At 73.1% G+C, this 114718-nt stretch carries 90 protein-coding genes, 5 tRNA genes and 2 pseudogenes (1 of these 97 cut by a window edge); 45 read left to right on the top strand and 52 right to left on the bottom strand.

The features are described 5' to 3' along the window. The 6 genes and pseudogenes from ACIA8O_RS33345 to ACIA8O_RS33320 form a co-directional block, all read left to right on the top strand. Nucleotides 1–932, top strand: the 3' portion of a protein-coding gene (locus ACIA8O_RS33345; RefSeq protein ID WP_396297758.1) for a substrate-binding domain-containing protein. It extends 382 nt beyond the left edge of the window; only the last 932 of its 1314 coding nucleotides appear in the window; the start codon falls outside the window, past its left edge; it ends in the stop codon at nt 930–932. A 74-nt stretch (nt 933–1006) separates the two neighbouring features. Continuing rightward, complete coding sequence (locus tag ACIA8O_RS33340) at nt 1007–1771, top strand: ABC transporter ATP-binding protein (protein WP_396297871.1); 765 nt, start codon at nt 1007–1009, stop codon at nt 1769–1771. A gap of 131 nt (nt 1772–1902) precedes the next feature. Further along, nucleotides 1903–2586: pseudogene (locus ACIA8O_RS33335) on the top strand (ABC transporter ATP-binding protein); the annotation flags it as partial. 146 nt (nt 2587–2732) lie between these two features. Then, on the top strand, nt 2733–3614 hold the full coding sequence (locus tag ACIA8O_RS33330; protein WP_396297757.1) for a branched-chain amino acid ABC transporter permease: 882 nt from the start codon (nt 2733–2735) through the stop codon (nt 3612–3614). Nucleotides 3615–3709: 95 nt separating this feature from the next. After that, complete coding sequence (locus ACIA8O_RS33325) at nt 3710–4843, top strand: branched-chain amino acid ABC transporter permease (protein ID WP_396297870.1); 1134 nt, start codon at nt 3710–3712, stop codon at nt 4841–4843. Beyond that, entirely contained in the window at nt 4840–5877 is a 1038-nt protein-coding gene (locus tag ACIA8O_RS33320) for an alpha/beta fold hydrolase (RefSeq protein ID WP_396297756.1), read from the top strand. The genes ACIA8O_RS33325 and ACIA8O_RS33320 overlap by 4 nt, the downstream gene beginning before the upstream one ends. Before the next feature lie 54 nt (nt 5878–5931). Here ACIA8O_RS33320 and ACIA8O_RS33315 read toward each other — a convergent pair whose 3' ends face one another. Both ACIA8O_RS33315 and ACIA8O_RS33310 read right to left on the bottom strand, forming a co-directional pair. Continuing rightward, nucleotides 5932–7206: a hypothetical protein gene (locus ACIA8O_RS33315; RefSeq protein WP_396297755.1), complete on the bottom strand. Its 1275-nt coding sequence runs from the start codon at nt 7204–7206 to the stop codon at nt 5932–5934. A 267-nt stretch (nt 7207–7473) separates the two neighbouring features. Next, nucleotides 7474–8073 (bottom strand): DedA family protein, encoded by a 600-nt coding sequence (locus ACIA8O_RS33310; RefSeq protein ID WP_396297754.1) that lies wholly within the window; start codon nt 8071–8073, stop codon nt 7474–7476. A 661-nt stretch (nt 8074–8734) separates the two neighbouring features. Here ACIA8O_RS33310 and ACIA8O_RS33305 point away from each other — a divergent pair. From ACIA8O_RS33305 to ACIA8O_RS33290, 4 genes are all read left to right on the top strand, one after another. Further along, on the top strand, nt 8735–9838 hold the full coding sequence (locus ACIA8O_RS33305; RefSeq protein ID WP_396297753.1) for an LLM class flavin-dependent oxidoreductase: 1104 nt from the start codon (nt 8735–8737) through the stop codon (nt 9836–9838). 383 nt (nt 9839–10221) lie between these two features. Next, on the top strand, nt 10222–10926 hold the full coding sequence (locus tag ACIA8O_RS33300; protein WP_396297752.1) for a DedA family protein: 705 nt from the start codon (nt 10222–10224) through the stop codon (nt 10924–10926). A gap of 89 nt (nt 10927–11015) precedes the next feature. Then, the gene (locus tag ACIA8O_RS33295) at nt 11016–12215 is read left to right on the top strand and encodes a sensor histidine kinase (RefSeq protein ID WP_396297751.1); all 1200 of its coding nucleotides are present in this window, start codon (nt 11016–11018) and stop codon (nt 12213–12215) included. Continuing rightward, the gene (locus ACIA8O_RS33290) at nt 12206–12850 is read left to right on the top strand and encodes a response regulator (RefSeq protein ID WP_396297750.1); all 645 of its coding nucleotides are present in this window, start codon (nt 12206–12208) and stop codon (nt 12848–12850) included. Before ACIA8O_RS33295 ends, ACIA8O_RS33290 begins: the two co-directional genes overlap by 10 nt. Before the next feature lie 97 nt (nt 12851–12947). Here the strand turns inward: ACIA8O_RS33290 and ACIA8O_RS33285 are convergent, their stop codons facing one another. Beyond that, complete coding sequence (locus ACIA8O_RS33285; protein WP_396297749.1) at nt 12948–14960, bottom strand: putative bifunctional diguanylate cyclase/phosphodiesterase; 2013 nt, start codon at nt 14958–14960, stop codon at nt 12948–12950. 432 nt (nt 14961–15392) lie between these two features. Beyond that, entirely contained in the window at nt 15393–15818 is a 426-nt protein-coding gene (locus ACIA8O_RS33280; protein ID WP_396297748.1) for an OsmC family protein, read from the bottom strand. A gap of 229 nt (nt 15819–16047) precedes the next feature. Here ACIA8O_RS33280 and ACIA8O_RS33275 point away from each other — a divergent pair, with 229 nt between their 5' ends. Together ACIA8O_RS33275 and lepB are read left to right on the top strand one after the other, a co-directional pair. Then, the gene (locus ACIA8O_RS33275) at nt 16048–16449 is read left to right on the top strand and encodes a chorismate mutase (protein WP_396297869.1); all 402 of its coding nucleotides are present in this window, start codon (nt 16048–16050) and stop codon (nt 16447–16449) included. Nucleotides 16450–16722: 273 nt separating this feature from the next. Beyond that, nucleotides 16723–17481 carry a signal peptidase I gene (lepB, locus tag ACIA8O_RS33270; protein ID WP_396297747.1) on the top strand — a complete coding sequence of 253 codons (759 nt, stop codon included), beginning with the start codon at nt 16723–16725 and terminating at the stop codon, nt 17479–17481. Nucleotides 17482–17642: 161 nt separating this feature from the next. On the opposite strand, the gene ACIA8O_RS33265 is transcribed toward lepB, so the two are convergent. From ACIA8O_RS33265 to ACIA8O_RS33255, 3 genes are all read right to left on the bottom strand, one after another. Then, nucleotides 17643–18644, bottom strand: a complete 1002-nt coding sequence (locus tag ACIA8O_RS33265) for an EamA family transporter (protein ID WP_396297746.1) — start codon at nt 18642–18644, stop codon at nt 17643–17645. A 159-nt stretch (nt 18645–18803) separates the two neighbouring features. Then, nucleotides 18804–21152: a transglycosylase domain-containing protein gene (locus ACIA8O_RS33260; RefSeq protein WP_396297745.1), complete on the bottom strand. Its 2349-nt coding sequence runs from the start codon at nt 21150–21152 to the stop codon at nt 18804–18806. Nucleotides 21153–21370: 218 nt separating this feature from the next. Further along, nucleotides 21371–21444: transfer RNA gene (locus ACIA8O_RS33255), tRNA-Lys, on the bottom strand. A 106-nt stretch (nt 21445–21550) separates the two neighbouring features. Between ACIA8O_RS33255 and ACIA8O_RS33250 the strand changes: the two genes are divergently transcribed. The 9 genes from ACIA8O_RS33250 to ACIA8O_RS33210 all read left to right on the top strand — a co-directional run bounded on the left by ACIA8O_RS33250 (nt 21551) and on the right by ACIA8O_RS33210 (nt 30530). Further along, nucleotides 21551–22285, top strand: coding sequence for a DUF998 domain-containing protein (locus ACIA8O_RS33250; protein WP_396297744.1), 735 nt, complete (start codon nt 21551–21553; stop codon nt 22283–22285). Nucleotides 22286–22335: 50 nt separating this feature from the next. Further along, complete coding sequence (locus ACIA8O_RS33245) at nt 22336–23184, top strand: alpha/beta fold hydrolase (protein ID WP_396297743.1); 849 nt, start codon at nt 22336–22338, stop codon at nt 23182–23184. A gap of 327 nt (nt 23185–23511) precedes the next feature. Continuing rightward, entirely contained in the window at nt 23512–25146 is a 1635-nt protein-coding gene (locus ACIA8O_RS33240; RefSeq protein WP_396297742.1) for an ATP-binding protein, read from the top strand. A 17-nt stretch (nt 25147–25163) separates the two neighbouring features. Next, complete coding sequence (locus tag ACIA8O_RS33235) at nt 25164–25547, top strand: roadblock/LC7 domain-containing protein (RefSeq protein ID WP_380149641.1); 384 nt, start codon at nt 25164–25166, stop codon at nt 25545–25547. Beyond that, nucleotides 25544–25903: a DUF742 domain-containing protein gene (locus ACIA8O_RS33230; protein WP_396297741.1), complete on the top strand. Its 360-nt coding sequence runs from the start codon at nt 25544–25546 to the stop codon at nt 25901–25903. The genes ACIA8O_RS33235 and ACIA8O_RS33230 overlap by 4 nt, the downstream gene beginning before the upstream one ends. After that, entirely contained in the window at nt 25884–26480 is a 597-nt protein-coding gene (locus tag ACIA8O_RS33225) for a GTP-binding protein (RefSeq protein ID WP_396297740.1), read from the top strand. The genes ACIA8O_RS33230 and ACIA8O_RS33225 overlap by 20 nt, the downstream gene beginning before the upstream one ends. A gap of 26 nt (nt 26481–26506) precedes the next feature. Then, nucleotides 26507–27934 (top strand): cytochrome P450, encoded by a 1428-nt coding sequence (locus tag ACIA8O_RS33220; protein ID WP_396297739.1) that lies wholly within the window; start codon nt 26507–26509, stop codon nt 27932–27934. A 170-nt stretch (nt 27935–28104) separates the two neighbouring features. Then, the gene (locus ACIA8O_RS33215) at nt 28105–29193 is read left to right on the top strand and encodes a selina-4(15),7(11)-diene synthase (protein ID WP_396297738.1); all 1089 of its coding nucleotides are present in this window, start codon (nt 28105–28107) and stop codon (nt 29191–29193) included. Continuing rightward, nucleotides 29193–30530, top strand: coding sequence for a cytochrome P450 (locus tag ACIA8O_RS33210; protein ID WP_396297737.1), 1338 nt, complete (start codon nt 29193–29195; stop codon nt 30528–30530). The genes ACIA8O_RS33215 and ACIA8O_RS33210 overlap by 1 nt, the downstream gene beginning before the upstream one ends. 49 nt (nt 30531–30579) lie before the next feature. On the opposite strand, the gene ACIA8O_RS33205 is transcribed toward ACIA8O_RS33210, so the two are convergent. The 10 genes from ACIA8O_RS33205 to nirB all read right to left on the bottom strand — a co-directional run bounded on the left by ACIA8O_RS33205 (nt 30580) and on the right by nirB (nt 40549). Continuing rightward, nucleotides 30580–30653 (bottom strand) — tRNA-Lys (locus ACIA8O_RS33205). Nucleotides 30654–30728: 75 nt separating this feature from the next. After that, a complete protein-coding gene (locus tag ACIA8O_RS33200) occupies nt 30729–32147 on the bottom strand; it encodes an MFS transporter (protein ID WP_396297736.1) in 1419 nt (472 codons plus the stop codon). A gap of 35 nt (nt 32148–32182) precedes the next feature. Beyond that, the gene (locus ACIA8O_RS33195; RefSeq protein WP_396297735.1) at nt 32183–32557 is read right to left on the bottom strand and encodes a DUF6755 family protein; all 375 of its coding nucleotides are present in this window, start codon (nt 32555–32557) and stop codon (nt 32183–32185) included. Continuing rightward, nucleotides 32554–33168, bottom strand: a complete 615-nt coding sequence (locus ACIA8O_RS33190; protein WP_396297734.1) for a ubiquinol-cytochrome c reductase iron-sulfur subunit — start codon at nt 33166–33168, stop codon at nt 32554–32556. The genes ACIA8O_RS33195 and ACIA8O_RS33190 overlap by 4 nt, the downstream gene beginning before the upstream one ends. Next, entirely contained in the window at nt 33165–33800 is a 636-nt protein-coding gene (locus tag ACIA8O_RS33185) for a 4Fe-4S dicluster domain-containing protein (protein ID WP_396297733.1), read from the bottom strand. Before ACIA8O_RS33185 ends, ACIA8O_RS33190 begins: the two co-directional genes overlap by 4 nt. A 4-nt stretch (nt 33801–33804) precedes the next feature. Further along, on the bottom strand, nt 33805–36096 hold the full coding sequence (locus ACIA8O_RS33180) for a molybdopterin oxidoreductase family protein (protein WP_396297732.1): 2292 nt from the start codon (nt 36094–36096) through the stop codon (nt 33805–33807). Beyond that, nucleotides 36093–37145 carry an MFS transporter gene (locus ACIA8O_RS33175; RefSeq protein ID WP_396297731.1) on the bottom strand — a complete coding sequence of 351 codons (1053 nt, stop codon included), beginning with the start codon at nt 37143–37145 and terminating at the stop codon, nt 36093–36095. Before ACIA8O_RS33175 ends, ACIA8O_RS33180 begins: the two co-directional genes overlap by 4 nt. A 175-nt stretch (nt 37146–37320) precedes the next feature. Next, nucleotides 37321–37602: a hypothetical protein gene (locus ACIA8O_RS33170; RefSeq protein WP_396297730.1), complete on the bottom strand. Its 282-nt coding sequence runs from the start codon at nt 37600–37602 to the stop codon at nt 37321–37323. 83 nt (nt 37603–37685) lie between these two features. Next, the gene (gene nirD / locus ACIA8O_RS33165) at nt 37686–38024 is read right to left on the bottom strand and encodes a nitrite reductase small subunit NirD (RefSeq protein WP_396297729.1); all 339 of its coding nucleotides are present in this window, start codon (nt 38022–38024) and stop codon (nt 37686–37688) included. Continuing rightward, nucleotides 38024–40549, bottom strand: a complete 2526-nt coding sequence (gene nirB, locus ACIA8O_RS33160) for a nitrite reductase large subunit NirB (protein WP_396297728.1) — start codon at nt 40547–40549, stop codon at nt 38024–38026. Before nirB ends, nirD begins: the two co-directional genes overlap by 1 nt. A gap of 221 nt (nt 40550–40770) precedes the next feature. Here nirB and ACIA8O_RS33155 point away from each other — a divergent pair, with 221 nt between their 5' ends. The 3 genes from ACIA8O_RS33155 to ACIA8O_RS33145 all read left to right on the top strand — a co-directional run bounded on the left by ACIA8O_RS33155 (nt 40771) and on the right by ACIA8O_RS33145 (nt 42608). Next, a complete protein-coding gene (locus tag ACIA8O_RS33155; RefSeq protein WP_396297727.1) occupies nt 40771–40980 on the top strand; it encodes a hypothetical protein in 210 nt (69 codons plus the stop codon). After that, the gene (locus ACIA8O_RS33150; protein WP_396297726.1) at nt 40935–41714 is read left to right on the top strand and encodes a sirohydrochlorin chelatase; all 780 of its coding nucleotides are present in this window, start codon (nt 40935–40937) and stop codon (nt 41712–41714) included. The genes ACIA8O_RS33155 and ACIA8O_RS33150 overlap by 46 nt, the downstream gene beginning before the upstream one ends. Before the next feature lie 99 nt (nt 41715–41813). Next, a complete protein-coding gene (locus ACIA8O_RS33145) occupies nt 41814–42608 on the top strand; it encodes an aminoglycoside 3'-phosphotransferase (protein WP_396297725.1) in 795 nt (264 codons plus the stop codon). 38 nt (nt 42609–42646) lie between these two features. Here the strand turns inward: ACIA8O_RS33145 and ACIA8O_RS33140 are convergent, their stop codons facing one another. The 6 genes from ACIA8O_RS33140 to ACIA8O_RS33115 all read right to left on the bottom strand — a co-directional run bounded on the left by ACIA8O_RS33140 (nt 42647) and on the right by ACIA8O_RS33115 (nt 50373). Then, a complete protein-coding gene (locus ACIA8O_RS33140) occupies nt 42647–44713 on the bottom strand; it encodes a phosphocholine-specific phospholipase C (RefSeq protein WP_396297724.1) in 2067 nt (688 codons plus the stop codon). A gap of 199 nt (nt 44714–44912) precedes the next feature. After that, nucleotides 44913–45668, bottom strand: coding sequence for a hypothetical protein (locus ACIA8O_RS33135; RefSeq protein WP_396297723.1), 756 nt, complete (start codon nt 45666–45668; stop codon nt 44913–44915). 123 nt (nt 45669–45791) lie between these two features. Beyond that, on the bottom strand, nt 45792–46439 hold the full coding sequence (locus tag ACIA8O_RS33130; protein ID WP_396297722.1) for a pentapeptide repeat-containing protein: 648 nt from the start codon (nt 46437–46439) through the stop codon (nt 45792–45794). A 37-nt stretch (nt 46440–46476) separates the two neighbouring features. Next, nucleotides 46477–47055: an EF-hand domain-containing protein gene (locus ACIA8O_RS33125; RefSeq protein WP_396297721.1), complete on the bottom strand. Its 579-nt coding sequence runs from the start codon at nt 47053–47055 to the stop codon at nt 46477–46479. Continuing rightward, on the bottom strand, nt 47052–48239 hold the full coding sequence (locus ACIA8O_RS33120) for a low temperature requirement protein A (protein ID WP_396297720.1): 1188 nt from the start codon (nt 48237–48239) through the stop codon (nt 47052–47054). The genes ACIA8O_RS33125 and ACIA8O_RS33120 overlap by 4 nt, the downstream gene beginning before the upstream one ends. 439 nt (nt 48240–48678) lie before the next feature. Next, the gene (locus tag ACIA8O_RS33115) at nt 48679–50373 is read right to left on the bottom strand and encodes an ABC transporter family substrate-binding protein (RefSeq protein ID WP_396297719.1); all 1695 of its coding nucleotides are present in this window, start codon (nt 50371–50373) and stop codon (nt 48679–48681) included. Nucleotides 50374–50647: 274 nt separating this feature from the next. On the opposite strand from ACIA8O_RS33115, the gene ACIA8O_RS33110 reads away from it, so the two are divergent. Genes ACIA8O_RS33110 through ACIA8O_RS33100 form a run of 3 tightly spaced genes read left to right on the top strand, consistent with a single transcriptional unit; the run spans nt 50648 to nt 54524 of the window. Then, nucleotides 50648–51631 carry an ABC transporter permease gene (locus ACIA8O_RS33110; protein WP_396297718.1) on the top strand — a complete coding sequence of 328 codons (984 nt, stop codon included), beginning with the start codon at nt 50648–50650 and terminating at the stop codon, nt 51629–51631. Then, nucleotides 51631–52524: an ABC transporter permease gene (locus ACIA8O_RS33105; RefSeq protein ID WP_396297717.1), complete on the top strand. Its 894-nt coding sequence runs from the start codon at nt 51631–51633 to the stop codon at nt 52522–52524. Before ACIA8O_RS33110 ends, ACIA8O_RS33105 begins: the two co-directional genes overlap by 1 nt. Continuing rightward, entirely contained in the window at nt 52521–54524 is a 2004-nt protein-coding gene (locus tag ACIA8O_RS33100) for a dipeptide ABC transporter ATP-binding protein (RefSeq protein ID WP_396297716.1), read from the top strand. Before ACIA8O_RS33105 ends, ACIA8O_RS33100 begins: the two co-directional genes overlap by 4 nt. A gap of 12 nt (nt 54525–54536) precedes the next feature. Here the strand turns inward: ACIA8O_RS33100 and ACIA8O_RS33095 are convergent, their stop codons facing one another. From ACIA8O_RS33095 to adhE, 4 genes are all read right to left on the bottom strand, one after another. Continuing rightward, complete coding sequence (locus ACIA8O_RS33095) at nt 54537–55346, bottom strand: phosphoribosyl-dephospho-CoA transferase MdcG domain-containing protein (protein WP_396297715.1); 810 nt, start codon at nt 55344–55346, stop codon at nt 54537–54539. 30 nt (nt 55347–55376) lie between these two features. Further along, complete coding sequence (pflA, locus tag ACIA8O_RS33090; protein WP_396297714.1) at nt 55377–56156, bottom strand: pyruvate formate-lyase-activating protein; 780 nt, start codon at nt 56154–56156, stop codon at nt 55377–55379. Between the two features lie 15 nt (nt 56157–56171). After that, nucleotides 56172–58439 carry a formate C-acetyltransferase gene (pflB, locus tag ACIA8O_RS33085; RefSeq protein ID WP_396297713.1) on the bottom strand — a complete coding sequence of 756 codons (2268 nt, stop codon included), beginning with the start codon at nt 58437–58439 and terminating at the stop codon, nt 56172–56174. A gap of 105 nt (nt 58440–58544) precedes the next feature. Continuing rightward, entirely contained in the window at nt 58545–61184 is a 2640-nt protein-coding gene (gene adhE / locus ACIA8O_RS33080) for a bifunctional acetaldehyde-CoA/alcohol dehydrogenase (RefSeq protein ID WP_396297712.1), read from the bottom strand. Between the two features lie 205 nt (nt 61185–61389). Here adhE and ACIA8O_RS33075 point away from each other — a divergent pair, with 205 nt between their 5' ends. After that, complete coding sequence (locus ACIA8O_RS33075; RefSeq protein WP_396297711.1) at nt 61390–61587, top strand: hypothetical protein; 198 nt, start codon at nt 61390–61392, stop codon at nt 61585–61587. 150 nt (nt 61588–61737) lie between these two features. Here ACIA8O_RS33075 and ACIA8O_RS33070 read toward each other — a convergent pair whose 3' ends face one another. After that, nucleotides 61738–64959 (bottom strand): S41 family peptidase, encoded by a 3222-nt coding sequence (locus ACIA8O_RS33070; protein WP_396297710.1) that lies wholly within the window; start codon nt 64957–64959, stop codon nt 61738–61740. A 306-nt stretch (nt 64960–65265) separates the two neighbouring features. Here ACIA8O_RS33070 and ACIA8O_RS33065 point away from each other — a divergent pair, with 306 nt between their 5' ends. Further along, nucleotides 65266–66945 carry a chitinase gene (locus ACIA8O_RS33065; RefSeq protein WP_396297709.1) on the top strand — a complete coding sequence of 560 codons (1680 nt, stop codon included), beginning with the start codon at nt 65266–65268 and terminating at the stop codon, nt 66943–66945. Between the two features lie 47 nt (nt 66946–66992). Here ACIA8O_RS33065 and ACIA8O_RS33060 read toward each other — a convergent pair. After that, a tRNA-Lys gene (locus ACIA8O_RS33060) sits at nt 66993–67066 on the bottom strand. Nucleotides 67067–67113: 47 nt separating this feature from the next. Beyond that, nucleotides 67114–68028: an NADP-dependent oxidoreductase gene (locus ACIA8O_RS33055; protein WP_396297708.1), complete on the bottom strand. Its 915-nt coding sequence runs from the start codon at nt 68026–68028 to the stop codon at nt 67114–67116. A 152-nt stretch (nt 68029–68180) separates the two neighbouring features. Here ACIA8O_RS33055 and ACIA8O_RS33050 point away from each other — a divergent pair, with 152 nt between their 5' ends. Together ACIA8O_RS33050 and pgi are read left to right on the top strand one after the other, a co-directional pair. Then, nucleotides 68181–69743 (top strand): Na+/H+ antiporter, encoded by a 1563-nt coding sequence (locus ACIA8O_RS33050; RefSeq protein WP_396297707.1) that lies wholly within the window; start codon nt 68181–68183, stop codon nt 69741–69743. A gap of 192 nt (nt 69744–69935) precedes the next feature. Beyond that, entirely contained in the window at nt 69936–71588 is a 1653-nt protein-coding gene (gene pgi, locus ACIA8O_RS33045) for a glucose-6-phosphate isomerase (protein WP_396297706.1), read from the top strand. A 218-nt stretch (nt 71589–71806) separates the two neighbouring features. On the opposite strand, the gene ACIA8O_RS33040 is transcribed toward pgi, so the two are convergent. The 6 genes from ACIA8O_RS33040 to ACIA8O_RS33015 all read right to left on the bottom strand — a co-directional run bounded on the left by ACIA8O_RS33040 (nt 71807) and on the right by ACIA8O_RS33015 (nt 77337). Further along, nucleotides 71807–71880, bottom strand: a tRNA-Lys gene (locus ACIA8O_RS33040). 52 nt (nt 71881–71932) lie between these two features. Beyond that, nucleotides 71933–72445 (bottom strand): bifunctional DNA primase/polymerase, encoded by a 513-nt coding sequence (locus ACIA8O_RS33035; protein WP_396297705.1) that lies wholly within the window; start codon nt 72443–72445, stop codon nt 71933–71935. 182 nt (nt 72446–72627) lie between these two features. Continuing rightward, a complete protein-coding gene (locus tag ACIA8O_RS33030; protein WP_396297704.1) occupies nt 72628–73032 on the bottom strand; it encodes a hypothetical protein in 405 nt (134 codons plus the stop codon). 134 nt (nt 73033–73166) lie between these two features. After that, nucleotides 73167–74549, bottom strand: a complete 1383-nt coding sequence (locus ACIA8O_RS33025; RefSeq protein ID WP_396297703.1) for an AAA domain-containing protein — start codon at nt 74547–74549, stop codon at nt 73167–73169. Continuing rightward, nucleotides 74546–76117: a hypothetical protein gene (locus ACIA8O_RS33020; protein WP_396297702.1), complete on the bottom strand. Its 1572-nt coding sequence runs from the start codon at nt 76115–76117 to the stop codon at nt 74546–74548. Before ACIA8O_RS33020 ends, ACIA8O_RS33025 begins: the two co-directional genes overlap by 4 nt. Next, entirely contained in the window at nt 76114–77337 is a 1224-nt protein-coding gene (locus ACIA8O_RS33015; protein ID WP_396297868.1) for a hypothetical protein, read from the bottom strand. Before ACIA8O_RS33015 ends, ACIA8O_RS33020 begins: the two co-directional genes overlap by 4 nt. A gap of 434 nt (nt 77338–77771) precedes the next feature. On the opposite strand from ACIA8O_RS33015, the gene ACIA8O_RS33010 reads away from it, so the two are divergent. Continuing rightward, nucleotides 77772–78413: a histidine phosphatase family protein gene (locus ACIA8O_RS33010; protein ID WP_396297701.1), complete on the top strand. Its 642-nt coding sequence runs from the start codon at nt 77772–77774 to the stop codon at nt 78411–78413. Nucleotides 78414–78424: 11 nt separating this feature from the next. Here ACIA8O_RS33010 and ACIA8O_RS33005 read toward each other — a convergent pair whose 3' ends face one another. Next, nucleotides 78425–79786 carry a tetratricopeptide repeat protein gene (locus tag ACIA8O_RS33005; protein WP_396297700.1) on the bottom strand — a complete coding sequence of 454 codons (1362 nt, stop codon included), beginning with the start codon at nt 79784–79786 and terminating at the stop codon, nt 78425–78427. A 322-nt stretch (nt 79787–80108) separates the two neighbouring features. Here ACIA8O_RS33005 and ACIA8O_RS33000 point away from each other — a divergent pair, with 322 nt between their 5' ends. Then, nucleotides 80109–80549: a hypothetical protein gene (locus tag ACIA8O_RS33000; RefSeq protein WP_396297699.1), complete on the top strand. Its 441-nt coding sequence runs from the start codon at nt 80109–80111 to the stop codon at nt 80547–80549. A gap of 115 nt (nt 80550–80664) precedes the next feature. Then, entirely contained in the window at nt 80665–81600 is a 936-nt protein-coding gene (locus ACIA8O_RS32995; protein ID WP_396297698.1) for a spermidine synthase, read from the top strand. A 57-nt stretch (nt 81601–81657) separates the two neighbouring features. Here ACIA8O_RS32995 and ACIA8O_RS32990 read toward each other — a convergent pair whose 3' ends face one another. The 5 genes from ACIA8O_RS32990 to ACIA8O_RS32970 all read right to left on the bottom strand — a co-directional run bounded on the left by ACIA8O_RS32990 (nt 81658) and on the right by ACIA8O_RS32970 (nt 87327). After that, entirely contained in the window at nt 81658–82437 is a 780-nt protein-coding gene (locus tag ACIA8O_RS32990; RefSeq protein ID WP_396297697.1) for a hypothetical protein, read from the bottom strand. Nucleotides 82438–82494: 57 nt separating this feature from the next. Next, nucleotides 82495–83952 (bottom strand): GH1 family beta-glucosidase, encoded by a 1458-nt coding sequence (locus ACIA8O_RS32985; protein ID WP_396297696.1) that lies wholly within the window; start codon nt 83950–83952, stop codon nt 82495–82497. A gap of 38 nt (nt 83953–83990) precedes the next feature. Next, entirely contained in the window at nt 83991–84899 is a 909-nt protein-coding gene (locus tag ACIA8O_RS32980; protein ID WP_396297695.1) for a carbohydrate ABC transporter permease, read from the bottom strand. 3 nt (nt 84900–84902) lie between these two features. Continuing rightward, the gene (locus tag ACIA8O_RS32975) at nt 84903–85904 is read right to left on the bottom strand and encodes a carbohydrate ABC transporter permease (RefSeq protein ID WP_396297694.1); all 1002 of its coding nucleotides are present in this window, start codon (nt 85902–85904) and stop codon (nt 84903–84905) included. A gap of 106 nt (nt 85905–86010) precedes the next feature. After that, nucleotides 86011–87327, bottom strand: a complete 1317-nt coding sequence (locus tag ACIA8O_RS32970; protein ID WP_396297693.1) for an ABC transporter substrate-binding protein — start codon at nt 87325–87327, stop codon at nt 86011–86013. A gap of 253 nt (nt 87328–87580) precedes the next feature. Here ACIA8O_RS32970 and ACIA8O_RS32965 point away from each other — a divergent pair, with 253 nt between their 5' ends. Continuing rightward, on the top strand, nt 87581–88651 hold the full coding sequence (locus tag ACIA8O_RS32965; protein WP_396297692.1) for a LacI family DNA-binding transcriptional regulator: 1071 nt from the start codon (nt 87581–87583) through the stop codon (nt 88649–88651). 118 nt (nt 88652–88769) lie between these two features. On the opposite strand, the gene ACIA8O_RS32960 is transcribed toward ACIA8O_RS32965, so the two are convergent. From ACIA8O_RS32960 to ACIA8O_RS32945, 4 genes and pseudogenes are all read right to left on the bottom strand, one after another. Next, a complete protein-coding gene (locus ACIA8O_RS32960) occupies nt 88770–89216 on the bottom strand; it encodes a DUF4442 domain-containing protein (protein ID WP_396297691.1) in 447 nt (148 codons plus the stop codon). A 154-nt stretch (nt 89217–89370) separates the two neighbouring features. After that, nucleotides 89371–89446: transfer RNA gene (locus ACIA8O_RS32955), tRNA-His, on the bottom strand. A gap of 162 nt (nt 89447–89608) precedes the next feature. Continuing rightward, entirely contained in the window at nt 89609–90211 is a 603-nt protein-coding gene (orn, locus tag ACIA8O_RS32950; protein ID WP_396297690.1) for an oligoribonuclease, read from the bottom strand. Between the two features lie 593 nt (nt 90212–90804). Beyond that, a pseudogene (locus tag ACIA8O_RS32945) lies at nt 90805–91875 on the bottom strand (helix-turn-helix domain-containing protein); the annotation flags it as partial. Nucleotides 91876–92758: 883 nt separating this feature from the next. On the opposite strand from ACIA8O_RS32945, the gene ACIA8O_RS32940 reads away from it, so the two are divergent. After that, nucleotides 92759–93601 (top strand): GNAT family N-acetyltransferase, encoded by an 843-nt coding sequence (locus tag ACIA8O_RS32940; RefSeq protein ID WP_396297689.1) that lies wholly within the window; start codon nt 92759–92761, stop codon nt 93599–93601. Here the strand turns inward: ACIA8O_RS32940 and ACIA8O_RS32935 are convergent. Then, nucleotides 93582–94652 carry an HAD family hydrolase gene (locus ACIA8O_RS32935; protein WP_396297688.1) on the bottom strand — a complete coding sequence of 357 codons (1071 nt, stop codon included), beginning with the start codon at nt 94650–94652 and terminating at the stop codon, nt 93582–93584. The two genes, ACIA8O_RS32940 and ACIA8O_RS32935, sit on opposite strands and share 20 nt — an antisense overlap. Before the next feature lie 860 nt (nt 94653–95512). On the opposite strand from ACIA8O_RS32935, the gene ACIA8O_RS32930 reads away from it, so the two are divergent. Further along, complete coding sequence (locus ACIA8O_RS32930; protein WP_396297687.1) at nt 95513–96037, top strand: universal stress protein; 525 nt, start codon at nt 95513–95515, stop codon at nt 96035–96037. A gap of 294 nt (nt 96038–96331) precedes the next feature. On the opposite strand, the gene ACIA8O_RS32925 is transcribed toward ACIA8O_RS32930, so the two are convergent. The 4 genes from ACIA8O_RS32925 to ACIA8O_RS32910 all read right to left on the bottom strand — a co-directional run bounded on the left by ACIA8O_RS32925 (nt 96332) and on the right by ACIA8O_RS32910 (nt 102863). Then, entirely contained in the window at nt 96332–97522 is a 1191-nt protein-coding gene (locus ACIA8O_RS32925; protein WP_396297686.1) for an acyl-CoA dehydrogenase family protein, read from the bottom strand. 182 nt (nt 97523–97704) lie between these two features. Continuing rightward, the gene (locus tag ACIA8O_RS32920; RefSeq protein WP_396297867.1) at nt 97705–98679 is read right to left on the bottom strand and encodes a hydroxymethylglutaryl-CoA lyase; all 975 of its coding nucleotides are present in this window, start codon (nt 98677–98679) and stop codon (nt 97705–97707) included. An 80-nt stretch (nt 98680–98759) separates the two neighbouring features. Then, on the bottom strand, nt 98760–101030 hold the full coding sequence (locus ACIA8O_RS32915; RefSeq protein WP_396297685.1) for an acetyl/propionyl/methylcrotonyl-CoA carboxylase subunit alpha: 2271 nt from the start codon (nt 101028–101030) through the stop codon (nt 98760–98762). Nucleotides 101031–101156: 126 nt separating this feature from the next. Next, the gene (locus ACIA8O_RS32910) at nt 101157–102863 is read right to left on the bottom strand and encodes a carboxyl transferase domain-containing protein (protein WP_396297684.1); all 1707 of its coding nucleotides are present in this window, start codon (nt 102861–102863) and stop codon (nt 101157–101159) included. Between the two features lie 145 nt (nt 102864–103008). On the opposite strand from ACIA8O_RS32910, the gene ACIA8O_RS32905 reads away from it, so the two are divergent. The 4 genes from ACIA8O_RS32905 (at nt 103009) to ACIA8O_RS32890 (ending at nt 109771) form a co-directional block, all read left to right on the top strand. Further along, on the top strand, nt 103009–103623 hold the full coding sequence (locus ACIA8O_RS32905) for a TetR/AcrR family transcriptional regulator (RefSeq protein ID WP_396297683.1): 615 nt from the start codon (nt 103009–103011) through the stop codon (nt 103621–103623). Nucleotides 103624–103794: 171 nt separating this feature from the next. Beyond that, nucleotides 103795–107640 carry an ABC transporter ATP-binding protein gene (locus ACIA8O_RS32900; RefSeq protein WP_396297682.1) on the top strand — a complete coding sequence of 1282 codons (3846 nt, stop codon included), beginning with the start codon at nt 103795–103797 and terminating at the stop codon, nt 107638–107640. Between the two features lie 184 nt (nt 107641–107824). Next, nucleotides 107825–109129: an MFS transporter gene (locus tag ACIA8O_RS32895; RefSeq protein ID WP_396297681.1), complete on the top strand. Its 1305-nt coding sequence runs from the start codon at nt 107825–107827 to the stop codon at nt 109127–109129. A 96-nt stretch (nt 109130–109225) separates the two neighbouring features. Next, nucleotides 109226–109771 carry a MarR family winged helix-turn-helix transcriptional regulator gene (locus tag ACIA8O_RS32890; RefSeq protein WP_396297680.1) on the top strand — a complete coding sequence of 182 codons (546 nt, stop codon included), beginning with the start codon at nt 109226–109228 and terminating at the stop codon, nt 109769–109771. Nucleotides 109772–109778: 7 nt separating this feature from the next. Here the strand turns inward: ACIA8O_RS32890 and ACIA8O_RS32885 are convergent, their stop codons facing one another. Then, nucleotides 109779–110669 carry an ATP-grasp domain-containing protein gene (locus tag ACIA8O_RS32885; protein WP_396297679.1) on the bottom strand — a complete coding sequence of 297 codons (891 nt, stop codon included), beginning with the start codon at nt 110667–110669 and terminating at the stop codon, nt 109779–109781. Nucleotides 110670–110749: 80 nt separating this feature from the next. Here ACIA8O_RS32885 and ACIA8O_RS32880 point away from each other — a divergent pair, with 80 nt between their 5' ends. The 4 genes from ACIA8O_RS32880 to ACIA8O_RS32865 all read left to right on the top strand — a co-directional run bounded on the left by ACIA8O_RS32880 (nt 110750) and on the right by ACIA8O_RS32865 (nt 114327). Continuing rightward, the gene (locus ACIA8O_RS32880; protein WP_396297678.1) at nt 110750–111265 is read left to right on the top strand and encodes an NUDIX hydrolase; all 516 of its coding nucleotides are present in this window, start codon (nt 110750–110752) and stop codon (nt 111263–111265) included. A gap of 225 nt (nt 111266–111490) precedes the next feature. Then, nucleotides 111491–112537 (top strand): tryptophan--tRNA ligase, encoded by a 1047-nt coding sequence (gene trpS / locus ACIA8O_RS32875; RefSeq protein ID WP_396297677.1) that lies wholly within the window; start codon nt 111491–111493, stop codon nt 112535–112537. Between the two features lie 91 nt (nt 112538–112628). Further along, nucleotides 112629–113591, top strand: a complete 963-nt coding sequence (locus ACIA8O_RS32870; RefSeq protein WP_396297676.1) for an LD-carboxypeptidase — start codon at nt 112629–112631, stop codon at nt 113589–113591. 10 nt (nt 113592–113601) lie between these two features. Then, entirely contained in the window at nt 113602–114327 is a 726-nt protein-coding gene (locus ACIA8O_RS32865) for a nucleoside/nucleotide kinase family protein (RefSeq protein WP_396297675.1), read from the top strand. The last annotated feature ends 391 nt before the right edge of the window (nt 114328–114718 follow it).

Here is a 114718-nt window from a genome sequence, read left to right as displayed (position 1 = left end):
CCAAGGCGGTCTCGGCGGCCAAGGACCTGATCGGCAAGGGGCACAAGATCCTGGCCGGCTCGACCGCCTCCGGGGTCGCGCTCCAGGTCGGGCCGATCGCGGCGCAGAACAAGGTGCTCTTCATCAGCGGCCCGGCCGCAGCCGACAAGGTCACCGGACTGAACAAGTACACCTTCCGTTCCGGTCGCCAGTCGTACCAGGACATCCGGACCGCGGCCTCCTTCATCGGTGACGCCAAGGGCAAGAAGGTCGCGGTGCTGGCCCAGGACAACGCCTTCGGGCAGGCCAACGTGGCGGCGGTGAAGGCGGTGCTCGGCGAGCAGGGCGCGAGCGTGGAGTCGGTGCTCGCCCCGCCGAGCGCGACCGACCTCACGCCCTTCGCGACCCAGGCCAAGTCGGCCAAGCCCGACCTGCTGTTCGTGGCCTGGGCGGGGGAGACGGCCGCCGCGCTGTGGACCTCCCTCAACCAACAGGACGTCTTCGCCTCGACCAAGGTGGTGACCGGGCTCGACCTGGCGGCCTCCTATCCGCTCTTCGGACCGGCGGCCGAGAAGATCTCCTTCCTGAACCACTACTTCGACGGAGCGGCCGGCACCGAGGTGGAGAAGGCGATGGCCGCTGCCGTCGCCAAGGCCGGTGCCAAGCCGGACATCTTCACTCCGGACGGCTTCACGGCGGCCCAGATGGTGGTGCACGCGATCGAGGCCAACAAGGGCTCGGCCGACGACACCGACGCCCTGGTGAAGGCGCTGGAGGGGTGGAGCTTCGACGGGGTCAAGGGCAGGGTGACCGTCCGGGCCGAGGACCACGCGCTGCTCCAGCCGATGTTCCAGGTGAAGCTGACCGGTGCCGGGGCCTCCGCCAAGCCCTCGGTGGAGAAGACCGTGCCGGCCGACCAGGTGGCGCCTCCGGTCGCCAAGATCGCGGGCTGATCCCGGTGGCGGAACGCGCAGCCGTGACCGCGGCAGAGGCGGTGACCACGGCGGGAGGACCGGGCGGGCAGCAGGTGAGCGGGGAGCAGCCGGGCCGGGTGCTGCGGCTGCGCGGCGTCGGCTGGTCGGTGCGTGGGGTGCCGATCGTCGAGGACGTCTCGTTCGACGTGCAGGAGGGCGAGTTCATCGCCTTCATCGGACCGAACGGTGCCGGCAAGACCTCCCTCTTCAACCTGATCTCCGGCATCTACCCGGCGACCCACGGCTCGATCGAGCTCGACGGCGCGGACATCACCACCGAGTCGGTGCACGGCCGGGCCCGTCGGGGTCTCGGTCGGACCTTCCAGACCTCCTCGCTGTGGACGGGGATGACGGTGGCGGACCACGTCCGGCTCGCGGCCCAGGCGGCAGCCGGGCCGGGGGCCTCGTACCGGATCTGGCGCCGGGCCGGACGGTACGCCACCCAGGTCACCGAGACCCTGGAGCGGACCGAACTCGCCCACCGCGCCGACACCTTGGCCGGTGCGCTCTCGCACGGCGAGAAGCGCAAGCTCGAACTGGCGGTGCTGCTGGTCTCCGACCCCCGGCTGATCCTGCTGGACGAGCCGATGGCCGGGGTCAGCGCGGAGGAGGTGCCGGCCCTGACCGCGCTGATCCGCTCGGTGCACCGGGACCTCGGCCGCACCGTACTGATGGTGGAGCACCACATGGACGTCCTGCTCGGCCTGGCCGACCGGTTGGCCGTGATGCACCACGGCACGCTGCTCGCACTCGACACCCCTGCCGCGGTGATGGCCGACGCCACCGTGCAGCAGGCCTACCTGGGGGAGGGACTGTGACCGACTCCTTCGACTCCGCCACCGCCCGGGACTCCGGCTCCGCTCCTTCCGCTCCCCTCACTTCCGCTGCTTCTTCTGCTTCCCCTTCCGGACAACCGGCCTCTGTCGAACCGCTGCTGACGGTCCGGGGCCTGCGGGTGGTGATCGACGGCCTCCACATCCTGCACAGGGTGGACTTCGAGGTGGCGCCCACCGGCGTCACCGCGCTGCTCGGGCGCAACGGTGCCGGGAAGACCACCACGGTCAAGGCGGTCATGGGGCTGGTGCCCCGGACCGGGAGCCTGCTGTTCGCCGGGACGGAACTCGTCAGGCTGCCGACCCATCTGGTGGTTCGTCAGGGCATCGGGTACGCACCCGAGGACCGGGGCATCTTCGCCGGGCTGACCGTCGCCGAGAACCTCCGGCTGGCGGAGCGGGACGGCGCTCCGGCCTACGACCTGGTCCACGAGCTCTTCCCCGAACTGAAGAGGCGGGCCGGGCAGTTGGCCGGGACGCTGTCCGGCGGTCAGCAGCAGATGGTGGCGATCGGGCGGACCCTGCTGAACGGCAACCGGCTGATCATCGCCGACGAGCCCACGAAGGGGCTGGCGCCGAAGATCGTGGCCGAGGTGGCGGAGGTGCTGGAACGGGCCGCCGCGACCGTGCCCGTCCTGCTGGTCGAGCAGAACCTCGCCCTGGTCCGGCGCCTGGCCGGCACCTGTGCGGTGCTGGCCGACGGGCGGACCGCCCACCGGGGCTCGACGGCCGAGCTGTTGGCCGACGAGGAGGCCGCCCGCCGACTACTCGGGGTCGGCCGCCCGACTCCCGCCCAGCCCGCTCCCTCCCCGACGCCCGTGCTGTCGGCCTCCTCCCCGATGCCCGCGGCATCGGCCCCCTCCTTGACGCCCGATCAGGCCTCCTCCGAGACGGCCCCGTTGTCGGTCTCCCCTCCTGCTCCCGTCACCACGGAGGTGGCTCCCTGATGGACACCGTCGTCCTCCTCACCTGTACCGGCCTCGGGCTCGGTGCGCTGTACTTCCTGGTGGCCTCCGGTCTCTCACTGATCTTCGGGCTGATGGACGTGCTCAACTTCGCCCACGGGGCGCTGCTCTCGGTCGGTGCGTACGCCACCTGGTGGGCCGGCACCGCAGGCGGGATGAGCTTCTGGTTGGCGGTTGTCTTCGGCACGGTGGTCGGCACGGTCGCGGCCGTGCTGCTGGAACTGCTGCTGATCCGTCCTCTCTACAGCCGGCCGCGGGACCAGATCCTGGCCACCGTCGGCGTCGGTCTCGCGGTGCCCGCGCTGTTGATGGGCATCTGGGGTGCGGATGCCCGGCCCTTCCCCCAACCCGCGGCCCTCTCGGGCACGGTGGGGCTGTTCGGCGCGATCGTCCCGGTCAATCGCTTCGTCCTGCTCGCGGCGGCGGTCCTGGTCCTGGTGGCACTGCGCCTCTTCCTCGGCCGCACCAGGTACGGGCTGGTGGTCCGGGCCGGGGTGGAGGACCGTGCGATGGTCACGGCCCTCGGCATCGACGTCCGCAAGGCGTTCACCCTGGTCTTCGCCATCGGGGGAGCGGCCGCCGCCCTGGGCGGTGCGCTCAGCGGCCTCTACTTCGGCTCCGTCCACCCCGGCCAGGGGACCAGCCTGCTCGTGTTCGCCTTCGTGGTGGTGGTGATGGGCGGCATGGGCTCCGTCACCGGAGCGGCGCTGGCCTCCGTCGCGGTCGGTCTCGTCCAGCAGTTCGCCAACTACGCTGCGTCCGCCGGGCTCGGTGCCGCCGGACTCGGTGACCTCTCGGTCGTCGTGCTCCTGGCCGTCCTGCTCCTGGTCCGGCCGCGCGGACTCACCGGGAGGCTCGCGTGAGCACGGACACCTCAACCACGAGCACCAGTGGTACCGCTGACGCCAAGTCTGCTCCCGGTGCCTCGGATCGCACCATCCCTCGAACAGGTGAATCAATCCGGAAGGCCTCGACAGCCCCCTGGCGGCGCGCCCTACGCTGGTGGCCGATCGCTCTGCTGATCCTGTTCCTTGTCGCCCCATACAGTGTGCTTCCCGTCCCGGGGCTCCTCGACGGTCCGCTCGGCAGCCCCGGAAGTCTCCAACTCATCGCCCTGTGCCTGGTGTACGGGGCCCTGGCCACTGGCTACGACCTCCTGCTCGGCCGCACCGGTCTGCTCTCCTTCGGCCACGCGCTCTACTTCGCCGCCGGTCTCTACGGGACCGACCTCGGCATGCTGGAGTTCCAACTCCCCTTCGCCGCCGCCGCGCTGTTCGGTGTCGGGTGCAGCGTCAGCCTGGCGCTGCTGCTCGGCTCGGTCAGCCTCCGGGTGACCGGCATCGGCTTCTCGATGGTGACCCTCGCCTTCGCCCAGGCCGGCTCGATCCTGGTCCAGCGCAACCCCGGCGGGGTCACCGGCGGTGAGGAGGGCCGGGCCGCCCCGGTCGACCTGCTCCCCGACGCCCTGGTCGGGATCGAGAACACCGCCAACCTCTACTGGATCGCCCTCGGGTACCTGGTGCTCACGCTCGCGGTGGTGCACTGGACCGTCAACTCCCCGACCGGGCGGGTCTGGGAGGGCATCAAGGAGAACGAGCGCCGGGTCGAGGTGCTCGGCCTGCGACCCTACGGCTTCAAGCTGGTCGCCTTCGTCATCGCCGGCGGCCTGGCGGGTCTCGGCGGAGTGGTCTACCTGCTGCTCACCGGCGGCGCCACACCGCAGGCTGCCAGTTCCGACGCCACGCTCGCCCTGCTGGTCATGGTGGTGCTCGGCGGCTCCGGCAGCCGCTGGGGGCCGTTGCTCGGCGGCGTCCTCTACACCTGGGCCGGGCACCGCCTGGGCGACCTGGCCAACTCCTCCGCCATCGCCGACCTGCCAGCGGTGCTCCGGGTGCCGCTCTCGCAGCCGCTCTTCCTGCTCGGGGCGCTGTTCGTCGCCGTGGTCTACCTGCTGCCCGGCGGCCTCGCTAGGCTGCCTGCCCGGATCCGCACCGCCCGAGCCGGGTCCACCCGGCCGGGTGCCACCCGCGCGGACTCCACCCAGGCCGGGGGCACCGCCCCGGCCCGCTCCCCGGAAGGTGACCCCGCATGAGCCCCGCGCCCACCGACCCCGCCCGAGAGGCCGCCGCGTCCCGCTCCGACGGCCCGGACGGCCCTGCCCGCGAGCACGGCCCACTCGGCCCGTCCCCGGATGGGGCGACGTCTCATCGGCTCGCTCCCGGCGAGCCGGAGGCGGCGGTATCCGCACCCGAGGAACTGACCGTCCCCGTGCCGGGCGGCGAACTGACGGTGCTCCGCTGGCCCGCCGCCGACTCGGCCGGCCCGGCCGCTCCGACCGTGCTGGCGGTGCACGGCATCACGGCCAACGCCCTGGCCTGGAGCGAGGTGGCACGCCAACTCGCGGGCAGGGCCACCCTGGTGGCCCCCGACCTGCGCGGCCGGGCCGGCAGCCGTGCGGTCGCCGGGCCGTACGGTCTGGCCAGGCACGCCGACGACCTGGCCGTACTGACCAGCGCCCTCGGGCTCGGCCGGGTGCGACTGGTGGGCCACTCGATGGGTGCCTGGGTCAGCGCCCTGGCTGCCGTCCGCCACCCCGAACTGGTGGACTCCCTGGTGCTGGTGGACGGAGCGGTGAGCTTCCCGCTGCCGCCCGGGGTGAGCGAGGACGACGCGCTGGCCGCCGTGCTGGGCCCGGCCCTGGCCCGGCTGGACATGACCTTCGAGAGCCGGGACGCCTACCGGGTGTTCTGGCGGCGGCACCCCGCCTTCGCGGGGGAGTGGCGGGCGGCGCTGGACGAGTACACCCAGCGCGACCTGGTCGGCGAGGAGCCGGAACTGCGCTCCTCCTGCGTACCGGAGGCGATCCACCAGGACGGTCGGGAAGTCCTGCTGGACAAGGACGCGGCCACCGCGATCCACCGGCTGCCGTGCCAGGCCGAACTGCTCTGGGCCGAGCGAGGTCTGATGGACGAGCCCCAGGGCCTGTACGACTCAGCGCGGATCGAGCACGCGGGGCTGGACCGGGACCGGGTCACCGTGACGGCGGTGCCGGACACCAACCACTACACGATCATCGGCGGTGCGGCCGGTGCGGCCCGGATCGTCCGCAGCCTGGTCGCGGGCTGACGGTGCGTCGGTGCGGGGCCTGCGCCGCCGTGGACGGCGCAGGCCCCGCACCGGTCAGGACGAGGGAGTGCCGAGGAAGGCTCCCCAGCCGCCCTCGGGCGCCTTGCCGACCCCCAGGGTGCGCAGTTTCCGCAGTGTGGACTGGTCCTGCACCTCCAGCCAGTCGACCAACTGACGGAACGACACCAGCCGGACGTCGGGCTTGCCCGCGATGACCTTCATGGTCTCCTCGACGGCGTCCATGTAGATGCCGCCGTTCCACTGCTCGAAGTGGTTCCCGATGAAGAGCGGTGCCCGGTTGCTGTTGTAGGCCCGGTCGAACCCGGCCAGGTAGGCGTCCTTGGCCTGGGCCCGCCACTCGTTGTACTTCGAGGGGTCGCCCTTGGTGCTGCCGCCGGACTGGTTGGCGAGGATGTTGTAGTCCATCGAGAGCACCTGGAAGCCGTGCCCGGGGAAGGGGACGGACTGCAGCGGGAAGTCCCAGATCTTGCCGTCCTGCACCTTCTGCGGCCAGATCTGCAGCCCGCCCGGCGAACTGGCGTCGTACTTCCAGCCCATCTTGACCGCGGTGGGCAGCAGTGCCTTCTGGCCCTCCAGGCACGGGGTCCGGCCCCCGATCAGCTCCTTCCGGTAGTCGAAGGGGAGCGGATCGACGTCGGTGAAGCCGGTGTTGGTGCGCCACTGGGTCACGAAGGAGATCGCCTGGTCGATCTCGCTCTGCCAGTCCTCGGGGGTCCACTTGTTGACCCCGTTCCCGTCCGAGCGGGTGGAGCAGAAGTGCCCGTTGAAGTGGGTGCCGATCTCGTGGCCGGCCGTCCACGCCTGGCTGATCAGCTTGAGGGTGCTCTTCACCGCACCGTCGGAGAGGAAGGGGATGTCGGAGGCGCCGACGGAGTGCTTCGGCGGGTGGTAGAGGCTGGCCTTCTCCTTCGGGAGGGCGTAGATCCCGGAGAGGAAGAAGGTCATGGTGGCCTTGTACTGCTCGGCCAGCTTCAGGAAGCGCGGGAACTGACCGTCCTCGGTGCCGCCGGCGCCGTCCCAGGAGAGGACCACGAACTGGGGCGGCTGCTCACCGGGCTTGAGCTTCTCCGGCTTCGGCTGGTTGGGCTGGGCACCCGTGTCCACGTTGGAACCGTCGCCGATCGGGGTGCCCTTGACGGTGGGCTTGGCCGAAGTGCCGCTGGGAGAGCCGCCGTTCGGGCCCGCACTGCCGGAGCCGTCCGTGCCGCCCGAGCCGGTTCCGCCGCTGCTGCCGCACGCTGCCACGGCTCCGAGCGCGGCGGTTGCGGCGGTGGCACTGAGCACGGTCCTGCGCGAGATGCTGCCCATGGTCTCCCCAGCCGTAGTGCATCCGACCGTCCGATAGGAAAAATCGGATATTGATGGATATATCTGCGCCAGCATGCCATGAGGTGGGGTGAGTACTCCAACGCCCCTTGACTACTGCTCAGCACGCAGTGCAAGGGGCGTCGGGCTCCAGGGCGGGAGCTTTGTTGCAGTCTTGGGACAGAGTGTCGGATCGGCGGCGCATCGAACGGGTCCGTCCGCGCGGGCGCGGAGAGTTGACGTCCCGCGGGCCGGCCGGGGAGGGCCGGGTCAGGTGAGCGCGAGCTCGCGCCGGCGGCGGCGGACCAGGCGGGCGACGGTGGTGCTTATCGCGGTGGCTGCGACGCAGGAGACCGCCAGGCTCAGCCAGTCGGTGTTGAACCAGTGGCTGTTCAGCCAGCCCAGGCTGACGATGTAGCTGGCCCAGACCAGGGCCGCCAGGGCGGAGAGCCGGAGGAACCGGCGGCTGGAGTCGGCGGAGTGGCCCACCGCCAGGTCGAGGATGGTCCGGCCGGCCGGGACGAAGCGGGCGACGATCACCAGGAGGGCGGCCGTCCGGCCGGTCTGGCCGGTCAGGTACTGCTGGAGCCGCGCGACACTGGCGGCCAGCTCGGGCCGGTGGTCGAGGCGGCGCTGCACGGCGGGCGAACCGCGCCGGGCGAGGTTGAGCAGCACCAGGTCACCGAGGAAGGAGGCGATGGCCACACCGGCCGCCAGCATCAGCGGGGCGCCGTCCATCTCGGCGGTGTTGAGCACCGCCAGGATCACCAGGGTGCCGCTCGGGATGAAGGGGAGGAAGGCGTCACCGAGTACGGCGAAGAGCGCGAGTGCGCAGATCCATACCGGTCCTACTACCGCTGCGGCATCCAAGGCGAAGCTCCCTGTCCAGTCGCCTGGAGGCGTCCAGGTGGCTACGTGAGTCAACGCTAGCGGGTAGACGTTTCATGTCATGAAGCACCCCCTTGTGTCACGTGCCACAAGGACGGCCGCGAGGCGGCGGGGGAGGGCATCTCGGGAGGCGGCGGGCCCGGGTCCGACCTGACGTTGTGCCGACGGGCGGAACGCGCCCGGAATGGCGCAAGCCCCTGAGGCGGGGTGCCGCTCCAGGGGCTCGCGGGGGTCCAGCGGGACTGGTCCAGTCCGCCGACCTTGCAGGTGGAGTGCGGTGGGCGATTCCCCTCCGTCACTGATCGGTAGCTTGCCGCATCCGCCCGGGGCGGCGCGAGTCCTACGCCTGGCGACTTCTGGCGGTGGCGGCAAACCGCCAAGATGGAACGATCTCTGGTGGATCATCAGCTCGCGGACGATCCCCGGAGACCCTCCCGGTGCCGATCCGTCGGCGCACGGACCATGTGGACTGTGTCAGCTCGGCCGCCGCAGTCCGTGGGTTCACCAGGCACGTTCCTCCCGGTCCTCCACATGGGCCGGTGAAGGGGGCGGCGAGGGGAACAGACAGAGCTCCGGGCCGGTTGTGTGAGCCCGAACGATGGCGGCGCCAGGAGCGCCGGTACGGCAGCAGGAGGAGACCGGCATGACCTTCGAGGACGAGCAGCGGACCGACCCGTCAGGCACCGGAACGGGCTCGGGCGTCGGCACCGACCCCGTCCGGGGGACCGCACGGGGCAGCGCCCCCGCCCCGCTCTCCATTCTCGACCTGGCCACCATCGGCAGCGGCTACTCCCCGGGCGAGGCCCTCGCCACGACCACCGCGCTGGCCCAGCAGGCGGAGCAGCTGGGCTACCACCGGTTCTGGGTGGCCGAGCACCACGGCATGCCCGGCGTCGCCAGCTCCACCCCCGCCGTCCTGCTCGCCCACCTCGGCGCGCACACCACCACCCTCCGCCTCGGCTCCGGCGGCGTGATGCTGCCGAACCACGCCCCGCTCTCCGTCGCCGAGCAGTTCGGCATGCTGGAGGCGCTCCACCCGGGCCGGATCGACCTCGGTCTCGGCAGGGCCCCAGGCACCGACATGGCCACCGCCAGGGCACTGCGGCGCGGCGCCGAGGAGGGCCCCGACGAATTCCCGCACCAGCTCTCCGAGCTGACGCACTTCCTGGACGGCGACTTCCCCACCGGCCACCCCTACTCACGGCTCACGGCCGTCCCGCGCGGCGACACCCGCCCGCCCGTCTGGCTTCTCGGCTCCTCCGGCTTCAGCGCCCAGCTTGCCGGCCGACTCGGCCTCCCGTTCGCCTTCGCCCACCACTTCAGCGCGGCCAACACGGTGCCCGCCCTCGACCTCTACCGCAGCTCCTTCCGTCCGTCGGCGGTACTGGACGAGCCCTACGCGCTGATCGGGGTCAACGCCGTGGCCGCCGAGGAGCCCGGCCAGGCCCTGCGGCTGGCCCGATCCTCCGGCCTCGCCATGATCCGGCTCCGCAAGGGCACTCCGGACCTGATCCCCTCACCCGAGGAGGCGGAGGCCTACCCCTACACCGCGACCGAGGACGACTTCATGGACGGCTGGCTTGCCAACCTGGTGATCGGCGGACCGGGCGAGGTCGCCGACGGTCTGGAGCAGCTCCGCAAGCGGACCGGCGCCGACGAGCTGATGGTCACCTCCCACATCCACGGCCACGAGAACCGGCTCCGCTCCTACCGGCTGATCGCCGAGGCGTATGGACTCACCGGCTGACGCGTCGGCGGGTCATCGGGGCAGCTGCCCCAGGGCCGGTCGGTCATCGGGGTAGCCGCCTTGGGATCAGCCGCCCCAGGGGCAGCGGGCCGGCGGCCGGGAGATGGCCCAGGCCGGTCGGCTGACGGCCCGTCCGCGCGCCACCCGCCCGAGCTCGTCGGCTGAGCGGGCCTTCTGGCCGGACCTGCTGAGCGGGGTGCGGCCTGACGGCCGATCAGACGGGGTGGTGATCCGGCCCTGCGGTTTCCCGTACCGGCCCGGGTACGGGAAACCGCAGGGAGGCCGACGGCAACCCCCATACCCGTGCTGACCTGCGGTTCCTAGCGTGGAAGTGCCCGGGGCGACCGCCCCGGGCGGAGGACTTCCGGCTTGGAGACCACCGCATGCAGCAGCTCGTTCACCTGGCCAGCTCCCCGCAACCCGCCGACGGCGTGGCCGGTTGGGCAGCAGATCTGATCGACACCATGGGCGGCCCGGGAGCCGGTCTGGTGATCGCCCTGGAGAATCTCTTCCCGCCCCTGCCCAGCGAGGTCATCCTGCCGCTGACCGGCTTCGCCGCCGGGCAGGGGGTGCTCAGCCTCGGCTCGGCGCTGTTCTGGACCACGCTCGGATCGGTGGTCGGCGCCGTGGTGCTCCACTGGTTCGGCGCGCTGTTCGGCCGGGAGCGGATGCACGCCCTCTGGGCCCGGCTGCCATTGGTGAAGGTCTCGGACCTGGAGCGCACCGAGCAGTGGTTCGCCCGCCACGGGACCAAGGCGGTCCTGCTCGGAAGGATGGTCCCGATCTTCCGCAGCCTGATCTCCGTACCGGCCGGGGTCGAGCGGATGCCGCTGCCCACGTTCCTCACCCTGACCACGATCGGCAGCCTGCTCTGGAACGCCGTCCTGGTACTGGCCGGCTACCAGCTCGGGGACCGCTGGGACCTGGTGGAGAGCTACGTCGGGGTGCTCTCCAAGGTGGTCGTGGTGCTGGTGGCGGCAGGCGTGGTCGGCTACCTGACGGTCCGTCTGCGCAGTCGTGGCCGCAGCGACGTCCAGCCCAGCCGTGGCCGTGGCCGCGGTCACGCCCAGCGCCGACGTGCCCGGTGACCGGGAGCGGCACGTAGGCTCGGAGAGCACCCGGGTGCGGGGCCGGGCGGGAGGGCGCGGGGTGGGGGGACGAGTCGGTGCAGGAGCGGGTGGCAGGGCCTGGCACGACGTCATGGCCGGTGCGGGGCGCCGGTGTTCTGCTGGGCTGCCTGACGGCCGGGCCGACGGCGTTGTACCTGCTGCTCGTTGCGATCCTCCTCGGGCCGCTCCTGCTCTGGCCGCGCACCCGGCGGTCTGCCGCCGGGCGGCTGTTCGCCGGGGTCCGCCGCCTGGTGGGGCTGGAGCGGGTGCGGCGTTCGGCCTTCTTCGGCGACCGCTTCCCGGCGCACTACCGCGCGGCCGATCGCAGGCAGCTGCGCTACCTGGCGGTGCGCACCGGCACGGGTCTGGTCACGGCGGTCGTCGTCGTGCTGCTGGGGTTCGGCGCCGTACTGGCCGGGCTGCTGGTGGGCGGTGTGGTGCGCGGTTCGATCGGCTGGATCGACCTGCTCACTCAAGTCCTGCTGGGCGGTGTGCTGCTCTTCCTGGGAGTCCAAGGTCTCCACTCCCTGGTCGAGTTGGACGCACGGGCCGCCCGCGACTGCTTCGGCCCCTCCGAGGCGGAGCTGCTCCGGCGCCGGATCGCCGAGCTGGCGGACAGCCGGGCCGCCGTGCTCCAGGCCGTGGACATCGAGCGCCGCCGGATCGAGCGGGACCTGCACGACGGTGTCCAGCAGCGCCTGGTGGCTCTGGCGATGCTGCTCGGCCGGGCCCGCCGGGGCCGGGACCCCGAGCGGGCCGACCGCCTGCTGCGGCAGGCGCACCAGGAGGCCCAGGAGGTGCTCACCGACCTGCGGGAGGTGGCCTGGCGGGTCTACCCCTCGGCCCTGGACAGCCTCGGCTTGGCCGAGGCGCTCGGCGGGGTGGCCGAGCGGAGCACCGTCCCGATGCGGCTCGGATACGAGGTGGCCGCACCGCTGCCCGAACCGGTGCGCACGGCGGCGTACTTCGTGGTCTCGGAGTGCGTCACCAACGCCGCCAAGCATTCGCGGGCCTCGGCAGTCTCGGTCCGGATCACTCTGGACGGTGGCCCGCTGACGGACAGCGGGGCGCCGGCGGACGAGGGTTCGCCCACCCCGGGTGGAGTGCTCACCGTGCGGATCGAGGACGACGGCGTGGGCGGAGCCGATCCCGACGGCACCGGACTGACCGGGCTGCGCGGACGGGTGGCCGCGCTGGACGGCACCCTGCACATCGACAGCCCCTCCGGGGGACCGACCGTCATCACAGCGGAGCTGCCATGCGCCTGATCATCGCCGAGGACTCCACCCTGCTGCGGGAGGGGCTGGTCCGGCTGCTCGCGGAGGAGGAGCACGAGGTGCTGGCGGCCGTCGGCGATGCCACCGCCCTGCTGCGCGAGGTCGCCGAGCACCGGCCGGACGTCGTGGTGGTCGACATCCGGATGCCGCCGACCCACACCGACGAGGGACTGCGGGCGGCGGTGGAGATCCGCGAACGCTGGCCCGGGGTCGGGGTGTTGGTCCTCTCCCAGTACATCGAGCGCAGCTACGCGGCGCAGCTCCTCGCCGCCGGCGCCGAACGGGTCGGCTACCTGCTCAAGGACCGGGTGGCACAGGTCGAGGAGTTCCTCGACGCGTTGGAGCGGGTCGCCGCGGGCGGGGCCGCGATCGACCCCGAGGTGGTCCGGCAGTTGGTGGTCCGCACCACCCGTGCTGATCCGCTGGCCCGGCTGACCCCGCGCGAGCGCAGCGTCCTGGAGGCGTTGGCCCAGGGACACACCAACACCGCCATCGCGGAGAAGCTCCACGTCTCGCTCAGTGCGGTCGAGAAGAACCTCAACGCCGTCTTCGAGAAGCTGGAACTGGCCCACGCCACCGGTTACAGCCGACGCATCCTGGCCGTCCTGCGGTACCTGGAGGCCTGACCGGACACCTGAGCCGTCCGCGCGTCGGCCGACTGCGCGTCAGCCGACAAGCGCATGGGACGGCGGCAGGCCGGCCGACGGTGCGTCAGGCGGTGCGTCATGCGGTGCGGGCGCGGTCCTCGCGCAGTATGGCGGCGACCCGCTCGGCCTCGCCGGGGCGGGCGAAGTACCAGCCCTGGGCGGTGTCGCAGCCGGTGATGCGGAGGCGTTCGGCCTGGGAGGCGTTCTCGATCCCCTCGGCGGTGACGGTGAGGCCGAGGGCGTGGGCCAGCTGGACCATTGCCCCGACGATCTGCTCGTCCGCATCGGTGCGGCGGGAGCGGTTGTCCGGGCGGCCGCCGGGGCCCGGCTCGCGGAAGCCCGCGATGAAGCTGCCGTCCAGCTTGAGGACGTGCACCGGCAGCCGGGAGAGGTAGGCGAGGTTGGAGTAGCCGGTACCGAAGTCGTCGATCGCGATCCGCACGCCCATGTCGGCGAGTGCCTGGAGGGCCTGGACCGGGCGGCCACCGGGACCGAGCACCGCGCTCTCGGTGATCTCCAGCTGGAGCAGCCGGGCCGGCAGGCCGGTGGTCTCCAGGGCCTTGGCGACGTCGGCCACCACGTCCGAGTCCCAGATCTGACGGGCCGCCAGGTTGACGCTGACGAAGGTCTCGGTGTCGGGGAACTCGGTGAGCCAGCGCTTGGCCTGGCGGCAGGACTCCTCCAGCACCCACTTGCCGAGCGGCACGATCGCCCCGGACTCCTCGGCCAGCGGGATGAAGCGGTCCGGGGAGATGGTGCCGTACCGGGGGTGGCGCCAGCGGACCAGGGCCTCGGCACCGTGCACCGTCCCGTCGGCCAGTCCGACCAACGGCTGGTACTCGACGGCGAACTCGCCCCGCTCCAGCGCCGGCCGCAGCGCAGTGGCCAGCCGCTGCCGGGTCAGCTGGTAGGCACCCCGAGCCGGGTCGTAGAGCGTCCAGCGGGCCCGGCCGTCCGACTTCGACCAGTACAGCGTCGCGTCGGCGTCCTTCAGCAGGTCGGTCGGGGTGGTCTCACGGACCTGACGCTCCACCACACCGACGCTCGCTGTCACCGCCAACTGCTGGCCGGCCACGTCGAAGGGCTCCTCCAGCGTCTTGATCAGGTCTGCCGCGAGCCCCGTGAGCTGCTCGCTCCCGGCGCTGTCGCAGACCAGGACGGCGAACTCGTCCCCGCCGAGCCGGGCCACCAACCGCCCCTCTCCCCGGGCGAAGCCGCGTTCCAGCCGGGCGGCCACCGCCACCAGGAGCTCGTCCCCGATGTGGTGGCCGAGCGTCTCGTTGATCGCAGCGAAGCCGTCCAGGTCGACGTAACAGAGGCCGACCCGACGTTCTCCCGGCCCGCCGTCGGTGCCACCGGCGCCGCCACCGTCAGTGCCGCGACCGTCAGTACCGCCGCCGGCGGGACCGACCGAACCGGCCCCCTCCGCAGCGGCAGCCCCGCTGACGGCCACCCCGGCCACCCCGGCCACCTCGGTCGTCCCGTCGGCGGCCGCCCCGGTCACCCCGGTCGCTCCGGTCACCCCGGCCACCGAGTCGAAGGCCGCGTTCAGCCGGTCGAAGAACAGCGCACGGTTCGGCAGCCTGGTCAGCGGGTCGTGCAGGGCCTGGTAGGCGAGCTGGTCGCCGAGGAGCCGCTGCTCGGTGACGTCCTCGACCATGGCCAGGGTGTACATCGGCTCGCCGGAGCCGTTGCGGATCAGCGAGATGGTGACGTTGCTCCACACCACCCGGCCCTCGCGGTGCTTGAGCTGCTTCTCCACCCGGAGCCGGTCGCGCTCGCCCCGGACCAGCTCCAGGTAGAGGCGGCGCGGGGTGTCCTCGGGGTCGATGATCTGGTGGATGTGGACGTCCACCAGCTCGGGGGCCTCGTACCCGATCATGGCGGCGAAGGCCGGGTTGGCCTCGATGATCAGGTCGTCCGGGCCGACCAGGGCCATCCCGATCCCGGCGTCGGCGAAGGCGGCCCGGAAGCGGGACTCGCTGGCCTGGAGGGCGTCGAGCAGTGCGCCGGGGTGCCGGCCCTCACGGCCCAGGGGGGTGGAGCAGACCGGACAACGGCGGTCGGCCCCCTCGTTCCGACCCGGCACGGCATGCTCCCGTCCGCTGCTGACGCTGATCGCACGGCCGCTGCCTCGGCCGACGCTGGGTGGAGAGCATCGGGCCGGGAGCGCGGCACTGCCGTGATCATAGGACGCGCGAACTTGCGGTGACGACCGCCGCGAGGGTGATTCGCCGGGGTTTCGGGGCAAGTGCGCCGGTACGCGCCCGGTACGCAGCGGCGCCCCCGGAGTGCACCGTGAGATGCACTCCGGGGGCGCATGCGCCCCTTGCGCACTACCAGTTGACGACCCGACGGACGACCTGACAGGTGGTCAGTGGGCGAACTGGCGGGCTGAGGGGCGGACGACCCGAACTCCCGGACGGGGCCGGGGTTCAGCGCGGGGCCTGCGCGCGGGCGATGTCCGTGGTCGGGCGGGGCCTGCGGTCAGGCGAGGTCCGCGGTCGGGAGAGGCTCGCGGTCAGGCGAGGCTCGCGGTCAGGGTGATGGTGGTGCCGGTCAGGGCCTGGCTCACCGGGCAGTTGGCCTTGGCGTCCTCGGCGGCCTTCACGAAGCCGGCCTCGTCGAGCCCGGGCACCTCGCCGACCACGGTCAGGTGGATGCCGGTGATGCCGGTGCCCGGCTGGAAGGTCACGTCCGCCTGGGTGTCCAGCTTGGTGGGCGGGGTGCCCGCGCCGGTCAGGCCGTGGGAGAGGGCCATCGAGAAGCAGGCGGAGTGCGCGGCCGCGATGAGCTCCTCCGGGCTGGTCTTGCCGTTGGCCGCCTCGGCGCGGGCCGGCCAGGAGACGGGGTAGGTGCCGATGCCGGAGGAGGCGAAGGTGGTCTCGCCCTTGCCGTCGACCAGGTTGCCTTCCCAGGCGGTGCGCGCGGTGCGGGTGGTTGCCATGTCAGGTCCTCCATGTGCTGTGGGACTGGTGGTCCGTCAGTTCCGGTCGGTGCGCGCCCAGCCTACGGCGCGCCCGGGCGCCGGTCCGGCAAAGCGGCGGACCGGCGCCGAGTGTGTCCGGATGTCGGACGTCCCGTCGAACGGCCGGGCCCCGGCACCGCTCTCCCTGTTAGATTGCAGGGCCCAGTCAGCCGACCTCCGGAGAGCCACCCCGATGACGGACCTGCCCCTGAACTCCGCCGCCGATCCCGCAGGTCCCGCGGCCGCGGCCACGGCTGCCGCCGGTTCCACGGCCGCCACCGGCGCGGCGGCGGACGGCAACGGTGAGGTCTCCGAGGCGGTCCGGGCCGAGCTGGTCGCGCTGCGGGAGAGCATCGACAACATCGACGCCGCGGTCGTCCACATGCTGGCCGAGCGCTTCAAGGCGACCCAGCGGGTCGGCAAGCTGAAGGCCGAGCACCGGCTGCCCCCCGCCGACCCGGCCCGGGAGCGGGCCCAGATCACCCGGCTCCGCGAGCTCGCCGAGAGTGCCCACCTCGACCCGGTCTTCGCGGAGAAGTTCCTGAACTTCATCATCGCCGAGGTGATCCGCCACCACGAGGCCATCGCCGGGGAGCCGCAGGCCCACTGACCGGCCCGGACGCCGTGGGGGAGGGCCCGTTCGGCGGGCCGGTCCGGCAGCCCGGGGCGGAACCGTGCCCGCCCGTGGTCCGTCTCCGCTGGGGAGTCCTGGGAGGATTTGCCGTCAACGGCGGCTAAATGTCTGATTTCGCGACAGTTCAGGTGCGGCGTTAGCGTGCTGTTCTCCCCGGACCCTCCGGAAAGGCAGACGGGCGATGGCCGGCAAGCAGCGCCCGTCGCCTGCCCGCACCCTCCCGATCTCCCTCCGCAGGCGGCCTGATCAGTGACGATTCCTCAGCCCGGCCCGGCAATGGCGCCCGGCCCGGTGACCCAGCCCGTCCAACCGGAAGACCCCGAGCAGTCGGGGCCGGCCGTCCGGCCCGGCCGCTTCCGCGGTCGGCGGCGGCTGCCGTGGTGGGCGGAGTTCCCGGCGATGATCGTGCTCGGGCTGGTCATCGCCCTGGGCATCAAGACCTGCCTGTTCCAGGTGTTCTCGATCCCGTCCGGTTCGATGGAGAACACCCTGCGGATCGGCGACCGGGTGGCGGTCAACAAGCTGGCCCCGCTCCTGGGCTGGGAGCCGAAGCAGGGCGAGCCGGTGGTCTTCAAGGACCCGGGCGGCTGGTTGCCGAAGCCCGTGCCGAGCGGCGGCACGCTCTCCGGCGCGGTCGGTGACGTGCTGAGTTTCGTCGGCCTGCTGCCGCCGAAGGACGACAACTACCTGGTCAAGCGGGTGATCGCGACCGGCGGCGAGACCGTCGCCTGCAGCGGCACCACCCTCACCGTCAACGGCAAGCCGGTCTCCGAGCCGTACCTCTACCCGGGGGACGACTCCTGCTCCGGCATGAACTTCGGTCCGATCACCGTCCCGAAGGGCTACATCTGGGTCGAGGGCGACCACCGCAGCGACTCCGCCGACTCCCGCTACCACCAGGGCGGCCCGGGCGGCGGAGCGGTGCCGGTCGACAACGTGGTCGGTCCGACCACCGCCGTGGTCTGGCCGCTCGCCCACTTCGACTGGTTCGGCTGGGCCGGCAAGTAGGCGGCGAGCAGCCGACAGCCAGCACAACGTCCAGGACAACGGCCGGGGCGGCAGCAGGAGTGACGGCAGCGGCGGCGGCCGACGACCGGTCAGCCCCGGCCGGACCGCCGCCGCACCGTCCCGGTCGTCCGAGCCTCCTGCTCACGGGCCGTCAGGCCGAGTCACCGAGAGGTCAGCCTCCGGCGCGGTTCAGCCGGAACGGGCTCCGGCAGGGCCGCCTCGGCGGGTCGGCTGGTCTGTGCCGCGAAGGCGCCGGCCAGCACCAGCAGACCGCCCGTCAGCTGCGCCGGGCCGAGCGTCTCGCCGAGCAGGAACCAGGCGGTGACGGTGGCCACCACCGCCTCCAGGTTGGCCACCACCCCGGCCACCGGCGGGGAGAGGAACTGCACGGACACCACGCCGGTGAGGTAGGCGAGCACGGTGGCCACCAGCACCATCCAGGCGGCCGGGAGGAGGGCCGGCAGTACGTGGCCGTTCATGGTGACGTCGCCGCCGAGCAGGCTCCAGTCCGCGGTCCAGGGCCGGGTGAAGACGGTCAGGGCGACGGCGCCGACCAGCAGGCCGAACGCGCTCACCGCCATCGGGTCCACCTGCTCCTTGCCCTGCTTGGCGGCGTCGGCCAGGACGAAGTAGCCCACCTGGCAGCAGGCCGCGCCGAGGCCGAACAGCACCCCGAGGGTGTCGAAGGCCAGCCCGTGCCAGAACTCCACCACGCAGGCCAGGCCGGTCACGGCGACCCCGGCCCCGATGGCCGCGGCCCGGGAGACCGGCTTGCGCTGGACGAACTTCACGTAGACGAGCAGCAGCAGCGGCCCCAGGTACTCGATCAGCAGGGCCACGCCGACGGGTATCCGCGAGATCGAGGCGAAGTAGCAGGCCTGCACGCCGGCCACCGCGAGCAGGCCGAAGCCGATGAGCAGCTTCGGGCGGCGGCGGAAGGCGTCGCGGTGCCGGTAGGCGAGCGGGAGCAGCACGACGGCGGCGCCGGTGACCCGGAGCCAGACCACGTGCAGTGGGGAGAGCCCGGCTTCGATCAGCGGCTTGGCCGCGGTGCCGGAGCCACCGAAGGCGACGGCGGAGACGAGGGCGAGGGAGAGTCCGAGGGTACGGGCCGAGGGGCGCCGGGCCGGGGGGAGCGGAGGCTGGGGCGATGAGCTGTGCACCGACGCATTCTGCCTCGCCGACCCCCGGTTCGGTAAGGGCTGTCCACGCCTGACGGTCCTGCCGGTCCATGCCCGGCGGCCCTGCCGGTCACGCGGGACCAGCAGGACCGGACGGCCCGCCCGACGGAGCGGAACCGCTGCTCAGGGGCGGGGCGAGGGCTACCCCTGCCCGCCACCCGTACCGCTGCGGGCCCCGGCAGCAGCCCCGGCACCGTCCGCCTCGACCGCCTCTCCGCTCGGCGTGGGCTTCGGCGTCGGAGTGGGGGTCGGCTTCGGCGTGGGGGTGGGAGTGGGCCTCGGGGTCGGGGTGGACGTCGGGGAGGAGGTAGGGCTGGTGCCCTGGGTCGGCGTCGGGTCCGGCCGCCGAGAGGTGGCCGAGGACGGGTCGGACGGAACGGACGGGGTCGACGGGGTGTCGGACGGCGTGGAACGGGTGCCGCTCGGGGTGCTCGACGGGGTCGAGGACGGCGTGCGGCCGCCCGAGCCGCCGGGGCCGTACAGCGCCGCGCCGGAGTCGTCCGCGGCGGGGTCCGGGAAGGAGGAGACCGGCTGGCCGGCCAGTGCCGACTTCATGTAGGCGGTCCAGATCTGCGCCGGGAACTGTCCGCCCGCCGCACCGGCGACACCGGCGGTGCCGCTCAGCGAGACCTGCTTGCCGGTGGTCGGGTCCTGTCCGAACAGGCCGACCACGGTGACCAGTTCGGGGGTGTACCCGGCGAACCAGACCGAGCGGTGGTCGTCGGTGGTGCCGGTCTTGCCCGCGGTCGGCCGGCCCAGGTCCTTGGCCCGCCACCCGGTGCCGCCCGGGTCGCTCACCACGCCCTGGAGCATCGAGGTGACCCGCTGGGCAGTCCGCTCGCTGACGGCCTGGTTGGTCTTGTGCTCGGGCAGGCCGATCCCCTCGCCGCCGTGCTCCAGCGACTGCACCAGCCAGGGGGAGATCTGCTTGCCGCCGTTGTCCAGGGTGGCGTACACCCCGGCCATGTCCAGCACGCTCGGGGTCGCGGTGCCGAGCGGGATCGACGGGAGGGCGGTCAGTTCGGGGGTGTCGGCGGGGAGGCCGAGCGCCACGGCCGTCTCACGGACCTTCTCCAGTCCGGTGTCCTGGGCGAGTTGGGTGAAGACGGAGTTGACCGACCAGTCGGTGGCCTGCTGGAGGGTGACCTGGCCGTAGCTGCGGTCGCCCTCGTTCGGCGCGGCGTACGGGGCGCCCTTGCCGCCGACCACCGGGCGGCGGCTGGTGCCGTCGTAGACGGTGTCGGGGGTGATGGTCCGTCCGGACTGGGTGGTCGCGCGGTTCTCCAGCGCGGCGGCCAGCGCGATGGCCTTGAAGGTCGAACCCGCCTGGTAGTCCTGCCGCGTGGCGTTGTCGACCCAGTGCTTGGTGGCGTCGGTGCCGCCGTAGAGGGCGACCACGGCCCCGGTCTTCGGGTCCACCGAGACGGCCCCGGCCTGGGCGGCCGCGTCCGCCTTCCGGGTGTCCGGCTTGAGCTTGTCGGTCAGCTGCTGCTGGACGGAGTCCTGGAGCGCCTGCTGCTTCTTCGGGTCGATGCTCAGCTTGACGGTGTAGCCGCCCTGTGCCAACTGGGCGTCGGTGACCACGTTGTGGGAGGTGAGGTACTCGGTGGCGGCGTTCACCAGGTACCCGGCCTGGCCGGAGAGGCCGGGGGCGCTCCTGGGGGCCTGCACCTCGGGGAAGGTGATCGCGGCCCGGTCCTGGGCGGAGAGCCACTTCTCCTGGACCATCGCGTCGAGCACGTAGTTCCACCGCTCGGTGGCCCGCTTCTTGCCGTTCTCGGTGGCGGTGGCCACGTCGTACGCGCTCGGCGCGTTCAGCAGGGCGGCCAGGTAGGCGCCCTGGGCGGCGTTCAGCTTGTCGGCGTCGACGCCGAAGTAGGCCTGGGCGGCGGCCTGGATGCCGTAGGCGCCCCGGCCGTAGTAGGAGGTGTTCAGGTAGGCCGCGAGCACGTCGTCCTTGCTCTCGGTGGCGTCCACCTTGACCGCGATGAAGAGCTCCTTCACCTTCCGCGAGATGGTCTGCTTCTGGTTCAGGTAGGCGTTCTTGACGTACTGCTGGGTGATGGTCGAGCCGCCCTGGGTGGAGCCGCCGGTCACGGTGTTCACCGCGGCCCGGAACATGCCCTTCGGGTTGACCGCGCCCTCGTGGTAGAAGTTCCGGTCCTCGGCGGCCATCGCCGCGTTGCGGGCGGCCTCGGAGATCCGGTCCAGCGGGACGCTCTGCCGGTTGGTCTCACCGGTCCGGGTCAGCAGGGAGCCGTCCGAGTAGAGCCAGGTGTTGCTCTGCCGGGTGGCCTGGGCGTGCGCGTCGGGCACCTGGACCAGGGCCAGGCCGAGCGCGAACAGGCCGACGCCGAGGACGGCGAGGCCGAGCGAGGTGAAGAGCGTGAAGCGCCAGGTGGGGACGAGCCGGCGCCACCCGGTCCGGCGGGGCCGTCGCTTGCCGGTCTGCTGCGGGCGCGGACGGCCGTTCGGGGCGGGGCGGGGCAACGGATGGCCTTTCCTGGGCGGACGGAGAACCGTGCCAGCCTGCCCCGAAGCACCCGGCGGCCGTTAGGGACCTTTGTCCTGATTTCGCTGAGAACAGACTTATCTGTCTTGGTTGCGGAACGATCAGGTGATATGGGCCACTTGGCCGCACGGAGGGGGTGAACCCGAAAATGCCGGAAGGCCCTCCATCCGAAGATGGAGGGCCTTCCGGCTGTCTGTGCGCCGCCAGGGACTCGAACCCCGGACCCGCTGATTAAGAGTCAGCTGCTCTAACCAACTGAGCTAGCGGCGCCTGCTGACGAAGAGAACATTACACGGTCGGCCCGGAACCACCGAATCGGTTCCGCCGGGCCCCGGCCGCACGGCCCCGGCCGAGGGGCACCGCCTAGGCTGACCGGATGTCCAGCAGTGCAGCCGTCCGGGCCGTCCGCGCCCTCCTCCTGCTCAGCGCCCTCGCCTACACGGCCTGGGTGCTGGAGGTGGTCCTGAGCACCGGGCTCGACCCGGTGCAGACCTACGTCAGCGAGCTCGCCGCCGAGGACCAGCCGCTGGGCGGCCTCTTCCGTGCCACCGACCTGGTCGCCGGGCTGGCCGTGCTGGCCGGGGCCGGAACGGCGCTGTGGCGCCTGGAGCGGCGGCCCTGGTCGGTGGCGGGCTGGACGGCGCTGGCCCTGTTCGGCCTGGCCACGGCGGTGGACTCGCGGCTGCCGCTGAGCTGCACCCCGACCGCCGACCCGGAGTGCGCGGCCCGGGAGACCGCTGGCCTGGTGCCGGCCACCCACACCGCGCACGCGATCAGCAGCAGCCTGGCCATGCTCGGGGCGATCGGCGCGGTGGTGCTGCTGACCGTGGCGGCCCGCCGGTACGGCTGGTGGCGGCCGCTGGCCCGGTACGGGCCCTGGCTGGTGGCGGCCGAACTGCTCGCCACGGTCTGGAGCCTGGGCGCGATCGCCGCCTTCGAGGCCGGTCGCGGCACCTGGACGCTGGGAGCGGGCCAGCGGTCGCAGATCCTGTTGATAGCGGTCTGGCTGGCGGTGCTCGCGGTGAGCGTCGGCCGGTCGGGCCGTTCGGCGCGGGAGAAGCCGGTGGAGAAGAAGGTGGAGAAGAAGGGGACGGAGGGGCGGCGGTCGTGACCGGTCGGGGGAGGGTGCGTGAAGAAGGGGAGGGGGCGCGGTTCGTCCGGGTGGACGGCCGTGCCGTGCACGTCCGGGTCTCCGGGCGGGGGCCGTTGGCGGTGCTGAGCGGTGGGCTCGGCTGCTGCTGGTTCGACTGGGACCCGGTGGTGCCGCTGCTCGAACCGCACCGGACGGTGATCCGCTTCGACCGCCCCGGGCACGGGCTCAGCCAGCTCGGGTCGGAGCCGCCCACCGCGCGTGGCGAGGCGGACCGGATCGCCGCCCTGCTCGACGGCCTGGTCCGGGAGGAGCTGGTGGACGGCCCGGACGCCGAGGCCCCGGTCACCGTGGTCGGGCACTCGATCGCCGCCTTCCACGTCGAGGCCTTCGCCCGGCTGTACCCGGAGCGCACCGCGGCCCTGGTGCTGCTGGACGGTTCGACCGAGCCGCAGGCGCGGCCCGCGCCCGCCCGGGCCGCCCGGGACCTGACGGCCCGTACGGTCGGCGCGGTGCTGGCCGCCGCCGGGCTGCCGTACCTGCTCGGCCCGTCGGCCCGCCGAGCGGTGGCCGCCGCCACCACGCTCGGGCACCGCGACCCGGCGCCGTCGGAGCTGGTGCGGCGCTGCTACCGGACGGGCCGGATGCTCCGTTCGGTGCTGGCCGAGAACACCCGCTACCTGGACGTGGCCGCCGAGTTGGACGCGCTCCGGCGCACCACCCCGCTGCGGGCGCCCGCCGTCGTGCTGGCGGCCGCGACCCGTCCGGGCGGTCGCTGGCTCGGCCGGCAGCGGGAGTTGGCGGAGCTGATCGGGGCGGAGTACCGGGAGGCCGTACCGGCCGGGCACCTGCTGATGTGGGACCGCCCGGAGGCGGTGGCGGGGGCCGTGCTGGATGCTCCGCGGGCGCAACGCCCTTAGCGCGCACGGGTTGCACGAGCACCGCCCACGGGTTGCACGAGCACCGCATACGGACGACACGAGGCCCGCACGCCCCCAGGGGCGCGCGGGCCTCGGCGCGCTCTCCTCCGGTGTGATCTGTGCCCAAAAAGCCGCGAGAAAGCCCCAAATCTGGTAGGCCGATGGTGTATTGAGACCCCGTCAGGGAGATCGGCAAAACCGGCTATGCTTCCTTCGATCCGGCCCGCCCCGCCCATGTCAGAAATGGATGAGGCGACTGGAGGGGCCCCTTCCAAGGCCGGTACGCGGTCCGATGTTCCGTACACCTTCCGACAGTTGAGGACGCTGATGCTTGGTGCTGGATCGTCATCCGGGGATCGGCGCCCCGCGGCCGGGCTGGGATGGCTCCTGCCCACCGCGCTGACCGCCGCCGCGGCCGCCGCGGCCACCGCGCTGATGGACGACACCGCGCGCTGGGCCGTCGGCTGGTGCGGCGGAGTGGCCACCCTGATAGTCGCCGTGGTGGCCGCCGAGTCGGCCCGTCGCGGGCGGGCGCTGGCCACCTTCCAGGAGCGGGCGGCCCGCCAGGAGGCCGAGCTCAGGCAGCAGTTGGCCGAGCAGGAGGAGCAGACCGCCCGGCTGGCCGAGGCGTTGCCGCAGGCGGTGGCCCGGCTCCAGGGCGGCGAGTTCCTGGAGGACGTGCTGCGCGAGTCGGGCTCCGGCACCGGTTCGGCCGGCTTCCAGCAGGCCCGTCACGCGGTGCTGCGCACCGTGCTGGAGGCGGTGGACGCGGAGGAGGGTCTGCGTGAGTCGGCGCAGCGGGCCTTCGTGAACATCGCGCGCCGGGTGCAGGCGATCGTGCACCGGCAGGCGCAGGACCTGCGGGAGATGGAGGACCGGCACGGCAACGACCCGGCGGTCTTCGAGGACCTGCTGCGGCTGGACCACGGGAACGCGCTGGTGGGCCGTCTGGCGGACTCCATCGCGGTGCTCGGCGGGGCCCGCCCCGGCCGCCAGTGGAACAAGGGCGTCCCGCTCTACAGTGTCCTGCGCGGCGCGGTCTCGCGGATCCTGGACTACCAGCGGGTCGAGCTGCACCCGGTCTCCGAGGTGGCGGTGGTCGGCCCGGCGGTCGAGCCGCTGATCCACGCGCTGGCCGAGCTGCTGGACAACGCGACGCGCTACTCGCCGCCGCAGACCAACGTGCACCTGACGGCGGTCGAGGTGCAGACCGGTATCGCGATCGAGATCGAGGACGGCGGTCTGAGCCTCAGTGAGGAGGGCCGGGCCCGGGCCGAGCGGATGCTCCGCGAGGCGCAGGAGGGCATCGACCTCAAGGACCTCGGTGAGACCCCGCGTCTGGGTCTGGCGGTGGTCGGGCGCCTGGCGCAGGCGTACGGCTTCCAGGTCTCGCTCCGGCCGTCCGCGTACGGCGGTGTGCGCGCGGTGCTGATCGTCCCCCAGGACCTGCTGACCGCGACCCCGGCCAGCTCGGACCGGGCGCACGGCATCGGCGCCGCCTCCGGCCCGCGCCCTGCCGGTCGTCCGGCCGCCCCGGCGGCTCCGGTCCGCGCGGCGGTCACCGGACCCCGTCCGGACCCGTCCGGGCCGCAGGCCCGGCCCGAGCACAGCTGGGCCGAGGACGCCCCCGTGGTGGTGACCGAGCGGGCCGCCAGCGGTCTGCCGCAGCGTCGCCGCCACGCCCGTCCGGCCTCCGCGCCGTCGGCCCAGCCGGCCGCGGCCGCCCCGGTGTCGCAGGACTCCACCGGGCAGTACCCCACCGGGCAGTACCCCACCGCGCATTACCCCACCGCGCAGTACCGCGCCGTTCCCGCCCCGGCCGCTCCGGCCGCCGCCGAGCCGGTCCAGCCGGGCATGTGGCTGGCCGCCTTCAGCGAAGGCGTGAACGGCCAGTCGGAGCGGACCAGTGACCATTCGTCAGGTACCACAGGCAGTACCACGGGCAGTAAGGGTGAGCAGTGATTCAGCAGCGGGCCAACATGGACTGGATGCTCAAGGAGCTGGCCGAGGGCGTTCCGCAGACCCGGAACGTCGTGGTGCTCTCGTCGGACGGGCTGCGGATGGCCCAGTACGGCGCCGACACCGACACGGCGGACCGGCTGGCCGCGGCCTGCGCCGGCCTGCAGAGCCTGGCCACCGCGATCGGCACCGAGTTCCCGCACGGGGACGGCCGGATGCGCCTGGTGGTGATCGAGATCTCCGGCGGCTTCTTCTACCTGATGGCGGCCGGCGCCCGGGCCTACCTCGCGGTGCTGGCCGACGAGGGCGTGGACGCCGGTCTGATGGGCCAGCGGATGCGGGACCTGGTCGCCAGGATCGGCGAGCACCTGAGCACACCCGTCCGCGGCGAGCAGGTCGCATGACCGAGCGCGGGACGGAGTGGGACGAAGGCCATCCGGAGCGCCTGTACGTGATCACCCGCGGCCGCAGCGGGGCGACCGAGCGGACCGTGCTCGACCTGGTCACCCTGGTCGTGGCCAAGTCCCGTCCGCGGCCCGCGATGCAGCCCGAGAAGGCGGCGATCCTGCGGCTGTGCGAGTCGCCCCTGTCGGTCGCGGAGGTCTCCGCCCATCTGGCCCTGCCGATGAGCGTGGTCACCGTCCTGCTGGCCGACCTGCTGGCCGAGGACCGGGTCGAGGCGCGGGCGCCCGTCCCCAAGGCCCAACTCCCCGACCGTGCCCTGATCGAAGCGGTGATGAATGGACTTCAGAGGCTCTGACGCCCCCTCCGGCGTGGACGTGCTGGCGGACTCGGTGGCCACCGCCGTCAAGGTGGTGATCGTCGGCGGGTTCGGGGCGGGCAAGACCACCCTGGTCGGCTCGGTCAGCGAGATCCGTCCGCTGACCACCGAGGAGACCATGACCCGGGCCGGCGAGGAGGTGGACGACGTCGCCGGGGTGGAGCGCAAGACCGTCACCACCGTGGCGATGGACTTCGGCCGGATCAGCATCAACGACGAGCTGGTGCTCTACCTCTTCGGCACCCCGGGCCAGCAGCGGTTCTGGTTCCTCTGGAACGGCCTGTTCGAGGGCGCGCTCGGCGCGGTGGTGCTGGTCGACACCCGCCGGCTGGAGGTCAGCTTCGACGTGATCGGGCGGCTGGAGGAGCGCGGTGTCCCCTTCGTGGTCGCGGTCAACGCCTTCCCGGACTCGCCGGGCCACCCCGTCGAGGAGCTGCGCGGCGCGCTCGACCTGCCGGACGAGGTCCCGATCGTGCTCTGCGACGCGCGCAGCCGGGAGTCCAGCCGCGACGTGCTGCTCGCCCTGATGCGCTACCTGTACTCGCTCACCTCCTGAACTCACCTTCCACTTCCGGAGAACCAGTGACCACCACCGACGGCCCGTTCGAGACCACGCTCGACGGTTCGCTCACCCCGCCGCCCGGCTGCCCGGCCCACGGGCTGGGCCCGGACGGCATACGCAGGCTGTACGGCCCCGAGGCCGAGGCGGACCCCAGTGGTCTCTACGAGAAGCTGCGGGCCGAGCACGGCGCGGTGGCGCCGGTCCTGCTGCCCGGTGACCTGCCGGCCTGGATGGTGCTCGGCCACTCCGCCAACCTGACCGCGATGCGCAACCCCTCCAGGTTCTCCCGGGACTCCCGCCGGTGGTCGGCGTTCCGGAACAACGAGGTGGCGATGGACTCGCCGCTGATGCCGATCCTGGCCTGGCAGCCGATCTGCCTGTTCGCGGACGGCGCCGAGCACCGGCGGCTGCGCGGAGCGGTGACCGACGGCCTGGACCGCTTCGACCGCCGCGGCATACGCCGGCACGTCACCCGCTTCGCGGACCAGTTGGTCGACGGCTTCACCGGGGCCGGCACCGCCGACCTGGTGGCGCAGTTCGCCGAGCACCTGCCGATGCTGGTGATGACCCAGCTGATCGGTATGCCGGAGGAGTACGGCCCGCAGCTGGTGGCGGCGGTCCGGGACCTGATGAAGGGCACCGAGACCGCGTTCGCCAGCAACGAGTACGTGGCCCAGATGCTCCGTCAGCTGGTCGAGCGCAAGAAGGCCGAGCCCGGCAACGACCTGGCCAGCTGGCTGATCCAGCACGAGGCGGGGCTCACCGACGACGAGCTGATGGAGCACCTGCGGCTGGTGCTGCTGGCGGCCAACGAGACCACCGTCAACCTGATCGCCGACACGCTCCGGATGGTGCTCACCGACGGCCGCTTCCGGGCCAACCTCTCCGGCGGGCACATGACCCTGCCGGACGCGCTGGACCAGGTGCTCTGGGACAGCCCGCCGCTCTCGCTGATCCCCGGCCGGTGGGCCGCCATCGACACCGAGCTGGGCGGCAAGCAGATCAAGGCCGGTGACATGGTGATCCTCGGCCTGGCGGCCGGCAACGTCGACCCGGAGGTCCGCCCGGACCTCGGCACTCCGCTGTACGGGAACCGTTCGCACCTGGCGTTCAGCGGCGGCCCGCACGAGTGCCCGGGCCAGGACGTCGGCCGGGCGATCGCGGAGACCGGCATCGACGTGCTGCTCACCCGGCTGCCGGACCTGCGGCTCGCGGGCCGTGAGGACGAGCTCAACTGGAGCGGGCAGTTCCTGGCCCGGCACCTGACCGAGCTGCCGGTGCGGTTCACGCCGGGGCGGCCGAAGGTCCCCGCGGCGAGGGTCGCGGCCGAACCAGTGCCCGGTGCGACGCGGGTAGCGGAACCCGAGGTACCGGTACAACCGGCCAACCTGCCGCGGCAGCGCCGTAGCTGGTGGTGTGTACTGACCGCCCTGGTGCGCCGGGGCTAGGCCAGGCTCCGGGCACCGGACCGACGGCGATCGGTTTCGGCCATTGGCGTGGACATGCTCTTGACTGGTTCGCGCCTGTCCGCGATCAATGGTGGCGTGATCACTTCGGCCGGGCAGTCCCAACTGTCCGGCCGAAGTGGCGAGATGACCGCTGCTACCGAGGACGGACAGTGTCCGAGCTGACCATGGTTCCGCCGATCTACTCCCCGTACCGGCCGGCCGTCCACCCCAGCCACGAGCGGATCGACCGCCGGACCGCGGACTGGGCCGAGGCCTTCTCGATCGGCACCCCCGAGCTGCGCGGCCAACTGGCCCGGCACTCCATCGGGACCTTCGCCGCGCGCATCCTGCCGACCGGCCGCGAGGAGATGGTCTCCATCGTCTCCGACTCCGTGTTCTGGCTGTTCGGAGTGGATGACGGCTACTGCGAGGGCGGCGAACTCGGCACCCGTCCGGGGCAGTTGCTGGGCCGACTGTCCCAGTTGCTCAGAGTGGCGCAGAACCCCGAGGCGCCGATGCTGCTGGACGACCCGCTGGCGGCCGGCCTGCGGGACCTGAGCCGTCGACTCGACGGGTATGCCACCCCTGGCCAACTCGCCCGCTGGGTCGACGCGTTGCGCGAGTACTTCCTCTCGGTCGGATGGGAGGCCGAGCACCGCAGCCGGGGCGTCGTGCCCGGACTGAACGACTACACCCTGATGCGGATCTACGGTGGTGCCGCTTCGGTGGTGCTGCGGTTGCTGGAGATGGGCCACGGCGAGGAACTCCCGCCGCACGAGCGGGACCGGACCGATGTCCGGGCCGCCGCCGAGATGGCCTACTTCGTGATCTGCTGGGACAACGACCTGTTCTCGCACCACAAGGAGAGCCGGTCCGGTGGCTACTACCTGAACGTGATCCGGGTGCTGGAGCAGGCGTACGGGCTGACCACCGAGCAGGCGGTGGCCCGGGCGATCGCCCAGCGGGACCGGGTGCTCTGCCTGTTCGTCCGGCTCTGCGAGCGGCTGCGCGCCGGTGGCAGCCCGCAGTTGCGGCAGTACGTGGGCGGCCTGGAGGCCTTCATCCGGGGCTCGCAGGACTGGGGGATCAGTTCACTGCGCTACACCACCCCGGACGACCCGGCCGAACTCCCCTCCGCCTTCACCGAGTTCCCCACCGACTCCAGCCGTAGACCGCTGGACATACCGGCCGTCTCCTGGTGGTGGGACCTCGACCCGGAGAGCTCCGCGCCCTCCTCGCCCCTGGTGCGGGCCGCCTGATGACCACCGCCCCCGACACCACTCCCGCCACCGCCGTCGCGGTCGTCCCCACCGCTCCCGGCCGGCTCCCCCTGCTCGGGCACATGCTGTCGCTGACCCGCGATCCGCTCGGCTTCGTCCGCTCGCTGGCCGAGGTCGGTGAGCTGGTCCGGCTCGAGCTCGGCACCATGCCGGTGTACTTCGTGACCACCCCGGAGCTGGCCCACGCGGTCATGGTGACGCACGGGTCCAGCTTCGAGAAGGGCCGGCTGTTCGACCGGGTGCGCTCGATGGTCGGGGACGGCCTGGCCACCGCCACCACCCCGGTGCACCGGCGGCACCGGCGGCTGATCCAGCCCGCCTTCCACCGGACCCAGGTGGCCGGGTACTGCGAGGTGATCGCCCGTCAGGCGGAGGAGCTGGCCGGCTCGCTGCGGCCCGGTCAGGAGTACGAACTCACCCGACTGCTCGGCGAGTACTCCATCTCCACGCTGGCCGCCACGATGTTCTCCGGTGAGCTGGCCGCGCCCGCGGTCGCCGCGGTCCGCCGGGACGTGCCGGTGATCCTGAAGTACATGCTGGTCCGGTCCGTCTCGCCGAAGCTCTTCGACCGCCTGCCGATCCCGGCCAACCGGCGGTTCGACCGGGCCGCGGCCGGACTGCGCGCGGTGATCGACCAGGTGGTCGCCGCTGCCCGGGCCGACGGGACCACCGGAACCGACCTGCTCTCCATGCTGCTGGCCGCCCAGGACGCGGATACCGGCGAGACCCTCACCGACGCCGAGGTCCGGGACGAGCTGGTCACCGTTCTGTTCGCCGGCACCGAGACCGTCGCCACCACGCTCGGCTGGGCGCTGCACGAGATCGCCCGCCACCCCGAGGTGGAGCAGAAGCTGCTGGCCGAGATCGACGAGGTGCTCGGCGGGGGCCCGGTCACCTTCGAGGACCTGCCCCGGCTCGGCTACGCCCGGAAGGTGGTGGACGAGGTGCTCCGGCTGCACGCCGTCACCATGCTGATGCGCCGCACCGTCGCCCCGGTCGAGCTGGCCGGAACGGTGATCCCGGTGGGCACCGAGGTCGCCTTCAGTCTCTACGCCGTGCACCAGCACCCGGTCCACTACCCGGACCCGCGCCGCTTCGATCCGGACCGGGACCGCCCCCGGGAGGCCTTCTTCCCGTTCGGCGCCGGCGCCCGCCAGTGCATCGGCGACGCCGTTGCCCGGGCCGAACTGACCGTCACCCTGGTCGCCCTGCTCCGCCGTTGGCGGTTCCACCCGGTGGCGGGTCAGGAGCCCGCCGAGGTGATGGCCGCGATGCCGCACGCCGATCGCATCCCGATGACCGTCACTCCCAGGTGAGACGCCGGAAGGCCCCCCATCCGTCGATGGGGGGCCTTCCGGCTGTCTGTGCGCCGCCAGGGACTCGAACCCCGGACCCGCTGATTAAGAGTCAGCTGCTCTAACCAACTGAGCTAGCGGCGCCTGCTGACGTCGGAGACTCTACGCGATCGGGGCGGCCGGACGGAAATCGTGACGCCCCGACCACGGAGAGCGGCGTCAGCTGGGGGCCTCGGCGCCCTTGCGGGCGTAGAACCACCAGCAGACGACCAGGCAGACGACGTAGAAGCCGACGAAGACCCAGAGGGAGCTGGTGACGGGGAAGAGGGCGAACATCGCGGGGATGAAGAAGAAGCCGAAGGCGGCGATGGAGGCGGAGAAGCCGGTGACGGCGCCGGCCTCCATCTCGGCCTGGTGCCGGGCCTCCTCCTGGGCGGCGGGGTCGGGGCCGGCGGCCGCGCGGTGCTGGTTGAGGAAGATGACCGGGATCTGGCGGAAGGTGGAGCCGTTGCCGATGCCGGAGAAGAAGAAGGCGCAGAGGAAGCCGACGTAGAAGACCCAGAAGTTGCCCTGGCCGCCGCCCGACGGCAGGGCGTTGATCACCACGACGATCGAGGCGCCCATCCCGACGAAGGAGATGACGGTGCACCAGGCGCCGCCGGTCCGGTCGGCGATCCAGCCGCCGAGCCAGCGGGTGAGGGCGCCGATGAAGGGGCCGACCCAGGCGTAGGTGGTGGCGGAGTAGGCGGGGTCGATCGGGGTGAAGGTGGTGTTGATCAGGTTCGGCAGGGCGGAGGCGAAGCCGATGAAGGAGCCGAAGGTGCCGACGTAGAGCAGGGTCATCAGCCAGTTGTGCTTGCGCCGGAAGATGACCTTCTGTTTGGAGAACGGCGCGGCCGCGACCTTGAGGTCGTTCATCAGGAACCAGGCCGCCACCGCCATCAGCACCAGCAGCGGGACCCAGAGGAAGGCCCCGTTCTGCAGCCAGACCTCGGTGCCGTCCTTCTGCTCCTGCGGCCCGCCGGCCGGCGGGCCGAGGATGCCCGCGGTGATCACCAGCGGGGCGACCAACTGCACCACGCTGACGCCCAGGTTGCCCAGACCGCCGTTGATGCCGTTGGCGTTGCCCTTCTTCGCCTTGGGGAAGAAGAAGCCGATGTTGACCATCGAGGAGGAGAAGTTGGCGCCGCCGACGCCGCAGAGCGCGGCGATCACCACCATCTCCCAGTACGGGGTCGAGGTGTCCTGCACCGCGAAGCCCAGCCAGAGCAGCGGCCCGATCAGGACGACGGTGGAGAGGGCGGTCCACCTCCGCTCGCCGACCACCGGGCCGACGAAGGTGTAGACGAGCCGGCCCAGCCCGCCGGTGAGGCCGGGGACGGCGGTGAGCCAGAACTTCTGCGAGTCGCTGTAGGTGAAGCCGACCTTGCTCAGCTGGACCACCGTCACCGACCAGACCTGCCAGACCACGAAGGCCAGCAGCAGGGCGGGCACCGAGACCCAGAGGTTGCGGTTGGCGACCTTGGCGCCGGTGGCGGACCAGAAGGACGGGTCCTCCGGCTCCCAGGTGGTGATGGTGCTGCCGGGGCGGTAGCTCTCCCGGCGGTGACTGCGGGCCTTCTCGTCGAGGGTGCTCAACTCAACCGTCCCTGGCCGGAGTTCAGTATCGGAGTTCAGTGGTCGCGCGGCGAGATCCGCCACGCCAGCAGCACGACCAGGAAGGAGGCGGCCGAGAAGCCGGTGCACCACCAGGCGGTGGCGGTCTCGCCCTTCATCCAGGCGTTGGTGGCCACCGTCAGGGCCCAGAGCTGGCCGATCACGACGGTGATCGCCAGCACCAGACGGGCGGTCAGGACGGCCGAGCGCTCCGGCTCCTGCTCGGTGCCCGCGCCGGGGCCGGGCCCGGTCCGGGTGACCCGGGGGTCGGCGTAGCCGCTGGTGGCCCGGATCTGCGGGTAGCGCTCCTCGACGGGGCGGTTCAGCCGGGGCTGTTCGCTGCCCGGGTGGAAGTCCTCGGGGTAGGTGCGGAAGTCCTCGGGGCGGGTCATGACGCCCCCTCGGCGTTGCAGCCGGCCCGTTCGGCCAGCACCGGGTTGTCCTCCCGCAGGCCGCGGCAGAGCCCGGCCCGTTCGGTCTCGCCGGAGCGCGCGGTGCCGATCGCCCAGACCGCGCCCTGTTCGTCCTCGACCACGATCACCCGGGGCAGCGGGCGGGGCGGCGGGCCGGCCGTCACCTCGCCGGTCCGGGCGCTGAACACCCCTTCGTGGCACGGGCAGTGGAGCTCGCCCTCGCTGCCGCGCTCCTTGCGCCAGAGCACCCCGCAGGCCAGGTGGGTGCAGACGGTGGAGTAGCCGACCACGGTGCCGTCCATCAGCCGGATGGCCATCGCCCGGTCGTGCTCGCCGGGGTAGTTGAAGGTCACAGCCTGGCCGCGGGGCAGGTTCTCGGCCACCTTGAGCGGGGGAGCGCTGCCGTCGCCGTGCCGGTGCAGCACCCCGGCGGAGACCACAGTGGAGCCGACCACCAGGCCGCCGGAGACGGTGGCCACGATCCGCAGGTAGTCCCGGCGGGTGGTCAGCGAGTCGGCGCTGATCCGGTCCACCAGGGCCGCGTGCTCCTCGGAGAGGTCGGCCGACTCCGGTGCCTGAGGGGTGGTCACAGCGCTCCGTTCCCGGGCGTGGCACGCCCGTTGACCTCGATCACGTCGAGTGCGGGGTAGCCACCGGGTACGGCGGCGCCGGGTGCGGCGTCCCGGCGTTCGGCGGGCACCACCATGGCGACGCCGGTGGAGACGGTGACGTCGCCGAAGGCGAAGAGGGTGGAGACGTCCACGTTCGGCCGCTCGGCCTGGAGCTCCTCGATGGTGCCGTAGAACAGTGCCCCGGTCGGGCAGACCGTCGCGCACATCGGGGCCAGGCCGTAACTGGTGCGGTCGTAGCAGAGGTTGCACTTCATCTGGAGCTTGGCCTCGAGGTCGATCTTCGGCACCCCGAACGGGCAGGCGTTGACGCAGTTCGCGCACCCGATGCACCGGGTCGGGTCGGCCTCCTGGACCACCCCGTCGGCGGTGATCAGGATGGCGTCCGCCGGGCAGACCTCGGCGCACGGGGCGACCGGGTCCTCGCAGTGCATGCAGACCGTGGGCAGCGAGGCCGCCGAGTGGCCCTCGTCGGGGTAGTCGAGGTGGATCATCGACTTGCCCCGGTGCGAGTCGCACTCCCGGCAGGCCGAGACGCAGGCCTGGCAGCCGATGCACCGGCCCGGGTCGATGAAGATGGTGCGTCCCAGCACGGGATCAGCTCCTCTCCGCGGTGCCGCGGCCCTGCGGCGAGGTGGGTGGCAGTGGGTCGGTCCGTGAGGCCTGGGCCTCGGGGTACGCCTCCCGCCCCGGCGGGGTGGGCGGCGCGGGCACCTCGTCCAGGTCGGCGGCCCGTTCGATCCGGACGGCGCAGACCTTGTACTCGGGGATCTTGGAGCGCGGGTCGAGGGCGTCGACGGTCAGCGCGTTGGCCGCCACCGGGGAGGGCCAGTGGTACGGCACGAAGACGTGGTCGGCCCGGATCGCCTCGGTGACCAGGGCCGGCAGCACCGACTCGCCGCGCCGGGTGACCACCCGGACCGGATCGCCGGTGCGGAAGCCGTGCGAGGGGTGCACCTCGACCCAGGGGCGCGGGGTCTGCTCCACCAGGGCGCCCAGGCGCCGGGTCTGGTTGCCCGACAGGAAGTGCGCCACCGTGCGGCCGGTGGTCAGCGTCATCGGGAAGTCCTCGTCGTACGGGTCGGCCGGCGGGTGCCACTCGACCGTCTGGAGGTGCACCTTGCCGTCGGCGTGGTACGTCCTCCCGCCCTCGAACAGCCGGGGGGTGCCCGGGTGGTCGGTGTCCGGGCAGGGCCAGACGATGCCGCCGGTCTCCTCCAGCCGCTCGTAGGTGATGCCGTAGTAGTCGATCACCGTGCCCCGGGAGGCGAGCCGCAGCTCGTCGAACACCTCCCGGGAGCCGGCGAAGTCGAACTTGTCGCCGACCCCGAGCCGCCGGGCCAGCTCGCACATCACCCAGGTGTCGGTGCGCACCCCGGCCGGCGGCTCCTGGGCCTTGTTGTGCTTGACCACCCGGGCCTCGGCGTTGGCCATCACACCCTCGTCCTCGGCCCAGGTGGTGACCGGGAAGACCACGTGGGCGTTCTGCGCCGTCTCGGAGAGGAAGAAGTCGAACTGGGCGTGGAACTCCAGGGCGTCGTAACCCTCCTTCACCACCGCGTAGTTGGGCAGTGAGACGAAGGGGTTGTTGCAGATGCCGATCAGGCCGCGGATCTCCTGCCGCCGCATCTGCCAGACCATCTCCATCATCGAGGTGCCGGCCTGCGGCAGCTCGGACTCCTCGATGCCCCAGATCTCGCAGATCTGCCGCCGGTGCTCGGGGTCGTTGATGGAGCGCCCGCCCGGTAGCAGGTCGGACTTCTGGCCGTGCTCGCGGCCGCCCTGGCCGTTGCCCTGGCCGGTGATGGTGCCGTAGCCGGCGCCGGGCCTGCCGAGGTTGCCGGTGGCGGCGCACAGGTTGATGACGGTCAGGCAGTTCTCCACGCCCTGGGTGTGGTGCTCGATGCCGCGCGCGTGCCAGGCCATCGCCTTCCCGGCGGTGCCGAACATCCGTGCCACCTCGACGACTTGGTGCTCCGGGATGCCGCAGACCTCGGCCGCCCGGCTCGGTGGGTAGGCCTTGACGGTGGCCTTCAGCTCCTCCCAGCCGGTGCAGTGGGCGGCGATGAAGGCTTCGTCGGTCAGGCCGTCCTCGATCACCACGTTCAGCACCGCGTTGAAGAAGACCGCGTCGGTGCCGGAGCGCAGCGCCACGTGCACGTCGGCGGTGCGGGCCACCGCCGTCTCCCGCGGGTCCACCACGATCAGCTTGGCGCCGCGGTCCCGGGCGCCCCAGAGGTACTGGGTCATCACCGGGAAGCACTCGCCGACGTTGGAGCCGGCGATCAGCAGGCAGTCGGTGCGCAGGATGTCGGAGAACGGGTTGGCCGCCCGGTCGATGCCGAAGGCCAGCTTGTTGGCCCCGGCCGCGCTCACCATGCACAGCCGTCCGTTGTAGTCCACGTGCCGGGTCCTGAGCGCGACCCGGGCGAACTTGCCGACCAGGTACGTCTTCTCGGAGAACAGGCTGGCCCCGCCGAGCAGGCCGAAGGCGTCCGCCCCGTGCTCGGCCTGGATCCGGCGGATCTCGCTCACCGTGTGGTCCAGCGCCTTCTCCCAGCTCACCTGCTGGAAGGGCTCGTCCCGGCTGCGGCGCATCAGCGGCGAGGCCAGCCGGTCCGGGTGGTTGACCTGCTGGTAGGCGTTGATGCCCTTGGGGCACAGGCGCATCCGGTTGATGTCGTGGTTGCGCGGCTCGACGCCGAACACCTTGCCGTGGCCGTCCACCCGCAGGTACATCCCGCACTGCACCCCGCAGAAGCAGCAGTGGGTGGGCACCAGGGTCTGCTCGGTCTGGTCGGCCCGCCAGCCGGCGGCGGGCAGGCCGCCCGCGTCCCGGAAGTTCCGGGTGCCGCGCGGGGCGACGGTCGGGTCCACACGCTCGCTCAACGGTCGAAGCCCTTCTTCACCTGGGAGAGGTAGGCGCCGCCGCGCAGCACCCGCTTGCAGCGAGGGCAGTACTCCGCCCACTGGTCGAAGCCGAGCTTCAGGTCCTGCATGGTGGAGCGCAGGTTGGCCACGTACTCGGGGGTGTCGATCGGTTCGCCGCAGTTCTTGCAGGCGAACAGGTCGTCGGGAGCGGCCGGGTCCTTCTTCTTCGAGGTGTACTTGAACAGCTGCATGCCGACCGCCGCCGGGCGCTGCACGATGTGGAAGAACTTGCCGAACGGCAGGTACACCAGGGTGAGCACCACCGAGGCCATGTGCAGCAGGGCGAGGAACTCGTAGCCGCCGCCGTGCAGGAACATCGCCGAGAAGGTCAGCAGCAGGCCGGTCACCGAGATGGTGATCAGCGCCAGCAGCGGGACGAAGTCGTAGCCGAAGCGCTGGCCGGTGGTGGCCCCGCGGTCGCGCATCCGGCGCCAGAGGAAGTAGCCGGCCCCGGCGATCACCAGCACGGCCGCCAGGTCCAGGCCGTGGTACATCGACCAGCCGAGGAAGGAGTCCGAGGCGAAGCCGAGCACCTTGAAGCCCCAGATCCGCATCTCGTAGCCGGGGCCGGTCGCGCTGGAGGCGGTGAAGGTGAACCAGCCCCAGGTCAGCGGGAAGGTGATCGCGGCGGCCAACAGGCAGCCCCAGAAGATGAGTTGGTGCGCCACCCAGCGGGCGTGCGAGCGGGCGCCGAGGAACTTCTGGAAGCCCAGGTAGGTGACGATCATCTTCGGCAGCGCGGTGGGGGCCCGGCGCAGGTTCTGCCAGGAGAGCGCGGAGCGCCAGCCCTGCTTGAAGAGCCTGCGGGCGGCCGGGGCGGAGACCCAGACCACGTAGCGGTGGACCACCCCGAAGGTGAGGAAGACCGTCGCGACCGCGTACGGCACCAGGGCCGAGTCGAAGTCCCTGAGACCGCGGCTGCCGAGCACGATGGCCACCAACAGGAGCAGCGTCGCCCCCGTGGCCGCCAAGGACGCCCGCACCGCCACCGACCGACCTCGTGCCACCCGTCCGCTCCTTCGCTCGACCTGTTCCGCAAGCTACTGACGGTCCGTCGGATCCGCGCGCGGGGTGAGCCGCCGGAGTGAGGGAGCGGGAGTGAGGAAGCGGGGCCCTTCGACGGCGGAGCCGGGCAGCACCGAGCCCCCGACGGTTCGGCCGCCGGGGGCTCGGTGTCCGGGGTCAGACCATCCGGTGCCGTCCGGCCGCCTGCACCTCCCGCCGGTGGCCCGCCCAGCCGGCCACCGCCAGCAGGGTGACGGCCCAGACCGCGCAGAACACCGCCAGGGCGATCGCGTTGCCTCCCATCTGCACGGCGATCAGGACCAGCCCGACCGAGAGCGACAGCAGCACCGCGACCGTGGACGTCTGCACCTCCTCCAGCAGGTGCCAGTACCCGCGCGGCCCGCCCACCGGCCGCGGCTTCGCGTACCGCTCCGGGCCGAACTCCGCCTGCGGTTCCATCCCGCTCACCTCCCAGTACCGGGGACCCCTCCAGGCTCCCCCCGGGCCGTCCGATCGGCCAGCCACGGCGGTGCGGGGCCGGGTCAGACCACCTGGGCCGGGTAGACCGGGAGGGCGGTGTCCGGGGCGTCCAGGCAGACGCCGCTGCGCAGGTCGAAGGTCTGCTTGTACATGGGGGAGGCCACCGTGGGCACCCCGTCCACGCTGCCGGTGATGCCGTCGGCGATCACGTCGGCGTGCGAGAACGGGTCGCGGTTGCCGACGGCGTGCACCTCGCCGCCGGGCGTCCGGAAGACGGCGGCCTGCTCGCCCCGCGGGAGCAGGGCGGCCACCCCGCAGCCCGGTTCGAGCTCCTCGTAGGCGCAGACGGTGACCCACGTGCCGTCGGGGGCTTGGACCTGGACCTGGCCGGTGCGGTTCATCACTGCTCCTGGAGGGCTCGGGCGGTCGGGGCGGGGGCGGTCGGGGTGGGGGCGGTCGGGGAGTCGAGGAAGCGGACGGGGTCGGCGGGGGCGTTGACGAAGGGGGCGAAGGCGCGGAGCTTGGCCGGGTCGGCCAGCACCGCCGCCCACTCGTCCTGGTAGGCGGCCACGTGGCGCTCGGCCTGGGCCTGGAGTTCCGCGGCCAGCCCGAGCGAGTCGTCCACCACGACCGCGCGGACGTGGTCGAGGCCCAGCCGCTCCAGCCAGGCGGCGGTGCGCTCCAGCCGCTCGCCGGTGCGGGCGTAGTACATCAGGAAGCGGTCGGTGAGCCGGAGCAGCTCCTCGGTGGAGAGGTCGGCGGCCAGCAGGTCGGCGTGGCGCGGGGTGGTGCCGCCGTTGCCGCCGACGTAGAGGTTCCAGCCCTTGGCGGTGGCGATCACGCCGATGTCCTTGCCCCGGGCCTCCGCGCACTCGCGCAGGCAGCCGGAGACCCCGCCCTTGACCTTGTGCGGGGTGCGCAGGCCCCGGTAGCGCAGCTCCAGGTCGATCGCCAGCTGCACCGAGTCGCCCTGGCCGAAGCGGCACCAGCGGCTGCCCACGCAGGACTTCACGGTGCGCAGCGACTTGCCGTAGGCGTGGCCGGACTCGAAGCCGGCGTCCACCAACCGCCGCCAGATCGCCGGGAGTTGCTCGCGCCGGGCGCCGAACAGGTCGATCCGCTGGCCGCCGGTGACCTTGGTGTGGAGCCCGAAGTCCCGGGCCACCTCGCCGATCACGATCAGCTGTTCGGCGGTCAGTTCGCCGCCGGGGATGCGCGGCACCACCGAGTAGGTGCCGTCCTTCTGGAGGTTGGCCAGGTAGCGGTCGTTGGAGTCCTGGAGGCCGCGCTGCCCCGGGTCGAGCACGTGGCGCAGCCCGAGTTCGGGGCCGAGGGTGGCCAGGATCGAGCCGACCACCGGCTTGCAGACCGCGCAGCCGTCCCCGTCGCCGTTGCCGTGCGCGGCCAGCACCTCCGCGAAGGAGGTCAACCGCCCTTCCACGACTGCCTGGTAGAGCTCGGCGCGGGAGAGCGTGAAGTGCTCGCACAGGCCCGGTCGGCGTTGCACGCCGAAGCCGTCCAGCAGGGACTGCAGGGGCCCGGTGCAACCGCCGCAGCCGGTACCGGCCCCGGTGCAGGCCTTCAGGTCGGAGAGCTCGGTGACGCCCTCGGCCACGGCGGCCCGGACGGCGCCCTTGGTGACGTTGTGACAGCTGCACACCACCGCCTCGTCCGGCAGCAGCTCGGCCCCGGGCGGCGCCCCGTCCCCGGCGGCCGGGAGCAGGAACGACTCGGGGGCGGCGGGCAGTTCGGTGCCGGTGTGCGGGCGCAGCAGTCTGTACGCGGTGGCGTCGCCGACCAGGATGCCGCCGAGCAGCCGGCCGTCGGCGCCGAGCACCAGCTTCTTGTAGACCCCGGAGCCGGAGTCGGAGAACTGCACCTCGACGGCGCGGCCGCCGGCCGCGAACGGGTCGCCGAAGCTGGCCACGTCGGCGCCGAGCAGCTTGAGCTCGGTGTCGGTGTCGGCGCCGGCGAAGAACGGCTCGCCGTCGCCGTGCAGCTGCCCGGCCACCACCTCGGCCATCCGGTAGCCGGGGGCCACCAGGCCGTAGACCCGGCCGTCGCAGGCCTGGGCGCACTCGCCGACGGCGTAGACCGCCGGGTCGGTGGTGCGGCAGTGGCGGTCCACCGCGACGCCGCCGCGGTCGCCGCAGAGCAGCCCGGCCTCCCGGGCCAGCCGGTCCCGGGGGCGGACGCCCGCGGAGAAGACCACCAGGTCGGCGTCGACCAGCTGACCGTCGCTCAGCCGCAGCCCGGTGACGGCGCCGTCGGCGTCCAGTTCGACCCGTTGGGCCCCGACGCCGGTGTGCACGCCGATGCCCATCCCCTCGACCGCCCCGCGCAGGGCGGCCCCGCCGCCCTCGTCCAGCTGGAGCGGCATCAGCCGGGGGGCGGACTCGACCACGCCGGTGCGCAGCCCCAGGCTGCGCAGCGCACCGGCCGCCTCCAGCCCGAGCAGGCCGCCGCCGACCACCACGCCGCTGCGGGCACCGGCCGCCGCGTGGGCGGTGATCGCGTCCACGTCCTCCAGGGTGCGGTACGCGAAGCAGCCCGGGGCGTCCGCGCCGGGCACCGGCGGAACGAACGGGTAGGAGCCGGTGGCCAGCACCAGGGCGTCGTAGCCGACGGTGCGGCCGCCCTCGGTGGTGACGGTCCGTCGGGCGGTGTCCAGCGCGGCGGCCGGGTCGCCGAGGTGCAGCTCGATGCCGTGCTCGGCGAAGAACTCCGGCCCGGCCAGGGTGAGTTCGTCGGGGGAGGTGCCGGTGAAACGGGCCGAGAGGTGCACCCGGTCGTAGGCGGGGCGGCTTTCCTCGGCCAGCACCACGGCCCGCCAGTCCCGCTCGAAGGCCCCGCGCCTGGCCAGGGCGGCCAGCAGACGCTGGCCCACCATGCCGTGTCCGACGAGGACCAGGGTCTTGGGCGTCATGGTGCGTGCTCCTCCTGCGCGGGTGCTCCTGTCTCCGACCGTAGTTCCGGGGCGGCGGGCGGCCCACGAGTAAAGGGCCCGAGCAGAAAGGACTTTGGGCCCGGGTGACACCGGGCGGAGCGGAGCAGGGCGGGGGACCTTCGGCCCCGGAGCCGGTGGCCTCGGCCCGGTCCGCCGGCCGGGGGCGGCCGCCTAGCGTGGGAGGCGCAAGGAGGAGTCCCATGACCGTCTTCGCCCAGACCCGTGAACCGGGCCCGCTGCCCGCCGCCGGCCGCAGCGGGCCGCCGCTGGTGCTGGCGGTGCACGGCAGCGCCGCCCCGGCGGCGGTGCGCACCGTGGCCCGGCTGTGCTCCCGGCTGGGGCCCTGGCGGGGCGCCACCCGCTGGTGGGTCACCTGGACGTGCAGACGCCCTCGCTGGCCGAGCTGCTGACGCGGTTGGAGGGCGCGGAGGACGGGGCCGTGGTGGTGCCGCTGCTGCTCGGCGACGGCTACCACCGCGCGGTGGACGTCCCCGGCGTGGTGGCCGCCGCCCCCGGGGTGCGGGCCGTGGTCACGCCCGGCCTGAGCGGCGCCGCCGCCACGGTCGGGCTGGCACTGCACAGGCGGCTCCGGGAGGCCGAGGAGCGGGCCGCCGACCGGGCCGACGCCGTGGTGATGGCCGCCGCCGGCTCCACCCGGCCGGGCGGCAACGACGGCGCGCTGGCGGCCGCCGCCCAGCTGGAGCTGCTGCTCGGCGGCGGCGTCCCGGTGCGCACCGCCTACTGCTCCGCCGCCCGGCCCACCGTCCCGCACGCCGTCGCGGAGCTCCGGGCCGAGGGGTACCGCCGGGTCGCGGTCGCCGCCCACCTGCTCGCCCCGGGCCGCTTCACCGCCGCCCTCCCCGCCGCCGGTGCCTGGGCCGTCACGGCCCCGCTCGCCGACCACCCGCTGATCGCCCGTGCGGTGCTGCGCCGCTACGCCCTCGGCCAGCGCGAGCTGACCGTGGCCGGAAAGTGGTCACCCCGGGGGCGCGGGGAACTGCGCGAATCGGAAGGCGGCTCACCGGCAACTGAACCGCCGTCAGCCAGTTGCACGTGCTGCCGTTCCCCCGCGCGCAGTTCCTCGCGCCCCCGGGGTGACCACGTACGTTCCTCGCGCCCCCGGGGTGACCACGTACGTTCCTAGCGCCCCGGGGTGACCACGTACGTTCCTCGTGCCCCCGGGGGGACCGCTTCCGTCCGTAAAACGTTTGGACCCGAAGGGCCGCCCGGTGAGAATGGCGCCATGACTACGCCGCAGGGTCCGGTCGAGGTACCGGAGTTCGTCCGTGAGTACGCCGCCGGCCGCCCGGTGCGGGCCGTCTGGGAGAACGAGCTCGGTGGTCTGACCTTCCAGGTCGGCGACGGCGAGCGCACGTTCGTGAAGTGGAATCCCGCCGGGAACGGCATCGACCTGTCCGCCGAGGCGGCCCGGCTGGCCTGGGCCGGGACGTACGCGACGGTGCCCCGGGTGCTGGAGCGGGGTTCGGACCACGGTGGCAGCTGGTTGGTCACCGCGGGCCTGCCCGGGGACTCGGCGGTGGACGAGCGGTGGGAGCGCGAGCCGGAGCGGGCGGTGCGCGCGCTCGGCGCCGGGTTGCGGGCGCTGCACGACGCACTGCCGGTGGCGGACTGCCCGTTCGACTGGTCGGCGCCCACCCGGATCGCCTCGGTGCGGGCCCGGGCTGCCGCCGGGCGGCTCGAACCGGCCGACTGGCCCGAGGAGTTGGCGTACGTCGGCACCGTGGAGCGGGCGCTGGAACTGCTGGCCGACCCGCCGCCGGTGGACCGGTTGGTGGTCTGTCACGGTGACGCCTGCGCGCCCAACACCCTGATCGGCGAGGACGGGACCGCCGCCGGCCACGTGGACCTGGGCGACCTCGGAGTGGCCGACCGCTGGGCCGACCTGGCGATCGTCACCTGGAGCCTGGAGTGGAACTACGGGCCCGGCTGGGAGGGACTCCTGCTGGAGGCCTACGGTGTGGCGCCCGATCCGGAGCGCACCGCCTACTACCGGCTGCTCTGGGAGCTCTGCGACTGAGGCCGGGCCCCGCCCCCGAGGGCAGGGCCCGGCAGGGGTCAGCCGGTGACGCTGGGCAGACCGGTCTCCAGGTGGCCGGTGAAGCGCTGGGACCAGGAGGAGTCCGAGCTGACGGTGACCGTGAAGTCGTACCAACCGTTCTGGTAGGCGACGGCGTTGAAGTAGTCGCTGGTGTTGCCGCCGGGCTGGACGGTGTAGGTCCACGGGCCGTCGGTGCGGTAGTTGTTCGGGGTGACGGTGAAGGTCACGGCCGAGCTGCCCGCGTTGGCCAGGCGGAACCAGAGGGCGGGCTTGCCGGTGTCCGGCGCGTCGGCGTACGAGGCGGTGACGGTGACGCTCTTGCCCGCCTTGGTGGCGTCGCCCTTGAAGCGGCGCAGGAAGCGGTTCGGGCCGGTGACGCTGAGGTCGTACGGGCCGTTGCCGAAGTTGGTGCCGCAGTTGAAGAAGTCGCTGGTGGAGCCGCCCGGGTCCACCGTGTACTGCCACGGGCCGCCGCTGCGGTAGGCGTTGGCGTAGGCCGCGAAGTGGGTGGCGCTGGTGGCGACGGCGCCCTCGTTGGCCATCTTGATCCAGACCTTCATCACCCCGCCGGAGCCGAACTCCAGGTGGTCCAGGTTGGCGTTGGGCTGGTACGGCAGGGCGCGGGCCGGCCGGGTGCCGGGCTCCTGGAGCGGGAGCGCGTTGTTGGCGGGGGAGGGGTTGGGCAGCGGGCCGCAGGTCGACTGGCCGATCACGAAGGAGGTGTCGGGCAGCGCGGGCATCCCGTAGACCGGGTGGGCGAAGTCGAACATGCCGGTCAGGTCGCCGGTCACCTTGCGCCGCCAGGCGGAGATGTTCGGGCAGACCGCGGGCTTGCCGAGGGCGGCCGTCCAGCGCTCCAGGAAGCGCAGCACCGAGGTGTGGTCGAAGACCTCCGAGGAGACCCAACCACCGCGGCTCCAGGGCGAGATGGCGATCATCGGGACCCGGAAGCCGAGGCCGATCGGCTGGCCGTTGTAGAACTCCCCGGGCGTCCCGGCCACCGGCACCGGCGGCGGCACGTGGTCGAAGAAGCCGTCGTTCTCGTCGTAGTTGAGGAACATGATGCTGGAGTTGAAGACCGCCGGGTCGGCGTTGAGCGCGTCCATCACCAGGTGCACGAAGTGCGCGCCGTCGTTCGGCGGCGCGTAGGGGTGCTCGGAGGAGGCCTCGTCGGCGACCACCCAGACCACCTGCGGCAGCGTCCCGTTCAGCACGTCGGCCCGGATCGCCGCGGCGATGTCGTCCGGGGTCTTGCCGGTCACCTTCGGGACGGAGCCCATACCCTTGACCTTGAGCGGGCTGCCGGCCGGGGCGTCGGTGAACTGCTTGAAGTAGGCCAGCGCGTTGTCGCCGTAGTTGTCGGCGGCGTTCTGGTACAGCTTCCAGCTGACCCCGGCGTTCTCCAGCGCCTCGGCGTAGGTCTGCCAGCGCAGGCCGGACTCGTCGCCGCCGTTGTAGGCCGGGCCGCCCGCCTTGCCCTCCGGGTCGATCTGGCCGCTCCAGTGGAAGGTGCGGTTGGGGCCGGTGGCGCTCAGCGTGGAGCAGAAGTAGGCGTCGCCGACGGTCCAGTTGTCGGCCAGCGCGAAGTGGAACGGGATGTCCTTGCGGTTGAGGTAACCGAGCGCGCGGACACTGGACTTGGCGGCGACCCAGTTGTCCATCTTCCCGGTGTTCCAGGCGCTGTGCTGGTCGTTCCAGGAGTGCGCGAGGTCGCCGTTGCACTGGGCGAGGCGCTCCGGGGTCTGGCCGCCGGCCGGGCTGGTGGCGCTGAACAGCCAGGGGTACTGGCGGCCCAGGCCGTTCGGCTGGTTGAAGACGCTGTGCCCGCCGGGTATCTGGATCGCGGCCCGGTCGCCGAAGCCCCGGACGCCCCGCAGGGTGCCGAAGTAGTGGTCGAAGCTCCGGTTCTCCTGCATCAGGATCACGATGTGCTTGGCGTCGGTCAGCGTGCCGGTGGCGTCCAGCCCGAACTGCTCCGCCGCCTCCGCCGCCCCGCCGCCGACCGTGGCCGACCCCGCGACGGCCGCCCCGGCCGCCGCGGTCGCCGACAGTGCCATGAACTTCCTACGACTCAGCTCGGACATCCCGCAGCCCGTCCCTTCGCTCCACAGAAGCCGCTGATGGTGGCCGGGTTGGCTGCACACGTTGTGTGCACGCCATCGGCCGAGCGGAATCTTTGCGCAGGTCGCGGACGGGGTCCATGACTTTCCATCAAGGCTTGTTGGACTGTTCAACGCCCGGTCGCCGGGCGAAGGCGAGATGAACGCGAGGCGGGCGAGCCGCTCAGACCCCGCCCCCGCAGCCCGCACCTCCGCAGCCGAAGCCGCTCACACCCTCGCCCGGCACCCGGTGTCCGCCGGGCCCCGGCGGGCTCCCGGGCAGGCTGGGCAGCCACCGGTGGCGCTGCCAGGGGAAGAGCGTGACGGCGGCCCACCAGGCCTCGAAGGACACCCGGTCGTCGGCAGTGGAGCAGTCCGCCTCGGTGACCGCGCAGGCCGGGCCGTACCAGTCGATCACCTGGGTCCGGCCGGTGCGCAACTCCAGCAGTGCGTGCTCCAGTTCACGCGCCGTCAGCGGCGCGGCGGCGGGGTCCGCCTCCGGTGGCGGCTCGGCGTCCGACCGGTACACCCGGACCGGCCCGATGCCGGCCGGGGCCAGCAGACCCCAGAGCGGACGCTCCGCCACGGCCCGGAACCGCTCCGCCCGGGCCGCCCGGAGGGCCCGCTCCCGGCGGTCGTGGTGCTCCGCCAGCCGGGCCGCGATCTCCTCCCGGACCGGCCGGTACGCCTCCTCGGCCCCGGTGGCCCCGGCCGGGCCCCGGCCCAGCAGCCGGCCCGGTCGGCCGCGGGCGCCCGGCGGCCGGGCCGCCGCCACCGCAGCCCGGTAGCGGTCGGCGGCCCCGGCCCACCGCGCCAGCTCCTCCCGGGTACCGGTCACCACCGTCGCCCCGGGGGCGCGGCTCTCCTCCGCCCCGGCCTCGCGCACCGGGTGGCAGCCGTCCTCCGGGCCGCCGATCTCGATCAGGATCTGCTCGGACACGTCCCCCACCCTTTCCGTCCCGCGGGCACCGGGACCGGTGTCACCGGGACCGATGCCCGCGGCAGGGGGCGGCCATCCGGCCCGAAGCGGGATCGTGACGCGCCCGGCCCGGCGCCGGACCGCTCAGTCCTTGACGGTGATCCCCAGCGCCTGGGCGAACTGCGGCGCCAGTTCGAAGAGCTGCGCGGAGCCGAGGACGGCCCCGCGCAGTCCGTGCGGGCCGTCGGTGAGGCCGAGCGAGCGGGCGCCGCGGAAGTCGGCCTGCTTGAGCACGGCACCGGCCAGGCGGACCTCCTCCAGGGTGGAGCCGGGGAAGGAGACGTCGGTCAGCTTGGCCTCGCCGAAGTCCACGTCCCGCAGCAGGCAGTCCTCGAAGACCACGTCCCGCAGCGCCGCGCCGCGCAGGTTGACCGCCTCCAGCTTGCACTGGCGGAACACCACCCGGCGCACCGCCGAGCCGTAGGCGGTCAGCCCGGCCAGCACGGTGGAGACCAGGCCCGCGTCCTGCCACTCGCTCTCCACGCAGTCCACCGCGACCCAGCGGCTGCCGTGCACCCAGACCTCGTTGAACCGGGCCTGCCGCAGCCGCGCCCCCGACAGCTCGGTGCCGGTGAACGCGCACTCCAGGAAGGTGGCCCCGCCGGCCGAGACCGTCTCCAGGGGGCCCTCGAACCGCACGGTGTCGTAGCGGTCGCCGCGCAGCGGGCCGGTGTGCGGGGCGAGCAGGTGCGCGTACGGCAGGTCGTCGAGCTGGTCGGGGACGGACTGCACGGCGGGGCCTCCTGGGCTGGCGGGGGCCGGTGCGGCGTTACCGGGCGAAGGCCGGGTTGCCGGTCCACCAGTTGCCGGGGGCCTCGGGGTCGCGGCTGCTCCAGTACTCCACCACGGCCTGGACGAACTCCTCACGGGAGAGCGTACCGTTGCCGTCCCGGTCGAGCCGGGAGAAGGCCAGGTCGGAGGTCTCCCGGTCGAGGGCCGGGAAGTGCCCGCGCTGGAAGGCGTGGAACTCGTCCGGGTCGATCACCCCGTTCCCGTCGGTGTCCGCGACCGAGAGGAACACCTCGGCCAGCGCGCCGACGGTGGCCCGGGCGGCGGCCGGGTCCTCGGCCAGCCCCAGGGTGCCGGCGATGAACTCCTCCCGGCCGATCTCCTCGCTGCCCTCCGGCAGGCGGGGCAGGTGGAGCTCGCGCCAGACGTGCAGGTAGGCCTCGACGATCCGGTGCTCCTCGGGCGAGCCCGCCGGGTGGCCGAGCGAGCGGGCGCTGTCCCGGCCCATCAGCACGTGGTCGGCCTCGGTGAGCCGGCCGTCGCCGTCCCGGTCCAGGTGGTCGAAGCCGTAGGCGATCTTGTCGCGGAGCAGATCGCCGGTGGTGGGGTGCGAGGTCATGCGGTTCCTCCGGTGGGGTTCTCGTGGGACGCCAGGGCCAGGCCCAGGGCGACGGTGGCGGCGCAGACCAACCCGGTTGCCAGGGTGGCGTGTTCGCCCAGGAAGGTGCAGCCGAGCACGGCCACCGAGGCGGCCGGCAGCAGGGCCTGGCCGATGCCGGTCTTCACGTGCCGTGAGTGCAGGGCCCAGACGGTGAGCAGGAAGAGCGCGGTGGGCACGGTCACGGCCGCGGCCGCCGGGACGGCGGTGATGTGCGCCTTGTGGGTGCTGTACTCGATCGCCACCTCCAGGCCGGCGCCGATCGCGGCGGCGGAGCCGAGCACCAGGTAGTGGCCGTAGCCCCACAGGAAGGAGGCGCGGTTGGAGGTGAGGATGTGGTGCACCGGGCGGGCGAAGTAGATCCACCAGGCGGCGAAGCAGATCAGGATGCCGCCGGCCGCCACCGGGACCAGCTCGTCCAGCGCCTCGTGCTCGTCGATGGCGGCCTGCATCGCGATGGTGGCGGCGGCCACCGTCTCGCCCAGCACGATGATGGTGAACAGGCCGTACCGCTCGGCGATGTGGTGCGGGTGCCAGGCGGACTGGGTGTGCAGCTCGGCCACCACCGGGACGGCCAGCTCGGCCAGGATGCCCAGTGGCAGCACCCAGCCCAGCTTGTCCTCCGGCACCAACAGCACCAGGACCCAGCCGAGTTGGCAGATGGTGATGCCGATCGCGTAGCGCAGCGCCATGGTCCTGGCCCCGCCGGTCTCGGCGGCCGCGGCGCGCAGCCACTGGGTCACCATGGCCAGGCGCATCACCACGTAGCCGGTCACCGCCAGGGTCAGGTCCCGGCTGTCGAACATCCGTGGCACCCCGGCCGCCAGGATCAGCACGCCGGTGATCTGCACCAGCGTCAGCAGCCGGTACGGCACGTCGTCCACGTCGTACGCGGAGGCGAACCAGGAGAAGTTCATCCAGGCCCACCAGATGGCGAAGAAGGCCAGCGCGTAGCCGAACAGGCCTTCGCCCAGGTGTCCTTCGGCCAGGTCGTGCGCCAGCTGCTTCCCGGCCTGGGCGACCGCCACCACGAAGCAGAGGTCGAAGAAGAGTTCCAGCGGCGTGGCGACCCGGTGGCTCTCGTCCTTGCTGCGCGCGGTCATCCGCCGGAACGCGGCGGGTTGGGAGGGGAGGTCTCTGCTCATGGGGCCACCTGGCGGCTCGGAGTGGTGCGGGTCGCAGTGATCCTGACAGCCCGTCACTCCCGGCGCACGCATCCCGGCGGCACGCGGTATATCCGACTTACCTCTTCTGTCCTGCTGTCAGCGCCAGTTGACGGTGGAGTGCGCGAACCGGGTGAACGGACCGCCGGAACCCGGGCGCGCCCCGCCACCGGGGCCGGGTGCACCCCGTTCGGCCGGATAGATTCCTCCGCAGTGGCAAGGACGACGCGGGCGGACTTCGGGCAACGCGGAAGGTCAAGGCCGGTGGCGGAACACGGGGGCGGGCACGCCGGGCCCCCGTGCCGCCGGCCTCGTGATCACCGCGCTGCCCGGCAGTGCGGCCGCACGTCGTGGTGCCGCCGCACCGCCATGCCCGGCTCCGGCCGGGCCGGGCCGGGGCGGTGTGCGGCGGCCGGACGGGCTACTTCTCCCAGCCCACCTTGGTGATGTCGGTGCTCGCCAGGCTGCTGGCTCCGAAGTTGGCCAGGCCCTTGCGGACCGCCACGATGCTCGGGCGCTGGTAGAGCTCCAGGGTGTGGGCCAGTTCCCAGATCTTGGCGTCGGCCTGGTTGTAGAGCTTGTCGGCCTCGGCCCGGTCCAGCGTCCCGGCGGCGGTGCGCAGCAGGGTGTCGATCTCCGGGGTGGCGAGCTTGGAGTAGTTGCCGAACACGTTGTCGCCCTGCGGGGCGCGGTAGTTGGCGACGCCGGAGGAGAGCGGGAAGGAGCCGGTGTTGCGCCAGCTGGCCAGGTCGAACTTGCCCTGGTTGACGTACTTGGCGAAGTACTCCTTGCTGGGCACCTTGTCCAGGGTGAGCTTCACGCCGACCTGCTGGAGCATCGACTGCACGGCGGTGGCCATGTCGGTCTGGGCCTGGGTGGAGCCGTCGCTGAGCACGTAGTGCAGGTCCAGCGCGACGCCGTCCTTGGTGCGCGGCTGCCCGGCCGCCGGCTCCTTCCAGCCCGCCTGCTCCAGCAGTTCCTTGGCCTTGGCCGGGTCGGACTTGGCCCAGTCGCCGGAGTTGTCCTGGTAGCCGCTCTGGTTGGTCATGTAGAGGTGGTTGCCGAGCGGCTTGAACTCCACCGGCACGCCCTGGTTCACGATCTTGATCAGCGCGGCGCGGTCCAGCGCCTTGGTGAGCGCCTGGCGCACCGTCCGGTCGGCCAGCGGGCCGTTGCCGCCGAAGGAGATGTGCACCTCGTCCCACGGGGTGCCGGTGCGGATGACGCCGTCCTTGGCGTCCTTCAGCTGGCCGTAGGCGGTGGCGGTGCCGGCCGAGGCGTAGTCCACCTCGTTGTTGAGGAAGGCCTGGGTGATCGCGGAACTGGCCAGCACCCGGTAGGTGATCTTGTCCAGCTTGGGCTTCGGGCCCCACCACTCCGGGTTGGGCACCAGGGTGATGGTCTGCGCGGTCTTGTCCAGGTTGCCGATCTTGAACGGGCCGCTCCAGACCGGGACCTTCTCGACCCAGCCGTCGTTGAACGCCTCCGGGGTGGAGATCCCGGAGGCCGGCAGCAGCGGGCTGAAGAGGTTCTGCCAGTCCGCGTACGGCTTGTCGAAGGTGACCTTCACCTCCTGGGCGTCCGCGCCCTGCTCCACGTCGGAGATCTGCTCGTAGCCGGAGGAGTCGGCGATGTTGTACGCCGGGTCCTTGCCGTTCGAGGCCTTCCAGACCGCCTTGAAGTCCTCGGCGCTCAGCTGCTTGCCGTCCGACCACTTGGCCTTCGGGTTGAGCTTGTACGTCACCACCTGCGGCGACTTGGAGGTCACCTCGGCCGAGACCAGGTACTCCGGCACCGGCTTGAAGACGCCCTTGGCGTCGGTGCGGAACAGCTGCGCCTGGGTGTAGGTCATGATCTCGACCGCGTCGCCGTAGCGGCCGTCCACCTGGTACGGGTTCCACTGGGTGATCCACTGCTGGAGCGGCGGGCGGAACTCGCCGCCGTCCTTGATCTTCTCCAGCGGCTGGGGGTTGTTGTCCTCGGCGTCCTGGGTCGGCACCACGTTCTTCGCCACGTCACCGCCGGAACCGGCCGAGCTGCACCCCGTGACGGCGAGCGCCACGGCGGCGGCGAGCACGGCGAAGCGGCGGAGGCTGGTGCTGGTGATGGAGTCCATAGGGGTTCCCCCGGAGAAGAGATTTTTTGGGTGCCGCCAGGTGTGGCGGAGGTTGAACGTGGGCAGCCAAGTCGGTGTTCGGCCAGCAGAACGTAACAGCGGATCAGTGCTCTTACCAGGGGGTCTCGTTCACACCTGATCAGAACGACACGTGGCGCAATGCGGCGGCAACGTGCGCTTCGTACTGCGCTGGAACACTGATCCAACCCACCCCAGAACAAAGGTAGTTCGTCATGTCGTCCAGGGGACCGAGACCCGGCTCCGGCGGTGCGCGGTGATCCGTTACGTGGCCAAGCGCCTCGGCTACCACGCCGTGCTGCTGGTCGTCGCCGTCTTCCTCGCGTACGCGCTCTCCAGCGCCGCACTCGGCCCCCGGGCCTACTTCGAGGCCAAGCAGCCACGCCCGTCCGCCGCCTCGGTGGACCGCCAGCTGACCGAGCTGAACATCAACGACCGCACCCCCGTGGTGGAACGTTTCGGCACCTGGGCCGAGGGCCTGGTGCTCCACGGCGACCTCGGCCGCACCATCCACGACACCTCGGTGAACGAGGACTTCGGCCGGCGGATCTGGGTCTCGCTGCGGCTGCTGCTGGTCGGCAGCCTGCTCGGCATGGTGCTCGGCGTCGCGGTCGGCGTCTGGGGCGCGGTGCGCCAGTACCGCTTCTCCGACCGGGCGTTGACCCTCACCTCCTTCGTGCTGCTCTCCACCCCGGTCTTCCTGCTGGCCCTGCTGCTGAAGAACGGCGCCATCGCCGCCAAGGACGCGGCCGGCCACGAGGTGATCCCGTTCACCGGCTACGAGACCCCCGGCCTGACCGGCGGGATCGGCGCCCACCTGGCCGACTGGGGCCTGCACCTGCTGCTGCCCACCCTCTCGCTGGCCCTCGGCGGCCTGGCCGTCTACAGCCGCTACCAGCGCGCCACCATGCTGGACGTGCTCGGCTCCGACTACCTGCGCACCGCCGAGGCCAAGGGCCTGACCAGGCGTCAGGCCCTGCTCAAGCACGGGCTGCGGACCGCGATCATCCCGATGACCACGATGTTCGCCTACAGCTTTCTGGGCATCTTCACCGGCGCCGCCTTCACCGAGACCATCTTCGGCTGGCACGGCATGGGGGAGTGGTTCATCCAGGCGATCAACGAGCAGGACATCAACTCGGTGGTCGCGGTCAACCTGTTCGCCGCGGTGGTGGTGCTGGCCTCCGGCTTCCTGGCCGACCTGCTCACCGCCGCCCTCGACCCCCGGGTCAGGTCCTGATGACTGCCGTGCTCCCGCTCACCCCGGCCGAACCGGCCGCCCCCGCGGGCCGCTCCCGCCTGGTGCTGCGCCGCCTGCTGGCCGCCCGGGGCGTCGTGACCGGCGCCGTCACGGTGCTGCTGCTCTTCCTGCTGGCCTTCCTCGGCCCGCACCTGACGCCCTGGGACTACGCCACCCCGGACTACACCGCGCTGCGCCAACCCCCCTCCGGCCAGCACTGGTTCGGCACCAACGGCCTCGGCCAGGACGTCTTCGCGCAGACCGTCCGGGGCCTGCAGAAGTCCCTGGTCATCGGGCTGCTGGTGGCGGTCTTCTCCACCGCGCTGGCCGGGCTGGTCGGCGCCTGCGCCGGGTACTTCGGCGGCTGGACCGACCGCTGCCTGACCTTCCTGGTCGACCTGATGCTGGTCTTCCCCAGCTTCCTGATCATCACCATCATCTCGCCCCGGCTGAAGGGCTCCGGCTGGATCGCCTTCGTCGTCCTGCTGGCCGTCTTCAACTGGATGATCACCGCCCGGGTGGTCCGCTCGATGACCCGCTCGCTGCGCGAGCGCGAGTTCGTCCGGGCCGCCCGCTTCATGGGCGTGCACCCCCTGCGGATCATCCTGCGCCACGTCCTGCCGAACGTCGCCTCCTTCCTGATCACCGACGCCACCATCACGGTGGGCGGCGCCGTGATGAGCGAGGCCGCCCTCTCCTACTTCGGCTTCGGCGTCCGCGCCCCCGACGTCTCGCTCGGCACCCTGCTCGCCGCCGGCACCGACCAGGCCCCGGTCTTCCCCTGGCTGTTCTACTTCGCCGCCGCCCTCCTGGTCCTCTTCGTCCTCGCCGTCAACCTGATCGGCGACGGCCTGCGCGACGCCCTCGACCCCACCTCCCGGAGTTCGTCTTGACCACCCCTCTGCTCGAAGTCTCCGAGCTGGCCGTCGACTTCGGGTCCCAGCCGGCCGTGCGCGGGGTGGACCTGACGCTGCGTCGCGGGGAGACCCTCGGGATCGTCGGCGAGTCCGGCTCCGGCAAGTCCGTCACCGCGCTGGCCGTGCTCGGCCTGCTGCCGGGCGCCGCGAAGGTGAAGGGCTCGGTGCGGCTGGAAGGCCGGGAGCTGGTCGGCCTGCCGAGCCGCGAACTCGCGGGCCTGCGCGGCAACAAGGTGGCGATGGTCTTCCAGGACCCGCTCTCCGCCTTCACCCCCGTCTACCGGATCGGCGACCAGATCGTCGAGGCCATCCGGGTCCACCGCAAACTGGACCGCGCCGCCGCCCGCGACCGGGCCGCCGAACTCCTCGACCTGGTCGGCATCCCCGACCCGCGCCGCGCCCTGGACTCCTTCCCGCACGAGTTCTCCGGCGGCATGCGCCAGCGCGCGATGATCGCCATGGCCATCGCCAACGACCCGGACATCCTGCTCGCCGACGAGCCCACCACCGCCCTGGACGTCACCATCCAGGCCCAGGTGCTGGAGGTGCTGCGCACCGCCCAGCGGGAGACCGGCGCCGCCCTGGTACTGGTCAGCCACGACCTCGGCGTGATCGCCGGAATGGCCGACCGGGTCGCCGTGATGTACGCGGGCCGGGTGGTGGAGACCGCCCCGGTGGACGAGCTCTTCGCCCACCCCCGCCACCCGTACACCCTCGGCCTGATCGGCGCGGTGCCCCGGCTGGACGGCGCCCGCGGCGCCCTGGTGCCGATCCCCGGCCAACCGCCCGCGCCCGGCGGCCTCGTCGGTGGCTGCCCCTTCGCCGACCGCTGCCCGCTGGTGGAGGACCGCTGCCGCACCGAGGAGCCCGCGCTCACCGGCGACGGCGACCACCTCGCGGCCTGCCTGCGCGCCGACTTCCTGGCCGCGACCCGCCCGGCCCCGCAGGAGGTCTACCCCGTCCCGCCGCTGCCCGAGCCCGACCTGACGCCCCGTGAGGAGCGCGAGCCGGTGCTCACCGTCACCGGCCTGGCCAAGACCTTCCCGGTGCTCAAGGGCACCGTCTTCAAGCGCCGGGTCGGCTCGGTGCACGCGGTGGACGGCGTCGAGCTGGACCTGCGGCGCGGCGAGACCCTCGGCCTGGTGGGGGAGTCCGGCTCCGGCAAGTCCACCACCCTGTTCGAACTGCTCGGCCTGACCGCCCCCGAGGCCGGCCGGATCGAGCTGCTCGGCCACGACACCGCCACCCTCAGCAAGGCGGACGCCCACCGCCTGCGCGGCGAGGTGCAGATCGTCTTCCAGGACCCGATGGCCAGCCTGGACCCGCGCCAGCCGGTCGGCGACATCATCGCCGAACCGCTGCTGGCCCAGCGCGCCCCGCGCGAGCTGATCGACCGCCGGATCCCCGAACTGCTCCGCCAGGTCGGCCTGGACCCGGCCCACGCCACCCGCTACCCGCACCAGTTCTCCGGCGGCCAGCGCCAGCGGATCTCGATCGCCCGGGCGCTGGCCGTCTCGCCGAAGCTGCTCGTCCTCGACGAGCCGGTCTCCGCCCTCGACGTCTCCGTCCAGGCCGGCGTGCTCAACCTGCTCCAGCAGCTCAAGGCCGAACTCGGCCTGGCCTACCTCTTCGTCTCGCACGACCTCTCGGTGATCCGCCACCTCTGCGACCGGGTCAGCGTGATGTACCTCGGCCGCACCGTCGAACAGGGCCCGGTCGCCGAGGTCCTCGACCACCCCCGCCACCCCTACACCCGGGCCCTGCGCTCCGCCGTCCCGCTCCCCGACCCGGCCGCCGAACGCGCCCGCACCCGCACCCTGCTCCCCGGCGACCCGCCCTCCCCGACCGAGCGCCACACCGGCTGCGCCTTCCGCACCCGCTGCCCGCTCTACGCCGAACTCCCGCCGGAGAAGCGGCCCCTGTGCGAACAGACGGCCCCGCCGCTCACCGACGGAGTCGCCTGCCACCACGCCTGACCGGGCACCCGGTCAGGCACTGCGCAGCCGCCGGGGGAACCAGGGGTCGCCGACCAGCTCCGGGCCGTCCGGGGTGTGCAGGGTGAGCACCTGCGGGGAGGTGGAGTACTCGGCCAGGGAGACCGCGCCGTGGCGGGTCTCCAGCTCGGCCTCTACCCGGACCGGGAGCTTGTGCAGCCTGCGGCGCAGCAGCAGGGCGTCCCGGCGGCTGAACGGGAGCGGGCTGCGCAGCAGCAGACGCAGCGGGCTGCCGGGAGCGGTGGTGGGGACGCCGGTGGCTAGCTCGCAGCCGACGGCGCCGATCGGGCCCCAGCTGAGGTTGTAGCTCTCGACCACCGCGGCGGCCTCCGGCAGCACCGCCAGGGCGGGCACCCCGAGGCGCCTGGCCTCGGGCAACTGCTCCAGGCGGTCCGGGAGTTGCTCGGGGGCGAGGGTGAGGGCGACGGCCGAGCGGGGGGCGTAGCCGGCGGCCCGCTGGTCCGGGCGGGGGCCGTGCAGCGCGACCGGGATCCAGCTCTCGGCGGTGGCCGAGCCGTCCCGGGTGCAGTGCACCCGGGCGGGGGAGAGGCCGGCGATGGCCGGGGCGCGGCGGACGGTGACCCAGGGGTTGCCGCGCAGCAGGGTGCGGGCCCAGGCGGGCAGCGGCTCGCCGCCGGAGACGGTGCGCCGCAGCGAGGAGGGGCAGTGCAGCAGCAGCAGGTCGTGCGCGGTCGGCGTCCGGCCGTCCATCGCCGGGACCGGCCCGACCACCCGGCGGGGGCGGCCGGGGTGCTCGTCGGGCTCGTCGGCCCTGCGGCGGCGGCGCGGCACTGCGGTGGTCATCGGGGTTCTCCTTCTTGAATTGTGGTGCCGTCAGACGGCGTTGAGGCCGTGGCGGGTGAAGGCGCCGCGGGCGGCGGCCACCTGCTCGGGGGTGGGCGAGGGGGTGTCGGCCAGCGCGAAGTCCTGGCCCAGGGCCTGGTACTTGGCCGCCCCCAGTTTGTGGAAGGGCAGCACGTCCACCCGGGAGACGTTGCCCAGCGAGGCGGCGAAGCCGGCCACGCCCTCGACGTTCTCGGCCGGGTCGGTCAGCCCGGGCACCAGCACGAAGCGGACCCAGACCTCCTTGCCGAGGTCGGCGAGCCGCCGGGCGAAGTCCAGGGTGGGCTCCAACGGCCGCCCGGTGACCCTGCGGTAGAGCTCGCGGTCCCAGGACTTGACGTCCAGCAGCACCAGGTCGACATCGGCCAGCAGCTCGTCGGTGGCCCGGGCACCCAGGAAGCCGGAGGTGTCCAGCGCGGTGTGCAGGCCGAGCTCGTGCTTGAAGCGGTGGAACAGCTCGCCGGCGAAGGCCGGTTGGAGCAGCGGCTCGCCGCCGCTGACGGTGGCGCCGCCGCCGGCGGCCCGGATGAAGGTGGTGTACTTCGCGGCCTCGGCCACCACCGCGTCGGCGGTGGTGCGCCGGCCGTTGCGCATCTTCATGGTGTCGGGGTTGTGGCAGTACAGGCAGGTGAGCGGGCACCCGGCCAGGAAGGTGACGAACCGGGTGCCCGGGCCGTCCACCCCGGTGGAGAGGTCCCAGGAGTGCACCGAGCCGACCGGCGTGCCGACGTGTGCGCCGACGGGGATCTCGGTTCCGAGGGTGACGGCCATGACGGGATCTCCTGCCTAGAGCGAGCCGTGGAAGGTGCGGTTGAGCACGTCGAGCTGCTGTTCGCGGGTCAGCCGGACGAAGTTGACGGCGTATCCGCTCACCCGGATGGTCAGCTGCGGGTAGTCCTCCGGGTGCTCCATGGCGTCCAGCAGGGTGTCGCGGTTGAGCACGTTGACGTTCATGTGGAAGCCGTTGGAGGCCGTGTAGCCGTCCAGCACGCCCGCGAGGTTCTTCACCCGCTCCTCGGGGGTGCGGCCGAGCGCGTCGGGGGTGACGGTGTTGGTCAGCGAGATGCCGTCCTCGGCGTGCTCGTACGGCAGCTTGGCCACCGACAGGGCGCTGGCCACGTAGCCGTGCGCGTCCCGGCCGTTCATCGGGTTGGCGCCCGGGGAGAACGGCTCGCCGGCCCGGCGGCCGTCGGGGGTGTTGCCGGTCTTCTTGCCGTAGACCACGTTCGAGGTGATGGTCAGCACCGACTGGGTGTGCTCGGCGTTCCGGTAGGTCGGGTGCTTGCGCACCTTCTTCATGAACTCCTCGACCAGCCAGACCGCGATCGAGTCCACCCGGTCGTCGTTGTTGCCGTAGGCCGGGTACTCGCCGTCGATCAGGTAGTCGGTGACCAGGCCGCTCTCGTCCCGCACCGGGGTCACCTTTGCGTGCTTGATGGCCGAGAGCGAGTCGGCGGCCACCGAGAGGCCGGCGATGCCGCAGGCCATGGTGCGGCGGACCGCGCGGTCGTGCAGCGCCATCTCGATCCGCTCGTAGGCGTACCGGTCGTGCATGTAGTGGATGACGTTGAGCGCGTGGACGTAGGTCTCGGCCAGCCACTCCATCTGCTGGTCGAAGCGCTCCATCACCTCGTCGTAGTCCAGGACGTCGGAGGTGATCGGGCCGCTCTCGGGCCCGACCTGGGCACCGGACTTCTCGTCCCGGCCGCCGTTGACCGCGTAGAGCAGGGTCTTGGCGAGGTTCACCCGGGCGCCGAAGAACTGCATCTGCTTGCCGACCGCCATGGCCGAGACGCAGCAGGCGATCGCGGTGTCGTCGCCGAACCGCGGGCGCATCAGCTCGTCCGACTCGTACTGCACGCTGGAGGTGTCGATCGACACCTGGGCGCAGAACTCCTTGAACCCTTGCGGGAGTTGCGGAGACCAGAAGACCGTCATGTTCGGCTCGGGGGCCGGGCCGAGGTTGTACAGGGTCTGCAGGTAGCGGAACGAGGTCCTGGTCACCAGCGGGCGGCCGTCCTGGCCGATGCCGCCGATCGACTCGGTCACCCAGGTCGGGTCCCCGGAGAACAGCTCGTCGTACTCGGGGGTGCGCAGGAAGCGGACGATCCGCAGCTTGACGATGAAGTCGTCCACCAGCTCCTGGGCCTGCTCCTCCGTCAACACCCCGTTCTCGATGTCCCGTTGGAGGTAGACGTCGACGAAGGTGGAGGTCCGGCCGAGCGACATGGCCGCGCCGTTCTGCTCCTTCACCGCCGCCAGGTAGGCGAAGTACAGCCACTGGATCGCCTCGCGCCCGCTGGTGGCCGGCCCGGAGACGTCGTACCCGTAGGAGGCCGCCATCTGCTTGAGCTCGCCCAACGAGCGGATCTGCTCGGCGAGTTCCTCGCGCTCGCGGATGGTCTCCTCCAGCAGCGCCGGGTCGGTCGGCGCGGCGTCCAGCTCGGCCTTCTCGGCCAGCTTGGCCTCGATCAGCCGGTCCACGCCGTAGAGCGCGACCCGGCGGTAGTCGCCGATGATCCGGCCGCGGCCGTAGGCGTCCGGCAGCCCGGTGACGATGCCGGCCTTGCGGGCGGCCCGGATCGCGGGGGTGTAGGCGTCGAAGACCCCGGCGTTGTGGGTCTTGCGGTACTCGGTGAAGACCTTCTCCAGCTCCGGGTCGACCGGGTACCCGTACGTCTCCAGGGCACCGGCCACCATCCGCCAGCCGCCGTTGGGCATGATCGCCCGCTTCAGCGGGGCGTCGGTCTGCAGCCCGACGATCAGGTCCTTGTCCCGGTCGATGTACCCGGGGGCGTGCGCGGTGATGGTCGAGGGGATGTCGTACGCGACGTCGTACACGCCCTTGGCGCGCTCCTCGGGGAACCTGTCCGTGATCGCCTTCCACACGGCGGTGGTGCGCTCGGTGGGCCCGGCCAGGAAGGAGCTGTCGCCCAGGTAGGGGGTGTAGTTCTGCTGGATGAAGTCGCGGACGTCGACGCTGTCGCGCCACAGCCCGCCCTTGAAGCCCTCCCAGGCGCCGGCGGCCGTCTTCTCGATGTGCTGGGTGCTCATGTCTGCTGCTCCCGCTCTTGGATTCCGAGCCCTACGCGTACATTGTGAATCGATTCACAAAGTCACATGGGCTCGGAAAGTCCTGATTCGTAGGGACCTTGGACCTCAGTTGCGATTGCCGTAGTAGGCCTGCCGCATCAGCTGCTCCATGTCGGCCAGCATCGGCATCCGCGGGTTGGCCGGGGCGCACTGGTCCTCGTAGGCGTACATCGCCTGCCGCGGCAGCGCCTCCAGGAACGACGCCTCGTCGACTCCCGCCGCCTTGAAGGAGTCCGGGATGCCGACCTCGGCCCGCAGCTCCTCGACCGCCCGCGCCAGCGACTCCACGCCCTGCTCCGGGCTGCCGGCCGGCAGGCCGAGCATCCGGGCGATCGCCTGGAAGCGCTCCGGGGCCACGTAGCTCTGGTACTTGGGCCAGCTGGTCACCTTGGACGGGGCCGCGCCGTTGTAGCGGATCACGTGCGGCAGCAGGATCGCGTTGGTCCGGCCGTGCGCGACGTGGAAGGTGGCGCCCAGGGTGTGCGCCATCGCGTGCACCACGCCGAGGAAGGCGGAGCCGAAGGCCATCCCGGCGATCGTCCCGGCGTTGTGCATCTTCTCCCGGGCGACGGGGCTGTTCGGGCCGTCGGCGACGGCCTGCTCCAGGTTCTCGAAGATCAGCTTGATGCCCTGCAGGGCCAGCCCGTCGGTGAAGTCGTTGGCGTAGACCGAGACGTAGGTCTCGATGCAGTGCGTCAGGGCGTCGAAGCCGGAGTCGGCGGTGACCTCCTTCGGCAGGTTCGTGGTGAGCGCCGGGTCGCAGATGGCCACGCTCGGGGTCAGCGCGTAGTCCGCCAGCGGGTACTTCTGGCCGGTGGCCGAGTCGGTGATCACCGCGAACGGGGTGACCTCCGAGCCGGTGCCCGAGGTGGTCGGGATGCAGACCAGCTTGGCCTTCTCGCCCAGGTCGGGGAAGGTGAAGGCGCGCTTGCGGATGTCGAAGAACTTCTCCTTCAGGTCCGCGAAGACCGTCTCGGGGTGCTCGTACATCAGCCACATCACCTTGGCCGCGTCCATCGGCGAGCCGCCGCCCAGCGCGATGATGGTGTCCGGCCGGAAGCCGCGCATCAGCTCGGCGCCCTTCTCCACCGTGTCGATGCTCGGGTTGGGCTCGACGAAGTCGAGCACCCGCACCTCGACCGGCTCCGAGCGGCGGGCCAGGATGCTCCGCACCCGCTCCACGTGCCCGATCTCCACCATGGTCCGGTCGGTGACGATGACCACCTTGCGGGCGCCGCGCATGTCGGCCAGGTACTTGATGGAGTTGCGCTCGAAGAAGACCTTCGGCGGGATCTTGAACCACTGCATGTTGGTGTTGCGCCGCCCGATCCGCTTGATGTTGACGAGGTTGAGCGCGGTCACGTTCCCGGAGACCGAGTTGGCCCCGTACGAGCCGCAGCCCAGGGTGAGCGAGGGCATGAAGGCGTTGTAGACGTCGCCGATGCCGCCCTGCGAACTGGGCGCGTTCCAGATCACCCGGCAGGCCTTCACGGCGTGCCCGAACTCCTCGGCGAAGGCCTCGTCCTCGGTGTGCACCGCGGCCGAGTGGCCCAGCCCGTGGAACTCCACCATCTCGGTGGCCAGCCTCAGCCCTTGCTCCCGGCTCTCCGCCGTCAGCACCGCCAGCACCGGGCAGAGCTTCTCCCGGGTCAGCGGCTCCTGCGGCCCGACCGAGCCCACCTCGGCCAGGATGATCGAGGTGTCCGCCGGCACCTCGAAGCCCGCCGCCTCGGCGATCTGCTGCGGCGACCGGCCGACCACTGCCGCGTTCAGCTTGGCCCCCGCACAGTTGCGGTCCTCGCCGACGCCGAAGACGTACGCCTCCAGCAGCGCCTTCTCCGCCTCGGTGGCCAGGTACGCCTTGAGCTTGCGGAACTCGGCCATCGCCGGGCCGTGGATCTCCCGGTCGAGGATCACCGCCTGCTCGGAGGCGCAGATCATCCCGTTGTCGAAGGACTTGGAGACCACCACGTCGTTCACGGCCCGCTTGAGGTCCGCGCTCTTCTCGATGTACGCGGGCACGTTGCCCGCACCGACGCCGAGGGCCGGCTTGCCGCAGGAGTAGGCCGCCTTCACCATCGCGTTCCCGCCGGTGGCCAGGATGGTTGCCACCCCCGGGTGGTTCATCAGCGCGCCGGTGGCCTCCATCGAGGGCCGCTCGATCCACTGCACGCAGTGGGCCGGGGCCCCGGCCGCGACCGCCGCGTCCCGGACGATCCGGGCCGCCTCGGCCGAGCAGTCCTGCGCCGAGGGGTGGAAGCCGAAGACGATCGGGTTGCGGGTCTTCAGGGCGATCAGGGCCTTGAAGATGGTGGTCGAGGTCGGGTTGGTGACGGGCGTGACCCCGGCGACCACGCCGACCGGCTCGGCGATCTCCACGATGCCGTCGATCTCGTCCCGGCGGACCACGCCCACGGTCTTCATGCCGGCCATCGAGTGGGTGACGTGCTCGCACGCGAAGATGTTCTTCACGGCCTTGTCCTCGAACACCCCGCGGCCGGTCTCCTCCACCGCCATCACCGCCAGCCGGGTGTGCGCGGCGAGTGCGGCCAGCGAAGCCTTCTTGACGATGTGGTCGACCTGCTCCTGGGTGAACCCCGCGTACTCCCGCAGGGCCTCCTGGCCGTTGCGGACCAGGGCGTCGACCGCCGTGGCGGCCTCGGACGGGGCGGATGTCTCGGTCGCTGCGGACTTCTGGCGGGCCATCTCGTTCACCTCGGGGAGCAGGTGCTGCGTGGCGTCCCGGCGACGCTGCCGGAAGCGGCTGACAGCTCCACCCTCCGTCTGGGGGAGATCAGGCGGCTACGGGCCTCGGACCGTTCTTCCCAGGGACCAACGGCTCCACTTCCGGGAGCCGTTCGGTCAGGAGGCGGCGTACGGTGGCAGTGCGGACCGACCCGAGGAGGACAGCATGGGCATCTTGGACAGGTTCCGGCACAAGGCCCAGGAGACGCTGGACCCGAACGAACGCCAGCGGCTCGCCCACGACGAGGCCGCCGACGCGTTCGCCGACACCCCCCAGCGCACGGCCATGGAACGGGCCGAACTCACCGAGGACGACCGCCGCGCGGCGGACGAGATGACCGCCGAAGGCGACCCCTGGGACTAGGAAGCGACTGACGCCCGCCGGGCAGCGACCTCAGGGGCGCGGGGAACTGCGCGAATCGGAAGGCGGCTCACCTGCAACTGAGGCTCCGTCAGCCAGTTGCAGGTGCTGCCGTTCCCCCGCGCGCAGTTCCCCGCGCCCCTGGTGTGACCACTACCGTGGAGGTAGCGGCGGGCGACGGAGGTCGGGCCGCGGGGTGTCCGGCGGTGGGGGAGCGGCGGCCGGGTGTTCGGCCAGCAGGTCGAGGGCCAGCCGGACGGCGGTCTCCAGTTCGGTGTGCAGGTGCGCCGCCCACTCGTGCGGCCCCCGCACCACCGTCACGTCCGGCGCCACCCCGTGGTTCTCCACCGACCACCCGATGCCTCCGGTGAACCACGAGGCGTTCTTCGGCACCGAGATCTGCGTCCCGTCCCCCAGCGTGTGGCGCCCGGTCATGCCGACCACCCCGCCCCAGGTCCTGGTCCCGACCACCGGCCCGAGGCCCAGCAGCCGGATGGCCGCGATGATCACGTCCCCGTCCGAGCTGGTGGCGTGGTCGGCCAGGGCCACCAGCGGCCCGCGCGGCGCGTCCCGGGGGTAGCGGACCGGCAGCCGCCCGCGCGGCTGGTCCCAGGCCAGCACCCGGCGGTTGAGCTTCTCCAGCACCAGCTCGGAGACGTTCCCGCCGGCGTTCCCCCGCACGTCCAACACCACGGCGGGGTGGTCGAGTTCGCGCCGCAGGTCGCGGTTGAACTGCGCCCAGCCCGAGCCGCCCAGGTCGGGGATGTGCAGGTATCCGCACCGCCCGTCGCTCAACTCCCGTACCAGATCCCGCCGTTTGGCCACCCAGTCCTGGTAGCGGATCGGCCGTTCGTCGGTCAGCGGGGTGACCGCGATCCGCCGTTCGGAGCCGTCGGCGGCGGTGCGGAAGCTCAGCTCCACGGTGGTGTTCCCGGCCCCGGCCAGCAAGGGGGCGGGGCCGAGCACCGGGTCCGGCGGGCGGCCGCCGACGGCGGTGAACTCGTCGCCGTCGCGCAGCCCGTAGCCCGCCAGCGGGGCCCGGGCGCGCGGGTCGGAGGACTCTCCGGGCAGGATCCGGTGCACCAGCCAGCGGCCGTCCGCCGCGCGCCGGATGTCCGCGCCGAGCAGGCCCATCGGCTGCTGCGCCAGGGTGGCGCCCTCGCTGCGGCGGGCGGCGGTGACGTAGGCGTGCGAGGTGCCGAGTTCGCCGAGCAGCTCCCGGAGCAGGTCGGCGAAGTCGTCCGGGGAGGCCACCCGGTCCACCAGCGGGGCGTACTGCTCGACCAGTCCGGGCCAGTCCAGCCCGCACATGCCCTCGTCCCAGAACTGGTCCGGCACGATCCGGGCCGCCTCCCGGAAGGACTGCCGCCACTCCTCGGCCGGGTGCACGGTGTGCGTGATCCGCCGCAGGTCCACCGTCAACGGCTGGCTGCCGGACGGGAGTTGAAGCAGTCGGAGGGTCGCGTTGGAGAACACCAGCACCGAGCGGCCGTCCCCGGAGACCGAGTAGCCCTCGACCTGCTCGGCCACCGTGGTCCGGGTCCCGTGCGCCAGGTCGAAGTACTCCAGCACCGGGCGGCCCGAGGTGTCGGCCGGATTGGCGAAGGTCTGCCCCAGCGCCCCCGCGATCGGCCAGCGCAGCCAGAGCACCCCGCCCCGGGCCGAGGCGGTCGCGGAGTACTTGGAGGCCGTCACCGGGAACGGCACCAGCCGGGTGGAGAGCCCCTGCTGATCCACCGTCACCGTGCCGTCCCCGCTGCTCTGCTCCGGGTCCAGACCGACCGGTGGGCGGCCCTCGGCCGGCGGGGCGAACGGTGACGGGGTGTCCGCCGCCAGCGGCACCAGGTACGGGCGGCAGCCCAGCGGGAAGGAGAGGTCCCCGGTGTGCACGTCGTGCACCGGGTCGAAGCCGCGCCAGGACAGGAAGACCAGGAAGCGGCCGTCCCGGGTGAAGACCGGGTGCTCGTCCTCGAACCGCCCGCCGGTCACGTCCACGGTCCGCGCGGGGTCCGCCACCCGGGCCAGCTGGATCGAACGCAGCGAGCGGCCCGCCACCGGCTGCGCCCAGGCCAGCCACTGCGAGTCGGGGGAGAACGCGGGCGTGCCGACCGGGCCGTGCCGGGAGGCGGCCACCTCGGTGACCGCGCCGTCCGCCACCGAGACCAGCAGCAGCCGTCCGTCCGAGGCGACCACCGCCAGGGTGCGGCCGTCCGGCGAACCCGTCAGCTCCACCACCCGGCCCAGCCGCCCCGCCGCCAGCCGCCGGTTCGGGCCCCCGTCGCCGCCCCGGCCCGGCGCGGGGGCGATCTCCACCGCGTCGGCCCCCTCCGCGTCGGTGACCCAGGCGATCCGTCCCTCCGCCCCGAGCACCACCGGCAGCCGGGCCCGCACCCCGGGGGTGTCCGCCAGCACCCGGGCCGGGCCGTCCCGGTGCGCCAGCCAGTACAGGCTGCCCCGGACCGTCAGGACGCTGGCCCGCCCGGTGGTGTCGCAGGCCAGGTCCTTCACCTGACCCGCCGTCGGCACCTGGTACGGGCGGCGCCCGGTCCGCGAACCGCCGAGCGGCACCTCCAGCCGACGCGGGTGCGGGGCGTCCAGGCTCTCCAACAGCCAGAGGTCACCGGCGTGTTGGTAGACGATCCTGGTCCCGTCGGTGGCCGCCTCGCGGGCGTAGTAGGAGGCGTGGTCGGTGTGCCGGCGCAGGTCGGTGCCGTCGGTGCGGCAGGAGTAGAGGTTGCCCACCCCCTCGTGGTCGGAGAGGAAGGCGATCCGCCCGCCCATCGGCATCGGGGAGGCGAGGTGGCCGGGCAGCTCCGGCAGCAGCTGACGGTTCCCCAGCCAGAGCCGTCCGGTCGCCCCGCCCCGGTACCGCTTCCACGCCGCGGGCTCGTGCGGGGCGGTGGCCGTCAGCAGCACGGTGTGCTCGCCGTCCTGCTGCGCGTCGCCGACCGGCCCCCAGGGCATCCGCCGCCCGGGAGAGCCGTCCCGCGGGAGCGCCCACGCCCAGGTGTAGTGCGCGAAGGGCTCGTGGTACGAGGTCACCGCGAGCAGCTCGCCGTCCGGCAGCCACCCGCGCAGCCGGGTGTCCTGACTGCCCCAGTACGTCAGCCGGACGGCCGGCTCGCCCCCGGCCGAAGGGGCGCTCCACACCTCGGGGGTGAGGGTCAGCCAGCTGGTCCAGGCGATGGTCCCGCCGTCCGGCGAGAGCCGCGGACCGCTCACCCTGGTCCGGTCGCAGCTCACCCGCCACGCCCGGCCGACCTCCCCGTCCGCTGCCAGCGGGGCGGCCCAGACGTCGTCCTCGGCGGTGAAGGTGAGCAGGCCGCCACGCACGTGCGGGAACCGGAGGTAGCCAGGGACGGTCACGCCTCCCATGCAACGTGCGCCCCCGCGGGCCCGCAACCCGGGCTGACCAGGTTGAGCCCCGCAGGGGCGCGAGGAACTGCGCGCGGGGGAACGGCAGCACCTGCAACTGGCTGACGGCGGTTCAGTTGCCGGTGGGCCGCCTTCCGATGCGCGCAGTTCCCCGCGCCCCTGCGGGGCGCTGCCCTGCCGGAGCCCCTGCCGTGCCGGTACCCATTGACACCCGGGCGGCCGAGCCGCTTCAGTGGTCCAGTCCAATCCTGGCTCCCCTGCACCGAGTTGGACACCCCCACAGAACGAGGCAGGAGCGTCCCCCACATGCGCACTCCCCGTACCACCAGAAGGCTGGTCGCCGGAGCGACCGCCTGGGCCACCGCGGCGGCCGGTGCCGTCGCCCTCACCTTCTCCCTGGCACCGTCCGCGAGCGCGGGCGAGTTCCTCGCCAACGGCGGCTTCGAGTCCGGCAGCCTCTCCCCCTGGAGCTGCTCGGGCGGCCTCGGCAGCGTCAGCAACCAGGCCCGGAGCGGCAGTTCCGCCCTGGCCGGCGCGGCCTCGGCCGGCGACATCGCCAAGTGCGCGCAGACCGTCCAGGTGGCGCCGAACACCACCTACCAGCTGACCGGCTGGGTCAAGGGCTCGTACGTCTACCTCGGCGTCGAGGGCGGCAGCACCGCCTCCACCTGGACCCCGGGCACCGGCGGCGCCTACCAGAAGCTCTCGGTCTCCTTCACCACCGGTGCGAGCCAGACCAGCGCCACCGTCTACACCCACGGCTGGTACGGCCAGGGCACCTACTACGCGGACGACCTCTCGCTGGACGGCCCCGGCGCCCCGAGCCCGAGCCCCAGCCCGTCCGTCTCGGTCTCCCCGTCGCCGTCCCCGTCGACCAGCACCTCGCCGTCCCCCTCGCCCTCGACCAGCACCTCCCCCTCCCCGTCCACCTCCTCCTCGCCGACCGCCCCGCCGCCCGGCGGCCTGCCCAAGCACGCCCTGGTCGGCTACCTGCACGCCAGCTTCGCCAACGGCGCCGGCTACACCAAGGTCGCCGACATCCCGGACTCCTGGGACGTCATCAACCTCTCCTTCGGCGAGCCGACCTCGGTGACCTCCGGCGACATCCGGTTCAACCGCTGCCCGGTCACCGAGTGCCCGTCCGTCGAGTCGGACGCCGACTTCAAGGCGGCCATCGCGGCCAAGCAGGCCAAGGGCAAGAAGGTGCTGATCTCGATCGGCGGCCAGAACGGCCAGGTGCAGCTCACCACCACCACCGCCGCCCGCGACGCCTTCGTCAGCTCGGTCTCGGCCATCATCGACCGGTGGGGCCTGAACGGCCTCGACATCGACTTCGAGGGCCACTCGCTCTCGCTGGCCACCGGTGACAACGACTTCAAGAACCCGACCACCCCGGTCGTGGTGAACCTGATCTCCGCGCTGAAGACCCTCAAGGCCAAGTACGGCAAGGACTTCGTGCTGACCATGGCCCCCGAGACCTTCTTCGTCCAGCTCGGCTACCAGTACTACGGCTCCGGCCCCTGGGGCGGCCAGGACCCGCGCGCCGGTGCCTACCTGCCCGTCATCCACGCCATGCGGGGCGACCTCACCCTGCTGCACGTCCAGGACTACAACTCGGGCTCGATCATGGGCCTGGACAACCAGTACCACTCCATGGGCGGCGCCGACTTCCACGTCGCGATGACCGACATGCTCCTCAAGGGCTTCCCGGTCGCCGGCAACACCGCCAACGTCTTCCCGCCACTGGCCCCCTCCCAGGTCGCCATCGGCATGCCCGCCACCACCTACGCCGGCAACGGCCACGTCGCCCCGGCCGAGGTCAACAAGGCCCTCGACTGCCTCACCAAGGCCACCAACTGCGGCAGCTACGTCCCCCGCAGCGGCCCCCAGCCCGACCTGCGCGGCCTGATGACCTGGTCCATCAACTGGGACCAGTACAACGGCACCCGCGAGTTCTCCAAGAACTTCGACGCCTACTGGCCGTAGAACGACCGAAGGCCCCCGTCCGAGGACGGGGGCCTTCCGGCTGTCTGTGCGCCGCCAGGGACTCGAACCCCGGACCCGCTGATTAAGAGTCAGCTGCTCTAACCAACTGAGCTAGCGGCGCCTGCTGACGAAGAGAACATTACCCGGTCAGCGGCCCGGATCGGAAATTCACTCGTCCCAAGGGAGGATCACCGCCTTGCCGCGGACGTGTCCGGCCTCCACCAGGCGGTGCGCCTCGACCGTGCGGGAGAGCGGGAAGGCGGCCGAGACGGTGAGCCGCAGGTGGCCGGCCTCCCAGAGCTCGGTGAGTTCGGCGAGGCGGGCGGCGCTGCGGGGGCCGCGCAGGCGGCGGACGCCGAGGCGTTCGGCGGCCGGGTCGGCGATGGTGCCGATCCGGGAGCGGTCGGCGACCAGGTCCAGGGAGGGTTCCAGGGCGCCGCGGCCGGCCGCGTCGAAGGCCGCGTCCACCCCGCCGGGGGCGAGGGCGCGGACCCGGTCGGCCAGGCCGTCCCCGTAGGTGACCGGGACCGCGCCGAGCGAGCGCAGGTAGGCGTGGTTGGCCTCGCTCGCGGTGCCGATCACGGTCGCGCCCCAGGCCCGGGCCAGCTGGACGGCCACCGTGCCGACGCCGCCGGCCGCCGCGTGCACCAGCAGGGTCTCGCCCGCGCGTACCCCCAGCTCGGTGAGCGCCACGTGCGCGGTCTGCCCGGAGGCGGAGAGCGAACCGGCCTCGGCCCAGCCCATCGCGGCCGGCTTGGGCACCAACTGTTCGCCCGGCACCGCCACGTACTGGGCGTGGCAGCCGAGCAGCCGGAAGCCGAGCACCTCGTCCCCGACCTCCCAGCCGAAGCTGCCCGCGCCGAGCTGCGTCACCATGCCGGCGAACTCGTTCCCCGGTGTGGCCGGGTGAGTCACCGTCACCCCCGGGGGTGACCACCCCGCGCGGACGGCGGTGTCGGCCGGCTGGATCCCGGCCGCCAGCACCCGCACCAGCACCTCGCCCGGCCCGGGCAGCGGCACCGGCAGCTCGGCCACCTCGATCACCTCGGGCCCACCGGGCTCCCGGAACAGCGTCGCCAGCACCTGTCTCTCCCTCCGCTCGAACGGACCGGTACCACTCTCGAAGATGAAGCGCGCTTGAGGTCAAGGCCCCGCCGGAGCGCCGCGCGCATCTGTCGCACTGTCAGATTTATGCTGATCGGCGACCCGTCGCCCGCCGAGAGGACGCCACCCCCGTGGGACAGCTCAGCCTGCTCTTCCTGGTGCTGCTCGCCTCGGTGGTGACCATCCCGCTGGCCCGGATCACCCGGGTGCCGCAGCCGGTGCTGATGACCGGGGTCGGCATCGTCCTCGCCCTGGTGCCGCAGATCCCGGACGTCGAGGTCAACCCCGAGCTGATCCTCCCGCTGGTGCTGCCGCCGCTGATCTTCGCCGTGGCCCGGCGCTCCTCGGTGCGCTACTTCAAGGCCAACGCCCGCTCCATCCTGCTGCTCGCGGTCGGTCTGGTGGTGGTCACCACCACCGTGGTCGCGGGCACCTTCCACTGGCTGCTGCCCGCCCTGCCGGTCGCCGCCGCGATCGCGCTCGGCGCCCTGGTCTCCCCGCCCGACCCGGTGGCCGCCGTCGCGGTGGCCGGCAGCGTCGGGCTGCCCCGGCGGCTGGTCGCGGTGCTGGAGAGCGAGGGCCTGTTCAACGACGTCACCGCCATCGTCATCTACTCGCTGGCGATCGAGGCGGTCACCGAGGGCAGCCTCTCGGCCGAGGAGATCACCCTGCGGTTCGTGCTCTCGGCGGTGGTCGCGGTGGTGGTCGGCGCCGGCCTCGGCTGGCTCAACGCCAAGCTGGCCGGGATGCTCGAGGACCCCACCCAGCAGGTCGCGCTCAACCTGCTCGTGCCGTTCGCCGCCTACGTGCTGGCGGAGGAGCTGCACGGCTCCGGCGTGCTCTCCGTGGTGGTCTGCGCCCTCTACCTGGCCGACCGCGCCCAGGACGCCGACGACGTGGCGTACCGGCTGGTCGGCAACGCCTTCTGGGAGATCGTCGAGATCCTGGTCACCGGCGTCGCCTTCGGCCTGATCGGCCTGGAACTGGCCCCGCTGCTCGACGAGGTCGGCGGTGCCTGGCGCGGCATGCTCGGCGACGCCGCCTGGGTGGTCGCCGCCGTGGTGCTGGTCCGGCTGGCCTGGCTGCTGCCGGCCGCCTGGATCTCCAAGCGGGTCAGCAACGCCGACGAGGACACCCCGGTCAGCGTCGGCGAGACGGTGGTGCTCTGGTGGTCCGGCATGCGCGGGGTGGCCACCGTGGCCCTCGCGCTCGCCATCCCGCGCGACTTCCCGGGCCGGAACGAGATCGTCATCTCCGCCTTCGCGGTGGTCCTCTTCACCCTGCTGGTGCAGGGCCTGACGCTCCCCGTGGTGGTCAAGGTGCTCGGCCTCGGCGGCGGCGCCGACGAGCACGAGGAGGCGGTCAAGCACATGTGGTGGCGGGCCGCCAAGGCCGGACTGGTCCGGCTCGGCGAACTGGAGGAGGAGCGCGACCTCCAGCCCGAGGTGGTCGAGGTCCTGAGGGAGCGCCAGCACGACCGGCTGGCCCGGCTCTGCCCCGAGCGCTACGCCGAGGAGGAGGCCGCCGAGGCCCGCGAACGCTGGTCCCAGCTGCGCTCCGCCGCCGACCTGGAGCAGGAGATGATCGCCGCCTCCCGCCGCGAGGTGCTGGTCGCCCGGAACGAGCCCGGCGGCGACCCGGAGATCGCCGACCAGGTGATGCGCCGTCTGGACCTGCGCTCGCGAAGGAAGTAGGTACACGGCGAGAGGTGGCGGAGTATGCGTGCCGGCCAGTGGCGCGTCACCTGACGGACCGTCGCTCGAAGTAGGCTGACCCGGGCAGGCCGTCAACGGAGTCGGCGCACCACAGAGCTACCGCCGGACCTCGCGCCACCCTCTCGCAGGGCCCTGCCGGTAACCGAAATCCGGATACTCAAGGAGCAAGCGATGACGGCGCAGAACCGCACCCCCCTGGACCGGCTGCCGCAGTGGACGGCGCTGGCCAAGCACCGGGAGGAGTTCGGTCAGACGCACCTGCGCGAGCTGTTCGCCGCCGACCCGGAGCGCGGCTCGGGCTACACCCTGGCCGTCGGCGACCTGTTGGTGGACTACTCCAAGCAGCTGGTGAACGACCGGACCCTGGAGCTGCTGCGGGAGTTGGCCGAGGCGACCGGCGTCGCCGGGCTGCGCGACGCGATGTTCCGCGGCGAGAAGATCAACACCACCGAGGACCGGGCCGTCCTGCACACCGCGCTGCGCGCCCCCCGCGGTGCGGAGGTCCTGGTCGACGGCGAGAACGTCGTCCCGGCCGTGCACGCGGTGCTGGACAAGATGGCCGCCTTCTCCGACAAGGTCCGCTCCGGCGAGTGGACCGGTCACACCGGCAAGCGGATCAGGAACGTCGTCAACATCGGCATCGGCGGCTCCGACCTCGGCCCCGCGATGGCGTACGAGGTGCTCCGCCCGTTCACCCAGCGCGACCTGACGGTCCGTTTCGTCTCCAACGTGGACGGCGCCGACCTGCACGAGGCGGTCCGCGACCTGGACGCCGCCGAGACCCTCTTCATCGTGGCCTCCAAGACCTTCACCACGATCGAGACCGTCACCAACGCCACCTCCGCCCGCAGCTGGCTGCTGGCCGAGCTCGGCGCCGGCCAGGAGGCCGTGGCCAAGCACTTCGTGGCGCTCTCCACCAACGCCGCCGGCGTCGCCGACTTCGGCATCGACGTGGCGAACATGTTCGAGTTCTGGGACTGGGTCGGCGGCCGCTACTCCTACGACTCGGCCATCGGCCTCTCGCTGATGATCGCCATCGGCCCGGACAACTTCCGGCAGATGCTGGACGGCTTCCACCTGGTCGACGAGCACTTCCGCACCGCCCCCGCGGCCGAGAACGTCCCGCTGCTGCTCGGCCTGCTCGGCGTCTGGTACGGCGCGTTCTTCGACGCCCAGGCGCACGCGGTGCTGCCCTACTCGCACTACCTCTCCCGCTTCACCGCCTACCTCCAGCAGCTCGACATGGAGTCCAACGGCAAGTCGGTGGACCGCGAGGGCAACCCGGTGACCTGGCAGACCGGCCCGGTGGTCTGGGGCACCCCCGGCACCAACGGCCAGCACGCCTACTACCAGCTGCTGCACCAGGGCACCAAGGTGATCCCGGCCGACTTCATCGGCTTCGCCCGCCCGGTCGCCGAGCTCGGCGGCGAACTGGCCGCCCAGCACGACCTGCTGATGGCCAACTTCTTCGCCCAGACCCAGGCGCTGGCCTTCGGCAAGACCCCGGAGGAGGTCGCCGCCGAGGGCGTCCCCGCCGAGCTGGTCCCGCACAAGACCTTCCAGGGCAACCACCCCACCACCACCCTGCTGGCCGGCGAGCTCACCCCCGCGGTCCTCGGCCAGCTGGTCGCGCTGTACGAGCACAAGGTCTTCGTCCAGGGCGCGGTCTGGAACATCGACTCCTTCGACCAGTGGGGCGTCGAGCTCGGCAAGGTCCTCGCCAAGAAGATCGAGCCCGTCCTGCTGACCGGCGAGGGAACGGACCAGCTCGACAGCTCCACCGCCGCCCTGGTCGCCAAGTACCGCACCCTGCGCGGCCGCTGACCCTTACGGCGCCCCAGGGCCGAAGGCCCCAGGGGCGCGAGGAACTGCGCGGGTTGGAAAGGCAGCACCTGCAACCGGCTGACGGCGATCCGGTTGCAGGTGAACCGCCTTCCGAAGCGCGCAGTTCCTCGCGCCCCCGGCCTCACCATCCGGTGCACCCCGGCGCAACCAAAACCAGAAGGCCCCCCATCCGAAGATGAGAGGCCTTCTGCTGTCTGTGCGCCGCCAGGGACTCGAACCCCGGACCCGCTGATTAAGAGTCAGCTGCTCTAACCAACTGAGCTAGCGGCGCCTGCTGACGTGAAAGACTTTAGCAGCGTGTTCGGGTGGAACCAAAATCCAATTCACCCCCGCGACGCCCGGACGCAGGCCCAGAGCACGGTCGCCGCCCCCGGCAGCCAGGGCTCCCGGGAGTCCGGCGCGACGATCCACCGGCCCGAGCCCTGCCCCGGGGAGGCCGGGGCGTCGAGCATCCGCTGGATGGGCGGCACCGTCACCGCGTCCCCCAGCCCGTGGCAGAGCAGCGGCGGCACCTCGCGGGCCCACTCCTCCCAGGCCAGCAGGGTGCGCAGCCGCGGCGCGGCGCCCGGCTGCACGAAGAGCAGGGTCCGGCCCCGGAACGAGGCCACCGGGCCGCAGCCCGGCCCGGAGGCCCAGAGCTCGTCCAGCACGGCCCGCCCGAACAGGGCCGGCATGCTGATCACGTCGAAGGCGCGGCCGCAGGGCAGCACCGTCGGGGCCCAGGGGCGGGACTCCCACAGGGCACGCATGCTGCGCGGGTACTCGCTCGCCGTGGCCAGCCAGGCCTCGCCGGCGGCCGTGACGTACTCCACGGATTGATACGTCCAGATGTCCACGCACAGCAGGGTGGCGCGGGCCGGGCGCCGCACGGAGGGAAAGCCGCGTTCGCCGGACAGCGGGTGGGGTGGAGGCGTACCCTTCCCGGCCGCATATGCCAGCGGCCTCCCGCGGCCCCCGTCCCGGCTCTGCGGCCCCCGTCCCGCGGCTTCCGCCCCGCACCCCTCGTCCCGGCTCGGGCTCAGTGCTCGCCGGAGTGCTGGCGGCGGAGCAGCGAACGCCCGTACTCGACCATCTTGGCCGCGTAGTCCGGCGTCCAGTCCGCGCGGTCCGCGATCTCGGCGGCGGAGAGCGCGTCGAAGCGGCGGGTGTCCGCCAGCTGGGCCGCGGCGAGGGCCTGGAAGTCGGCGGCCCGCTCGGCGGCGGCCCGGAAGGCCAGCGTCAACTCCGTGGAGCGGCGCAGCAGTTCGGCCGGGTCGGCGATGGACTCCAGGTCGAAGAACCGTTCCGGCTCGGGCTCGTCGGCCTGCGGCTCGAAGAGCAGCTGGGCCGGGCGCAGCCGACGGGCGGGCGCGGGCACGGCTGACGGGGCGTCCGGTGCGACGAAGTCGGCAGCGTCGGGGCGGGAAGCACCGGCGTCGGGCATGGTGGGACACCTCCGGGGTGTGGTGGGTGGCTGCCGTCCCATTGTCGCGCGGGGACGGCCGGTAACGGAACGGTGCGCGTCCGGTCGCTATTCCCCTCCCGCGCGCCCCCGAGTGCTGCCGGTGCCCCGACTGCTCAGCGCAGCCGGACCCGGTGCTCGCCCAGCAGGGCCAGCACCGCGTGGTTGGCCTCCCAGCCGTCCGGGAACTTCATCGTGACGCCCAGCTGCACCGGCTCGGTGGACGGGTGCTCGTCCAGCAGCTCCGGAATGCCGGCCCGGGCCACCACGATGCAGGCGTGCCGGTGCCGCGAGGCCAGCACGCAGAGCCGGCCCGTCTCCAGGTGGAAGGCGGTGGCGTCCGGGCGGCCGGAGAGCGGGTGCAGCACCACGGTGACGTCGTACTCCCGGCCCTGCAGCCGGTTGGCGGTGTCCACCGTGACGGCCGGGCCGGCCGCGTGGTCCACCGGGACGCCGAGCTTCGCCAGCGCGGCCCGCACCGCCGCCGCCTGGTCCCGGTGCGCGGTGCCGACCGCGATCCGGTCCGGGGTGAGCGGGGCCGAGCCCTGCTCCGAGTGCGCCGTCAGCCCCCGGGTCAGCAGCCGGTGCACCACCGCGGCGGTGGCCTGGACCGCCTGCGGGTCGGTCCGCACGGTGTGCCGGGCGGGCAGCTCCAGCAGCGCCCAGCCGTGCTCGGCCGCCTCGTCCACCGCCGCGTCCAGCGCCGAGCCGTCCCCGGCGGTGGCGGCGGTCAGCCGCCGGTCGTCCGGGCCGGTGCCCGAGCGGAACGGGGTGTACGGGTAGAAGGCCTGCGAGATCAGCGGCGCCGCCGAGTACGGCAGCCGCCAGGAGACCGGCAGCCGGTGCGGACGGATCGCCGGGTTGTGCGCCAGCAGGGTGACCACCGCGCTGCTCGACGGGTCGTAGGACAGGCCCGCCCACTGGTCGGTGCCCACCACCGTGAACGGGTCCAGCTGGCCCGGGTCCCCGACGAACAGGGCCCGCTCGAACAGGCCGGCGACGGCCAGCAGCGCGTCCGAGCGCATCTGGTACGCCTCGTCCACGATCGCGTGCCGCCAGGGCTGCTCCGTCTTCACCCACTGCCACTTGGCGGCGGTGGAGATCACCACGTCCTGCTCCAGCAGCTCCGCCACCTTGGAGGAGGCCGTCACGTTCTCCAGCGCGGCCAGCTCCGGGCCGGGCCTGGCGTCGCTCGCGTGCAGCCGGCCGATCGTCAGCTCCGGCGCCATCGTAGCCAACCGGCCGACCAGGTCGTCCACCTGACCGTTCGTCTGGGCCACGATCATCAGCCGCTCGCCGCCGGCGACCAGCTCCTTGGCGGCCCGCACCACCAGCGTGGACTTCCCGGCGCCGGGCGGGGAGTCCACCACCACGCCCCGCGGCCCGCCGGGGACGGAGGCGACGGTGGCGGCCAGGATCGCGGCCACGGCGGAGTCGGCCGCCGCGCCCGGGTTCTCCACCTCTGGTGCGGGAGGGTCGATGGTCATGCTGATGGTCATTCCCACTCTTCGCTTGCGGTAGGCGAGGGATCGGTGCCGCTGCCGGTCGGGCCGCCGTGCGTCCACGGGGTGTCCTCCGGCTCGGGGAGCGGGGCGGACTGACGGGCGGTCAGCTCGAAGAGCGTGAAGGTGACCTGCTCGCCCGGCTCGGGGAGGCTGCCCGGCTCGGGCTCCTTCTTCCGTCCCATGCCGTTCAGCACCCGGACGGTGACGGTGCCCTCGGCCGCCGCCACGATCTCCGCCTTCTGCGCCGAGGGCCCGTTCGCCCGGTGCACCTCGCGGCCCGCGTCGGCGTGCGGGCGGTCGGCGGTGCGCAGCACCAGCAGCGGGCGGGGCTTCAGGGCCTTGCCGACGGTGGCGTACTCCGGGACCACCTCGACCACCTCGCCGCTGAACGCCTCGCCGGAGAGCCGGTGCCCGGCCATCGCCAACGGGTCGTCCAGCGCCTCCTGCACGTCCACCTTGGTCTGCTCGCGCTCGCGCTGGGCCAGCTTGCGGGCGGCGGTGACGGCGTCGTCCTGCTTCGGCTGCGGCGGCTCGCCGGCCGCCAGCCGGTCCCGGTGGTTGGTGAAGGACCAGCGGTCGCCCTCCCAGCGCTCGGCCAGGTGGGCGGCGGCGGGCAGCTCGCGCAGCAGGTCCAGGCCGCGCCAGACGTCGTGCCAGGTCGGGAGGGTGGCGCCGAGCAGCGCCGCGTGCAGCTCCTCGGCGGCCCGCTTCAGCGCCGCCTGGGCCTCCGGGCCGTCCCGGTGGGCCAGGGCGGCGAGCGCCCGGTCGTGCCGGGAGATCGCCGGGGCGAGCACCTTGGCGTCGAAGACCGGATCGGTGGCCGGTCCGGCCGGCGGGTGCACCGGCACGCCCAGGGCGTCCCGCTCGGTCTCCACCCGCTCGGCCAGCTCGGCGCCGGACACCCCGGCCGGCGGCCCGTGCCAGGCCAGCCGGGCACCGAGGTGCTGGTCCTCCAGCAGGCTCTGGCCGGTCGCCCAGTGCCGGGCCAGCAGCTGGGTGACCGGGAGCAGCAGCGAGGAGCCGGGCACCTGGGCCCGCTCGGTGAAGTGCGTCAGCCAGCGGCCCAGCAGCGGCACCTGGGTCGGCGCGGGGTACGGCCCCGGATCGGGGTCGGAGGCCGTCCGGCGGAACCGGGTGGAGCGGCCGATCAGCGCCAGGTGCTGCACCGCGCCCGCGTTGGGCACGACCAACTGCGGGGCGTCGGCGCAGAGTTCGCGGAAGGTCTGGGTCTTCTCGCCGGTCTCCGGGTCCTTCTCGGTCCGCTCGACCAGTTCGACCTCGCCGGCGTACGACTCCAGGTACGGCAGCAGCTCGGCCGCGAAGTCCGCCAGGAAGGCGAAGCGCATGTCCCGGTTGAGCGGCTGCGGCACCAGCAGCAGCCGGGGCCGCTCCCGGTCGGTGCCCAGCAGCACCGCCAGCGGTGCCCCCGCCTCACCGGCGGCGGCCAGCGGCACCAGCACCATCGGACGCTCCGACAGGTGCCGGTGCCGGACGGTGGCGAGCGGCTCGGCGTGGCCGCTGCGGACCGCCTCCAGCCGGGCCAGGGTGTCCAACAGGCTCACCGGGAGGCCTCCCCGGTGCTCGCGCCCACGCCCGCCGCGCCCACGCCCGCCGCGCACAGGGCCTCGGTGCGGAGGGACGCCGCGTGCGCCAGCCGGGCCGCCGCCTCGTCGGTGCCGTCCGGGCTGCCCTTCTCGGCGGCCGCCAGGGCCTCCTCCACCGTCCGCAGGGTGCCCAACTCGCCGCGCACGCCCCGGCCGAGCTGCTCCACCGCGCCCGAGCGGCGGGCCTGCGCCCGGCAGTGGAAGCTCAACTCGCAGGCGGCCAGGCAGTCCGGGCCGTAACTGGCCGGCACCGCCTCCACCGCGTCGCCCAACTCGGCCACCGGCCTGGTCGGCACCCCCGCCCGGTCCGGCGCCAGGTCGAAACTGGTGTCGGACGGGAGCGCGTCCAGCAGCTCCTCGATCCTGGTCAGCCGGGCCAGCTGACGCCTGGTCACCGAGAGCTCGCGGCGGACGTCCACGCTGCTCGCGGTCGGCCGGTTGGAGAAGTCCTTCGGGCAGACCAGCAGCACGCTCAGCTCCGGCGAACCCGGCAACTCCTGCCGTCCGTAAGGGGACTGGTCCGCCGTCACGCCCGCCAGCTCGGCGGCGGTCTGCTGGAGCGCCAGCACGTACACCGCCGCCTGCCGGGCGGCCGCGCCGACCTTGGCCGGGTCGGCGGAGCCGTCGATCACCGGGAAGGACTTGATCTCCACCACCGTGCAGCGGCCGCCGTGCACCAGCACCGCGTCCGGCTCCAGGTAGGCGGGGGTGCCGGCCACGGTGAGGCGGAGCATCGGGTGGTCCAGCAGCGTCCAGCCGTCCCGGTCGGCCGCCGCCTCGGCCAGCACCTGGCGGGTCCGGTCGGCCCGGGTGGCCGGGGCGGAGCGCGGCAGCAGGTCGGGGACCGCCAGCGGGCTCCCCTCGGGCGGCAGGCCGAGCCGGGACCGGAGCGGCGCCAGCAGCGCGGCGTAGCCGTCGTCCTTCAGCCGGGACTCGAAGACGTTCCCCCGGGTGATCGCGAACGGCGACTGCCCGAACGGCGCCGGCCGGCCCAGCCGCTCCGCCACCGCCCGCTTGTCCACCCCCGCCGCATCGAGCACCGCCCGCCGCCGGCACCCCGGATTGGCCGCCAGCGCCGCCAGCGCCCGGGCGTCGAGGCTGCGCTGCGGCGCCGGGCCGCGCAGTTCGCGGAGCCGCCGCGCGACCGGCTCCGCCTGCCCTTGCATCGAGACGTTCATGGTGCGGCCCAGTCTCGCACCCACCACCGACACCCCGTGCCAGGACGCCCCAACCCGGGCCGCCCCGGACCACCTGCGGGCGAGGTCGCCCGCGGCGGGCTCGTTGACGGTCCGACAGTTCGGCCGCGTGGCGGCGCGGTTCGTGGGCACTCGGTCGGATACCTGCGCGATGGCGCACGCCGCAGCTGCCCGCCTTGCCGCGGGGACGGTCCGGGGTCCCTGCCTGTCCGTTGCCGTCCCGGCTCGCCGCAGGCGACCGCCCCGCGCGGTACGGGGCGGCCCCGGTACCTGCCCGTCCCTTCCCTCCCAGGCCTGCCGCAGGCGTCGGGCCGGGGAGGGTGAGGGATCATGGGGTGTCGGCGACTCGATGGGGAGGCTGGCCGGTGCCCGTCTTGGCCGGGGAGAAACTGCCAACGAGTTGTGAGGAGCCGCTCATGCCCGCCCGTATCGTGCTCGTCCGCCACGGTGAGACCGCCTGGTCCGTCACCGGCCAGCACACCGGCCGCACCGACGTGCCGCTCACCGAGGAGGGCCGCGAGATGGCCCGCGCCCTCGGGGTCCGGCTGGCCGCCGCGCCGTGGAACGGCCTGCCGGAGGCGACCGTCTTCACCAGCCCGCTCTCCCGGGCCCGGGAGACCTGCGAGCTGGCCGGCTTCGGCGCCCGCGCGGTGGACCGCGAGGAGCTGCTGGAGTGGGACTACGGCCAGTACGAGGGCCGGACCGGTCCGGACATCCGGGCCACCGACCAGCCCGGCTGGCTGATCTGGCGGGACGGCGTGCCCGGCGGCGAGAAGCTGTCCGAGGTGGCGGCCCGGGTGGACGCCTTCCTGGGGAGCCTGCACGAGGAGCACGGCACCCCGGACCCGGACACCACCACCATGCACTGCGCCGACCACGACGTGGTGGTCTTCGCCCACGGGCACCTGCTCCGCATCATGACGGCCCGTTGGCTGGGCCTGCCCCCCGAGTTCGCCCAGCGGTTCAAGCTCGGCACGGCCGCGCTCTCCGTCCTCTCCTGGGAGTACGGAGCCCCGGCGGTCGAACTCTGGAACGACCAGTCCCACCTGGGCAGGTAGCCGACCCGCCGTCAGGCGGCCTCGTGCGCGGCCAGGAAGGCCGCGACCTCCGGGACGGCCCGGTGCGCCCGCAGCTGCCGCGCCGTCCCGGTGAGCATGGCCCGGATCCGGGCCGACCGGACCTCGCCGAGCAGGGCGGCGGCCTCGGCGGCGTGCACCGCGGCCCCGGCCGGGTCGCCGAGTCCGAGCCGGTCGTGCGCCAACTCGGCGGTGTAGAGCACCCGGTTGCGGACGAAGTGCGGTTCCTGGAGGTCGACCGCTTGCCGGGCCAGTGCCCCGGCCCGGTCCCAGACCTCCAGGGCGGACCAGCACTGGGACTCCAGCCCGGCGATCTCGGCCTCGCCGAAGAAGGTCATCCACTCCGGGTCGGCCTCCGCCTCACCCTGGTCGAAGAGGGTGTACGCGCGGCCGAGCGCCCGCTCGCACGCCCCCCGGTCGCGCAGCAGTGCCCACGCCCCGGCCTCCCGCATGGCGAGCAGCGAGAGCAGCCGGGCCGAGTCGAGCCGCCGGGCGGCGGACTGCCCGGCCTGGGCGGCCCGCAGGGCCTCGCGGGCCCGGCCGGTGTCCCGGGCCAGGAAGGCGCTGTTGCAGAAGACGTGCGCCTCCAGGGCCGGGTCGTTGGCCATCCGGGCGGTGGCCAGCGCCTCGGCGTAGAAGGAGCGGGCCTCCACGGTGCGGTCCGAGTCGTGCGCCAGCCAGCCCACCGAGATGGCCAACTCGCCCGCGCCCGACTGGAGTCGGCGCTCGGTGGCGGAGCCGTAGTCGCCGTCGTTGAGCAGGACGTACGCGCTGCGCAAGGACTGCCCGGCCAGCTCGAACAGGGTGTCGGCGCCGTGCACGTCGTCCAGCAGCCGGATGTCCCGGACGGCCTGCTCGACGCCGCGCACCTCGGCGGCGCCGACCCGGCGCGGGGGCGGCACGGTGTGCCCGGGCGCGGTGGGGCGCGGGGCGGCCAGGGCTGGGCGGTCCAGGCCGAGGGCGGCGGCCAGCGAGGTGGGGGCCACCACGGCGGCCGGTCCGCCGGTCAGGAAGGTTCGGCGACGCAAGTCGTCGTTCTCCTCGTCGGGAAGGTACGAGTCGTCGAGCGGCGGCAGCCCGCCGGGACGAAGTCTCGGACCGGGGACCGACAGTGGGTCGGCCGCGCGGCGGCGGACCGCCGTACGCGGGGTGAACCCCAGCTCGGCCGGCGTGCGGTCGGGCCACATGTGCCGGAACACCCGCTCGTACGCGTAGTTGGGGCAGCGGATCTCGCCCGACTCCACCCGGCCGACGTAGCGTGCGTCGCAGGAGACGTGCTCGCCGATCTCCCGGGCGGCCCGGCGGATCGCGAGCGCGAACTCGCCGGGCGAGAGGTCACCCCGGAGCGCTCGCATGGTGGCGTTGGGTACGGGTGGTCTCGTGGCTGCCATGGTGCTGCGCTCCGAGCTGGGGGTCTCGATCCAGCGCAGAGAGTACCGACTGTCACGGACCGGACACGTCCGGTTGTGGGGTGATGTGTGGTCAATTGCCTATAAAACGGACAGAGTTGCTTGTGAATGCCATGAAATGCCATGGGTTGCCGTACGTCAGCCCGTGGCCTTTCGGCACCCTTTCGCGTTGTCCTGATACATGGCGGCCCCTGGCCGACCCCACGCCGCCCGGTGCGCCCGGGCGAGCGGCCGGGGCCGCCGAGTTGACGAGGAGACAGGAGGGCCCATGGCCGCCGGACTTCCGCAGTACCGTCACATCACCGTCCCGGCCACCCCCAGGGTCACCCGGCCCCTGCTCGCGGCGGTGGCCGCCGCGCCCGTCCTGCCCTCCCTGCAGTCCGGCCTGGACACCGTCACGGTGGCCGTCCGGCACGGTCTGGAGACGGTGGACATCCTGCGCCTGCGCCGCGCCTGCGGCACGGTCCTGCAGAGCGACGGCGGCACCGCCATCGCGTTCCTCGTCCCCGCGGGGGTGGCCGGGCAGTGGCACCTGCCCGGCACCTCCTGTACCCCGGGGGCCCGGCTGCTCCCCGCCACCGACCCGCGCTGGGTGATGCCCCCGTCCGGCCCCACCGCGCTGGCCCGCCCGACCGACCCCTGGGTGCTCCGCTCGGCCCTCTGCGAGGCCGCCTGCACCCTGACGGCCGGGGGCCTCGGGCCGTTCTGACCCCGCTCCGTTCCTCCGGCCCCACCGGCTCCGGCCGCTGACCTGCGGCTTCCCGTCGCGGCAGCCGCGGAGCCGGCGCCGTGCCCCGTCCGCCGGTCCGGCGATAATGACTGCCATGGGACGCAACCGGGCCGGTCGGGCTCGCACCGAGACCGAGCCGGACGCCGTCGGCGCTGCCGGCGGCACCGGAACCACCGGTGCCGAGGGCCGCATCCACGCCCAGGGCCCGCTGGCCCGCAAGGTCGCCTCCGGCCTGGCCGAACTGGTCCCCGACCGGGACCGCGCCCGGGCCTGGACGCTGCTGCTGGACGGCGCCCCGCAGTCCCTGGTCGACCTGGCGGACCCGGCCCACCTCGGCTTCGAGTACCAGCGGCGCCTGGGCCACCTGATCGACCTGGCCGCCCCACCGGGGCGCCCGGTCACCGTGCTCCACCTCGGCGGCGGCGCGCTCACCCTGGCCCGCTACACCGCCGCCACCCGTCCGAGGTCCCGTCAGCAGGTCGCCGAGATCGACCCCGAGCTGACCGAACTGGTGCGCGCCGAACTGCCGTTGGAGCGCGGCTGGCAGATCAAGGTGCGCGGTGCGGACGCCCGTGCGGTGCTGGAACGCACCCCCGAGGGCTCGGTGGACCTGGTGATCGCCGACGTCTTCTCCGGTGCCCGGACCCCGGCCCACTGCGCCACCGTGGAGTTCGCCACCCTGGCGGCCGGGGCGCTGGCCCCGGGCGGGCGGTACGCGGCCAACATCGCCGACGGCGGTGCGCTGCCCTTCGCCCGCTCCCAGGTGGCCACCCTGCTGGCGGTCTTCCCGGAGGTCTGCCTGATCGCCGATCCGGCGGTGCTGCGCGGCAAGCGCTTCGGCAACCTCATCCTGGCGGCCGCCCAGCAGCCGCTCCCGCTCGACGAGTTGGGCCGCCGGGTGGCCTCCGACTCCTACCTCGGCCGGATCGAACACGGCCGGGGGCTCACCGACTTCACGGCCGGGGCGCTCCCGGCCACGGACGCCACGGCGGCGCCGTCCCCGACCCCGCCGCCCGGCGTCTTCCGCTGACCCGCTTCCGTCGACCCGCTTCCGCCGACCGGCCAGTGGAAGCGGGCCGAACGGGGATCAGTGCCCGCGCGGCAGGCCCTTGTGCTTGTACATCGCCGCCCCGGTGAGCAGCATCCCGGCCGCGATCGGTACCAGTACGGCGGTCAGCTCGCCCTCGGTCTCCACCGGGGTGGCGGCGGCCAGCTCCACCTGCTCCTCCGGTGCGGCCGGGCCCCAACCGCCCGGCGGCAGCTGGACGGTGGCGGTCCGTACGGCGGGGACCGCGGTGCCGCCACCGGGGGCCCGCACCGCCCCGGCCGCGGAGCTCGGGGCGGCGACGGGCGCCTCGATCCTGGGCCGGGCGCCGGGCGCCGGCGCCCCCGCCTGCTCCTCGGCACCGGAGCGGGAGGCCCGGGGCTGGTCGCCGCGCGGCTGCGGCGGCACCGAGGGGAGCAGCACCGCCGCGATGGCGAAGGCGTCCGGAACGGTGGTGGCCTGGCCGGGCAGCGGCAGTCCGTCGGTCTTGATCCGCTCCTGGAGCGCCTTGGCCACCGAGGCGGTCTGCTGCTCCAGCACCGGGGTCGCGACCCCGGTCAGCTGGCCCAACAGGGCCGGGGCGTCCGCCCGTTGGACCAGATCGGGGCCGAGCAGCCCGGCCACCGCCGAACCGTCCGCGGCGTACGCGGCGCCCACCCCGAGCCCGAGGCCCCAGACGTGGGCGAGCACCGCACCCCCGGCCGCCAGCGTCCTGGTGCGCGGGCGGGGCAGCCGCCCCCGCCCCGCTCCGCCGCCGGCTCCGCCCTCCGCCACGGAGTCCGTGCACTCACCGACCGGTCCCTCGACTCGCGGCTGCGCCACGTGGTTTGCTCGCACGTCAACAGAGAACGACACCCCACCCGCGAAGGTCACGCCCCGTCAGTTCCGTACGGGGAGCGTTCCGGTACGGATCACCTCGGCGTACCAGTGCGCGCTGGCCTTCGGGGTGCGGGTCAGCGTCGCGTAGTCCACGTGCACGGCGCCGAAGCGCTTCGCGTACCCGTACGCCCACTCGAAGTTGTCCAGCAGCGACCAGAGGTAGTAGCCGCGCACGTCGGCGCCGAGCTCCACCGCCCGGGCCAGTGCGGCGAGGTGGTCGTGCAGGTAGGCGATCCGGTCCTGGTCGTCCACGGTGCCGTCGGGGCCCACCCGGTCCTCGAAGGCCGCGCCGTTCTCGGTGACCAGCATCGGCAGGCCGGGGTGGGAGCGGTGGACCGCGAGCAGCAGGTCGGTCAGGCCGCTCGGGTCGATCGGCCAGCCCATCGCGGTGACCTCGCCGGGGGCCAGGTGGAAGGCCACCTCCTCGGCGCCGGGCCAGGGGGAGTGATCGCTGGCACCGTGGCCGTCGTGACGGTGGCGGTCCGGGGCGTTGGCGGTACTCGAAACCACCGTCGGGGTGTAGTAGTTGATGCCCAGCAGGTCGATCGGCCGGCTGGTCTCGGCCAGGTCGCCCGGCCGCACCAGGGCGTCCCAGTCCACCAGGTGCGCGGTGTCGGCGAGCAGGTCGGCGGGGTAGGCGCCGTCCAGCATCGGGCCGGTGAAGATCCGGTTGCCGACGGCGTCGATCCGGCGGGCCGCGTCCAGGTCGGCCGGGTCCTGGGTGAGCGGGCGGACCTGGTGCAGGTTGAGCGAGACGGCGAGCCGCGCGGTACGGGGGAGCGCGGCGCGCAGGGCGCCGACGGCCAGGCCGTGGCCGAGGTTGAGGTGGTGGGCGGCCCGGAGGGCGTCGGCCGGGTCGGTGCGGCCGGGGGCGTGCACGCCGGAGCCGTAGCCGAGGAAGGCGCTGCACCAGGGCTCGTTGAGGGTGGTCCAGGTGGCGACCCGGTCGCCGAGCGCCTCGGCGGCGAGGGCGGCGTACTCGGCGAAGCGGTACGCGGTCTCCCGGGCCGGCCAGCCGCCCGCCTCCTCGAGGTGCTGGGGGAGGTCCCAGTGGTAGAGGGTGGCGACGGGGGTGATGCCGTGGGCCAGCAGCTCGTCGGTGAGCGCGCGGTAGAAGTCCAGGCCGCGCTGGACCGCGGGGCCGCGGCCGGTGGGCTGGACGCGCGGCCAGGAGAGCGAGAACCGGTAGGAGGTCAGGCCGAGTTCGGCCATCAGCCGGACGTCCTCGCGGAAGCGGTGGTAGTGGTCCACCGCGATGTCGCCGGTGTCGCCGTTGGCCACCCGCCCGGGGGTGTGGCTGAAGGTGTCCCAGATCGAGGGGGTGCGGCCGTCCTCGGCGGCGGCCCCCTCGATCTGGTAGGCGGCGGTGGCCGCGCCCCAGGCGAAGCCGGGCGGGAAGGCGGGGCCGGCGGTGTGCGTCGCGGTGGAGGCGAGCGGGCCGGGTTCGGTCACGGTCATTGCGGGAGCGCTCCCAAGGTAGAGGGGCTGACGCGCGGTCAGCTCTTGACGGCACCGGCGGTGATGCCGCCGACGATGTGCTTGCCCAGCACGGCGAAGATCAGCAGCAGCGGCAGGGTGCCGACCAGCGCGCCGGTCATGATGACCGCCTGGTTGACGTCGTACGCGCTGCCGCCGCCGATCGCGGAGAGCGCGACCTGCACCGTCGGGTTCTGCTGGGTGAGCACCACGAAGGGCCAGAAGAAGTCGTTCCAGGACTGCACGAAGACCAGCATGCCGAGCACCGCCATGGCCGGGCGGGCGATCGGGAAGACCACGTGCCAGACGATCCGCAGGCTGTGCGCACCGTCCACCCGGGCGGCCTCGATCAGCTCCACCGGCAGGGCCTCGGCCAGGAACTGGCGCATGAAGAAGACCCCGAAGGCGGCCACCAGGGAGGGCAGGACCACCGACTGCAGCTGGTTGCCCCACTCCAGGTCGGTGATGATCCGGTAGAGCGGGATCACGCTCAGCTGGGGCGGGATGGTCATGGTCGCCACCACCAGGGTGAGCAGCGCGTTCCGGCCCCGGAACGGCAGCTTGGCGAAGGCGAAGCCGGCCAGCGTGGAGAAGGCCACCGTGGAGAGCGCGACCAGCCCGGCCACGATGGTCGAGTTGAGCAGCGCCTTCCCCATCGCGGCCTGCTCCCAGACGGTGGAGACGTTGGCCCAGAGCGAGCCGCCGGGCAGCAGCGGGGGCGGTGCCTGGGCCACCCGCTCGCCGGTGTGGGTGGCGGCCACGAAGGTCCAGTAGAGCGGGAAGAGCGAGACGACGGCGGCCAGGCCGAGCAGCAGGTAGGTGATCGGCCCGGCCTTGTCGTGGTCGCCCGCACCGGCCCGGAACCGGCGCCGGGCGGCGGGCTTCGCGGTGGCGGCCGGCGTCGGGCGGGGGGTGGTCAGGGTGCTCATCGGTCAGCCTCCCAGCTCGGCGCGGCGGTTGCGGCGGGCGATCAGGTAGTTGACCGCGCCGATCAGCAGCAGGATCAGCAGCATCGTCCAGGCCACCGCCGAGGCGCGGCCCAACTGGCGGCTGGGCCAGCCGAGTTCGTACAGGTAGAGGCTCAGGGTCTGGTACTGGTGCGCGGAGCCGCCGCTCACCCCGACCCCGCCGCCGAACAGCATCGGCTCGCCGAACAGCTGGGTGGCGCCGATGGTCGAGACGATGATGGTGAACAGGATGGTCGGCCGGATCGACGGGATGGTGATCCGGGTGAACTGCTGCCACCGCGAGGCCCCGTCCAGCGAGGCCGCCTCGTAGAGGTCCTTCGGCACGGCCTGCATCGCGGCCAGGTAGATCAGCGCGTTGTAGCCCGTCCAGCGCCAGGTCACGATGGTCGAGATGGCGATCTGCGAGGGCCAGGTGTCGGCGAACCAGTCGGTGCGCTCGACCCCGACCGCGGACAACGCCCAGTTCACCACCCCGTAGTCCGGGTTGAACAGCTGGACGAAGACCAGGGTGGCCGCCGCGATCGAGGTCGCGTACGGGGCGAGCACCGCGACCCGCAGGAAACCCCGGCCGCGCAGGCGGTAGTTGAGCAGGTGGGCCAGGCCGAGGGCCATCAGCAGCTGGGGGACGGTGGAGAGCACCCCGATGGTGAAGGTGTTCCGCAGCGCGGTCCAGAACTGCTCGCTGTCCCAGAGCCGGGTGTAGTTGCCGAAACCGCGCCACTCCATGACGTCCGGGGTGAGCAGGTCCACCTGGTGCAGGGAGAGCCAGCCGGTCCACACCAGCGGGATCAGGCCGAAGGCGGCGAAGCAGAGGAAGAACGGGGCGACGTAGGCGTAGGGCGCGGCCTTCAGGTCGAGGCGGTACAGCCGGGAGCGCCAACTGGACGGCGCGGCGGGCGGCTTGACGGTACGGAGGGCCTTCGGCGGGTTCTCGGGTGCGGTGGCGGGCGGGGCTGGGGTGGCCACGGGGTGTCCTCCCGGGACGGCGGCTTGGGTGCCGCCCGGCCGACGGCGTCAGGCGTCGGCCGGGCGGCGGTCGATGGTGGAGCGGGGTGCGTGGGGCGAGCCGGCGTCAGTTGTTGATCTTGTCGTCGATCGCCTTCAGCACGTTCTGCCAGGCCTTGGCCGGGTCGGTGCCGTGCTCCTCGATGTCGAGGATCCCGTTGTCGGTGATGATGGTCTTCGCGGTGCCGTCGTCCGGGCCGATCTTGGCGGGCTGGATGGAGCCGGCCGCGGCCGCGTAGATCTGGCCGGTCGGGGTGTCGCCGAAGTAGTCCAGCTTGGCCCCCTGCACGGCCGGGAGCTGGAGGCCCGCGCCGGTCGAGGGCAGGTTGCCGACCTTGGTGAAGACCTTGGCCTGCTGCTCGGGCGCGGTCAGCCAGGCGGCCAGCGCGGCGGCCTCCTTGGTGTGCTTGCCCGCCTTCGGTACGGTCAGGAAGGCGCCGCCCCAGTTGGCCGCGACGGGGGCCTTGGCGATGTCCCACTTGCCCTTGCCGGCCTCGCCGGACTGCTTGCTGACGATGCCGGTCATCCAGGACGGGCAGACCACGGTGGCGAACTTGGCGTTGGCGAAGGCGGATTCCCACGGCTTCTGGAACTGCCGCAGCCCGGCACTGATCTTGGCCTGCGAGGCGCTGACCGAGAGGTCCCAGGCCTTCTGCACGCTGGCGCTGTCCTTGACGGCCAGCTTGCCGGAGGCGTCCGAGTACTGCTGGGTGCCGCTGGAGATCACCGCGTTGAACAGGCCGCTGGCCGAGTCGGTGAAGAAGGTCCCGGCCGGGGCCTTGGCCTGGTACTCCTTGCCCTTCTCGACGAACTTCGACCAGTCCCCGGCCCAGAGCGCGCCGACCGCCTCCCGGTCGGAGGGCAGCCCGGCCTGCTGGAACAGGTCCTTGCGGTAGCAGATCGCCATCGGGCCGATGTCGGTGCCGAGGCCGATCAGCGAGCCCTGCGCGGTGGTCGCCTGCTGGGACTTCCACGGCAGCCAGGCCCCCGCGCTCACCCCGTCGGTCTTGCCGAGATCGACGAACTTGTCCGCCAACTTGCCGGTGGCCTGGGCGATGTAGCCCACCTCGACGGCCTGGACGTCGGCCAGGCCGCTGCCCGCGGCGAGGCGGGTGGTCAGCGCGTCCCAGTACTTCTGGCCGTCCTGCGCGGTCTCGTACTTGACGGTGATGTTCGGGTGGGCCGCCATGTACTCCTCGTACAGCCCGGCCTCCTGGTAACCGAAGGTGCCGAAGTCCCCGACGGTCAGGGTGATCTTCGCGCCCGCGGAGTCGCCCGCCGATCCGCCGGCCGAGCCGTCGGCGGCGCTGGAGCAGCCCGTCAGGACGAGGGCGGCGGTGGCGAGGGCGGCGGCTCTGTGGGGGAGGGCGGTGCTGCGGCGCATGACGTTCTCCTTGGTCCGGGTGGGAAGGTGTGAGAATGTGGGAGCGCTCCCATGGGGTGCCTGCCGGAAGGTTGCTGGCTGCCGGGGGCGGGTGTCAAGAGCAGGCGCCGGATCGGTTGCCTGATTGGTCGCCGGACACCCGTCGGACGCCCGTCGGATCCGCGGTCGGTGAACCGCCGTCCGGAGCGGCCACAATGAGCAGCGAACTGCCCGATCACGTGCCAGATCACGTACGCGTCCCACGAGGTGAGCGATGAGCCAGACCGCCGCACAGCGCCCGACGGGGCCCCAGGGGGAACCGGGGGCCGGCCGGACCGCGGCCCGCCCCACCCTGGAGGAGGTCGCGGCCCTCGCCGGGGTCGGCCGGGGCACCGTCTCCCGGGTGGTCAACGGCTCCCCCCGGGTGAGCGAGAAGGCCCGCGAGGCCGTCAACGCCGCCATCGCCGAACTCGGCTACGTCCCCAACCGGGCCGCCCGCACCCTGGTCACCTCGCGCACCGACTCGATCGCCCTGGTGGTGCCGGAGGCGGAGACCAGACTGTTCTCGGAGCCGTACTTCTCCGACATCATCAGCGGGGTCTCGGCCGAACTCGCCGAGACCGACATGCAGCTCCTGCTGATCCTGGTCCGCAACCAGCGCGAGCGGGAACGACTTTCGGCCTATCTGACCGCACAACGGGTGGACGGCGTACTGGTGGTGTCGGTGCATCAGGACGACCCGCTGCCCGCCCTGTTGGAGAGCCTGGAGATCCCCTCGGTGCTGGCCGGGCGCCGGGGCGACCTGGAGCCGCTCAGCTACGTCCACGCGGACAACGCGGGCGGGGCCAGGATGGCCGTCCGGCACCTGCTGCGGCGCGGCTGCGAGCAGGTGGCCACCGTCACCGGCCCGATGGACATGGAGGTGGCCCGGGCCCGCCTGGCCGGGTACCGCGGGGCGCTGGAGGAGGCCGGCCGCCCGTACCGGGAGGAGCTGGTGGTGCTCGGCGACTTCACCGAGGAGGGCGGACGGCTGGCGATGCGCGAACTGCTGACGCGCCGTCCGGAGGTGGACGGGGTGTTCTGCGCCTCGGACGTGATGGCGGCGGGGGCGATGCAGGTGCTCCGGGCCGCCGGGAGGCGGGTGCCGGACGACGTGGCGGTGATCGGCTTCGACGACTCGATCGTGGCCCGGCACACCGAGCCGGCCATGACCAGCGTGCGGCAGCCGATCGAGGAGATGGGGCGGACGATGGCGCGGCTGCTGCTCGACGAGATCGCCGAACGGGGGCGGGCGCGGCGGCAGGTGGTGCTGGCGACCGAGCTGGTGGTGCGGGACTCGGCGTGACGGAGTGGCGGTCCGGGGCTTCCGGGCCGACAGGCCGGCCCGTCCGGCCCGGGTGGGTGTGACGCGTCTCACCCGGGCCGGGGGCGGCCTGGAGGTCTGACCCCGGGTCAGGTCCGGCTCAGGAGTTCGGGCGCAGGGTCCAGGAGATCTTCATGGTGCTGGTGACGTCGCCGTCCTCGCGGGCGACGTCGACGGTGACCTCGAACTCCGGGCGCTCGCCCTTGTCCAGCTCGGCGACCACGTCGGCGATCGGGCGGCCCAGGGTGGCGGTGGCGGTGAGCACGCCCTTGGCCAGCTTGAGGTAGGCGGTCTCGGTCTTCACGACCAGCGGCACGGCGCGGCCCAGCTGGTCGCCGAAGGCGGCCAGCACGATGCAGCCGCTGGCGGTCTCGGCGAGGGTGAACATCGCACCGGCGTGCGGGCCGCCGACGTGGTTGCGGTACTCGGGCCGGTCCTGGAGGCGGAGGACGGCGCGCTCGGGGGTGGTCTCCAGGTACTCCAGGCCGAGGGTGTGGGCCATGGGGACGGTGGAGTCGAGCAGCTGGCCGATCTGGGTCATGGTCATGGGCGCGATGTTACTAGCCGGTAGGAATTGAGGGTAGTGCCCGCAGGAGAGTCGGCCGGAGAGGCGCGGGGGAATGTCGGGGAGCGCAGGGGAGTGCGGGGGAACGCGAAAAGCCTTCAGGCCCCGATCCGTTGAGATCAGGGCCTGAAGGCGATGGGGTGAGTGACGGGACTCGAACCCGCGGCCACCTGGACCACAACCAGGTGCTCTACCAACTGAGCTACACCCACCATCTGTCCGGGGCGTTCCCGCTCCGACAAGAAGAACTCTACAGGATCGGAGAGGGTGCTCGCGCCAGGGTTTACGTGACGGGTGGTCGAGGACCGCTGGTCAGTCCGCCGGGCCGGCGGACCGGGCCGCGGCGGCGGTGCCGGACGGTGTCCGGCGGTTCGTCAGGTCGTCGGCAGCTGGTACTTGGCGGCGATCGTCCGGGCGGCGTCGGTGTCCGGACCGGGCTGGGGGACGAACACCGCCTCGCGGTAGTAGCGGAGTTCGGCGATGCTCTCCCGGATGTCCGCCAGGGCGCGGTGGTTGCCGCCCTTCTGCGGGCTGTTGTAGTACGCCCGCGGGAACCAGCGGCGGGCCAGCTCCTTGATCGAGGACACGTCGACGATCCGGTAGTGGAGGTGCCCCTCCAGGGCCGGCATGTCCCGGGAGAGGAAACCCCGGTCGGTGGCCACGGAGTTGCCGCAGAGCGGGGTCTTGCCGGCCTCGGGCGCGTGCTCGCGGACGTAGGCGAGCACCATGGCCTCGGCCTCGGCCAGGGTCACGCCGTTCTCCAGCTCGTCGAGCAGACCGGAGGAGGTGTGCATGGTGCGCACCACGTCCGGCATGCTCTCGAGCGAGGCGGCGGGCGGACGGATGATGACGTCCACGCCCTCGCCGAGGATGTTGAGTTCGGAGTCGGTCACCAACGCGGCGACCTCGACCAGGGCGTCCCGGTCGAGGTCGAGCCCCGTCATTTCACAGTCGATCCATACCAGGCGGTCATTCACGCCCCTCAGCCTACGGCGCGATCCCTCGACCCGGACAGTTGTCGCCCCGGTGCGGGTTCGGTGCCGTTGCCCGTGGCGGGGCGCTCGGCGTGTTGGGCGTGCTCGGGGTGCTCCTGGTACGTCCGGTCGGAGCGGGGCGCGGACGGCGGTGCGCCGTCCGCACGGTGACCCTGCGCCAGCTCACGGGCCGTCGGCTGGACGTGGCCCTGGACGTGGCCGTGCCCCGGCCCGTGGCCTTGGACGTGGCCCGGGCCGTAGCCCTCCTCGGCGGCGGCCGCGTGGGCGTGCTCGACACCGGGGGCGGGGCCGGCCGGGGTGTGCTGCCGGGCTCCGGCGCCGGAGCCGGCACCCGTGCCGCCGGGGCGCGGGTGGCCGTGGCCGTGGCCGCTCTGGCCGCCCTGGGACGGGACCAGGGGGCGGGTCGGACCGTTCGTCAGGTGCGGTGCACCGTGCGGGGCCATCGCGGGGCGGTCCGCCGGGTGGGTCTGCGGCGGAACCGTCGGGGTGACCCCGGCCTGGCCCGGTGCCGCGGAACCGCCGAGGACGGTCCCCCCGGGGGCGGCCGCCGCGCCGACGGCGGTGCTCCCGGCCGGGAGCGGACGCCTGGCCCGGTAGCTGGTCCGGTAGGCGGCCGGGGAGACCCCGAGCTGCCGCCGGAAGTGGCCGCGCAGCGCGACCGGGGAACGGAAGCCGCAACGGCGCGCGACGTCGTCCACCGAGAGCTCGGACGCCTCCAGCAACCGCTGGGCCTGGAGCACCCGTTGGGTGATCAGCCACTGCAGCGGGGCGCTACCGGTGAGCGTGCGGAACCGCCGGTCGAAGGTGCGGCGGCTCATGTAGGCGCGGGCGGCCAGGACCTCGACGTCGAACTGCTGGTTGAGGTTCTCCAGGGCCCAGGTCACGACCTCGGCGAGCGGGTCGTTGCCGATCTCCTCAGGTAAAGACTGATCGATGTACTGGGCCTGTCCTCCGCCGCTGCGCCGGTTGGGCACCACCAGGCGGCGGGCCAGGGCGTTGGCCGCCTCGGCGCCGTGGTCGCTGCGCACCACGTGCAGGCAGAGGTCTATCCCGGCGGCGGTGCCGGCGGAGGTGAGCACGTCGCCGTCGTCGACGAAGAGCTCGCGCGGGTCGACGTGGACCTTCGGGTAGCGCTTGGCCAGCGTCGGCGCGTACATCCAGTGGGTGGTGGCCGGGCGGCCGTCCAGCAGGCCGGCGGCGGCCAGCACGAACGCCCCGGTGCAGAGGCCGATGATCCGGGCACCCTCGTGGTGCGCCTTGCGCAGGGCGGCGATCGCCTCCGGCGGGGGCGGCTGCGAGATCGAGCGCCAGGCCGGGACGACGATGGTGCCGGCCCGGGCGAGCGCCTCCAGGCCGTACGGGGCGGTGAGGGTGAGGCCGCCGGTGGTGGCCAGCGGCCCGTCCTCGCCGGCGCAGACCAGCAGGCGGTACCGGGGGACCCCGGCGTCCTGGCGGTCCACGCCGAAGACCGAGAGCGGGATCGAGCTCTCGAAGATCGGGGCCCCGCCGAAGATCAGGACGGCCACCGTCTCGCGGCGTCGGCGGCCGGAGAGCTTGCGCGGGGCGGTGCTGTGGCCGAGGAGGCCGCCGCCGGACGGGGCGGCGGGAGGTGCGACGGCGACGGCGGTGCCGGCGGCACCGCCGATCACGCCGGAGGCACCGGCGCCGTGCCCGTGTCCGTGCCCGTGTGAGTTGTGCGGGCCTTGGGCGAACTGGCCGTGCGTCAACTGCCCGGCCGGCTGGGACGACTGACCGACCGACAGGGGAGAGAGGGCGGAAGCCGCGCGCCGGGCAGCGGAGTTGGTGTGCTGCGAGGCCGGGGCCGGCTGGTCCTGGGCGGCGGAGGGGAACGGGGAGTGGCCCTGCGGGGCGCCGGGTGGCGGTCCGTACGGGGGGCCGTACTGGGGGCCGAGGTGCGAGCCCGGGTGCGGTGGGTGGGGCTGGTGCGGCGCGGTGTCTCTCGACGAGCGGATCGTGAAGCCGGCCGACGGCTGGCCGCCGCCAGGACCCGTGTCGCTCCTGCTCACCCTGCTCAAGGCGCTCCAGCCCCCTCGGTGGTGTGGTGTGGTCGTGCCGTGGTGCCCAACTGCTCGCCCTGCTCGCCAAGATCGAATCTACTGGGTGGACCGTTGCCGTTGTGACAAGTTCACCATCCGACGCTATGTCGACATGGCAATTTGGCGTGATGCATTCGATCACGAAGCGTGGCAGGCGTCGACCCCCCTGTGAAGAGGGCGAGGGGTTCGATGGCTGGTTGCCGCACGACCGACCGCCCGGCTGAGCCGGAGAACGTGCCGCGTGGAGCGGTCTGGTCTGCGGCTTTGCCGAACGGTGCGCGCCGGTAACGAGATTGACTGAAAACTGCCGGTCCGTGAAGGGGGCGTGCGCCATCTGCTTGTGCGCCGGTGGGCGCTGGGTGGCGCGGATGCGACGGTGGGGCGGAGGCCGCCCGGGCCGGCCCCGGGCGGGGCGTGACCTGGTGTTCCGTTTGGGCCACCGGGCGGCGAGGCTGGATCGTATGGTCGGATCATGACGAAGATCGGTCGACTCGAACAGGCCAACGCCAACGCCGCTGCGTTCTGGCTGGCCCAAGCCCGCGCCCACGGTTGGGAGTCCGAGCAGCGGGAGGGCTTCGCCGCCGTCCGGTGCACCAGGAACGAGACCGACGCCCACCGCGCGGTGGTCACCCGTCCGTACGGGACCGCGGGCACGGGCACAACCGGCACGGGTGGTGTGGGTACGGACGGGATCGGCGCGGCTGACGGACCGTCAGCCGGGGCCGCGGGCCTGCAGGCGGAGCTGGCGGATCTGTTCGAGAAGTGGGGCACCACGCGGATCGTGGTGGAGGACCCGTACGGCGGGCTGGACTTCAGCGCGGGCGGGTACACGCCCACCCGTCCGATGGCGGTCATGGTCCGCGAGCCCGAGGTGGCTGCGGCGGCCGTGACGGAGGGCGCAGCGCGGCTGCGGCCGGGCGTGACGGTCGAGGAGGTCGGCACGGAGGCCGAACTCGCCGAACTGGAGCGGGTGGTGGTGGACGGCTTCCCGCTGGAGGACCACCAGCCGTGGCGCGCCGGTGTGGTGCTGTCGCCCGCGATGCTGGCGGAGTCCGGCTACCGGGCCTGGCTGTGCCGGGTCGAGGGCGTCCCGGCGGCGGCCTGCATGACGTACGACGACGGCGAGACGGTGGGCGTCTACTGGGTCGCGACGCTGCCGTCCCACCGCTCGCTGGGACTGGGGCGGGCCGTGCTCTCGACCGCGCTCGCGGCGCAGCCGGGGCGGGTCTTCACCCTGGTGGCCACCCTGCTCGGTGAACCCCTGTACCGGCGGCTCGGGTTCGTGGAGTGCGGCGCTACGCGCTGGTGGCGCTAGCGTTCGGCAGCCCGCTGCGGGTCTCGGTGCCCGGCCCGGCGGGCGTGGCCTGGGTGGTCCGGGCGGCCTGGGCGGTCTGGGGCCGGGCGGGCTGCGCGCTCTGCGGGCCCTGGGTGGTCGGCGCGCGGAGCGGGGTGACCTCCGCGACCCCGACGCGGCTCTTGGGCCGGAGTTCGTGCCGGGCCTCGGCGACGGTCTCGCGGCGGACCTCAGGACGGACCTCAGGGCGGGGCTCGCGGTGGGCTTCGCGGTGGGGCTCGGCGCGGGTCTCCGAACGGAGCCCCGCCCGGGACTCGCCGTGCAGCCGGGCCTCCGCCCGGGCCCGGGCGGCCGTGGTGGTGGTGGCGGTACGGCGGGCGGCGGCCGCGGTGCTCGCGGCGTTCGGGGCCGGGCGGGCGGAGAGGATCAGCCCGACGGCCTCCGGGAGGCCGGCCGCGCTGAGGGTCGGGCGGTAGCCGGGCTCGGACCACGGGCGGCCGTGGTGGAGCCAGACGCTGCGCAGGCCGGTCAGTTCGGCGCCGGCGATGTCGGCGGGAGCGTGGTCGCCGACCATCCAGGTCCGGTCGGTCCAGTCGCCGGTCGGCGGCACGCCGCAGCGCTGCGCGGCGATCTCGAAGATCCGCGGGTCGGGCTTGAGGTAGCGGGCCTCCTCGGAGATCACCCAGCCGTCGACCAGGGCGCTGAGCCCGCACCGCCGGATCTTCTCCAACTGGGGGTTGGTGCCGCCGTTGCTCACGATGCCGATCAGCCAGCCCGCGGACCTGGCGGCGTTGAGCGCGGCGAGGTGCGAGGACGGGCAGTGGATGTGCGAGTTGATGCCCCGCCGGTAGTGGCCGAGCAGGAAGTCCATCGAGCGGTCCAGTCCGTAGCGGCGCTTGGCGGCCCCGAGTACGGTGCTGCGCGGCACGTAGCCGCCGCCGTCGATGGTGGTGAGCCAGCTCAGGTCGGTCGCGGGTAGCCGGTGCTCGGCCAGGAAGTCCCGGGCCCAGGCACGGAAGGCGGCGTCCCGGGGCAGCAGGGTGTTGTCGAGGTCGAGCAGCAGCAGCGGCATGCGGTGCATGCTGCCAGCAGGCCGGAGTATGCAGCAGGCAATTGCCACGTTACCCTCCGTGCCGACTCGAATTGGCCGGAAGCGGTTGCCCGGTGGGCGTCCGGCGGAGGTCGGAGGTTTGGCCGGGGGCGTGGGTGGATCGGTACTGCGGCCTCCGGTGCCGCACGGCGGATGCGGGTGACGTGCACGTATATAGGGGAGAGCCCGGCGGAGGTCGCTGGGCGGCCGCGCCGCCGGTGATCCGACCGGTCGGTGACAGTCGGATCACGGTGTACCGGGGCCCTGTTGCGTCCAGGGGCTTCCTCGGCGAAGCTCCAGGGAACCTTCCCCGAAGGGCCCTGGCGCACGGGCTCGACGGCGGGGCGTGAAGAACCGGAAACGCGCGACTCCGTTCGCGGGATTCCTTGGCGTTCAAGGGCTCTGCCGCTGGGCGGGGCCCGGTGCCAGTCGTACTCTGAGAGGAACAGGTCACATTCGGTGGTGCTCGGCGGAGACCGGCTCGGTGTCTTGGGTGGACCTGTTGCCCGGGCATCCGTGCCCCCTTCTGTCGGCCCATTCCACTCGAAGAGCTTTGAGCCATGGTCGATTTTGAGCTCCCCGAACCGGCGGACGCCGCTCTCGGCGCCCGGATCGAGCGGGAGCTGCGCCCCGGGGCACCGGGCACGCCCGGCCTGCCGGGTGGGTCGGGCACCTCGGACGCACTGGACACGTCCGAGGCCGAACGGTCCGGAGGGAGCGCAGGCCTTCGGGCTGCGGCCGTCCCGGTCCGGGACGTCGTGCGCCGGGGCCGGCTGCAGCCGCGTCAGCGGTGGCGCGGCCGACGGGGTGAGGGTCGCGGTGGAAGTAGTGAGGGGGCTGCGATGACGGACGGAACGATCGCGGGTGGTACCGGTGCGGCAGGAGCCGTCCCGGGGAGGACCGGTGGACCGGAGCTCGCGGCCCAGCCCGCGCGGACCTGTGACCCGGTCTTCCAGCACGGTGTGGTGGTCGGCTTCGACGGCTCGCTCTCCAGCGAACGCGCGCTCGCGTACGCGGTCGGCATGGCCCGCCGGTCGCAGTGCGGGCTGGTGATCGTGCACGTCGCCAACCGGCTGCCGGCGACGGTCTGGGCCGGCTGCGAGCCGCCGGTGTTCGTGGACCTGCCCGACCATCGCACGGAGATCCTCGGCCTGGAACTCGCGTGCGCGGACTACCTGAACGGGGTGCCCTGGATCCTGGTCGAGCGGGGAGGGGACATCTGCCACGAGATCGAGGAGGTCGGCCGGGAGTACGCCGCCGACGCGATCGTGGTCGGGACCACGCACGGGCTGCTGGGCAAGCTGTTCGGTTCGGTCTCGGGCCGGCTGGCGCGCCGGGCGAACCGGCCCGTGATCGTCATCCCCTGAGCCCCGCCGCCGAGTTCGCCGGGCCCGGGGCCGCCGAGTTCGCCGGGGCCCGGGCTGCCTCGGCTCCGCAGCGTCCCGTCGCCTCCCGGACAGCATCGACCGCGCCCGGGAGGCGGCCGTGCGCGCCGGGGCCGCCGAGGCGGCTGAAGTGCCCTCCCGTGCAGACGTGGTGGAGAACCTGACCGATGGTGTGCGCGCGGCGGGTGGCACGCCTCGCGCACACCGAAAGTGTCGTTCCTGACGTGGTGGCGGGGTGGGGCCGGTCGGGCGCTCGGCCCCACCCGTGTCACGGTGTCAGGAGTTGACGCCCAACTCCCTTGCGATCAGCATCCGCTGGACCTCGGAGGTGCCCTCCCCGATCTCCAGGATCTTGCAGTCGCGCCACATGCGGGCGACCGGGTACTCGTTCATGAAGCCGTAGCCGCCGTGGATCTGCGTGGCCTCCCGGGCGTTGTCGACGGCCGCCTCCGAGGAGTACAGCTTCGCGATGGCGGCCTCCTTCTTGAACGGCTCGGAGTGCAGCAGCCGGGAGGCGGCGTCCCGCCAGGCCAGGCGGGAGGTGTGCGCGCGCATCTCCATGTCGGCGAGCTTGAACTGGATGACCTGGTTGGAGCCGATCGTCCGCCCGAAGGCGCGGCGGGTGCCGGCGTAGCTGATGGACTGGTCGACGCAGCCCTGGGCCAGGCCGGTGGCCAGGGCTGCGATGGCGATGCGACCCTCGTCGAGGATGCGCAGGAACTGGGCGTAGCCGCGGCCACGGGTGCCGAGCAGGTTGGCGGCGGGGACCCGGCAGTCGGTGAAGGACAGTTCACGGGTGTCGGATGCGTTCCACCCGACCTTGGAGTACTTGCGGGAGACGGTGAACCCAGGGGTACCGGTGGGAACGATGATGGAGGAGATCTCGCGAGTTGACGAGACGTCAGCCGAGTCTTCACTCGAACGAGCGATCGGTTCCGTCAGGGCGGTCACGGTGACCAGACCGGTCATCTCGGTACCGGAGTTGGTGATGAAGCACTTGGTGCCGTTGATCACCCACTCGTCCGTCTCCGCGTCGTAGCGGGCGGTGGTGCGGGTCGCCCCCGCGTCGGAGCCGCCCTCCGGCTCGGTCAGGCCGAAGGCGCCGAGCAGCTCGCCCGAGGTCAGCCGGGGCAGCCACTCCCGCTTCTGCTCCTCGGTGCCGAAGCGGTAGATCGGCATCGCGCCGAGCGAGACCGCGGCCTCCAGGGTGATCGCCACCGAGGAGTCGACCCGGGCCAGCTCCTCCAGCGCCAGGCCGAGGGCGAAGTAGTCGCCGCCCATGCCGCCGTACTCCTCCGGGAAGGGCAGGCCGAACAGCCCCATCTGGCCCATCTCGCGGATGATCTCGTACGGGAACTCGTTCTGCTCGTAGTACTCCCCGATCTTCGGGGCCACCACGTCGTTGGCGAACTGCTCGACGGTGCGGCGCAGTTCCTCGTACTCGCGGTCCAAGCGGTGGTCGAGCATGGTGATCCTCCTGGATCGGGGCCGCAGGGCCCGGAGTTGGGGTCGGTCGGGGCCGGGACGGCCCGGTGGCGCGCGCCGGGGAAGACGCCGGGCCGGTGCCGGGCCGCTGCCCGGGGCGGGGGAGCGGTAAGGGGCCGGCCGTGGGAACGGCCGGCCGTGGAACGGGTCGAGGGGGCCGGGGCTCAGCCGGAGGCGGCGTCCGAGGAGTCGGCGGCCACGCTGCCGGCCAGGGCCTGGACGGCCCGGGAGGGGCTCGGCCGGCCGAGCTGCCGCGCCATCCACGCGCTGGTGGCGACCAGCGAGCGCAGGTCCACCCCGGTCTCGATGCCGAGGCCGTGCAGCATCCAGACCAGGTCCTCGGTGGCGAGGTTCCCGGTGGCGCTCTTGGCGTACGGGCAGCCGCCCAGGCCACCGGCCGAGGCGTCCACCGTGGTGACGCCGGAGCGCAGCGCCGCCAGGGTGTTGGCCAGGGCCTGGCCGTAGGTGTCGTGGAAGTGGACGGCCAGCCGGTCCGCGCCGACCCCGGCCCGGTCGAAGGCCTCGAGCAGTGCGGTGACCTGGCCCGGGGTGGCCACGCCGATGGTGTCGCCGAGGCTGAGCTCGGTGCAGCCGAGCTCCAGCAGCCGGACGCCGAAGCCGACCACCTGGTCCTGGGGCACCGGCCCCTCCCAGGGGTCGCCGAAGCACATCGAGAGGTAGCCGCGGGTCGGCACCCCGGCCGCGGCGGCGCGCTCGACCACCGGCTTGAACATCTCCAGGGCCTCCGCCGCCGAGCGGTTGAGGTTGCGTCGGGCGAAGGTCTCGGTGGCGCTGGCGAAGACCGCGACCTCGGTGGCGTGGTGGGCCAGCGCGCGGTCCAGGCCGCGCTCGTTCGGCACCAGCACCGGCAGCCGCAGGCCCGGATGACGGTCGGTCAGCCCGGCCAGCCGGGGCATCAGTTCCTCGGCGTCGGCCAGCTGCGGCACCCACTTGGGGTGGACGAAGCTGGTGGCCTCGACCCGGCCGAGACCGGCGGCCGCGAGCCGGGCGATGAACTCGGCCTTCACCGTCACCGGTACGAGTGAACTCTCGTTCTGGAGACCGTCACGGGGCCCGACCTCGTGGATACTGACCCGTGCGGGTAGGCCGGGGGCCGGGACGGTGGCGGGCAGGCCCAGATCGAGCGCGTCGGGCTCACGCCCACCCGCCCCTGCGGGGGCGGTTGACGAGGTGTCGGCGGTGCGGCCGGGCTCCGTGGTCACGGCGCCTCCCCGGTGGTGAGGGCGTCCTCGGTGCCCGAGGGCTCGACCACGACCAGCAGCTCGTCCATCGCGACGGTGGTTCCGGCGCCGGCCCGCAGTTCGCTGACGGTGCCGTCGTGCGGCGCGGTGATCACGTGCTCCATCTTCATCGCCTCCAGGACGAGCAGGGGTTGACCGCGGCGGACCTGCTCGCCCAGCGAGGTCTTCACCACGGTGACGGTGCCGGGCATGGGAGCGGTCAGGCCCCCGTGGTGGGCGTCGCCGCCACGGGCCTGGTCGGCCACCGGGTCGTACGGGTGCACGGCCCAGGCGTCGCCGTCCAGGCCGAGCCACTGGACGGCTCCGCCGGTGGTGTTGTCGGTGGTGTGTGCGAAGGTCGTCTGCAGACCGTCGACGGTGAGGTGGAGCCGCTCGGGGGCCAGGGCGGCGCGGACGGTCCGGACCGGGCCGTCGTCGAGGCGGGCGTCCCAGGCGGCGGGCGCGCCGGCGGAGGAGGCGGCGGGCCGGAGCCGCACGGTCACCGGGTCCTGGCCGGGCAGTCGGAGCCGGTGGGCGGTCCAGGCGGGGGTGCCGCCGAGCCGCCAGCCGGAGGCTTCGGCGAACGGGTCGGTCCAGCCCTCGGCGGAGGCGGCCGGGGCGAGGCCCAACTGCCGTGCCAGCGCGGCCGCGTGGAAGAGCGGCTCGGCGGGGGAGCGGTTCACCCCCGGGTCGGTGTGGCCGGAGCCGACCGCCCCGTCGGCAGCGTCGGCAGCGAAGTCGGACCCACCGTCGGAACCAGTGCCGGAACCAGTGTCGGAGCTACCCGGAGCGGCCGAGAAGGAGGAGGCCAGCAGCTCCGGGGTCCGCTCCACCGTGCGCTCGACCAGCCCGGTGTCCAACCGCCCGGCCACTACGTCCGGGTGGGCCAGCAGCCGCCGGAGGAAGCCGGCGTTGGTGGTGACGCCGAGCACCCGGGTGTCGGCCAGGGCCGCCCGCAGGCGGCGGAGCGCGGTCGCCCGGTCGGGCCCGTAGGCGATCACCTTGGCGAGCATCGGGTCGTACAGGCTGCCGACCTCGGTGCCCCGCTGGATGCCGGAGTCCACCCGGACGCCCTCGCCCTGCGGGTCCTCCAGCAGCAGGACCTGACCACCCGTCGGGAGGAAGTCGCGCTCGGGGTCCTCGGCGCAGATCCGGGCCTCGATCGCGTGGCCCAGGAAGGAGATGTCCGACTGGTCGAACGTCAACCGCTCACCGGAGGCGACCCGCACCTGCCACTCGACCAGGTCCAGCCGCGCCGGGGCCGGGGTGTCGGCCCCCACCGCGATGGCCAGTTCGGTGACGGGGTGCTCCACCTGGAGCCGGGTGTTCATCTCCATGAAGAAGAAGTCCATGACGCCCTCGGGCGCGGGCCCGTCGGGGTCCAGGCCCGGGACGATGAACTCGACCGTGCCGGCCCCGGTGTAGCCGCAGGCCTCGGCCGCGCGGACGGCCGCCTGGCCCATCGCCTCCCGGGTCTCCGGGTTCAGCAGGACGGAGGGAGCCTCTTCGATCAGCTTCTGGTGCCGGCGCTGCAGGCTGCACTCGCGCTCGCCCAGGTGCACCGTCCGGCCGTGGGTGTCGGCCAGGACCTGCACCTCGATGTGGCGCGGCCGGTCCACCCAGCGCTCCAGCAGCAGGGTGTCGTCGCCGAAGGCGGTCCGGGCGATCCGGCGGGCGGCGGCCAGCTCGGTGGCCAGGTCGGCCGGGTCGCGGACCAGCCGCATGCCCTTGCCGCCACCGCCGGCCGAGGGCTTGAGCAGCACGGGGTAGCCGATCTCGGCTGCGGCGGCGGTGAGTTCGGCGTCGGTCGGGGCGCCGTCGCCGCGCCCGACGCTGCCGGGGACCACGGGCACCCCGGCGGCCCGGACGGCCTCCTTGGCGTTGATCTTGTCGCCCATCAGCTCCACCGCACCGGGCGGCGGGCCGATGAAGACGACCCCGGCCTCGGAGCAGGCCCGGGCGAAGGCCGGGTTCTCCGCGAGGAAGCCGTAGCCGGGGTGGATCGCCTGGGCCCCGGTCCGGCGGGCGGCCGCCAGGATCAGGTCGCCCCGCAGGTAGGTCTCGGTGGCGGAGCTGTCGCTGTGCCCCTCCGGGCCGAGCCGGACGGCCAGGTCGGCCTCCCGGACGTGCGGTGCGTCGGCGTCCGCGTCGCTGAACACCGCCACCGAGCGCACGCCGAGGCGGCGGAGCGTGCGGATCACCCGGACCGCGATCTCGCCTCGGTTGGCGACCAGAACTGTGTCGAACATGGGAGGCGTTCCTCCGGGTCGTGGGCGGGCCCTGGCCTGGGCCCGGCCGGGCCGTGAGCAGGTCGGGAGAGCGGCGGTTCGACGGGGTGGGCGCCGGTCGGGCCGGGCACCCACCCCGACGACGCGTCACATGCGGAAGACGCCGTACGGCCGGGCCGGGGCGAGCGGGGCGTTGGCACAGGCGGTCAGGGCCAGGCCGAGGGCGGCCCGGGTGTCCATCGGGTCGATCACGCCGTCGTCCCAGAGCCGGGCGGTCGAGTAGTAGGCGTTGCCCTGCCGCTCGTACTGCTCGCGGACCGGCCGCTTGAACTCCTCCTCGGCCTCGCCGGGCCACTCCTCGCCCTGCGCCTCCAGCTGGTCACGGCGCACGGTGGCCAGCACCGAGGCGGCCTGCTCGCCGCCCATCACCGAGATCTTCGCGCCCGGCCACATCCACAGGAAGCGGGGGGAGTAGGCCCGCCCGCACATCGAGTAGTTCCCGGCGCCGTACGAGCCGCCGATCACCACCGTCAGCTTGGGCACCCGGGTGCAGGCCACGGCGGTGACCATCTTGGCGCCGTGCTTGGCGATGCCGCCGGCCTCGTACTGGCGCCCGACCATGAAGCCGGTGATGTTCTGGAGGAACAGCAGCGGGATGCCGCGCTGGTCGCAGAGCTCGATGAAGTGCGCGCCCTTGAGGGCGGACTCGGCGAACAGCACGCCGTTGTTGGCGACGATGCCGACCGGGTGGCCGTGGATCCGGGCGAAGCCGGTGACCAGGGTGGTCCCGTACTCCGCCTTGAACTCGGCGAAGCGGCTGCCGTCCACCAGACGGGCGATCACCTCGCGGACGTCGTACGGCGTGCGCGGGTCCACCGGCACCGCCCCGTACAGCCCGGCCGGGTCGACGGCGGGGGGCTCGACCGGGGTGAGCGGCCAGGGCTTGGCGGCGCGCGGGCCGAGGCCGGAGACGATGTTCCGGACGATGGCCAGAGCGTGGGAGTCGTCCTCGGCCAGATGGTCCGTCACGCCCGAGGTGCGGGAGTGGAGTTCGCCACCGCCCAGCTCCTCGGCGGTGACCACCTCGCCGGTCGCGGCCTTCACCAGCGGCGGGCCGCCGAGGAAGATGGTGCCCTGGTTCCGGACGATCACGGCCTGGTCGCTCATCGCCGGGACGTACGCGCCGCCGGCCGTGCAGGAGCCGAGCACCGCGGCGATCTGCGGGATGCCCGCGGCCGACAGCCGGGCCTGGTTGTAGAAGATCCGGCCGAAGTGGTCGCGGTCCGGGAAGACCTCGTCCTGCATCGGGAGGAAGGCGCCGCCGGAGTCCACCAGGTAGACGCAGGGGAGCTGGTTCTCCAGCGCCACCTCCTGCGCCCGCAGGTGCTTCTTCACCGTCATCGGGTAGTAGGTGCCGCCCTTGACGGTGGCGTCGTTGGCGACCACCACCACCTCGCGCCCGGCGACCCGGCCGATCCCGGCGATCACGCCGGCCGCCGGGGCGGCGCCGTCGTAGAGGCCGTCCGCCGCGAGCGGGGCGAGCTCCAGGAAGGGGGAGCCCGGGTCGAGCAGGGTGTCCACACGGTCGCGCGGCAGCAGTTTGCCGCGTGCGGTGTGCCGGGCGCGGGCCTTGGCGCCGCCGCCCTCGGCAGCCGCCGCGAGCTTCGTCCGCAGCTCGGCGACCAGCGCCTGGTGCGCGGCGGTGTTCGCCCGGTACGCGGCCGAGCCCGGGTCGGCCGAGCTCTCCAGCCGGGGCGCGGGCGCGGCGGCCGGGTCGAACGTCGGCACCGCGCTGCTGTCCCGGCCGGTCCGCGGACCCTGCGGTCCGTACAGCCCGGCAGTCGAGAGGACCATCCCCAGAGCTCCCTTGCCCTCGGAGAGCGGACGGGCCGGGCCGGAGGTACGGGTAGCCCGAGGCCCGGAGCCGCCCCAGGTTAATGAGCGTTAACTCCTGGGCTCAGGTTAACCACGGATAACCCCACTGTCTACGATGGGTGTCATGTCGAAGGTCCCCGCAGCCCCCGCAGTCCCGCGCCGGGACCAGATCCGCCGCGAGGCGGCCCGGCTGTTCGCCGCCCGGGGTTTCCTCGGTGTCGGCGTGGACGAGATCGGCAAGGCGGTCGGCATCAGCGGCCCCGCGCTCTACCGCCACTTCTCCGGCAAGGACGCGATGCTCGCCGATCTCCTGATCGGCATCAGCGAGCGACTCCTGGAGGAGGGCCGCCGCCGAGCGGGTGAGGCCGGTACGCCGGACGGCGCCCTGGACGCCCTGATCGACGGCCACGTCGAGTTCGCCCTGGACGACCGCGACCTGATCACCCTGCACGACCGCGAGCTGCTGCACCTCAAGGAGGAGGACCGCCGCAAGGTCCGCCGCCTCCAGCGCTCCTACGTCGAACTCTGGGTGGACACCGTCCGGCGCACCCACCCGGCGCTGGCCGAGCCCGCCGCCGAGCCGACCGCCCGCACCGTGGTCCACGCGGTCTTCGGTCTGCTCAACTCCACCCCGCACAGCGCCGACCGCACCGGCCTGTCCCGCACCGCCATGGCCGCCCTGCTGCACGGCCTGGCCCAGGGCGCCTTCACCGCCGCCGCCGAGCAGTCGGCCCACTGACCTAGGTCCAACGGCGGTCCGCACGGAGTACGTCGGACCGGTCCGCCGTGCCGTGCCGGGGAGCCATGCTGGTCGGGCCGGGAAGCAGCCCGGGGGTCAGGCTGTTCGCATCCACGGGCCCGTCGGATAAGCACTGGGGGGCGAGCGATGAAATGGTTAGTATCCCTAAATATGCGTGAGACTCACGGATCTGCAGCCGAAGACCGGGCACTCGAAGACCAGGCGGCCGAAGACCAGGCACCCGGAGGTCGGGCCCCCGGCTGGCTGCGCCGCCTGTCCGGCTACAGCTGGCGTCACCGTCGCGGCGTGCTGCTCGCCTTCGGCGCCTCGCTGGTCGGCATGGCCGTCACCTCCACCGTCCCGCTGATCACCAAGGTGATCATCGACGACGTGATCACCGCGCACAGCCGCCCGCTCACCCCGTGGGCGGTCCTGCTGCTGGTGGCCGCCGCGGTGGTCTTCCTCTGCACCCAGGTCCGCCGCTACTTCGGCGGGCAGCTCGCCATCGACGTCCAGCACGACATGCGGGCCGACCTGTTCCGCTCGCTCACCCGGCTCGACGGGGACCGGCAGGACGAGCTCGACACCGGCCAGGTGGTCGGCCGGGCCACCTCGGACCTCCAACTGGTCGTCGGCCTGCTCTTCATGCTGCCGATGATGACGGGGAACGTGCTGATGTTCGGCATGTCCCTGGGCGTCATGCTCTGGCTCTCCCCGCCGCTCACCCTGATCGCGCTGCTGATGGGCCCGGCCCTCTGGTGGACCGCCACCCTCAGCCGCAAGCGCCTCTTCCCCGCCACCTGGGCCGCGCAGCAGGAGGCCGCCGCCGTGGCCGGGGTGGTGGACGGCGCCGTCGGCGGTGTCCGGGTGGTCAAGGGCTTCGGCCAGGAGGCCCAGGAGCGGGCCAAGCTGGAGGCCGCCTCGCGCAGGCTGTTCGCCGCCCGGCTCCGCTCCATCCGGCTGAGCAGTCGTTACAACCCGGCCATGCAGGCCGTCCCGGCGCTCGGCCAGGTCGCGGTGCTGGCACTCGGTGGCTGGCTGGCCGTCAGGGGCGAGGTCAGCCTCGGCACCTTCGTCGCCTTCTCCACCTACCTGGCCCAGCTCACCGGCCCGGTCCGGATGCTCACCATGGTGATCACTGTCGGCCAGCAGGCCCGGGCCGGCGTCGAGCGGGTGCTCGAGCTGGTCGACCTGCGCCCGAAGGTCCAGGAGGCCCCGGACGCCCTCGACCTCACCACGCGGCCCCGGACCGCCGGCGCGCCCGCCGTCGAGTTCGACCGGGTCGACTTCTCCTACGGCGCCCAGCAGGAGGCCGGCCCCGGCCACGTCCTGCGCGGGCTGAGCTTCCGCCTGGCCGAGGGCGAGACGCTCGCCCTGGTCGGCGCCTCCGGTTCCGGCAAGTCCACCGTGGCGCAGCTGGTGCCGCGGTTCTACGACGCCGCGTCAGGAGCCGTCCGCCTCTACGGGCACGACGTCCGCGCGCTGACGCTCGACTCCGTCCGGGCCACTGTCGGCATCGTCCCGGAGGACAGCTTCCTCTTCTCCGAGAGTGTCCGGGAGAACATCGCGTACGGCCGCCCCGACGCCACCGACGAGCAGGTCGAGGCCGCCGCCCGGGCCGCCCGGGCCGACGGCTTCATCCGGGAGTTGCCGGACGGCTACGCCACCAAGGTCGGCGAGCAGGGCCTCACCCTCTCCGGCGGCCAGCGCCAGCGGATCGCGCTGGCCCGGGCCATCCTCAGCGACCCGGCCGTGCTCCTCCTGGACGACGCCACCTCCGCGGTGGACCCGCAGGTCGAGGCCGAGATCCACCAGGCGCTGCACGGCGTCACGGCCGGCCGCACCACCCTCCTGATCGCGCACCGCCGCTCCACCCTCCAGCTCGCCGACCGGATCGCCGTGCTGGACGGCGGCAGCCTGGTCGACCTCGGCACGCACGAGGAGCTCGAGGCCCGATGTCCCCTCTACCGCTCCCTGATCAGCAACCCCGACGAGGTCCTCGACACCCCTCGCCCACCGGCGGCCGAGCCCGCCCCGGCGGTCCTCGACAAGACCCCGGCGAAGACGACAGGCAAGACGACAGGCAAGACGACAGGCAAGGCGGAGGCGGAGGCGGAGAAGAAGCCCGGTGCCGACCCCGAGCTGCTCGCCAAGGTCGCCGCGCTGCCCCCCGCCACCGACACCCCCGCGATCCCGGTCGAGCGGGCCGAGGCCGGTGACCCGGACTTCAACCTGCGCCGGATGCTCGCCCCGTTCCGCCTCCCGCTGCTGCTCGCCCTGCTGCTGGTCGCGTTGGACGCGGCCGCCGGCCTCAGCCTGCCGGTCCTGATCCGGCACGGCATCGACGACGGCGTCAGCAAGGCCGCGATGTCCGGGGTGGCGGTCGCCTCGCTCGCCGCGCTGGTCATCGTGCTGCTCGACTGGCTGGTGCAGAGCACCGAGACCAAGGTCAGCGGCCGTACCGGCGAGCGGATGCTCTACAGCCTGCGGCTGAAGATCTTCGCCCACCTCAACCGGCTCGGCCTGGACTACTACGAGCGCGAGCTCTCCGGCCGGATCATGACCCGGATGACCACCGACGTCGACTCGATCAGCTCCTTCCTGCAGACCGGCGTGGTCACCGCCGTGGTCAGCCTGCTGACCTTCTTCGGCATCTTCGGTGCGCTGCTGGTGATCGACGCGGGCCTGGCCCTGGTGGTGTTCGCGGTGCTGCCGCTGCTGGCGGTCGCGACCTGGATCTTCCGGCGCAGGTCCAGCACCCAGTACCAGCGCTCCCGCGAGCTGATCAGCACGGTCAACGCCGAGCTCCAGGAGAACGTCGCGGGCATGCGGATCGTCCAGGCGTTCCGCCGGCAGACCGTCAACACCGCGCGCTTCGAGGCCAGCGGGCTCGCCTACCGGGACTCGCGCAACCGCGCGCAGTTCTACATCTCGCTGTACTTCCCGTTCGTGCAGTTCCTCTCCGGCACCGCCGCCGCGCTGGTGCTGATCGTGGGCGCGGCCCGGGTCGAGTCGGGCACCCTGACCATCGGCGCGCTGGTCGCCTACCTGCTCTACATCGACCTCTTCTTCGCCCCGGTCAACCAGCTCTCGCAGATCTTCGACGGCTACCAGCAGGCCGCCGTCGGCCTCGGCCGGATCCGCGAGCTGCTGCGCACCCCGACCAGCACCCCGGACGCCGAGCACCCGCTGCCGGTCGGCAAGCTGCGCGGCGAGATCACCTTCCAGGGCGTCAGCTTCGCCTACCAGGGCGCCGCCGAGGGCCGGCCGGACGTGCTCAGCGGCATCGACCTGCACATCCCGGCCGGTCAGACCGTCGCCCTGGTCGGCGAGACCGGCGCGGGCAAGTCCACGCTGGTCAAGCTGGTGGCACGGTTCTACGACGTGACCGGCGGCCGGGTGCTGGTGGACGGCACCGACGTGTCGGCGTACGACCTGGCCGAATACCGGCACCGGCTCGGCGTGGTCCCGCAGGAGGCGTACCTGTTCGCGGGCACGGTGCGCGAGGCGATCGCGTACGGGCGGCCGGAGGCCACCGAGGCCGAGGTGGAGGCGGCGGCCAGGGCGGTCGGCGCGCACCGGATGATCACGGGTCTCTCCGACGGCTACGACCACAAGGTCACCTCCCGCGGCCGCAACCTCTCGGCCGGCCAGCGCCAGCTGATAGCCCTGGCCCGGGCCGAACTGGTCGACCCGGACGTCCTGCTGCTGGACGAGGCCACCGCCGCGCTCGACCTGGCCACCGAGGCCGCGGTCAACCGCGCCGCCGACCGGCTGGCCGGCGGCCGCACCACCCTGGTCATCGCCCACCGCCTGACCACCGCCGAGCGGGCCGACCGGGTGGTCGTCCTGGACCACGGCCGGGTGGTGGAGGACGGCACCCACGACTCCCTGCTGGCCCTCGACGGCGTCTACGCCCGCCTCTGGCGCGCCTTCGTCGCCGAGCACCACGGGCACCACGAACACCCCGAGCAGGACCGGCAGGAGTTCGAGGAGTACCGGAAGGAGCGGGTGTAGCAGTCGCGGGGGAGGGGCCGTTCGATCACGGAGCGATCTCGGGCGGGCCGCAACTGTGCAGCCCGGCGGTTGCGGGACGGTTCTGACGGGCCGTCACCCGGGGACGGGCTGGTAGACAGGGCGGGCGACCGCGCGAGAGGCCGGGAGCACCACCCCGGTCCGCCCTGGTCGAGAGGCCACGCCCATGGTTCCGCGCGCCCGCGAGGCACGGCCCAGCGCCGGCCGCTCCTCCTCCGGAGCGGCGGCCACCACCGCCCTGGTGCTGCTGTTCTCCGCCGGCTACCTGCCCGCCTACCTGCTGCCGACCGTGGTCGGCCGGCTGGTCGGCTCCTTCGGGCTGACCACCCCTCAGGCCGGGGCGGTGGGCAGCGCGCTGCTGCTCGCCTCGGCCTCGGCGGGCCTGCTACTGGCGGGCCGGGTGCGGCGGTCCGGCCCGGTCCGACTGGCCCGGGCCGGGGTCGGGCTGCTGGCGCTCGGCGGCACCGTGGCCGCGCTCTCCGGCGACCTGCCGCTGCTGCTCGCCGGATGCCTGCTCACCGGCCTCGGCGCGGGCACCGCGACGGCGGTGGCCTCCACCGGCATCGCCGCCACCGTCGACCCGCAGCGCGGCTCGGCCCTCGGGCTGCTGACCACCTCCGCGGTGGCCGCCGCGCTCTTCCTGGCACTGCCCCGGCTCGGGGGCGGACACGGGCTGCCGTTCGCGGCCGTCGCGGGCTGGGCGCTGCTGGCCGGGCTGACGACGGGTCGGCTGGCGGACCGGCCGGCGGTCGGTCCGCTGCCGAAGGGGATGGAGGAGCTGGGCTCCCCGGGCTCCCCGGTGAGGAGCGGACTGCCCCGGAAGGCGGCAGGCTGTGTGCTGGCCGGCGGGATGCTGCTCTGGTCGATGGGGCAGAACGCGCTCTGGGGCGTGAGCGGCCAGATCGGCACCGCCCGGGTCGGCCTGGACGAGCAGACCCTCGGCCTGGTCTTCGCCGCCGCGCTCGGCGGCGGCCTGCTCGGGGTGGCGGTGGCGAGCGCGATGGGCTCCCGGTTCGGGCGGGCGCTGCCGATCGGGGCCGGTACGGCGGTGATCGCGCTCTGCATGGTGCTGGCGGGCGGTGCCGGATCGGTGCTGCCGTTCGCGGTCGGCGAGGTGCTCTGGAACACCTGCTACCCGCTGGTGCTCAGTCACCTGATCGCGCTGGCGGCCGGGTTGGACCGGGCCGGCCGGTGGGCTGTGCTGGCCGGGGCAGGCTCCTCGCTCGGGGTGGCGGCCGGTCCGGTGGCCGGGGCGGCCCTGGCGTCCGCCGCCGGGTACCCGGGGATGGGGCTGGCGCTCGGCGGTCTGCTCGCGGTGGTGGGCGTCCCGCTGGTGCTGGTCGCCCGGCGGGGCGCGGCGCCGACGGCCGGTCGGGTGTTCGTCCCGGCCCAGCGGTCGGTGCCGCCCGGGAGGGCGACGCCGTCCCGGGGCGGGGCGGTCCCGTCGGAGCCGGTCGGTGCCGGACGCTGACCGCGTGCGGCGCTGCGCACCCGTGCGCCCGGACTCCTTTGGCACAGGCGGTAGTTCGTATGCCGGTGGACGTATCGCCGGTGCTAGCCTGACCGGATGGCCACGACCTCCTCGGGCGGGCGCCCGGACCTGGTCAGCACCCTGGTGCGGTCCGCCTTCCTGGTGAACGAGGTGTACGCCGAGTCCGCCCGCGGGCTCGGCCTGACCCCGCAGCAGGGGCAGCTGCTCTGCGTCCTGATGGCCCGGCCGCACGGGATGGGCGAACTGGGCGGAGTGCTCGGCCTGGCCCGGTCCAGCCTGACCGGGCTGGTGGACCGCACCGCGCAGCGCGGAATGGTCCGCCGCGAGCCGGGGCCCGGCGACGCCCGCGCGGTCCGGGTGGCGCTCACGCCCGAGGGCACCGGGCTCGCGGAGCTCTTCTACGCCGACGCCCGTTGCCGGATCGACGCACTGGCGGACGGGATCGGCGAGGCCGGACGGGGCGCGCTCGCGGAACTCCTCGACCGCATGGTGGAGCAGAACGGCGCCCCCGTGGTCTTCCTGGCCTGCGGCCACCACCCGCCCACGGACCGGCTCCCCGGGCTCCCCGCCGCCGAGCGGACCGCCACCTGGACCGCCGAGCGGGCCCCGGCCACCGGCTGAGCCCCCGTCAGCCGCCGGTCCGGGAGAGCAGCGCCGTCAGCAGCCGCCCCAGGTCCGCCCCGCGCGGCAGTTCGCTGACCTGCCCGTCACCCACCTCCACCACTCGCCAGGAGCCGTCCGCCGCCGACTGCGCCAGGTCGGTGGTGACGAAGCGGCAGCCCAGTGACCGCACCAGTGGCTGCACCACGCCGAGCTCCGGCCGGACCACCGCGTCCGGCTGGTCCGGGTGCGGCCCGACCAGCACGGGGTCGCCGTCCAGCCACCACACCCGGGCCTCCACCGCCCGGCCGTCCGCGCCCCGCCGGTACTCCTCGAACCGCCGCAGCACCACGCCTCCGGCCAGGAACTCCCCCTGGAGCTCCTCGAATCGCCGCACCACCCGCAGCAGCCCGGACGTGTCGGCCAGCTCCGGCACGTAGCAGGCCTCGTCCCACTCGTGCTTGCGCGACTTCACGTAGTCCTTCACCACGGCCGGCCCCCGCCCGCCCAACCGCCGCGCCGCGTCCGCCAGCGCGGCCTCGCCCACCGCACCGCCACGGCCCGGCCCGCCCGGCAGCCAGACGCTCTCCGGCGTCGAGCCCTCGAAGACCGGGTACCAGCCCGGCAGCTCGTGGGCGTCGGCGTACGAGGCACCGCTGGTCATCAGCGGCCGCCCGCGCTCGGCGAGCGCCTCCGCCAGCTCGGCGTACCGGGCCGTCGGGACCATCCACCCCCGGTACCAGAGCGGACCGCCGCCCGCCGGGACCCCTCGGACCGCCTCCCGGACGTCCCCGGCCAGCAGCGCGTCGTGGTCCAACAGGACGGTGCCGCCGCCGAGTTCGGTGACCCGTCGGGCCTCCAGCAGGAAGTGCGGATCGGGGCGGCGGGGGGTCAGCGGATCGACGGGGAAGAGGATCATCCGCCCAGGGTAGGGCCGGAGACGGGCGGTGCCACGGAAATGCCCTGGTCGCCGCCGGAGCCGTCTGCCAAGGTGACCCGATGCGAACCCCACGACGAGCGGCACGGACCGCGGTACTGGAACCGGGCGGCGCGGTCTTCCTGCTCCGCTCGGACAACAGCGAGGTCGGCGTCCACTGGAACATGCCGGGCGGCGGCATCGAGGAGGGCGAGTCCCCGGCCACCGGAGCCCGCCGCGAGCTCTGGGAGGAGACCGGCTGGACCGACCTGGCCCCCGGCCCGCTGCTCTGCACCTGGGAGCACGACTTCACCTGGCACGGCATCCCGGTCCGCCAGCACGAGCACGTCTACCTCAGCCGGGGACCCCGCCGCGGCACGGTCGGCGACGTCAGCGCGGTGCACGCCACCGACCGCATCCTCGGCTCCCGCTGGTGGACCCCGGAGGAGCTGGCCGACCCGGACGCGGACGCGCTCTGGCCGCCGCAGCTGCCCGAGCTGCTGGCCGCGGTCCGCGAGGACTGGCTGGCCGGCCGGGGCACCGTGACCCCGGTCGACCTCGGGTACGTGCCCAACGACTGGGCCCGTCACCGTAGTTGACGGCGAGCCGGACCGGCGGGCGGAAAGTCCCTGTCCCGCCCCCGGCCACGGGGGCTACCCTGGGTGGCATGAAGCTTCAGCCGTGCCTCACCTGGTGGCCGTCCTAGGACGGCCACCCCGCACGCATGACCGCAGGGCCGTCCGCGAGGGCGGCCCTGCGGCGTGTCCGCACGCGGCACCTCCTGGCGGACGGTCCGACCCACCGTCACCTCCCAGGAGCCACCGATGCAGACGCAGACCACCACCGCCACCACCGCCGGCCACATCACCTTCGACGAGGTCCGCCGCCACTCCGAGGGCCACCGCATCCTCACCGGCGACCGCCCCACCGGCCCGCTCCACCTCGGCCACTACTTCGGCACCCTCAAGAACCGCGTCGACCTCCAGGCCGCCGGCGTCGAACTCCTCCTGGTGGTCGCCGACTACCAGACCCTCACCGACCGGGACCGCGCCGAGCGCCCCGCCGAGGCGGCCGAGGACCTGGTGCTCGACTACCTCGCCGCCGGCGTCGACCCGGCCCGCGCCACGGTCTTCACCCACAGCTCCGTCCCCGCCCTGAACCAGCTGATGCTCCCCTTCCTCAGCCTGGTCAGCGTCGCCGAGCTCAGCCGCAACCCCACCGTCAAGGACGAGATCGCCCACTCCAGCCAGGCCGCCGTCAGCGGACTGATGTTCACCTACCCCGTGCACCAGGCCGCCGACATCCTGTTCTGCAAGGCCACTCTGGTCCCCGTCGGCCGCGACCAGCTCCCGCACCTGGAGGTCACCCGCACCATCGCCCGCCGCTTCAACGAGCGCTACGCCACCGAGCTCTTCCCCGTGCCCCGCCCGCTGCTCTCCGACGCCCCGCTGCTCCCCGGCACCGACGGCGGCAAGATGAGCAAGAGCCGAGGCAACGCCATCCCGCTCGGCGCCACCGAGGACCGCACCGCCAAGCTCATCCGCGGCGCCACCACCGACGCCTCCCGCCACATCACCTACGACCCCGAGGCCCGCCCCGGCGTCTCCGGCCTGCTCCAGCTCGCCGCCCTCTGCCAGGACCGCGACCCGGCCGCCGTCGCCGCCGAGATCGGCGACGGGGGAGCGGCCGCCCTCAAGAAGTACGTCACCGAGGCGGTCAACGAGTACCTCCGCCCGATCCGCGCCCGCCGCGCCGAACTCGCCGAGGACCGCGCCCTGCTGCGCTCCGTCCTCACCGAGGGCGCCGAACGGGCCAACGCCGTCGCCGACGCCACCCTGGCCGAGGTCCGCCGCGCGATGGGCATGCGGTAGGACTGGGAGGGACCGCGCGGTGCCGGCCGGGCACCCGTCCGACCGGCACCGCACCCGCTCCGTCCGCCGTTCCTCCGAGGGGTACCCGACGATGTCCCAGACGACCACCGCCACCTCCGCCGTCGGCGCGCTGCGCCGGGCCCGCCGCCTGGTGCCCGGCGACCGGGTCGCCCTGGTCGCCACCAGCGGACCGCTCGAAGCCGCGCAGGTCGAGGCCGGCACCGCGATCCTGCGCTCCTGGGGCCTGGAGGTCGTCCCCGGCGCCCACCACCGCGACAACCACCTCGGCTACCTGGCCGGCACCGACGCCGACCGCGCCGCCGACTTCCAGCAGGCCTGGCTCGACCCCACCGTCGCCGCCGTGATCTGCGCCCGCGGCGGCTACGGCGTCCAGCGGATGGTCGACCTGCTCGACTGGGACGCGCTGCGCGCCGCCCCGCCCAAGGCCCTGGTCGGCTTCAGCGACATCACCGTCCTGCACGAGGCCGTCGCCCAGCGCCTCGGCGTCCCCACCCTCTACGGCCCGCTCGGCACCGGCGCCACCTTCATCGCCGACCCGCCCACCGCCGAACACCTGCGCCGCACCCTCTTCGAACCCGAGACCACCCTGGTGGTCGGCTCCACCGGCACCCCCCTCGTCCCGGGCACCGCCCACGGCACCACGGCCGGCGGCTGCGCCGCCCTGCTCGCCGCCGAACGCGGCACCCCCACCGCCCGCCCCTCCTTCGCCGGCACCATCCTGCTGCTGGAGGACGTCGGCGAGCACCCGTACCAACTCGACCGCATCCTCACCCAGTTGATCCGCTCCGGCGCCCTGGAGGGCGTGGCCGGCATCGCCCTCGGCTCCTGGGAGGACTGCGGCCCCCTCGACCAGGTCCGCGCGACCATGCACGACCGGCTCGCCCCGCTGGGCGTCCCGGTGGTCTGGGAGTTCGGCTTCGGCCACTGCCCCTCCACCCTCACCGTCCCGCTCGGTCTCCCCGCCACCCTGGACGCCGACGCGGGCACCCTCACCTTCGACGTGCCGGCCCTCACCGCGCACCCGGCTGAGTAAGGTCCGCCCCATGCCGCTGGACACCAACGCCTCCACCCCTCCCGTCCCCTCCGGCCCCGCGACCCCCGAGAGCCTGGTCGCCCTCGCCGCCCGCCTCCTCGACGGCCGGACCATCCACAAGGGCCGCTCCGTCCTCGGCCTCACCGGCCCGCCCGGCGCCGGCAAGTCCACCCTCGCCCTCCACCTGGTCACCGAGATCGACCGCACCCACGGCCCCGGCACCGCCGCCTACCTCCCCCTCGACGGCTTCCACCTCGCCAACGCCCAGCTCGACCGCCTCGGCCTGCGCCAGCGCAAGGGCTCCCCGCCGAGCTTCGACGCCCACGGCTACGTCGCCCTCCTCCGCCGCGTCCACACCGAACGCTTCACCGAGGTCTACGCCCCCGGCTTCGACCGCACCCTCGACGAGCCGGTGGCCGGCCGCCACGTCATCCACCCCCACACCCGCCTGGTCATCACCGAGGGCAACTACCTCGCCAACACCGACGCCCCCTGGTCCGCCGTCCGCCCCCTCCTCCACGAGCTCTGGTACGTCGCCACGGCGGACTCCGTCCGGGACGAGCGCCTGATGCACCGTCACGTGGCGGGCGGCCGCACGCCGGAGGCGGCCAGGGCATGGATCGACGGCAACGACGACCCCAACGGCACGTACGTGAAGGAGGGCCTGGCGGCCTGCACGCGGGTCGTCGAAGTGGGATGTTTGCCTTCGAGTGGCGCCGGGGGTAGTGTTCCCTAGTCGCTCGGCAGGGAGCACCGGACACGCGTTCTTGTGTGGACGGTCCCGGGGCGGCCAATCCTTGGAACACCACTTCTGAATCAGTGCTGCCCCGTGCTCTTTTGCGGGGTGGGTCTATTTGTCGTGTGCGTTTATATGGGTTGCGGCTGGATTCGCTTTTCGGAGCGGGGATCGGCTAAGGTTTGAAACGTCGGACAGGCCGTCAGGTCGCGGAAGACGCAAGCGAGTTGGACGAGGGAAGCGCCGGAAACGGCACGGAAAACGTCTGATAAGCTGGAAACACGAAAGAACGAAGCGCCCGGAGGGCCTGCCGGAAGGCAGTCCGAAGGAAGCCACCGTTCCTTGAGAACTCAACAGCGTGCCAAAAGTCAACGCCAGATATGTTGACATC

Origin of the sequence: Kitasatospora sp. NPDC051853, from assembly GCF_044452665.1 — a bacterium.
Classification (GTDB): domain Bacteria; phylum Actinomycetota; class Actinomycetes; order Streptomycetales; family Streptomycetaceae; genus Kitasatospora.
This window is presented reverse-complemented; position numbering and strand designations above follow the sequence as displayed.

Coding starts and splice junctions, on each gene's coding strand:
- ACIA8O_RS33330 (WP_396297757.1), top strand. CDS start 2,733: ATGGACACCGTCGTCCTCCTCACCTGTACCGGCCTCGGGCTCGGTGCG.
- ACIA8O_RS33320 (WP_396297756.1), top strand. CDS start 4,840: ATGAGCCCCGCGCCCACCGACCCCGCCCGAGAGGCCGCCGCGTCCCGC.
- ACIA8O_RS33315 (WP_396297755.1), bottom strand. CDS start 7,206: ATGGGCAGCATCTCGCGCAGGACCGTGCTCAGTGCCACCGCCGCAACC.
- ACIA8O_RS33305 (WP_396297753.1), top strand. CDS start 8,735: ATGACCTTCGAGGACGAGCAGCGGACCGACCCGTCAGGCACCGGAACG.
- ACIA8O_RS33300 (WP_396297752.1), top strand. CDS start 10,222: ATGCAGCAGCTCGTTCACCTGGCCAGCTCCCCGCAACCCGCCGACGGC.
- ACIA8O_RS33290 (WP_396297750.1), top strand. CDS start 12,206: ATGCGCCTGATCATCGCCGAGGACTCCACCCTGCTGCGGGAGGGGCTG.
- ACIA8O_RS33280 (WP_396297748.1), bottom strand. CDS start 15,818: ATGGCAACCACCCGCACCGCGCGCACCGCCTGGGAAGGCAACCTGGTC.
- ACIA8O_RS33250 (WP_396297744.1), top strand. CDS start 21,551: ATGTCCAGCAGTGCAGCCGTCCGGGCCGTCCGCGCCCTCCTCCTGCTC.
- ACIA8O_RS33240 (WP_396297742.1), top strand. CDS start 23,512: ATGCTTGGTGCTGGATCGTCATCCGGGGATCGGCGCCCCGCGGCCGGG.
- ACIA8O_RS33235 (WP_380149641.1), top strand. CDS start 25,164: ATGGACTGGATGCTCAAGGAGCTGGCCGAGGGCGTTCCGCAGACCCGG.
- ACIA8O_RS33230 (WP_396297741.1), top strand. CDS start 25,544: ATGACCGAGCGCGGGACGGAGTGGGACGAAGGCCATCCGGAGCGCCTG.
- ACIA8O_RS33225 (WP_396297740.1), top strand. CDS start 25,884: ATGGACTTCAGAGGCTCTGACGCCCCCTCCGGCGTGGACGTGCTGGCG.
- ACIA8O_RS33210 (WP_396297737.1), top strand. CDS start 29,193: ATGACCACCGCCCCCGACACCACTCCCGCCACCGCCGTCGCGGTCGTC.
- ACIA8O_RS33195 (WP_396297735.1), bottom strand. CDS start 32,557: ATGACCCGCCCCGAGGACTTCCGCACCTACCCCGAGGACTTCCACCCG.
- ACIA8O_RS33170 (WP_396297730.1), bottom strand. CDS start 37,602: ATGGAACCGCAGGCGGAGTTCGGCCCGGAGCGGTACGCGAAGCCGCGG.
- nirD (WP_396297729.1), bottom strand. CDS start 38,024: ATGAACCGCACCGGCCAGGTCCAGGTCCAAGCCCCCGACGGCACGTGG.
- nirB (WP_396297728.1), bottom strand. CDS start 40,549: ATGACGCCCAAGACCCTGGTCCTCGTCGGACACGGCATGGTGGGCCAG.
- ACIA8O_RS33155 (WP_396297727.1), top strand. CDS start 40,771: ATGACCGTCTTCGCCCAGACCCGTGAACCGGGCCCGCTGCCCGCCGCC.
- ACIA8O_RS33145 (WP_396297725.1), top strand. CDS start 41,814: ATGACTACGCCGCAGGGTCCGGTCGAGGTACCGGAGTTCGTCCGTGAG.
- ACIA8O_RS33140 (WP_396297724.1), bottom strand. CDS start 44,713: ATGTCCGAGCTGAGTCGTAGGAAGTTCATGGCACTGTCGGCGACCGCG.
- ACIA8O_RS33125 (WP_396297721.1), bottom strand. CDS start 47,055: ATGACCTCGCACCCCACCACCGGCGATCTGCTCCGCGACAAGATCGCC.
- ACIA8O_RS33120 (WP_396297720.1), bottom strand. CDS start 48,239: ATGAGCAGAGACCTCCCCTCCCAACCCGCCGCGTTCCGGCGGATGACC.
- ACIA8O_RS33115 (WP_396297719.1), bottom strand. CDS start 50,373: ATGGACTCCATCACCAGCACCAGCCTCCGCCGCTTCGCCGTGCTCGCC.
- ACIA8O_RS33105 (WP_396297717.1), top strand. CDS start 51,631: ATGACTGCCGTGCTCCCGCTCACCCCGGCCGAACCGGCCGCCCCCGCG.
- ACIA8O_RS33095 (WP_396297715.1), bottom strand. CDS start 55,346: ATGACCACCGCAGTGCCGCGCCGCCGCCGCAGGGCCGACGAGCCCGAC.
- pflA (WP_396297714.1), bottom strand. CDS start 56,156: ATGGCCGTCACCCTCGGAACCGAGATCCCCGTCGGCGCACACGTCGGC.
- pflB (WP_396297713.1), bottom strand. CDS start 58,439: ATGAGCACCCAGCACATCGAGAAGACGGCCGCCGGCGCCTGGGAGGGC.
- adhE (WP_396297712.1), bottom strand. CDS start 61,184: ATGGCCCGCCAGAAGTCCGCAGCGACCGAGACATCCGCCCCGTCCGAG.
- ACIA8O_RS33075 (WP_396297711.1), top strand. CDS start 61,390: ATGGGCATCTTGGACAGGTTCCGGCACAAGGCCCAGGAGACGCTGGAC.
- ACIA8O_RS33070 (WP_396297710.1), bottom strand. CDS start 64,959: ATGGGAGGCGTGACCGTCCCTGGCTACCTCCGGTTCCCGCACGTGCGT.
- ACIA8O_RS33065 (WP_396297709.1), top strand. CDS start 65,266: ATGCGCACTCCCCGTACCACCAGAAGGCTGGTCGCCGGAGCGACCGCC.
- pgi (WP_396297706.1), top strand. CDS start 69,936: ATGACGGCGCAGAACCGCACCCCCCTGGACCGGCTGCCGCAGTGGACG.
- ACIA8O_RS33030 (WP_396297704.1), bottom strand. CDS start 73,032: ATGCCCGACGCCGGTGCTTCCCGCCCCGACGCTGCCGACTTCGTCGCA.
- ACIA8O_RS33025 (WP_396297703.1), bottom strand. CDS start 74,549: ATGACCATCAGCATGACCATCGACCCTCCCGCACCAGAGGTGGAGAAC.
- ACIA8O_RS33015 (WP_396297868.1), bottom strand. CDS start 77,337: ATGAACGTCTCGATGCAAGGGCAGGCGGAGCCGGTCGCGCGGCGGCTC.
- ACIA8O_RS33010 (WP_396297701.1), top strand. CDS start 77,772: ATGCCCGCCCGTATCGTGCTCGTCCGCCACGGTGAGACCGCCTGGTCC.
- ACIA8O_RS33005 (WP_396297700.1), bottom strand. CDS start 79,786: ATGCGAGCGCTCCGGGGTGACCTCTCGCCCGGCGAGTTCGCGCTCGCG.
- ACIA8O_RS33000 (WP_396297699.1), top strand. CDS start 80,109: ATGGCCGCCGGACTTCCGCAGTACCGTCACATCACCGTCCCGGCCACC.
- ACIA8O_RS32995 (WP_396297698.1), top strand. CDS start 80,665: ATGGGACGCAACCGGGCCGGTCGGGCTCGCACCGAGACCGAGCCGGAC.
- ACIA8O_RS32985 (WP_396297696.1), bottom strand. CDS start 83,952: ATGACCGTGACCGAACCCGGCCCGCTCGCCTCCACCGCGACGCACACC.
- ACIA8O_RS32980 (WP_396297695.1), bottom strand. CDS start 84,899: ATGAGCACCCTGACCACCCCCCGCCCGACGCCGGCCGCCACCGCGAAG.
- ACIA8O_RS32970 (WP_396297693.1), bottom strand. CDS start 87,327: ATGCGCCGCAGCACCGCCCTCCCCCACAGAGCCGCCGCCCTCGCCACC.
- ACIA8O_RS32965 (WP_396297692.1), top strand. CDS start 87,581: ATGAGCCAGACCGCCGCACAGCGCCCGACGGGGCCCCAGGGGGAACCG.
- ACIA8O_RS32960 (WP_396297691.1), bottom strand. CDS start 89,216: ATGACCATGACCCAGATCGGCCAGCTGCTCGACTCCACCGTCCCCATG.
- ACIA8O_RS32940 (WP_396297689.1), top strand. CDS start 92,759: ATGACGAAGATCGGTCGACTCGAACAGGCCAACGCCAACGCCGCTGCG.
- ACIA8O_RS32935 (WP_396297688.1), bottom strand. CDS start 94,652: ATGCCGCTGCTGCTGCTCGACCTCGACAACACCCTGCTGCCCCGGGAC.
- ACIA8O_RS32930 (WP_396297687.1), top strand. CDS start 95,513: ATGACGGACGGAACGATCGCGGGTGGTACCGGTGCGGCAGGAGCCGTC.
- ACIA8O_RS32925 (WP_396297686.1), bottom strand. CDS start 97,522: ATGCTCGACCACCGCTTGGACCGCGAGTACGAGGAACTGCGCCGCACC.
- ACIA8O_RS32915 (WP_396297685.1), bottom strand. CDS start 101,030: ATGTTCGACACAGTTCTGGTCGCCAACCGAGGCGAGATCGCGGTCCGG.
- ACIA8O_RS32910 (WP_396297684.1), bottom strand. CDS start 102,863: ATGGTCCTCTCGACTGCCGGGCTGTACGGACCGCAGGGTCCGCGGACC.
- ACIA8O_RS32905 (WP_396297683.1), top strand. CDS start 103,009: ATGTCGAAGGTCCCCGCAGCCCCCGCAGTCCCGCGCCGGGACCAGATC.
- ACIA8O_RS32900 (WP_396297682.1), top strand. CDS start 103,795: ATGCGTGAGACTCACGGATCTGCAGCCGAAGACCGGGCACTCGAAGAC.
- ACIA8O_RS32895 (WP_396297681.1), top strand. CDS start 107,825: ATGGTTCCGCGCGCCCGCGAGGCACGGCCCAGCGCCGGCCGCTCCTCC.
- ACIA8O_RS32890 (WP_396297680.1), top strand. CDS start 109,226: ATGGCCACGACCTCCTCGGGCGGGCGCCCGGACCTGGTCAGCACCCTG.
- ACIA8O_RS32885 (WP_396297679.1), bottom strand. CDS start 110,669: ATGATCCTCTTCCCCGTCGATCCGCTGACCCCCCGCCGCCCCGATCCG.
- ACIA8O_RS32880 (WP_396297678.1), top strand. CDS start 110,750: ATGCGAACCCCACGACGAGCGGCACGGACCGCGGTACTGGAACCGGGC.
- trpS (WP_396297677.1), top strand. CDS start 111,491: ATGCAGACGCAGACCACCACCGCCACCACCGCCGGCCACATCACCTTC.
- ACIA8O_RS32870 (WP_396297676.1), top strand. CDS start 112,629: ATGTCCCAGACGACCACCGCCACCTCCGCCGTCGGCGCGCTGCGCCGG.
- ACIA8O_RS32865 (WP_396297675.1), top strand. CDS start 113,602: ATGCCGCTGGACACCAACGCCTCCACCCCTCCCGTCCCCTCCGGCCCC.